Here is a 113,515-nt window from a genome sequence, read left to right as displayed (position 1 = left end):
GTCCCCATCGGGATCCTGATGGGGTGGTTCCGGGTTGCGGACTTCCTCCTCGACCCGATCATCGAGATCCTCCGCCCCATACCGCCGCTGGCCTGGATCCCGTTCGCCATCATCTGGTTCGGGCTCACCACCCAGGCGGCGGGCTTCGTCATCTTTGCGGGAGCCTTCTTCCCGATCCTGACCGCGACCTACTCCGCGTTCCGCGACGTCCCGAGGGTCTTTGTGGAGGCGGGCAAGGTGCTCGGCTGCGATACCTCCCTTGAACTGATCCGCCACGTCGCCCTTCCCGCCGCCATCCCGGGGATAGCCTCCGGCATCAGGATCGCTATGGGCGTCGGGTGGATGTGTCTCGTGGCCGCCGAGATGTTCGGCGTCTCAAGATACGGCCTCGGGTACCAGCTCTGGCACAACTACTATCTCCACCAGATGCCCAACGTCGTCGTCTACATGCTGATCCTTGGCCTTGCGGGCCTCATCATCGACCGTATCTTCAGGAACTACGTCGATAAGCAACTCCTCCGGTGGCGGGCAGGCGAGGTGGCCTGATATGAGCGGCGTAACGATCCGGGATCTCGGCAAGGTCTTTCCCAAGGAAGACGGCACCGCGACGCAGGCGCTTAAGAACGTCAACCTGGAGATCGCCGATGAGGAGTTCGTCTGCCTTGTCGGGCCGTCGGGGTGCGGGAAGACGACGCTTCTCCGGATCATCGCCGGGCTCGAGACCGCGACCACCGGGAGCGTCACCGTCGAAGGCCGCGCCGTCACCGGCCCGGACCCCAAGCGCGGGATGGTCTTTCAGGAGTACTCCCTCTTCCCCTGGCGGAGGGTGGTCGACAACGTCGCCTTCGGTCTCGAGATGAAAGGCGTCGGCAAGGAGGAGCGGCGGAAGACGGCAGGCCGCTACATCGAGATGGTCGGCCTCTCCCAGTTCCGTGACGCCTACCCCTACGAACTCTCCGGCGGGATGCGGCAGCGGGTGGCGATCGCACGAGCGCTCGCAAACGACCCCGACGTCCTCCTCATGGACGAGCCGTTCGGGGCGCTCGACGCCCAGACCCGGAACAGAATGCAGAAGGAGCTTCTCTCTCTCTGGGAGCAGACGAAGAAGACTATCGTCTTTGTCACGCACAGCGTCGACGAGGCGGTCTACCTCTCCGACAAGATCGTCGTCCTCTCTCCAAGGCCGGGATCGGTCCGCGAAGTCGTCGAGATCCCCTGGCCCCGGCCCCGGGACCGCACCAGCGCCGCGTTCGCGGAGGTCCGCCGGAGGGTGCTCCGGATGATCGACGAGACGGAAAGCCTCCAGTAAGGTTTATTAGAAGAGATCTCCATTTTATAAAGCACTCAAAGATCGGCAGGAGTTCTTAACGATGGTACGAAAACCAGCGAAGATGTACAGGAATCTCGCAAAGAAAGCATATACACGCAGAGAATATATGGGCGGCGTGCCGGGCAGCAAGATCGTGCAGTTCGATATGGGCAACCTCAGCCAGGACTTCCCGGTCGAGCTCTCCATCGTCGTCGACGAGGCCTGTCAGATACGGCACACGGCCCTTGAGGCCGCCCGTATCGGTATCAACCGGCAGCTCTTGAAAGAGGTCGGGAGAGCGAACTATCACCTGAAGATTCGGACCTTCCCGCACCATGTTCTCCGTGAGAACAAGCAGGCAACCGGCGCAGGAGCCGACCGTGTCTCGGAAGGCATGCGTCTTGCCTTCGGGAAGGCCGTCGGCACCGCGGCGCGGGTCGAGAGAGGCCAGAAGGTCTTCTCCGTCTGGACAACCCCGCAGTATGTGGAGAAGGCAAAGATCTCCCTCAAGCGCGGCACCTACAAGATTCCGACCCCCGCAAGAATCGTCCAGGAACAGGTACCGGTAGCGTAACGCCACCCCGCCTATCTTTTTTCCCAGGGCATGGCCCGCAGGCAGTAGATCCGATACCGGCAGGAATATAGGTTATTTATAGTCGCCTCCCACCATTATAAACAATGATGAATCCGGCAGACCCGATACTTCCGGGCGCGCTCGCGGACGCCACAGAAAAAGCCCTCGCAGAGGCCGAGATCCGGCTCCCCGCCGACGTGCTCGCGGCGATCGAGAGGGCGGCCGCGGCCGAAAGGGATACCGTTGCACGGCGAGAGCTCGAGAACATCCTTGAGAACATCGCACTCGCCGGAGAGCGACGGGTGCCGATCTGCCAGGACACCGGCGTGCCGGTCGTCTACCTCACCCTCCCTCCCGACGTCCCGTTCACGCCCGACCTCTTCGACGCGGTGCGGGAAGGGGTGCGCCGTGCGACGGCCAGCATCCCCCTCCGCCCGAACGTCGTCGACCCGCTCACCCGCGAGAACACCGGCGACAACACCGGTGAGGGGATGCCGGCGATCCACGTCGTCCCCGGCGACCGGTTCGAGGTGACGGTCCTCCCGAAGGGCGCGGGTTCCGAGAACACCTCGAGGATCGGGATGCTCCTCCCCTCGCAGGCAGGGGAGATCCCGAAGTTCGTCGCGGAGACGATGCTTATTGCGGGCGGGAAGCCCTGCCCGCCGGTCTTCCTCGGCGTCGGGATCGGCGGGACGTTCGATATGGCCGCAGCGCTCGCAAAAGAAGCCCTCCTCCTCCCGGTCGACACCATGGACGCCTACGAGCAGGAGCTCTGCGATGCCGTCAACGCCCTCGGCATCGGTCCGATGGGTCTTGGCGGCGACACGACCGCGCTCGCGGTGAAGGTGAAGCGGGCGGACTGCCACACCGCATCCCTCCCGGTGGCGGTGAACGTCCAGTGCTGGGCCTGCCGCCGGGCGACCGTGGAGGTGCGGCGGTGACGGACCTCGCAACACCCCTCGGCGACGAGGTCCTCGCGCTCCGGGCGGGCGACCAGGTCACCCTCTCCGGGACGATCTACACCGCGCGGGACGAGGCCCACATGCGGATGATCGAGGAAGGGATACCCTTCGATCCGGAGGGCGCGGCGGTCTACCACTGCGGCCCGGTCATCCAGGACGGCCGCCTCGTCGTCGCCGGCCCCACCACGTCCGCCCGGATGAACGCGCTCACGGGCTTTCTCATCGACGCGGGCGTCCGCGCCCTTATCGGGAAAGGCGGCATGGGCCCCGAGGTGGTCGAAGAACTCCGGGGGCGCGGGGTCTACCTCGCGCTCACGGGCGGGTGCGCCGCGCTCGCGGCCGCCCGCATGAGCCTCTCCGGCGTCTATTTTGAAGACCTCGGCATGGCCGAGGCGGTCTGGGTCATCGAGGCCGACCACCTGCCCCTAACCGTCGGGATCGATGCCCACGGCGGGGATCTCTTTCAGGCAGTACGACAGAAAGCGAAAACACAATTTCACCAGCGATTCAATATCAGGTAGGATACGGTCTCATGAAACTCGTCATCGATGAAAGCCGCTGCAAGGGGTGCAACCTCTGCGTGCTGGTCTGCCCCTACGGGATCTTTCAGGAAGGGACGGCGCTCAACAGCCGGGGGATCGTCTCCCCGGTCCTCGACCGCCCCGAACGGTGTACGAACTGCAGGCTGCAGGCTCTCTACGGGCGGATGCTCTGCGGGGTCTGCCATATGATCTGCCCCGACCAGGCGATCTCCTGGGTCGAGGAGAGGCCGTTTGAGCCGCACCGGGTGGAGGTGGAGTTTTGAGCAAGGTTGAGTTCATGCAGGGCAACACCGCCTGCGCGGAGGGCGCCCTCGCCGCCGGGTGCCGGTTCTTCGGCGGCTACCCGATCACGCCGTCGACCGAGGTCGCCGAGGCGATGGCCCGGAGACTCCCGAAGGCCGGCGGAGTCTTCATCTCGATGGAAGACGAACTCGCGAGCATGGCCGCGGTCATCGGCGCCGCCTGGACCGGCGTTCGGTCCATGACCGCGACGAGCGGTCCCGGGTTCTCGCTGATGATGGAGAACATCGGCTACGCGGCCATGACCGAGACGCCGTGCGTCGTCGTCAACGTCCAGCGGGGCGGGCCAAGCACCGGCCAGCCGACCCGGGCGGCGCAGGGCGACATGCTCCAGTGCCGGTTCGGGTCGCACGGCGACTACAGCACCATCGCGCTCACCCCGAACTCCGTCCAGGAGATGTTCGACCTGACCGTGAAGGCGTTTGACCTCGCGGACCGGTTCAGGGTCCCCACCTTCCTGATGGCCGACGAGATCGTCGGCCACATGCGGGAGCGGGTGACCATCCGCGACCCGGCCGCGATCGTCCCCCCCCGGCCGCTCGCGGAGGGGAGCCTTCCCTTCGAGGCCGGTGAGGACGGCGTCCCCGGCTTTGCGCCCTTCGGTTCGGGGCGATCGGTCCACGTGACCGGGCTCACCCACAACGAGCGGGGCTACCCGGACACGACCGACCCGGAGGCGCACGATAAACTGGTGCGGCGCCTGATCACCAAGATAGAGTCTGCCCGCCGCGAGATCGCCGACTACGAGGTGAAGAACCCCGATGCCGAGACGGTCTTCGTCACCTACGGCCCGCCGTCACGGACGGTGGAGCAGGTGATCCAGGACCGGTCCGACGACTCGATCGGCCACCTCCGGCTCAGGCTGGTCTGGCCGTTCCCGGAGTTCGCTCTCGAGGAGTTCCCGAACGCAAAGGTCTTCCTGATGCCGGAACTGAACATGGGCCAGATGGTCCGGGAGGTCCAGCGCCACGTGGACCAGCCAGTCGTCTCCCTGCCAAAGATCGGGGGCGAACTCCATACCCCCGCCGAACTCGTGCGGGCCCTGGAGGCGCACCGATGATCGCGCCCGACTGGTTCAGGGAAGACCGCCTGCCCCACATCTACTGCACCGGGTGCGGCAACGGAACGGTCATCAACTGCACCCTCGCGGCGGTCGAGGAGATGGGCTGGAAGCGCGACGAGACGGTCTTCGTCTCGGGGATCGGGTGCTCCTCCCGCGCCCCCGGCTACATCCTCGCCGACTCGCTCCACACCACCCACGGGCGGGCGCTCGCGTTTGCCACCGGGGTGAAGATGGCGCGGCCGGAGTTCAACGTCGTCGTCTTCACGGGCGACGGGGATCTCGCCGCCATCGGCGGGAACCACTTCATCCACGCCTGCCGCCGGAACGTGGATATGACCGTGGTATGCATGAACAACCATATCTACGGCATGACCGGCGGCCAGGGGAGCCCGACGACGCCGCCGGGGGCCATCTCGTCGACGACGCCCTACGGGGCGAGCGAGCCGGCCTTCGACCTTGCCGAACTCGCCATCGCCGCCGGGGCAAACCACGTCGCCCGCTGGACGTCCTACCACGTCAAGGAACTGACGAAGGCCGTCGCCGTCGGGATGCAGACGCCGGGGCTCTCATTCATCGAGGTACGGACCCAGTGCCCGACGAACTACGGCCGCCACAACAAGCTCCGGACCGTTTCGGCCATGGTTGAGTACATCCGGAGCCACGCGATGCTTGTCGAGAAGTATAACCGCCTCACGGCAGAAGGTAAGCCGATCCCCGAAGGCACCTTCACCGTCGGGGAGCTGGTCCGGCGGAACCGGCCGGCGATGGGGGTGCGGCGATGAGGCACGAAGTGAGATTCTCGGGCTACGGCGGGCAGGGGATCATCCTCTCCGCGGTCATCCTCGGGAGAGCGGCGGCGCTCTACGATGGGAAGTACGCCGTCCAGACGCAGGTCTACGGCCCGGAGGCCCGGGGCGGGGCCTCGATGGGACAGGTGGTGATCGACGACGCGCCGATCCTCTACCCCGAGGTGGTGGACCCCGACATCTACGTCATCATGTCCCAGCAGGGGTTCGAGAAGTACGGGGTCCGTGCCGGGAAGGACGCAGTCATGCTCATCGATTCCGACCTGGTCCGGTCCCGCCCGGCCTGCCGGGCTTACGAGATCCCGGCGACGACGGAGGCGAAGACCGCCCTCCGCCGGGAGATCGTCGCGAACATCGTGATGATCGGCGCCCTCGTGGCGGCGACCGGGGTCGTGAGCAGGGAGGCGATCGAGCGCGCGGTGCTCGACAGCGTCCCCAAAGGCACCGAGGAGTTGAACCTCAAAGCACTGAAACGGGGATTCGAACTGGGAGAACGAGCGTGTAGATCATGAAGATGCTGGAGTACGAGGCAAAATCAGTCTTTTCGACGTATGGCATTCCGGTCCCGAAGGGAGCTCTCATCCGGGCACCGGAAGAGGTCACGGCACACCTGCCCGCGATGGGCGACGGCGTGGTCCTGAAGGCGCAGGTGGACGTCGGCGGCCGCGGGAAGGCCGGCGGCATCCTGATGGCCGACAACGGATCGGCGATCGAGACCGCCCGCGAACTCTTCTCGCGGGAGATCAAGGGCGTCCCGGTCAGGGAGATCCTGGTCGAGGAGCGGCTGGCGATCGAGCACGAGTACTACGTCAGCATCGCCATCGACCGGTCGAGCAAGCAGCCGGTGGTCCTCTTTGCCGATGCCGGCGGGGTGGAGATCGAGAGCGATGTAACTGCCATCCGTAAGGTCGTCGTATCCCCGCTCCTCCACGACATCCCGCCGTTTCTGATGCGGGAGATCCTCGGCGGCGCGCCGAAGGAACTCGCACCTGTCATCAACAGCCTCTACCACGTCTTCCAGGAGAAGGACGCCATGCTCGCGGAGATCAATCCCCTGGTGACGACGTCGCGGGGGGTCTACGCGGCGGACGCGAAACTGATCGTCGACGACAACGCCCTCGCCCGGCAGGGGATAGCGGTCAACCGCGACCTCTCGGAGCGCGAGCGCGAGGCCGAGCAGCACGGGTTCTCCTACGTGGAACTCGACGGGACCATCGGAGTCATCGGGAACGGTGCCGGGCTCACGATGTCGACGCTCGACCTCATCGAGTACTACAACGGGCAGGCGGCGAACTTCCTCGACGTCGGAGGCGGCGCCGACCAGGAGCGAGTGAAGCACGCCGTCCGGCTCGTCGCGAGCATGCCGAAGGTCTCGGTGATCGTGGTCAACCTCCTCGGCGGGATCACCCGGTGCGACGAGGTCGCGAAGGGCATCATCGCCGCAGGCGTCGCACCGACGGTCATCGTCCGGATGGCCGGGACGAACGAGGCGGAAGGACGGAGGCTCCTCGCCGAAGGCGGCTATAAGATGCTCGAAAGCATGGATGCGGCCGTGAAAGCAGCGATGGAGGTGAGAAGATGATCTACGGCGACAAGAACCTCGGGGTGATCGTCCAGAACATCACCGGCAAGCAGGGAACATTCCACACCGAACTGATGAACGCCTACGCCCGCGAGGTCGGCGGGCGGGGCGTCGTCGCGGGCGTCGCGCCCGGCAAGGGCGGGCGGGAGGTCCACGGCGTGCCGGTCTACAACACGGTGCGCGAGGCGCTCGCCGAGCACGACGCGACCGCGAGCGTCTGTTTCGTGCCGGGCGGCGCCGCGGGCGACTCGATCATGGAGGCGGCGCACGCGGGGATCGAACTTGCCGTCGTCATCACCGAGCACATCCCGGTCCACGATGCAATGAAGGCGATCGCTTACGCGAAACTCCACGACTGCGCGGTCATCGGCCCGAACTGTCCGGGCCTCCTCTCGCCGGGCGAGTGCAAGCTCGGGATCATGCCGGCCCACCTCACCAGCCGCGGGAACGTCGGCATCGTCTCCCGGAGCGGCACCCTCACCTACGAGGTCGTCGACGAGCTCACCCGGGCCGGCATCGGCCAGAGCACTGTCGTCGGGATCGGCGGCGACCCGGTGATCGGCCAGACGTTCGTGGACGTGCTCGCACGGTTCGAGGAGGACCCGCAGACGAAGGCCGTCGTCGTCATCGGCGAGGTCGGTGGGAACCTGGAGGAGGAAGGCGTCCGGTCGACCGACCTCCCGGTCGTCACCTACATCGCCGGCGTCAGCGCCCCGCCCGAGAAGAGGATGGGCCACGCGGGAGCGATCATCGAGGGCGGCGAGGGCGACGCCCGCTCCAAGGTGCGGCGGCTCGCCGCCCTCAATGTCCCGGTCGCGTCACGGCCCTCGGAGATTCCGGGGCTGATCCGCGAGGTGTTATGAACGGCGACCTGATGCTTGCCACCGCCTGCGAAGTGGCGGTAAAGATCGGGGCACGGGCGGTCGTCTCGTTCGTCGAGCCGGCCCCGGTCCTCGCGGACGTCCCCGATATTCCGATCATCCGGGTCCAGGAACTCCAGCTCGACGTCTTAAAAGACCTCACGATGCACGACATCCTGGAGGTGAGCGAGCGGCATATGCTCGATGCCGCCGTCCACCTCTACCTCCGGCGAAGCCTCGAGAGCGGCCTCGTCGTCGGGGTCTTTCCTTACGCGGTCATCATCTACGACATCGAGGAGGGGAAGAACTTCATCAACTTAAAGGACTTCTCCGACATCGTCCCCCGCGAGGTGCTCCACGCCGCCCTCACGCTGGCCCTCGAGATCGGGGTCGAGGGCCGGGAGGGCCGGTCTATCGGGACCGCGTTCATCATCGGGGACCCGGAGGAGATCTTCAGGCACTCCCACCAGGCGATCCTCAACCCCTACCAGGGGCAGCCACCCGCTCTCCGCGACATCAAGAACAGAGACAACTGGGAGAGCGTCAAGGAGTTCGCCCAGCTCGACGGGGTCTTCGTCATCGACAAGAACGGCGAGGTGCGGGCGGCCGGAAGGTACCTCGACGTCACCGGACGGGGTATCTCCCTGCCGGGCGGTCTTGGGGGGCGGCACCGGGCAACCGCATCCATCACCCACGAGATCCCGGCCATCGGGATCACCGTCTCCGAGAGCGGGGGCATGGTCCGCATCTTCAGGGAGGGCAACTGCAAGATCGGCATCCGCTCCGACATCCGCGTCAGGAGCGACGGTTAGAAATGGTTATATGAATTGCAGTCATTTCTCTTATCATAGTTTAGAACTACGGTGGATTTGATGACCAGGAATATCAGCGTAGAAGGGCTTGACCAGATCCCGATCGAGAAGCAGCGGATAGAACTGGTGGAGAGGAAGTGCCTTGGCCACCCCGACAGCCTCGCAGACGGCATCGCGGAGTCGATCAGCCGGGCGCTCAGCAGGTCGTATCTCGAGGAGTGCGGCAGCGTCCTGCACCACAATACCGACCAGGGCGAGGTCGTGGCGGGAGAGTCGATCCCGAAGTTCGGCGGCGGCCGGATCACGAGGCCGATCTACTTCCTCATCTCGGGCAGGGCCACGAAGACCTTCAACGGCGCAAACATCCCCGCAGACGCGATCGCCGTCGAGGCGGCACGGGACTACGTCAGGAAGATCCTCCCCACCATCAACATGGAGCGCGACATCATCGTCGACTGCCGGATGGGGAAGGGGTCGACCGATCTGCAGGACGTCTTCCGGTCCTGCGCGGGCAAGGTCCCGCGGGCGAACGACACCTCGTTCGGTGTCGGGCACGCGCCGTTCAGTGAGGCGGAGAGCATCGTCAGGGGCGTCGCGGCGTATATCGACAACACCCTCCGCCCGAAGTGCCCCGTGGTCGGCCAGGACTGCAAGATCATGTGCCTGCGCGACGGCGACGCCATCACCCTCACGATCGCGATGGCGTTCGTGGACCGCTACTGCTCGAGCATCACCGAGTACGTCGAGCAGAAGAACGTGCTGACGGAGCAGATCACCGCCGTTGCGAAGCAGTTTACGAAGAGGAAGGTCAACGTCGCGATCAACACCGCCGACGACCTCGATGCCGGCAGTATCTTCCTGACGGTCTCGGGAACCTCTGCCGAGATGGGCGACGACGGGTCCGTCGGCCGCGGCAACCGCGCGAACGGGCTGATCACCCCGAACCGCCCCATGAGCATGGAGGCGACGAGCGGCAAGAACCCGATCAACCACATCGGCAAGATCTACAACCTCCTCGCGACCCAGATCGCGCAGGACTGTGTCAAGGAGGTCGACGGCATCGAGGAGATGTACGTCCGTATCCTCTCCCAGATCGGCTACCCGATCGACCAGCCCCACGTGGCAAGCGCCCAGATCCTCGCGAAGCCCGGCTATGACATCAAGTCCATCAAGCCCGACGTCGAGGGGGTCATCGACGCGTGGCTGGAGAAGACCACCACCATCACCGAGAAGGTCATCAGGGGAGAACTCTCCACCTTCTGATCTTCTCTGAATCTCCGGAGTTGTCGTAACCCATGACGAAACCATCATCCCGGGAGCCCGGGCCCGGACCCGGACTCGTCCGTCTCGCCATCCCGAACAAGGGGAGAATCGCCGGGCCGATCAACGACCTGATCGAGAAGAGCGGCCTCCATCTTGCCGAAGGAGGAGAGCGCCGGCTGATCACCCGGACCCGCGATCCGAACGTGGAGATCCTCTTCGCCCGCCCGATCGATATCCCTGAGTACGTGGCGAGCGGCGTCGCCGACCTCGGTATTACCGGGAGGGATATGGTCATGGAGCGGGGTTCAACAGTCGAGCAGGTCCTTGACCTCCAGACCGGGAAGGCGACGCTCGTCGTCGCCGTGCCGGAGGAGTCCGGTATCGAGGCCGTCGCCGATCTCGACGGGGCGACGGTGGCAACAGAGTTCCCCGCGATCACCCGCTCGTTCTTTGCCGGACGGGGGATCAACGTGACGGTGGTCACCGTCGGCGGGGCCTGCGAGGCGACGCCGCATCTCGGTATCGCCGACGCCATCGTCGACCTCTCTTCGTCGGGGACGACGTTGCGGACGAACCACCTCCGCGTCATCGAGGAGGTCCTCACCTCCACGACGATCCTGGTCGCAAACCCCGCCTCGCTCGCGGCAAAGAGGGAGAAGATCGACGAGCTCGTCCTCGCCCTCGAGAGCGTCATCCGGGCGAAGGGGCAGTGCTACCTGATGATGAACGTCCACCGGAGCGCCCTTGCGGATGTCCGGCAGGTACTGCCCGGCCTCTCCGGCCCGACGGTGATGGACGTGGCATCCGACGAGAACCTGGTCGCCGTTCACGCCGTCGTCAAAGAGGAGCGGGTCTATCAGTTGATCAACCAGCTGAAGCGAGCGGGCGCAAAAGACATATTAGTCATGCCCATTGAACGGATCATACGCTGAGAGCATGGAGATCTATCCTGCAGTCGATATCCTGGACGGGCGATGTGTACAGCTCGTGCAGGGGCGGCCGGAGGCGGCGACGGTCTACGGGGAACCGGCCGCCTGGGGACGCCGGTGGCTTGACCTGGGGGCGGACGGCCTCCATATCGTCAACCTGGACGGGGCGTTCGGGCGGGCGCAGAAGAACGCCGACCTGATCCGGGACCTTATTAAGGAGACGAACGCGTTCGTCGAACTCGGCGGCGGGATCCGGAGCGTGGAGGACGCCGCCGGGTGGCTCGATACCGGCGTCGACCGGGTGATCCTCTCGACCCTCGCCGTCCGCTCACCGGAAGTGATTAAGACGCTCGCCGACGAGTTCGGGAGCGAGCGGGTGATGCCCGGGATCGATGCCCGGGGCGGCGAGGTGATGATCGAGGGCTGGGAGCAGCCGGCCGGCAGTTACCTTGCCTGGGCGGAGCGGTTCGAGGCCCTCGGCGCGGGAGCCCTCCTCTACACGAACGTGGACGTGGAGGGGCTCCAGCAGGGGATCGCCATCGAGCCCGTGAAAGACCTCCTCGCGAGAGCACGGGTCCCGGTCGTCGTCTCGGGTGGGATCTCGGCCGCCGCGGATGTCCGGGCGCTCAGGAATGCGGGGGCGGCCGGGGCGGTCCTCGGCTCGGCCCTCTACGCGGGGAAGGTGCACCTCCCCGAGGTTCTGGAGGCGGCGCATGCGAAAGAGTGAGATCCGCCGGAAAACGAAGGAGACCGATATCAGCCTCTCCCTCGACCTCGACGGGAGCGGGGCGGGGGCGATCGAGACCGGGATACCATTCTTCGACCACATGCTGACATCGTTTGCCCGGCACGGCAGGATGGATCTCACCGTCCGGGCGACCGGCGACCTCCCCGTGGACGCACACCACACCGTCGAGGACATCGGGATCGTCCTCGGCGCGGCCCTTGCCGAGGCGGTCGGGGACGGGAGGGGGATCACCCGGTTCGCCGACGCCGCCGTCCCGATGGACGAGGCGCTCGCGCGGGTGGCGCTCGACGTGGGCGGGCGGGGCTACCTCGTCTTTGCGGCCGACTTCTCGCCGGCGGGACCGGGGGGCATCCCCGGCGACCTCATCGAGCATTTCTTCTACAGCCTCTGCACGAAGGCGGGGATCACCGCCCACATCACGGCGACGGGCCGGAACGACCATCATGTCTGCGAGGCGGCGTTCAAGGCGTTCGCCCGGACCCTCCGCGCGGCCGTGGCGATCGACCCCGCGGTCGGCGGGGACGTGCCGAGCACCAAGGGAACCCTCTGAACCAGAGGGGCATAACGACTTTTTTTCGGGGTGCCGCGGGCGCGGGCGCCGGCCGTTGGCACCAGAGCGGCGTAGCGGGCCGCAGAGGCCATGCTCCGCCGGGATCATCTCATTTCATCACTTCGTGCCGTAACACGGCCGAAATCGCAGAGAGAAGCGTTTAGGGGGAGACCAGCGCGGCGGCCGGCCGTCTGACGATGAGAAGCAGGTATCACTACATGCTCCCGTTCCGGCACTCCGCTAAGTTAGCACCTGGCAACGATGTGGTCTCACGCGGCGCTCCAACGAAGAATTGGCAACATCAGAAACTCCCCTTCGCGTTCTTCGCGGCTCGAAGCCTGATGGCTTCTCAAGCTCGCTACGCTCGCACTTCGCGTGAGGTAGCTGGTGCGGATAACGATAGTGCCTCACGCGAAGTGCGACTGCCTGTAGGGCAGGAGCATGAGCACCGTCAGGTGCGACTTGCAAGCGCAAACGGAGCGCGGGTCCCTGGTACGACAGACACGGCATCGTCTGATGTTGACGATGCACGAGACCTGAGAAGGGGGCCTGATGAGCCCCCGGTAAAGAGAAGAGAGATCGGTCGAATTACGCGGACTTGACCGCGAGATCGACGTCTTCTGCCTTGATCGTCTTGCGTCCTGCGTGCTGGGCAAGCCTGTTGGCTTCCTTGGTCAGCTCGGCAATGTATGCCTCGGCCTTCACAACGAGTGCGGCAGCAGCGTCGCTGCCGACCCTCTCAGCACCATTCTTCTTTGCGATACGTACAACCGCAGCAATAGGTAGGTCTGCCATATCTAATTCCACCTCTAAAAAGAGGTGTATGAGTTAGTATAAAAACATTTCGGGTTGATCTCCAATATTTGCGTTTCTCTTCTCCATCGGGGATGCATATGGAGAGGGCATCCGGATACCCGGCACAAAACTGTGTCGATTGGAATGACGCAGGAGATCGGCCCTTTCAGGTTATGACGCCACGATTCAGCGGCATCTTGATTCTGCCAGAGATTTCGCGAGCATTATTGCATTCGTATAATCTGGTGAGGCGCGCGACGTATCCACGAAAATATCATCGATATTTACGACCGGAGCACCGTGCCCGACGCCGGCTCCGAGGAACGTGAGCGTCCGGAAGATCAGGTTCCCGGAGATCCCGTCGGGAGCGACGATCATCCCGTACCTCCCTGCCGCCTCCTCGATCAGGATCTCGGTATGCTCCGCCCCGGTCAGGCGGGCAACGAGTTCGGCGTCCGCCATCGTCCGGTCGACGACCGGGTGCCGCCCGATATCGCCGAGCCTTCCTCCCGAGAGGACCGCCACCCCCCCGGCGAGGCCGAAACTCCGCGCGATCTCCCGGCCGCGCTCGACGAACCGGACCTTCTCCTGCACCGTCCAGCCCTCGTCGACCCCGACCGGGGCAAGGAGGAAGAGGTGCCCGCCGGCGGTCTCGAGGAGAGCGATCCGCTCCAGGTGGTCGACGCTCTCGGCCCGTTTGAGGGCTTTCAGCGTGGACGAGGCGGCGAGAGTGCCCCTGACGGCGGCATCGATCCGACCTTCGGCGAGGGCCTCGATCAGGGCCTCTTCAGGATGCCCTGCCTCGACGACCGTCACGCCGTCCCCGAACGAACCGATAGAACCCGGACAGGAAAAAATGATGAGATCGACCTCCCCCGCGACCGCCCGGACGGTCGCGAGGATCTTTTCGTCAGGGGACGCCGCCCCGAGCCCGACCCTTACCGGCATGTCTCCCCTTCGGAGAAGATGCGCATGATGCCGTTATGGTCGAGATCGAAGACCTGGGTCTCCCGGTCCAGGTACCTGACGGCGAGCCGCCTGCTCCCGTCGACCTCGCCTATCGCGGACGCCGCCATGCCGACCGCGGCAAACCGGCGGCAGACCTCCTCCACGTGCTCCTCCTTTGCGGTCAGGATGAACCCCATGCCGGGATACATGCGCACCCACTGTTCGAAGGGGAGATCGATCGCCGCGAGGTCCGGGCGGGGAATCGCCTCGAGGTCGATCACCGCGCCCTTCTCGCTCACCTCAAGGAGCATGCCGAGGGTCCCGATCACCCCCGGGTTGCTGATGTCCTTGCCGGCCGTCACCAGGTGCTCTCTCCCCAGGTCCTCCATCACCCGGATCTGGGCCCGCACCGCCTCCGCCGACTTCATCGTGACGGAGTCCCAGTTGAAGCAGCACGACGGGTGCACCCGGCCGTCGAGGTCGATCGCTGCGATCACCCGGTCCCCTTCCTCTGCCGTGTTCGAGAAGATGAGCTGGTCCATCCGGGCCGTCCCGAGGATCGCGACGTCCACGACGCTGTAGGGCGTCTCCGGGTGCAGGTGCCCGCCCACGATCGGGACCCCGAACTGCGAGGACGCGGCGACCATCCCCCGGGTCACCTCGTCGCGAATACGGTCGTCCGTGGCGGAGAGGATATCGACCATCGCAACGGGCCTTCCTCCCATGGCGGCGATGTCGTGAACATTCACGAGCACGGCACAGTATCCCGCCCAGAACGGGTCGGCCTCCATGAGTCTGCTCCAGATACCGTCTGCCGCGAGCAGCAGCGCATCCTCCGCGTTATGCCGGATGACAGCGGCATCCTCACCGAACGAGGCGACGACATCGGGGCTCTCGATGCGGAGAGACCGGATCATGTTCCCGATCATCTTCTTCCGGGTGACGCCCTCGTATTCCCTGACGGCCTGTGCTACCGTATCGGTGGAGCAATCCTTCACCACAAGAACACCAACAATCTACTTTTCTTTATGCTATTCAGCCTCATCAGAGATAATGTATTTGATTCACCGGTATTATGCACTCTGTTCTGGGAGCCGATGGCAACGGCGCAGACCAGACCGCCCCCAATCCCGGAGAGGGGCCTGCCGGGCTGCACAGATCGCCGCATCACTCCCGGGGTCGGATTTTTGATGCGCCGCACCGAATAGATCGGTATGGACTGGACGGAGAAGTACAGGCCGCAACACCTCCAGGACGTCGTGGGGAACTCCGGGGCCGTCAGGCAGATGTACGAGTGGGCGCAGGACTGGTCGCGGCAGAAGAAGCCGCTCATCCTCTACGGGAAGCCCGGCACGGGGAAGACATCGAGCGCCCACGCCCTCGCAAACGACATGAACTGGGAGGTCGTGGAACTGAACGCCTCCGACCAGCGGACCAAGGCAGCCCTCGAGCGGGTGGCGGGCTCGGGGTCCACCACGGCCAGCCTCTCCGGCGCGAGCCGGAAACTCATCCTGCTCGACGAGGCCGACAACCTGCACGGGCAGGCGGACCGGGGCGGGGCGAAGGCGATCGTGGAGATCATCGCCGAATCAAGACAGCCGATCATCCTGATCGCAAACGACTACTACTCCCTCACGAAAGAACTCAAGACCGCCACGGAGCCGGTGCAGTTCCGGGCGCTCCAGGCCCGCTCGATCGTCCCCCGCCTCCGCCAGATCTGCGCCGCGGAGGGCGTGGCATGCGATCCTGCCGCGCTCGAGGGGATCGCCGACGCCGCCGGCGGCGACATGCGGGCCGCCGTGAACATGCTCTATGCCGCGGCCATCGGGAGAGACCGCCTCGTGGCGGGCGACGTCCAAACCTCCTCAAAGGACGAGCGGTCCACCATCTTCGAACTTGTCGGCGGGGTGTTCAAGGGGCGCAGAGACGCCGAGCTGCTCCGCATGGCCGTGGAGGTCGAGGACACCCCCGACGCCGTCGAGCAGTGGCTCGAAGGGAACCTCGACCAGATGCCCGATCTCGCCTCAAAGGCGCAGGGCTACGCCTGCCTCTCGAGGGCAGACGAGTATATCGGCCGGACCTACCGGCGGCAGTACTACACCCTCTGGCGGTACGCGAGCGCCGTGATGCTCCTCGGCGTCGCCGACGCCGCCGGCGGGGCCGGTATCCACGGCCGCATCATGCCGCCGTCACGCTGGCAGAAGATGGGGGCATCGAAGAAACAGAAGATGGTCCGGGCAGGCCTGACCCGGAAGCTCAGCGAGATGACCCATATCCCGGAGGATGCTCTCCGGGAGGACTTCTTCACCGCGATCGGCATCCTGGTCGAGCAGGACCCGGCGGGCTACGTCCGCGAGTTCGGGCTCGACGCCGACGAACTGAACCTCTTCATACACGACAAAACCCGGGCCGCGAAGGTGGTCAAGGACGTGGCAAAAGAGGAGAAGGCGAAAGAGAAGAAGACGTCCGGCAAAGAGAAAGCGCCCACGAAGGAGAAGAAGGGCAGGAAGGCCGGGGACGAAGAACCTCCTGCCGATACGAAAGAGACCCGCGAGAACCCTCCGCCGGGCCAGGCGACGCTCTTTTAAGGGCGGCGGTGGTAGCGGTGGAGGAGGACCGGGCCGCAGTCCAGGACCTCGCCGCCGTCCTCGTAGATCTCGCACCCCAGGTGGTAGACCAGGAGGTCGCTCTCGATCCGGCGGGCAAGCGCAATCAGCGGCGGGACCATCTCCACGCCGGGGCGGACGGCGTAGATCAGGTCCGCACCCGCATACAGCCGGAGATCGGGCTCGAAGACGTCGTCGGTCACGACAGTGAGACCCTCGTGCCGGATGCCGGGCCGGATGTCGGTGCAGAGGGCGAGGGCCCCGGCAGCCGCGACGATCCGCGCAGCGTCGGGGTTGTTGCCGATCCCCACCTCCACGGCACGGCGATAGCGGGCGGCGATATACTCCCCGATACTCCGTTCAATATGTTTATACTGACACATTACCCAGAGATTAGGTAATGGGCATCAATATTCTTTGGGACCGTCAGGCGCCGGAAGGCCTCGAACTCCCGGTCGCCCGGTCGATCACGATGATCCTGGGTCGAGAGACGAGGTTCGTCGAGTACCCGCTCCTCATCGACGGCTACGACAGAAACCGCAACCAGCACGATGCTCAAAAGATCCTGGATCGCCTGCAGGACACCGTCACCCGCAGGTACGCAATCTCCGGCCCGCTGCTCCTCGTCACCTCCCGCGACCTCTACGTCGGTGCGTGCGACTTCGTCTTCGGCCTCGCAAGGCCGGCGAGCGGTGTCGCCGTCGTCTCGACCGCCCGCTTCGGGAACGAGTACTACGGCAGGAGACCGGACGATGCCGACCTGATCGACCGGACCGCAAAGGAGGGAGCGCACGAGATCGGGCACCTCCTCGGCCTCGACCACTGCGATAACCCCGAGTGCGTGATGTTCCGGCCGCGGACGCTCGACGAACTGGACCGGAAGAGGAAGATGCTCTGTCCGGCCTGCACGGAGACGCCCGGGTTACGGGGAAAGGAGTGACTGCAAGCCCCGTTGTCCCTCTCCTGCCGCGATCTCCACTCCCCTTCTCCCGGCAGGGCAGGAAGAGCCCTGCCGGCCCGGCAGAGCAAAAGTATTAAACGACTGTTCCGGAAAACCTAGGAGTGATCTGCGATGGGATACTCTTCTTCCTTGATTCAGCGAAAGTTCAAAGACATCGTCGGGAGGCGCTACGATGCGGTCCTCAAGGACTACAGCGAGTTTCTGCTGACCGACGAGGAGACGCTCGTCCCGGAGGTCCGGTCTATCCTGATGCCGCTCGACCTCTTCGTCCATGATCTCACCGACGAAGCCATGGACGTGCTCTCTGCCTACAATGCCACCATCTCGCTCGCCTATATCACCGATGCCACGGTGGTCGCGATCCTCGAGCAGGCACTCGACCAGGCAGCCGCGGAAGAGTTCCGGGCCAGGAAGGAAGAGACTGGCAGGAATATCCTCGATAAGACGGCGGCAAGGCTCGAAGAGCACGGATTCTCGACCCGGACGCGGATCTTTGTCGGGCATAAGGGCGACGACGTCATCCGCATGGCAAAGAACCACGACATGGTGGCGCTCTGCCGGTGCTATGCCGACGGTGAAGCGACCAGCGACTCCATCAGCCCGGTCGTCCTGCGCATCTGCCAGCAGGTTGAGACGCCTGCGCTCATCTACTGACGGTGCCTGAATGGAAGCACTTGCACTGATCGCCGTAGCGGTCTTTCTCTTCACCTATGCGCTCATCATCGATGAGAGGATCCATCGGGCGGTTGCCGCCATGCTCGGGGGGGCGATCGTCGTCTTCCTCGGGATCGTCCCGTGGGAATCGCTTCTCGAACATGTGGATTTCGGGACGATCTTCTTACTTCTCGGGATGATGATCATCGTCAACACCGCCCGCGGGAGCGGTCTCTTCGAGTTCATCGCGATAAAGACGACGAAACTCGCGAGAGGGAGTCCCATCCGCGTGCTTGTCCTCTTTGCGCTCGTGACCGCGGTGGTGAGCGCGTTCCTCGACAACGTCACCACCGTCCTTCTCCTCACGCCGATGCTCCTCTACGTCGCGAGGGTGATGAACCTCAACCCGATCCCGTTCCTGGTCACGGAGATCTTCGCCTCCAACGTCGGCGGGGCCGCGACGCTCATCGGCGACCCGCCGAACATCATGATCGCGTCGTCGGCGGGACTGACCTTCAACGAGTTCCTGATCCACCTCGGCCCCATCATGATCGTCAACATGGTGATCCTCCTCCTGATGATGTACGTCATCTACGGGCGCTCGATGAGGGTGAGCCCCGACGAGCGGAAAGAGATGGTCCGGACGCTCGACGGCCTCGACGAGCGGGCGGCGATCGTCGATCGGTCGCTCTTCAACAAGTCGGTGGCCGTCATCGCCTTCGTGGTCTTCCTCTTCTTCATCCACGACAGGATCGGCGAGTTCCTGCACGTCGTCCTGCCGTTCGTCGATCCGGCGATGGGGCTTGAACCTGCGGAGGTGGCCCTGATCGGGGCGGCGATCATCCTCTTCTGGAGCCGGCAGTCGCCGGAGGAGATATTCGAGAAGATCGAGTGGCCGGCCCTCTTCTTCTTCGGCGGGCTCTTCGTCATCGTCGGCGCCCTCGTCGAGACCGGGATCATCTCGAGCATCGCCTCGGTGATGGTCGAGAACGTCGACTCGACCGGCGAGGCGATGTTCATCGTGGCCTGGTTTGCAGCTATCGCCTCGGCGATCGTGGACAACATCCCCCTGACCGCGGCGATGATCCCGCTCATCCACGACATGGGAACGACGATGGACGTCTACCCGCTCTGGTGGTCGCTCGCCCTCGGTGCGTGCCTCGGCGGAAACGGGACCGCCATCGGGGCGTCGGCAAACGTGGTCGTCATCGGTATCGCCGAGCGTGAGGGGATCAACATCTCCTTCATCGAGTTCCTGAAGGTCGGGATGCTGGTCCTCTTCGTGACGGTGGCAGTAGGATTCGTTATGCTCTGGCTGAAATTTGCGGTGTGAGTGACATGAAGATTCTCGTGCTCATCGATGGTTCGAAGTGGAGCCAGAAAGCGGCTTTCCACGCGATTGAACTGGCAAAGCGGAAGAACGCCGAGATAGTCCTCTTCTCGGTGCTGGATATCGCGGAGGCCAAGGCGCTGGCGTTCAACTTCTGCGCCCAGAGCGGTATCTGTGCCCAGTTGAAGGACTACGAAGGCCGGATCTGGGCCGATATGCGTAAGAGCATTCAGGACGATCAGAGCCACATCATCTCCCGCGCAGCGGGAGAGAGGGTCCGGGCCTCCGCGAAGGTCGTGGAAGGCAACGCCAGGGATGAGGTGCTCAAAGAGGCGAACTCCAACGGCTACGGGCTGGTCGTCATGGGCGCTTTCGGCAGGAGCGGGAAGACCCGGCTCAGCGCCCTGATCGAGGGGATCGGCGGCGCGGTCAGGCCGCCGCTGCTGATCGTCCGGTAACCATCTACTTTTTTCCGGCAGGGGCACCCCGCGTTCCGTCTCTTCCCGTTCCAGGGAGAACGTGCCGGGCGGCGCGGTCTTTATACGAGGGGAAAAAAGCAGGGGGAGCGGGAGCGCCTCACTGACGGGCAGGGACTATTTCTCAACCCGCTCGAGGTCGTCTGAGAGATCGTCTGATAGGTCGACCGTCCAGAAGTCGCCGGCCCCAGGGAGGACCATGGTGAAGTTCGTCGTGACGTCGATCTGCACGACGCTGTCTTCAGGCACCGTCATATCGAGCAGATGCCCGCCGGCGGTGCGGTCTCTCGTGATGAAGTGGAGATGGTAGCCAGGCACGTTGATCCCCTTCACCAGTTCAGGGGCCCAGAACCCGACGACGGTCCCGGTGACGTTCTCGAACGTGAAGACCGTCTGGTTTGCCGTCACGTCGGCGAGCCGCGGGTAAGGCTTCTCCTGGACGGGCACGCTCCGGGTCACGACCCTGGGGAAGGTGCCATCCATCCGGATCGCGTAAAAGAGGTTCCTGGACGGGAGCTCTGCCTCCAGGTGGCGCCCGAACCCGGTCAGGTTGGTCGGCTCCCCGACCGTGATCGTGAGGTCCGGGTCAAAGAAGGTCGCGGCCGCAAACGGCGTCGTCGCGCTCCCGGTGACCGGGTAGGCCCGGCCGTCGGTCCGGATCAGGTACCATTCCCCGTCGACGCCGACGAGCTCCCCGTCCAGCCGGTCGCCGCACCCGATCCCGAGATCCCCGTACGTTGCAAGTTCATCGAACGTCAGGCTGCCGTCGTACATGCCCTGCAGGAGCGCATCGATCGTCGAGACCTGGAAGAGCGTATCCCGGTCGGCCCCGGCGTCATCACCGGACCCGGCGGACCGGGGTGCGGCCGCAAGGGCTATCCCGGCTCCGATGAGGAGGAAGACGACCGCAACGGCGGCGTAGCGAAGCACCGGACTTTCAGCCATAGTTCCTCCTCACAGATCTCCGATATCCTCATACCAGAGCTCGGGATGCTTCTCGATGAACGTCCCCATCATCGCCTTGCAGACATCGAGATCCAGGTCGAGGACCTCGACGCCGTGGGACTCGAGAAACTCTCGTGCCCCGGAAAAGTTTGTCGACTCTCCCGCCACGACTTTGCCGATCCCGAACTGGACGATCGCTCCCGCACAGAGGTAGCAGGGCATCAGCGTCGAGTAGAGCGTACAGCCGGCGTATGAGCCGATCCTCCCTGCGTTTCTCAGACAGTCAATCTCAGCGTGGAGGATGGGATCGTTGCACTGGACCCGGCGGTTTCTCCCCCGCCCGACGATCCGGCCGTTACGCACCAGCACCGAACCGATGGGAATCCCGCCTTCCTGCAGCCCCGCCTCTGCTTCCTCAATTGCACATTTCATGAAGAGATCCATATGACGTACCCCCGGACACCAGAATGAGTATATAAACTGATCGTAATAATCGGCCAGATAAGAGAGGTCGTTACTATGTTATAAACACATGCGAAACGGAGACGCCACTACCGGCATCCAGCACCAGGGATCTGCTCAAACCCCGGGCGGCTGCCCGTCAGACACTCGGGATCTCCCGCTCGGTCGGGATGTCGTCGAGGGCCTCCCGGGCGGCAACCCTGACATCGCGGTCTGCGTCGCCGAGGAGGCGGGCCAGGGGTTCCCGGGCCCGCGGGTTGCCGATCCGGCCGAGCGCCCGGGCCGCCGTGATCCGGACACGGGGTTTTTCATCGCCGAGCACCCGGATCAGCGGTTCGACCGCCCGGGGATCGCCGATTTTGCCGAGCGCCCATGCCGACCCCGCCCTGGCCCAGGGACTCCTATCCTCCAGGCCCCGTATCAGCGGGAGCACGGATTCGCGGTCGTTGAGGAGGCCGAGGGCTTTCGCCGCCTTCCACCGCACGTCGACGAACTCGTCGTCCAGCGCCCGGATCAGGGGCTGCACCGCACGCCGGTCGCCCATCTCACCGAGGGCTTCCGCGGCCCGCCAGCGGTCGTTGAGGTCTCCGGACTCCAGCATGGCGAGGTAACGATGAAGCCTCGTCTCCCTGCCGGGGCCGCCGGTCTCGTCTCCCGGTATCGACGAATCCCTCCCTGCCATAGGCTACCTCCGGCCCATCTTGGGCCGCCGGAGTATAAGGTTTTGCCCGGCCCGGCGCCCCGGCAGGGAGGTGCATTTTTCTACTTTCCCGGCCATCACCATAGTATGGAGAGTCCGACCGGCACACCGGAGGGTACGGCGTTTCCCCCGGACCTGGAACGTCTTGGTATCGCCCCGGGGGCGAAGATCGACATCAGGGATCTGAATACGCTCGGAAAACGCCACAACTTCCAGGTCTTTCTCTACTTCGAGGAAGATCTGGCCCGGGACTCCACGCTCCGAAAAGACCTGCAGGAGTACGAGGATGTCCCGGACCTCGAACGCCCGTTCATCAGGCTGGAGGCGTTCCTCCAGTTCGCCGCCGAGTCGGACCCCCTCTTCACCCGCCGCCTGGACGAACTCCCGCTGGTCGTGGAGATCGTTGCCTACGGGGAGATCACGATGCGGGAAGGAAACTCCGTGCCCTACGTCAAAGGGGTCATGCCGTTTCTCGACGAACTCACGATGGAGGAGACGCCGGAGATCTCCTGATCCCCGCCCGTCTCCCGGCGGCGGTCACGGAATCCGGACCGTCCCTGCCCCTTTTAGAATATCCAGGCTCACGTCGAAGTTCCTGACGGTATGGGTGAGCGCGCCCATGCTGATGATATCGATCCCGGTTACGGCGTACCCGGCAAGGTCGGCGGCGGCGACGCCCCCGGAGACCTCGAGCGCCACCCGTTCCCGGAGGCCCCGGTCGGTGAGCACCCGGACAGCCTCACGGACCGCGTCTGCCGTCATGTTGTCGAGCAGGACGATATCGGCCCCGGCACCGGCGGCAATGACCGCCTCCTCGACGGTCTCGACCTCCACCTCGACCGTCCGGTAGAGGCTCTCGCTCTTCGCCCGCCGGACGGCCTCCGGGAGGGGCACCAGGGCGAGATGGTTGTCCTTGATCAGGACCATGTCCGAGAGAGAGTAGCGGTGCGGATCGCCCCCGCCGAGCACCACCGCCTTCTTGTCGAGCATCCTGAGCCCCGGTACAGTTTTCCGGGTGGCGGCGACCCGGACCCGCGGCGAGACCGCACGGACGGCATCGACCGCCTCCCGGGTCCGGGTCGCGATCCCGCTCATCCGCCCGACGATATTGAGCGCCGTCCGCTCGACGAGGAGGACCGCCCTCGCCGGCCCGTCGAGTTCGAGGAGGATCTCACCCGGCGCGACCTTCCTGCCGTCGACGGTATGCTCGCGGACCGTGACCCCGAAGTGCTCAAAGAGCCTTCGCGCCTCTTCAAGGCCGGCGACGATTCCCCGGTCCTTCGCCCGGACCACCGCCCGGCAGGCGATATCGGGGACGACCGTCTCGGAGGTGACGTCGCCCCACGGTGCGTCTTCACGGATGAACCGGAGCAGGTCTTCTATCGGGATCATGCCGCTCACGCCCCGACGGCGATCATCCGCTCGATCGCCTGCCGTGCCCGGTCCATGACTTCGGTGGGGAGGACGACCTCGTGCTCCCCGGACTCAAGCGCCCGCCGGAGGTCGGCGAGGGAGATCTTCTTCATATCGGCACAGATAGCCTCGGGTTTCTCGTAAAAGACCCTTCCGGGGTAGAGGGTCCGGAGACGGGAGACCATGTCCCGCTCGGTGAAGACCGACCAGGGCTCGTCTCCGCCGGCGGCGGCCCCGCGGACCATGCCACCCGTGGAGGCTATGAGATCGGCCTCTGCCTGGACCTCGGGCGGGCACTCGGGGTGGCAGACGATCCTGCCGCCCATCGTTCTGGCTGACTCGACGTCGGCAAGGGTGAACCCGGCGTGGACGTAGCAGTGGCCGCCGGGCGGCAGAGGGATGATAGTCTTTTTGGGGAGTTGCCGCTGGACGTATGCAGCGAGGTTCGCGTCGGGCCCGAAGAGGATCGTATCGTTTGGGAGCGACGCGACGACCCTGACCGCGTTTGCGGAGGTGCAGGTGATGTCGGCAAGCGCCTTGCTCTCCGCCGTGCTGTTGATGTAGACCACAACGGCCGCATCGGGGTGCCGCCCCCGCGCCTCTCTGATCAGGTCGGGGGTCAGGAAGTCGGCAAGGGGGCAGCCCGCGTCCTTTACCGGGATGACCACCTTCCGCTCCGGGTTGAGGATCTTCGCCGTCTCGGCCATGAACCGGACGCCGCAGACGACGATCAGGTCCGCCCGGCTCTCTTTCGCCTTCACCGCGAGTTCGAGGCTGTCGCCCACGACGTCGGCGAGCGCCTGGATCTCGGGAGGCTGGTAGTTATGCGCCATGACGACGGCGTTCTTTTCGGCTTTGAGCGCACGAATCTCCTGGTCCATTGCTATGTCCCCACCACCAGAGGGTTCTCGAGGTTCTTCAAGAGCGTCAGGATCGAGAGGGCTGCCATATAACTCGTCGCAGGGTTGTCCGGGCTCGGGACATTCCTGACCCGGACGTAGATGTCTCCGAAGTCGCCCTCGACGAAGATCTCGTGGACGTTCCTCTCCGCTGCAGGGTCGACCCAGAGCTCCACGTCGGCGTCCCTGCCGGCAGCGAGTCCCAGCGCTACAGCGACGTTGATGTTCTTCGGGTATTGCTTTATACAATCGTGCGCCAGCCCCTTAAATATCTCCATCCGCTCCGTGACGGGGAGGCCGAGCGAGGCCGGGGGCTTCGTCGTCCGCAGAAGCAGTTTTGTCGGCGGCGAGACCTGGCCGATCTTGAGGTTGTCGAGCCCGACGATGGCGCCGCTCGGGATCCGGATCTTCTTTCCGGCCTCGCGTGCCACGTCGACGAGGTGCTCGCGGAACTCCTCGTCCGCGAGTGCTCCCCCGGAGAGGACGACGATATCCCGGCCTGCCCGGAGAACCGCCTCTCCGTAGCGCCGGACGGCATCGACGGAGGCGGCTTCCACGACGATCGAGAAGTCCTCCCGCATGAAGGCGTCGAAGTCCGTATAGGGCCGGGCACGGCAGAGCGCCGCGAGCTCCGCCGCCCGGCCGGGGATGATATCGAAGACCGCAACAATCTGGATGCTCTCGGCGTGCGCAGCGATAATATGCCCGACGTTGCCGCATCCCAGCAACCCTATTTTAATCATTGAATAGAGAAGTTGTAATATCAGCGGTTAAGTATTGTGCTCCGCACAAAACCGGCCGGGAGAGAGATAAAACATCCTTCCGCGAGCGAGGGGACCGGACCGTCGGAAGGCCGGGCCGGCCGTCCGCCGCGCGCGGGGAGTCGATCATCATGACCCTTGAAGACCTGCGGGGAAGAGCGATCTACATCGAGAGTTACGGCTGCACCTACAATCACGCCGATACCCGGAGGCTCGAAGCGATACTGGAAGGTCTCGGCTGCACGCTGACCGGGCCGGACGACGCGGAGGCCGTGATCGTCAACACCTGCACGGTGATCGATGCGACGGAGAGGAAGATGCTCCGGCGCCTTGCGGTCTTCGCGGACCGGGACCTCTACGTGACCGGGTGCATGCCGCTCGTCCAGATGGAGAGGATCAGGTCGGTCTGCACCCCACACCTCATCCACCCCGACGAGATCCACGAGCGCTCCGGCACCGTCGGCACCCCCGGTGCGGGAGCGATCGGCGTGGTGCAGGTGGCGAGCGGGTGCCTCGGCCGGTGCAGTTACTGCATCACCCGGCTCGCACGAGGAAGGCTCAAGAGCGCATCCGCAGGCGAGATCCTCGACGCCGTCCGTGGCCTTGCCGCGTCGGGCGCATACGAGATCCAGCTGACCGGCCAGGACGTGGCCGCCTGGGGGCTCGACCGGGGCGAATCGCTCCCCGACCTCCTCCAGGCGATAACAGGGGTTCCCGGGCGGTTCGCCGTCAGGCTCGGGATGATGCACCCGGCCTCGGTGCTCGGGATCCTCGACCCCCTCATCGACGCCTGCGCAGGCGAGAAGGTCTTCCGGTTCCTCCATCTCCCCGTCCAGTCCGGCTCCGATACCGTTCTCGAGCGGATGCAGCGGGGCTATTCTGCCGCCGACGTGATCCGGATCGTCGATGCGTTCCGGGAGCGCTACCCGGAGATGATGATCTCGTCCGACTTCATCACCGGGTTTCCGGGGGAGACCGAAGAGGAGTTCCGTGAGACGCTCGGACTTCTCGAGCGTGCGGCGTTCGTGAAGGTGAACATCACCCGCTACTCCCGGCGGCCGGGGACGCCCGCTGCGGCCTTCAAAGACCTTCCCGAGCGGATACGGAAAGACCGGTCCCGGATACTGCTTGCAGAGGCAAACCGGATCTACGACCGCTACAACGAGCGCTGGATCGGGAGGGAGATACCGGTCGTCGCGACCGAGAAGAACGCTCCGGGCTCGACGATCTGCCGCAGTCCCTGTTACCTCAACGTCGTCGTGAGAGAGGACCTGCCGTTCGGGTTCTCGGGGAGAGCGGTGATCACGGAGAACCGGCGGCACTACGTCGTCGGGGAGCTGATCCCGGACGGGGCCGGCCATAAAGTTTAGCCCTACCGAAAATTTTTCTTCCGGGAGAGTCATACCATTCCCCCATGCAGGGGATCAGCGGGCACGAACTCTCCTCAAAGAAGGCCGAATACCTCAAGTTCATCCATATGCAGGGCGACGTCGTGAAGACGACCGAGATCGCCGTCAGGTTCTCGGTCGCGCCCTCGACGGTGACAAAAGCCCTCACGGAGATAGCGAAAGCGGGATACATCGAGCATACGCCCTACCACGGGGTGCGGCTCACTCCCGCCGGCACCGACTACGCCCGGTTCCTGCTCCGGCGTCACCGGATCGTCGCCCTGGTCCTCAGCCGCTACGGTCTCGAACCCGACGAAGCCTGCAGGGAGGCGGAGAGGATCGAGCAGTGCTTCTCAAAGGATCTCACGAACAGGATCTGCTCTTCGCTCGGGCATCCGATGATGAGCGGCTGCGGGGAGATCGAGCACGACCACTGTTGCTGCCCTTCCTGCGGGCGTCAGGGGTGACGGCACAACATTTTTACACCCGGAGAGGGGAATGTTTAGACTCACACCAAATCCGGAGGTGGAGACGCGTGGCATCACAGGATAAGGGCAGGCGAACCCTGTCATCGCTCGCCTGCGCCGCACTGGCAGTCCTTCTGCTGGCTGCAGCCTCGGCGGGGTGCACCGGAACCGAACAGAGAGAGGACGGAAAGATCGTCGTCGCAGTCACCATACCCCCCGAGCAGGAGTTCGTGGAACGGGTGGGGGGCGAGAACGTCCACGTGGTCCTGCTGGTGCCGGCGGGGGCCGACCCGCACACCTACGAACCGCCGCCGGGCATCCTCGCCTCCGTCGCGAAGGCGGACGTCTACGCCCCGGTGGGGTCGGGGATAGAGTTCGAGCTCGCCTGGAAGGATAAGATCGCCTCCTTAAACCCCGACATGCTGGTCGTCGACTGCTCGCGCGGCATCGACCTGATCTCGGCCGGAGAGCACCACCACGCAGAAGAGGGGCACCACCACGGCGGGACCGACCCGCACATCTGGCTCTCCCCGCGGAACGCGAAGGTCATGGTCGAGAACATCCGCGAGGCCCTCATTGAGGCGGACCCGGAGAACGCCGACGCCTACCGCCGGAACGCAGAAGCATACCTGGCGGAACTCGACACCCTCGACGCCGGGATCGCCGATGCGATCGCCGAATCGGGGGTGAAGAAGGTCATGGTCTACCACTCGTCGTGGGCCTACCTCGCCAGGGACTACGACCTGCAGGAGGTCCCGATCGAGAGCGAGGGCAAAGAGCCCTCCCCGCAGAGGATAGAGCACCTTGTTTCGCAGGCAAGGGAGGAAGGCATCAGGACGATCTTCGCGTCGCCCGAGCACTCCACCCGGAGCGCCGAGGTGATCGCGAGGGAGATCGGCGGGACCGTGGTGCTGATAAGTCCGCTCGAGAAGGATTACCTCGCGAACATGCGGCACGTGGCGGCGGCATTTGCGGAGAGCGGGAGCCCATGAGCGACGGTCCCGTGATCGAGGTAGACGACGTCTGGGTCAGGCTGCACGGCCGGACCGTGCTCGAGGGCGTGAGCCTCGCCGTCCACCCGCGGGAGTTCTACGCGATCATCGGGCCGAACGGCGGCGGGAAGACGACGCTTCTGCGGGTGATCCTCGGCCTCCTCCCCCCCTCCCGCGGCGAGATCCGGGTCCTCGGCGGCACCGGAGCGGCGATGCGCAAGAACCTCGGCTACGTCCCCCAGTTTCGGACGTTCGACTTCGACTACCCGATCACCGTGCGGGAGATGGTCCTCTCCGGCCGGCTCGGCCGCATCACCCGCTTTCCAAGGCGTTACGGTGAGGAAGACCAGGCCCGGGCCGAGGAGGCGCTCGAGACGATGGGCATCGCGGGCCTTGCCGACCGGCAGATCCGCGACCTCTCCGGCGGCGAGCAGCAGCGGGCGATCATCGCCCGGGCGCTCGTCGGCGACCCGAAGGTGCTCCTCCTCGACGAGCCCACGGTCTACGTGGACGCCCCGACGGAGGCCCATTTCTACGGGATCCTCGATCGGCTCCGCGACCGGATGGCGATCGTCCTCGTGACCCACGACATCGGGGTGATCCCGGAGCGCGTGACCCGGGTCGCCTGCTTAAACCGGCGCCTCTATACGCACGACACGAACGAGATCACGGCAGATATGCTCGAAGCCGCGTACCACTGCCCGGTGGACCTGATCGCCCACGGCGTCCCGCACCGGGTCTTTCCGGAGCACTCGCGGGAGGAGTAAGATGCTCGAAGTGCTCGGGTACGAGTTCTTCAGGAACGCGCTCATCGCCGGGGCGCTCGCGAGCGTCGCCTGCGGGATCATCGGCACCTACGTCGTGGTGCGGCGGATGGTCTCGGTCAGCGGCGGCATCTCCCACGCGGCCTTCGGGGGGATCGGCCTCGGCTACTACCTCGGGATCGACCCGCTCCTCGGCGCGACCGGGTTCACCGTGGCCACGGCTCTCGGGATGGGCGCGCTCGAGCTCCGTGCCCGGCAGAAGATGGACACGCTCATCGGCGCCGTCTGGGCGGCAGGGATGGCTATCGGGATCCTCTTCGTCTACCTGACACCGGGGTTCGCCCCCGACCTCTTCTCCTACCTCTTCGGGAACATCCTCCTCGTGCCGCAGGGCGATATCCTGCTGATGGCGGTCCTCGTCACCATCATCGTCGCCGTCGTGGCCCTTCTCTACCGGGAACTCCAGGCGGTCACCTTCGACCCGGACTACGCGACGGTCATGAACCTGCCGGTCGAGCGGCTCTCGCTCCTCCTCCTCGTGCTGATCGCCCTCACGGTGGTGATGCTGATACGGGTGGTGGGGATCATCCTCGTGATCGCGCTCCTCACGCTCCCGGCGGCGATCAGCCGCCTCTACACCACGCGGATCTGGAGCATGATGCTTCTTGCCGTCGTCCTCGGCATCGTCTTCACCGTGACGGGGATCGGGCTCTCCTACCTCATCGACGTCCCGTCGGGGGCGACGATCATCCTGGTGAGCACGGTCGCGTATGCGGGGGCCCTCGGCATCGAGCGCCTCCGGCAGGGCGACTGAAAGGGCAAACCGGTGCGCTTATGCCGGCCGGCGCAAGAGTAGGTGAGCAATGGATCCGATCATCGAAGAGGGATACGCCCGGCTCCTTGAGACTCTCGAGGATCTGCAGGCAAAGAAGGAAGAGTCGGCCGGGAAGGTTCGGGAGAGTATGGGCCCTCTCCTTGCGCGGATGGCCGCCGATACGGCGCCGGCCGTAGAAAGGATCGGCCTTGAGATGCTCCGGCGCGCAAAGCGGGAGGCCTCCGGAGACCTCTACGAGCAGGATTACTACGAGAAGAAGATGATCGTCCTCGGCAAGACCGATCCGCTCCCATATCGCCCGGACGATCCGACCATGCCGGTCCATGCCCAGATATGCGTCCTCTCCGCGGACGGGAACTTCTACGAGGTGATGTATACCAACACCGAGATCCGGGTCGACTCCTGCCTCTCTCCCCTGACACCGGAGGAGACCTTCGAGGTCTACGGCTACGACCTCGTCGTCATGCTCTACCGGGCGCTTTTTGAATATGCGCAGAAGGAAGAGGAACTGACGGCCGCACTCGCGCGGACGCTCGATTACCTCAGATCCTAAAACCCGCTTTTTTCCCCCGGGATCCGGCCGGATGCACGGGGGTATACGCGACAGACAGGGGGCGCCCGACGGACTCCCGGCACCCCAAGCCGTCAGGTAACCTCACCGGCTTCCGAAGATCGGGAACATCGGCTCGGTGGGGTCGCGCCCGGCCCCGAGCGCCGTGAGCGGGTACGAGCGGGTATGCTTTCTGCCGGCGGCATCCTCGTAGGAGACGACTGCTTTTGCCTCCGAGATCATGGTGCCGAGGCTGAACCCGGACTCCTCGTCCGGCTCGAGAGAGGGGACCTCGAAATCGATGTTCATCGGAACGAGGGCGACACGGATCTTCTGTGCTCTCGCATTGCCGGTATTGGTGACGATGACCTCGCGGGCATCCTCGGAGAGGTCTACGGTGACGAGCGGGAAGCTGCCAGTCTCCCCCATGATACGGATGCTCATCAGGAGGGCGAGCACGCAGACCAGCGCGATGAGGGCGAAGAAGACGTTGATGAAGAACAGGCCCAGCGTGATGAGAGCCCCCGCCACCAGGACGATCCTCTGGTTCTTATCCATGCTACATGAGTTAGCGCACCGGGAATTATAAGGGGTCGGTTTCGAGCGGGAGCGGCGGGACGCGATCCGGACGCGCTCTTCTGCAGGCCACCCGCACTCATCCTGCAGGGAGGGCAACATGACCATATACCGTCATGGCGAAAGTATGTACAGAGAGACAGCATGCTTGAGTTGAAGTTCGTTCGTGCGCACCCCGATGTCGTCAGGGCAGACCTCATCAAGAGAGGAGATACCGAGAAGCTGACCTGGATCGACGAGGTGCTGGAGATGGACCGGAGGGCACGGGAACTCACCGTGGCGATCGGCGACCTGCGCAACCGGAGGAACGTCATATCCCGCGAGATCAGCCAGGCGAGAAAGGCGGGAAAGGATGCCGCAGACCTCATCGCCGAGACGGCGGGTCTTCCCGGACGGATCAAGGAGGCGGAGATGGAGCGCGATACGCTCACCGAAGCGGTGACGTACCGCCTGATGCGGCTCCCGAACATCCTCCACGAGAGCGTCCCCGTAGGGAAAGACGACACCGAGAACGTCGAGGTCCGGCGGTGGGGCGAACCGCGGATCCCCGCATTCGATCTGAAGAACCACGGGGCGCTCGCCGTCGAGCACGACTGGGCGGACTTCGAACGCGCAGCAAAGATCTCCGGGGCCGGGTTCTACTTCCTGAAGGGGAGGCTCGCCCTCCTCGATATGGCACTCCAGCGGTTTGTGATGGACCTCCTCGTCGAGCGCGGATACACCCCGATCATCCCCCCCTACATGATGAACCGGGCCGCATACGAGGGTGTGACCGATCTGGCCGACTTCGAGAACGTCATGTACAAGGTCGACGGCGAGGACGAGTACCTGATCGCGACGAGCGAGCACCCGATGGCCGCGATGTACAGCGACGAGATCTTCGAGGAGAAGGGCCTGCCGCTCCGGCTGGCGGGCCTGAGCCCGTGCTTCCGGCGCGAGATCGGGGCGCACGGGCTCGATACGAAAGGGCTCTTCCGCGTCCACCAGTTCCACAAGGTGGAGCAGTTCGTCTACGCGACACCGGAGCAGTCCTGGGATCTCCACGAGGAGCTGCTCGCGAACGCCGAGGCGGTCTTCCAGCAGCTCGGCCTCCCCTACCGGGTCGTCCTGATCTGCACGGGGGACATCGGGACCGTCGCCGCGAAGAAGTACGACCTCGAGGTCTGGATGCCGCGGGAGGAGTGCTACCGCGAGGCGGTCTCCTGTTCGAACTGCACGGCCTACCAGGCGGTCCGGCTGAACATCAAGGTGCGCGATCCCGTTGAGTTCACCGAGAAGCGCTACCTGCATACCTTGAACAGCACCGCGATCGCGACCTCCCGTGCGATAAGGGCGATCCTCGAGAACTACCAGAACGAGGACGGGTCGGTCACCATCCCGAAGGCCCTCAGGCCCTACCTCTACGGTAGCGAGACGCTGTAGGCGCACCGGCCCTCCGGGGAGCCCGGAAACACCTTCTTTTTGGCAGGAAGGCGGCCTACTTCTGCCGCAGCCCTGCGATCTCGCCGAGCAGCACCCCGTAGACCCGGCGCTCCTCGGCGAGACCCTCGCAGGTGACGTAATCCATATCCCTCAGCGGGAGGCTCGCCCACCGGACTCCGCGCAACGGGCCGGATCAACTCCGAAAGTCGACATGTTCCTCGTCAAACCCGTCAGAGGTGCCACCGAACGGCCGGAGCCGATGCTCGACGGCAGAGGCACGCCGAGTGCTCCTCCGGAAGAAAAGGATGGCATATATGTGAAAAATCTCATAGGAATGATTATGCCCTCCTTCCCACATCCGAGGCTTCATATCCTCCTTCTCGTCGGTATCGTCGTAGCGGCGGCCATCCTCTCCTCCGGGTGCATGCAGAGCGCCGGACCCGTGCAGGAAGCAGACGATGCCTACAAAAATCCCCCGTCGCCGGCGACATCTGCCGACCTTGAGTCGATCGTCTCGGCCGGAGTCGTCAGCGCCGGCGTCCCCGGCGCCCTGATCGAGATCTCGACGCCGGAATGGACCTGGAACTATGCAGCCGGCAACGCCTCGCTCTCTCCCGCGAGACCTGCAACGCCGGAGATGCGGTTCATCATCGCGAGCGTGACGAAGACCTTCACGAGCGTCGCCATCCAGCAGCTCGCCGAGGACGGAAGACTCTCGCTCGACGATCCCATCGGCCGCCGGCTGCCGGCGGACGTGGCGGCGATGATCCCGGAGAGCAGCACGATCACGATCCGCCAGCTCCTCGATCACACGAGCGGCATCGCGGACTACGACGAGGACGCGATCGTCTTCGAAGAGTACGAGAACCCCGACACCCCCGTCCCCTACCAGGAAGGGATGCGCCAGAGCCTCGATGCCGGCCCCCTTTACCCGCCTGGAACGAACTACACCTACTCGAACGTGAACTACATCCTCCTGACCCTGATCATCGATGAGGCGGCCGGCGTCCCCTACGAGGATTACGTCACCCGCAACATCCTCGTGTCCTCCGGGATGAACGACACCTTCGTCCACCGGACCAATCACATCCCCGGACCGCACATGCGGGCCCAGGAGAGCGGAGAGGACGGCTCCGTTCTGGACTTCAGCGACCTCTACCTCCAGTTCGACCGGGGCGCCGGGGATATCGTGAGCACGACGGCCGATCTCAACAGGTTCCACCGCGCACTCCGCTCCGGGGCGCTGATCGGCCCGGCATCGCTTGCTGCGATGGAGAACACCTCCCCCCAGTCGCAGAAGTCCGGGCAGGTCCCCGGTTTCGGGGAGATGAGCGTCGGATGCGGTTACGGATACTTCGCGCAACAGAACGGATCGGAGGGCCTGACCCTCTACGGCCATACCGGCGGTTACTACGGCTCGTACACAATCCTCTACTACTGGGCCGAGAGAGACACCTACATCGCCATGAACAGCAACTCGGCGGCAAAAGCGGGCGCGGTAAACGAGGAGATCCTCGCCCCGGTCCTCCGATATCTCAAGGAAGGGACGGTGGCCGAATAGTAGACCGGCCCGTTCCATACCTTACGGAATTGTTCTGACAATCCGCTCCTTCGTCACCTTCCCGGCGATGACGCGGGCGAGGGCAAGGAGCACGATCCCGACTGCCGCGAGGATTGCCTCCATCGTCACCGAGATGCCCGACCCGGCCGGTGCGACCTGCTGGAGCCCGATGATCAGGAAGATGAACCCGAATATCAGCACGAACCCGAGGATCTGGTTCTCCCGCATCCCGAGCGCGAGCTGGGCCGCGCCGATGAGCCCGGCCGCAGCGACGATCCAGACCGGGACGACGACCGCGAGGTGAAGGAGGAGCAGGGGTTCGCCGGCTACGGGAGCGCTCGACAGGGTGTAAACAGCCGCGATGGTCACTGCGGCCGAGACGAGGGTCATCAGGTAGGCCGGCACGGCGACCCCGGCGGCCTTCCCCTCCCAGAGGCGGCGGAGGGAGACCGGGGTGCAGAGGAGCGTCTCGATGGAGCCGTCCCGCTTCTCGCGGAGGAAGGCGTCGGCGCAGAAGAGGTAGCCCATAAAGACCCCGACCGGGAGGGTGATCGTGGCGATGCCGGCGGTAATGACCGCTGCGTCCTCACCGGCGCCCGCGGCGATCCCGAGGATCGAGACGACCGGGAACCATACGGCGAAGATGAGCGCCGCGATGAGGGCGCTCCGGTTCCGGAGCGCGAGCCGCATCTCACGGCCGGCGATGACGCGAAACGTGCTCATGCCCCGCCCTCCGCAGAACCGACGTGTTCGAGGTAGATCTCCTCAAGCGACCTTGACGACCGGCAAACCTCCTCGATCCGGAACCCCGCCCCGACGAGGGCCGCGACGAGGTCGGGGGTCGCGCCGGGTTCGGCGAGGGTGCAGAGGAGACTATCGCCGTCGGCGTCGCACCCGGTGACGAACGGCAGTCTCCCGACGGTCTCACAGGCGCGGGCGCGGTCGGCCGGGTCGGCGAGGGAGACCGTCACGGCCGGGCGGCCGGAGGCCGCGGTGAGGTTTTCTACCGAATCGAAGGCACGGATCCTGCCGCCGGCAAGGATCGCGACCGTCGAGCAGATCCGCTCGACCTCATCGAGGTGGTGGGAGTTCAAAAAGACCGTCATCTCCTCCCGCCGGGAGAGTTCGAGGATGAGGTCGCGGACCATCCTCTGCGCGCCGGGGTCGAGGCCTGAAGAGGGTTCGTCGAGGAAGACGACTTCAGGACGGTGGAGGATGGCGCGGGCGATCCCGAGTTTCCGTTTCATCCCGGTCGAGAACGTCCCGACGGGATCGTCCCGCCGGTCGGCGAGATCGACGAGGGCGAGGAGCTCGTCGATCCTCTCCGCCGGGTCCTCGACACCGTAGAGGCCGGCGTAGTAGGCCAGGTTGCCGGCCGCGCTCATCCGGTCGGCAAGACCGTTGTTCTCAAAGAGCACCCCGACCCTCCGGCGCGCATCGTCGTCGGCGGCAAGGTCCCGCCCGAGGACCCGGACCTCCCCCGTGCCGGGGGCGAGGAGGCCGAGCAGGATCCGGATGGTCGTCGTCTTCCCGGCGCCGTTCGGACCAAGATAGCCGAAGATCTCACCCTGCCCGACGGTGAACGAGACGTCGCGGAGGACGTCGCGGCCGTCGAAGGACCGCGAGAGGCCCCGGACCTCGACGGTGCTCACGCCGGCGACCTCCTGTATCCCGCGAAGCGGTTGCCGGAGGTCCCCCGGAGTCTCCCGGCTGCGTGACCGGTAACATACATAGGGATAGATCTCCACGCGAAAGCGTAAAAGGAGCAGGTATCGTGCGAGGGGCGGGTGGATTGCCGGGGAGAGAAATTGCTCGATAGCCTGACCGGGCAGAAACAATCTCAAGGAAAGAACCAAGGAAAGAAGGATGGGCCCGGTGCGATTCGAACGCACGACCTCCCGGTTATCAGCCGGGTGCACCACCGGCTATGCTACGGGCCCGGTGGGATTACCTTAGTGCCTATAAATGTTGTATCATCACCAACATAAAGGTTGCGCCGGAACCCTGCTCCCGAACCGCCTGATTACGATATTATTGCAGAACACGCACGGGATAGCATACCGACGGCAGCTCAACACAGGTCGCCGCCCCACCCGCGAGAGAGGTGATGGCAGAACCGCACATAATCTCAGGCGAAATAGGGCCCGTTCCGGAAAAGCATGACAGAAAGAGTATGGGCCCGGTGCGATTCGAACGCACGACCTCCCGGTTATCAGCCGGGTGCACCACCGGCTATGCTACGGGCCCGGGTAAAATTCCCTCCAGCATCTGGCATATAAGCACTTAATTTTTTGGATTGGCATCCAAAGCGCTATGTTGAAAACCGATGATAGAAGTACAGTTGAGTAGAACAATGGCTGTACGATACCTACTCGGAAACGAGGGCATCGCTCACGCATGCCTGGAGGCAAACATCGATTTTGCCAGCGGCTATCCGGGAACGCCGTCATCGGAAGTGATCGATATCCTCCGGGTGCAGGAGGAGCGGCCCTTCACCGTGGAGTGGTCCACGAACGAGAAGGTCGCCTTCGAGAACGCGCTCGCCGCCGCCTGGTGCGGACTGCGCGCACTCTGCACCATGAAGCATGTCGGGCTGAACGTGGCTGCCGACCCCCTGATGACGAGCGCATACACCGGGGTGACCGGAGGGTTCGTCGTCCTCTGCGCAGACGACCCCTTCGCGCACAGCTCCCAGAACGAGCAGGATACCCGGCGCTATGCGCACTTTGCGAAGATCCCCTGCCTCGACCCCTCATCGGTCCAGGAAGCCCACGACATGCTGCGGGACTCCTTCGCCCTCTCCGAGGAGTTCGGTCTCCCCGTGATCTTCCGGCCCACCACCCGGATCTGCCACTCAAAGAGCGACGTCGAGCTCGGCGCAGTCGGGACCGAACACCGGACCGCCGTCTTCCAGCGCGACCCCAAGCAGTACGTGGTCATCCCCGCGCACACGAGGGTGCTGCATAAGAAGCTGAACGAGAAGCAACAGCCCTTGCAAAGGCGACTGGTCGAACTCGGCTACAACCGCCACACCGTCCGGGGCACGACCGCCGTCGTCACGAGCGGCGTCGCGGCCGCCTACGTCCAGGAGGTGCTCCCCGACAACGTCTCGCTCGCGATCGTCGGCGCCTACCCCATCGACGAGGAGTGGCTCAAATCCTTCGTCGACCGGCACGAGAAGGTCCTCGTCGTCGAGGAACTCGCCCCCGTCGTCGAGGAGGCGATCCGCCAGGTGGCGACAACCACCGAGGTCCTCGGCAAGACGACCGGGACGGTGCCGTGGGAAGGGGAACTCAACCCGGCGACCGTCTCTGCCGTCCTCGATAAGGCAGGCATCGCCCCCACCGTGACCTTCCCCGCACCTGCCCCGGTCCAGGGGGTGCCGCCCCGCCCGCCGATCCTCTGCGCCGGGTGCATGCACCGGCCGACGTTCTACGCGATGCGGAAGGTCTTCCGCGACGGCATCTTCCCAAGCGACATCGGGTGCTACACCCTCGGCCTCCAGCTCGGCGCGGTGGACACTACCATCTGCATGGGCGCCTCGATCACCGTCGGGAGCGGCATCGCCCGATCGGGGGAGGAGCACCCTGTGGTCTGCACCATCGGCGACTCGACGTTCCTCCACACGGGAATGCCGGGACTCCTGAATGCCGTCTATAACGGCGCCGAGATGGTCGTCGTCATACTCGACAACCGGACCACCGCCATGACCGGCCACCAGCCGAACCCCAACACCGGAATGACGGCGACAGGCGTCGAGAGCACCCCGATATCGCTCGACGCCATCTGCCGGTCGTGCGGGGTCTCCTGGGTCGAGACCGTCGATCCTTACGACCTCCCGGTCCTCCTCGACACGTTCCGGAAGGCAAAGGAGCGCAAAGGCGTCCGGGTCATCATCGCAAAACAGCCCTGCGTCATCACCGCACGGAAGAGCGGGATCAAACGCAAGGTCTACGCGATCGATCTTGAGCGGTGCACCGGCTGCGGCGTCTGCCGGTCGTTCGGCTGCCCGGCGATCGCGTTTGCCGGGAAAAACGCGACGATCACCGAACTCTGCGCCGGCTGCGGGGTCTGCGCAGACATCTGCCCGTCGGGTGCGATCGGCATGGAGGGACGGCAATGAAACCCTCGTTCGACATCCTGATCGTCGGAATCGGCGGTCAGGGTACCGTCCTCGCCTCGAATGTCCTCGGCGAGGCCTGCATCATCGAGAACCGGACCGTCCGGAGCGCCGAGACCCACGGCATGGCGCAGCGCGGCGGGTCGGTGGAGAGCCACATCCGGATCGACGGGAAGTTCGGGTCCCTGATCGCGCCGGGGACGGCGGATCTCCTCATCGCCTTCGACCTCCTCGAGGCCCTCCGCTACCGCCACTACCTGCCGGCCGGAGGAAGGCTCATCGTGAACCGGAACCTGGTCGTCCCCACGTCGGTCTACCAGCAGAACCTGGACGTGCCCGACGAGGAGAGCATCCTTTCCGCGCTCGCCGATCTTGACGTCGCCTGCATCGACGCCGCAGGCCTCGCAGAGGAGGCGGGGAGCATCCTCTCGCAGAACATCGTGATGCTCGGCGCCGCGTCCGGGTTCATCCCGCTCCGGCCCGATACCCTCGAAGAGGCGGTGCGCCGGTGCGTCCCGAGAAAGACCGTCGAGGTCAACGCCGCGGCTTTCAGGCTCGGCCGGGAGGCGGGGGCGCGGGGCGCGGGCACGCCCTGACCGGCGAACTGCCGCCGACCCCTCCCTCACCACTTTCTCACCTCCCGCAACCTGTATTACCCATCCTGCCGACCTGATACGCCATGAGCGAGCGGGATATCGTTGCAGCACTGGAGCGCCGTGCAGGCGCAGAGCCGGAGTTCAGGCTCTCGGAACTTCAAAAAGACCTGGGAGCCGGGCAATCGCTCGAACGCCTCGCCGCGGACCTCCGCCCGCACCTTGATAGCCTCGGCCTCGCCATCAGGCCCGCGGGCGAGGACTACGTGATCGGCCGCCGCCCGGACGGCGGGAGTCTCGCGGTCGACGAAGCCGGGCGGGAGCGCCAGCTGGCGTTCTTCCGGAACCCCGGGGTTCCCGGCTATCTCCAGGAACTGGTCGAGTCCTACATCGCGAAGAAGACCGCCAAGCCCTGGGACGACGCTACCGTGCTCGACCGGATGAAGAACGCCATCCTCGCCCAGAAGAGCCAGTACTGGAAGGAGCGGCAGGTGAGTTACCGGAAGGCCTACCCGGTCCTCGGCTATCTCGCCTACCACGCCCCGGTCTACCTGGTGCAGTTCGAGCACATCCTCTGGCAGATCGTCGGCCGCGGGCTCGCGAAACCTCACATGCGCATCCTCGATCTCGGCACCGGGCCGGGCGTGGTGCCGCTCGCCGTCATCGATCTCTTCGGGCGAATCGGGACTGGAACGGCTGATATCTACGCCGTCGAACGCTCCGAAGAGCACTTCGAGGCCTACAACGCCCTCGTCCCGGCCGCAGCCGCGGCGATGGGTGACAGGGTGCGGGTGGAAAAGCTCATCCGCGCGGATATCGGAGCGCTCGCGGCAAAAGACCTGCCCGGTGAGATCGATCTCATGGTCTTCTCGAACGTCCTCGGCGAGCTCCGCCAGATGAGTATCGACCAGCGTGCCGACCTCGTCGCCGCTCTCGCCGAACGGCTCGCTCCCGACGGGACGATCGTCATCGTGGAGCCCGCCGACCTCGCCAACGCAACCGCGATGCGCCAGACCGTTCGCGCCATCGCAGACCGGGGGCTCACCGTCTTCAGTCCCTGCTCGTTCATCTGGGGCACCGCCTGCAACCCCGCGCGGTGCTGGACCTTCGAGCAGAAGGGCGACATCCGGCCGACCCGGCTGATGGAGCGCCTCGCGGAGGGGAAAGATGGCTACCGGTTCATCAACGTAGACATCAAGTATGCCTCGGCGCTCCTGCGGAAGGATGCCTCGGTACAACACGCCTACCGGGTCCCGCCGGGAGCGAAGTTCGCCCGCCTCTCCCACCTCCGCCAGCACCGGGACAAGAAGATCAACGTCGTCGCCGCGCTGATGTCCGCGAACCTCGGCGATAACCGGACGAAGGTCTACAAGGTCTGCGACGGGACGCCTGCAGACCAGGTCTACGCCGTGGTCCCGGCGACCCTCCGCGGCACGAACCGCGACGCGCTCGAAGGCCCCGCCTATGGCGATATCGTCCGGCTCTACGGTGTCCTCGTCCGGTTCAACAAAGACCATAATGCCTACAATCTGGTCGTCCTCCCCGGGACCCGGGTAGAGCCGGTCGGGTCCCCGCAGGGTGAGGGAGCCGGGACCGGCCCAACGGAGATTCCCGGCTCCCGCAGGCCTGCCGGAGATTGAGGGGTTACGTCGCCCCCCTGCCCGCGCCGGGCGGCCAGGCACTCCTGAGCGCGTAGAGCAGCCCCCCGTAGCCGAGGCTGACCGCGACGACCTGGACGAGCGCTCCGAGAAGCGGGATGAAGGTGAGGATCTGCAGGATCACGAACCCCAGGACGAAGATCGCCATGGGCCCCGGCTTCCACCCCGTCCGCGAGGCGATGACGTCGCCGAGGGCGTATGCGACAAAGAGCGACGAGATCATGAGGGCGACGAGGAAGAGCAGTCCTCCGACGAGCGCTACCGGGAGACCGATGATGGTGACGGCGACGATCAGCAGGAGGATCGCCGTGACGAGGATCGCGACGAAGCCGAGGACGGTCAGGACGACCGGGCTCTTCTCAACCTCCCGGACGACCGCCGTGAACGGGCCGGGAAGAAGCCGCACCAGGAGGAGACCGAGGATGAGGAACCCGATCGCGGAGAGCACCGCAAAGAGGCCGGGCAATGCCGTATCAGGCTCCTGTTGCTCCTCGAACGTCACGTTTCCGGCCGTCCCGGTGTTGCTGAAGGTCGCGCCCGATACGGTCAGGTTACGCAGGACCGATCCCTCGTTCACGACCTCCCCCGCGCTGATCACCGCATCGCGCTCTATGACGGCGTCCCTCCCGATCCGGACCGTACCGCCCATGACGAGAGCGTTCGTCGCGTTCCCGTTCAGTTCGATCTCGCCCCCGGCGGCGAGCACCTTCCCCCCGACGTCCCCGTTGACGATCAGGGTCCCTCCCGCGGCGATGACGTCGCCGGCGACCGGCGCATCCACCGTCACCGTGCCCCCGACGGCCGTCAGGCTGTCGACGGGGGCACGGACTGTCACGGTTCCACCGGAGACGACCACGTCGTCGGAGATGGGAGCATCGACCAGTGCCCGGTCTCCGCCGAGCAAGGTGAGCGCCTGGGCACCGGACGGGATGAGCAGCAGGGCGAGGATGACAATTGCCAGATGTCTCATGCGGGAGGATGGTATGCCTCCTTCAAAAAGGTTGGCCGGCGGGAGATAGGGCGATGGAGACACCCGGGCCCCCGCGAAAAATAAGAGTGCGGCGAGCGCCTACACGAGCTGTTCCAGGCGGCGCTTGAGTTCGGCGACCGCTTCGTCTTTCCCGGGAACCTCCGACTCCCGGACCGACCGGATGTTCTCCTCGATCGACGTGGCCACCCAGTCCTTCGGGACGCCGGATGCAGGGAAGAGCTCCTGCCACGCGTCGGAGCCGAACGGAATGACCTTGACCAGTGTCCCGAGGATGTTCCAGCCGACGACCTTGTACTCCTCCCCGGTACTCGTGTCGGCGACCTGGATCGACTGGTCCTCGTTGTACCTGACGACCCGGCCGTGGATGACGTAGACGCTCACCTCATCCTTGTCGGTGAAGGAGATCTGGACCACGTCGCCCTCCTTCGGGCTCTCCGGCACCATGTAGAGGGCAATATCCCCCGGGTACATCAGGTCCGGCTCGTACCTGTCCGCGATACCGATGTACCCGGTGTCGGAGACGTAGAGCCGGAGGTACTCCTGGTAGAACTTTCGGACGATCCAGTAGACTGCTCCCGGATGCGTCTCCGCCAGTTTCAGGAGAAGATTGTGGATAGCGCTCGGGATGCTCTCGGGCCGGCTCTGAACCTCACGTGCCAGCCTCTCGTACGCCTCCACAACCCCGGCCTCTGTCTGCGTTGCCTCTGCCATATCAACAAACCCCGCCGCATATTACGGGTGGTAGCATAAAAGTGTTCCTCCAGAATGTACGCATGCACCATCCGGGCCGGTCACCGCACCGGCCGGGAGAAAGGAGAACCGCCGGGGAAGAGAGAACTATAATACTTATATTCGACCGTGACCATACAGTAGAGCAGAGGATATTGATATGGGTGGCATAAAGGATTCTACGTATCTTGATGTCCAGAAGACCCTCGCCCGGCGGTTCTCCCCGCGGGAGGGGTGGCAGTTCGCATGGTCCGCCGGCAATGTGCAGCCGGAATGCGTGCTCTCCCGCCGGGTCGCCGGCAAGACGGAGCGGGTGCTCGTGAACGTGAAGATGGCCTCCGAGGTCCCGGCAGGTGCCGTCGAGGCGCTCCAGGCTGCAGCGAGCGCCGGTGCCGCCGATAAGGCTGTCCTGGTCGTGCCCGGCGGAGCGAACGTCTCGAGGGTCCCGGCAGGGATCGACGTTCTCGAGATGGGTAACTGGCAGGTCGTCGACGGCCGGATCGCCTGGTCCAGAAATCTCGAGAGGAGCGCCTTCCTCGAGGAAGAGCGCGCAAAGAGGGGCCTCGCGTAAAGCGCCCCCTCAAAAACTTTTCTCACATCCCGAAATCAAAGAGCGTCGTCCGCGAGGGGTCGACGTCGTGCCAGTCCCATCCCAGCGGCTCGATGATCCTCGAGAGGGGTCCTTTGAGCGTCTTTTCAAGCATCGTCTCCCAGTCGACGACGAACTCGGACGGCACCTGGTCGGCGTACTCGAAGCAGACCACGTCCGTCCGCGGGTACTTCGCGGTGACGGCCTTGATGTAGACCCTCTTCGGTTTGCTGCCCCGCTTGAAGTCGGTTCCGAGATACTCGTTTGAGTATTTTGCTCCCCGGATATGGGCATCGTCGTTCTCGTAACTCTCCAGGCTCTTTCCGATCCCGCCCGGAATGCCGGCCTCGTTGAGAGAGTACTCGCCCCGCCGATACTTCCGGATGACGTCGCGCAGGTACGCCCGTACATCCTCAAACGCGTCCCCACGAAGGATCATCTCGATGACGGTGCGCTGCACCTCCCGCGTGATCTGCGGCGAGTCGCTCCGACGGATCTCGAACCCGACGACATCGACCTGGTCGACGTCCTTGCCCTCCTTCCAGACCAGGTGCCCGGCGTAGCGCTTCTTCTTGCCGGCCTGGAAGAAACGGCGGTAGACCTTCTCGAACTTGATGGAGAAGTAGTGGGTATCGGCGCCGAGTTCGGTTCTCGCAAAGTCGCTGTAACTCGCGTTCAGCCGCTCCTCCACCGCCCTCGCCCGTGCGATCGTCTCCTCGAGGCTCCCCGGCGGCACCTGGACCATACAGGAGTCGGTATCGCCGTAGAGGACCGTGTAGCCGAGACCGGTGATGATCTCGCGGGTGTGCCTGATGATCGCCCGGCCGACCGAGGTGACGGCCGACCCGATCTCGCGGTCGTAGAGCCTGAACCGGGTGTAGCCTGAGACCCCGTAATAGGAGTTCATGATCACTTTGAGGACGTTCTGCTGGAGGTCGTAGAGGACGTACTCCGGCGACCCGAAGGGGAACTGGTTGCGCAGGCGCTTACGCTCGTCGCGCTCGCTTAAGAGTTCGGAGAGGATGCTCCGCGTCAACCCGTCGGGCTCGCGGGAGAACCGGATGCCGTTCGGCGCCCGCAGCTCGCCATCCGGGTTCTTCGTCTCGGGCGAGGCGTTGATCGTCATCATCGCCATCGGGTAGAGGGACTTTAAGTCGAGGACCACCACGTTCTCCCGGAGGCCGGTGGCGGGCTCAAAGACGGTCGCCCCCTCGAACTCGTCCCCGGCGGCGAGGCCCTTTGAGGGAAGGACGAACGTGCCGGAGGCTTTCCGCAGGACGTAGATATCGATGACGTTTGAGGAGTTCAGCGTCCGGTCGAGCGGGCACCCGACGTACCGGGCGATCTCCCGGTAGAACTCGATGATATTGTCTTTTCTGTCGATCCCGACGCAGAGCTCGACGTCGCGGCAGTTGTATTCCACGAGCCGGGCCGGGTCGGACCGCCAGAGCGAGGTGATCGTCCCGGTGTAGCGGACCTTCGTCACCCCGAGTTCCTCCCCGGCGATCGCGTCGAGCCGGTAGGACTCCTTCTGGGCCTGGTGCATCTTCCGGTAAGCCCCAAGCAGGTCGAAGATCGCCCTCCCGCGGACGGCGTTCCGCTCGGTCTGGCCGGGGAGGCGCGCGAGGTCCTCGCCCCGGAGGCCGAGCGCCGCCATCCGCTGCAGGATGTAGGGGATATCGAACTCGACGAAGTTCCAGCCGGAGAGGATGTCCGGGTCGCGCTCCCTGACATAGGCGACGAGCCCGCGGAGCATCGAGACCTCGTCGGAGAACCGGACGACCCGGTGCTGTTCGTGGAGACTGAGTTCCGGCGCATCGCCCGGCACCCCGCCGGGCTGCCAGAGGAGGGTCGTATAGTCCTCGTCGAACGAGTCCCAGCAGGTGACGCAGATGATCGGGTCCCGCGCCGGCTCGGGGAACCCCTGCTCGTCCACGCACTCGATATCCATGATGCAGGTCCGGGCGGGGGCCTTGACGTCGGACGGCGCGAGTTCGCGATAATCGATCGCCGAGACGTCGGCGGGAAGTTCCACCCCGGCGGTAAGACCGCAGTCGATCATGAACCGGGTGGCAAACGGGATGTCGGCCTCGTAGTGCTGCGGGAAGAGGTCGCGGACGTCGCGAACGTCGCCCGGGCGCCGGGTGTACAGCCGCCGGAGCGGTTCGCCGCGGATGGAGCGGTAAGCCGTCTCCGGCTCCGCGTCCACCTCGCGCGGGAGGGATCGCTCGTTCACGGCACCCGCAGGCACGTAGAAGTAGGGGCGGAAACCGGTCACGTCGATCTTCATCGCCCTCCCCGAGGCGTCCCGGCCGAAGATATGGATGACCGGGATCTCGACGCCGACGCTGTACTCCACCTGGTGAATCCCGACCCGGACCTTCCCGAAGTCGTCCAGGGTCGCCGGGACGCTCATGCGGGACTCAAGCACCTGATCGGTCATCGAATCTCCTGCAGAGGCCGCGCACAAACGCTCCGGCCTCCGTCATCTTCGCCTCTTCCCACGGGTCGAGGTCCCACTCCTCGATGCCGAGGATACCCTCGCGGCCGATCCGGGCGGGGACACCAAGCGAGCAGCCGGAGAGACCGTACTCGCCCTCGAGCACGCACGAGCAGGGGAGCACCTCCCGCCGGTCGTGGAGGACCGCACGGATCAGCATGGCGATATGGTAGGCAGGACCAAAGACCGTCCCCCCTTTGCCCCGGATAACCTCCATGCTTGCCCCCCGCATCGCAGAGAGGATCGTCTCCCGTTCACTGACGCCGAACTCTACGCCGGTCTTTGAGAAGAGCGGCACCTGGTACTCGCCGTGCTCGCCGAGCACCCACGCAGGTCCGGACCTTCCCGCCTCCTTGAGGAAACAGGCGAACCGGGCGCTGTCGAGCTGGCCGCCGAAACCGATGCACCGCCGGCGGTCGACGCCCATCATCCTCCAGAGGCCGTAGTTGTTCGCGTCCATCGGGTTCGTGACGGTGATAACGACCCCGTCAAACCCCTGCAGGTACTCGCTGCAGCGCTTTGCTACAGGCATGTTGGCCTCGAGAAGGTCGGCCCGGGTCTTGATCTCCGGGGTCCTCGGGGTGCCCGCCGCAAAGACGAAGACGTCGGCATCCCGCATCGCCGCCGTATCGGTGGAGACCCCGACGTCGATACCCGTGTGCTGCAGGTCGAGCACCTGTGCCCGGAGAATAGGCTCGTAAGCGTCGTGGACGATGATCTCGTCGACGAGGCCGAGCGCGGCGGCGAGAAACGCCGTCTCGCCGCCGACCCTTCCAACACCCAAGATTGCAAGCGAGGTCATAGTATCGGTCCTGTATGAATAACGGTAAAAGGCAGTCCGCGTGACCGGCCCTGCTGCGCGGAAAATAACGCTCCGGCAGCGGTGCAGGGCATAGCGCCGTCTCCTCTACCGCTCGCCGGGCTCCGAAGAACGGAGCGCCGATTCCTCCGATACTATACGCGGCGCGAGGGTATAATAATACCCCGCTCCCACCTTTTTTGAATGGTTACGCTGTATCCCGGTCCCGTCGAGGTCGGCGGCATCCGGTTGAGGAACCACCTCCTGCTTGCTGCCGGCATCCTCGGGACCACCGGGGCCTCGCTCGCCCGCATCCTCGCAAGCGGTGCTGGCGGTGTGGTCACAAAGTCCATCGGACCGAGCCCCAAGGAGGGGCATCCGGGTCCCTGCCTGATCGTCGTCGACGGCGGCATCATCAACGCCATGGGCCTGCCGAACCCCTCGGCCGCGTTCACGGAGGAACTGGCCGCCCTCCAGGGCGAGCCGGTCGTCGTGAGCATCTTTGGAGGGACACCCGAGGAGTTCCGGACCGTCGCCGGATGGTTTGCCGGCAGGGCGTCCGGGCTCGAGCTGAACCTCTCCTGCCCCCACGCCGAGGGTTACGGGGCGGCCATCGGGAGCGATCCCGCGCTCGTGGAGGAGTGCACGAGGGCGGCAGCCTCCTATGGGGTCCCCACCTGGGTGAAGCTCACCCCGAACGTCGCCAATATCGGTGAGATCGGCGCGGCCGCGGAGCGCGGCGGGGCGACGGCGGTCGTTGCCGTCAACACCGTGAAGGCGATGCGGATCTCGACGGCCCTCCGCCGGCCGGTGCTCGGGAACCGCTTCGGCGGGCTCTCGGGAAAGGCCATCTTCCCCGTGGCGGTCCGGTGCGTCTACGACCTCTACGAGGCATGCTCCATCCCGGTCATCGGGTGCGGAGGCATCTCCACCGCCGACAACGTCGTCGAACTGATGATGGCGGGGGCGAGCGCCGTCGAGATCGGGAGCGCGGTCATCGACGATATCGACGTCTTCTCCGCGATCGCAAAGGACCTCTACGGTCCTGACGGAGTCGATGCTCAGGAGATCGTGGGGTGCGCCCATGCATGAGCAGATGCCCGCCCCCGTCGCGATAACGGAGATCGTCGAGGAGACGCCGTCGATCCGGACGTTCGTCTTCGACCGCGAGATCGCCGCCCGGCCGGGCCAGTTCGTGATGGTCTGGGTGCCGGGCGTGGACGAGGTCCCGATGGCCCTCTCCTCGCCGTCCTCGATCACCGTCCAGAAGGTCGGGGATGCGACCGCCGCCCTCTTTGCGATGCACGAGGGCGACCTGATCGGGGTCAGGGGACCCTACGGGAACGGGTTTACCGTCTCCGGAAGGACGCTCGCCATCGGCGGCGGGGTCGGGGTCTCCCCGCTGCTGCCGCTTGTGACGACCGGCCAGGCGGACACCTTCCTCCTCGGCGCCCGGACGGCTTCTGAACTCCTCTTTGCAGACCGGATTCGGGAGGCGGCGACGCTGATGGTCGCGACCGACGACGGCACCGCCGGCCACCACGGGTTCGTGACCCAGCTCATCTCGAGGGTGGACCTTGCCGACTTCGCCCAGATCTGCGTCTGCGGCCCGGAGGTCATGATGGCCGCGGTTCTCGCCATCCTCGACCGTGAAGGGTGTGCAGAACGGGGCCGGTTCTCCCTCCACCGCTACATGAAGTGCGGGGTCGGCGTCTGCGGTTCGTGCTGCACCGACCCGCATGGCCTCCGGGTCTGCAGGGACGGGCCCGTCTTCTCCGGCGACATTCTGCTCGGGAGCGAGTTCGGGCGATATGCTCGGGACGCGACCGGGAGCCGGCACAGAGTTTAACGCTCGAAAAAGAGAGGGAGGCTCAGGCGATGAAGCCTTCCTGGGGCTTGAAGAGGAGGGAGAGGACGTTCTCCACCCAGCCGGCCACCATGGAGACGGCTGAGCGCTCCTCATCCCGCACCGGAGCACCCGGCCCTGCCACCGGTTCCCTCTCCTCGCCGGCGGGGGCTGCATGGGCGGTCACATTGCCTCCCGTCTCGTCCGATCCGGTCTCCTCCTCCCACCCCGCGCTCTCGAGCAGGGCCGCGTCCCTGGTGTAGAGGTGGAGGGACCGGTCGCCCTCGCCGCCCCCGATCAGAAGGAGCGAACCGTCGGGGGTCACGGCAACCGATTCGGCACGTCCCGGGATCGAGATCTTCTGGAGGCTGGCCCCCGACCGACCGATGACATGGACCGTCCTCCCCGAAGCGGCAAAGACCTCGTTCGCCTCGTTGGTCAGGGCCGTCCCGAGGACGGGGTTCTCCGTGGGGTACTTCCAGAGGTGCTCGCCCTCCCCCGTGGAGAGATAGACGCACCGGTCAAGCGACCCGGCAACCACGAACCGCCCGTCGGGAGTGAGGGAGACGCTCTTCACGGCCTTCCCGGTGCCGTAACTCCAGGACTCACCGTCCCTGCTGTTGAGGTAGTAGACCCCCTGGTTGTCGCACCCGACCACGATCTTCCGGCCGTTATCCGAGATCGCGATGCCGTAACTGTCGGTTCCCATATCGTAATCCCAGAGCGTCTTCTTGTCCTGATCGAAGATGAAGACGGCGCCGTTATCGCATGCTGCGGCAACATAGGTGCCGTTTGACGAGAGTGCCACGCCCCAGTAGACGTAGCCCGTCTTCTCGGTCCAGATCAGGTCTCCTTCACGGTTGTAGAGGTAGAGCTTGTCCGCAGCGACGCCGATATGCGACCCGTCCGGCGATATCGCCACGCCGTTCACCCCGGAACCGGCCGGCATCTGCCAGAGAACGGTTCCCTCCCGGTCCAGGAGGTAGACCCTCGTGCCGGCCCCGGCAACGATCAGGGAGCCGTCAGGGGTGACGGCAACGGAGCTGACGACACCGCTCATCCCTTTCTCCCAGAGAGGAGCGTACTCCTCGCCGGCGGCGGAGGCAGTTCCGAACACGATTGGAGCAAGGCAACAGAGCAGAAGGAGCGGCACGACGATCCGGGCGGCCGGGAGGCGCCGGGTCCGGCAACCGGCAGACATGGCGCGCACGATCCCGGGGTCGACCGGGCTGGCGGCGCTGGAACCTGTAGAAGTCACTTCCCCCGAAGACATCAGGCCCTGACTACTCCAAGAGACAATATATAACTTGTGGGTGCCGCACCCGGTTAGCCCCCCGGCCCGACCCCCTGGTTCCCGTTCAGGCTCTGCCGGGACCGCCCGGAGGAGCCGGGCTCTCGCAGACATTGTGGGGAAGATTCGGAGGCCTGAGGAAGGGGGCCCGCGAAAAGAGAAGATGTTTTCCAGGGAGAGGGGACGCGACGCCGGGTATGAAGCGCGAGCCCTGTTACGACGGCCCCTGATCAGAACCGCAGGCATCGTCGAGGTCGTGCCCGGCAGAAGGATCGATCTGTTCCAGGTCGCTTAAGTTGTTGATGTTCGTGAACGTCAGCAGTTCCGGATCGATCCGGCGGATCGTCTCCACGCCCACGTACCGGGCGTCCAGGTTCCTCACCATCGACCGGAGCGAGAGCGACTCGTGCTCCTCCAGGTAGCCGAGCAGTGCGCTTCGCCGGTAAACGGCGTGGAGCGGCTCGAGCATATCGGCGTTCCAGCCGGGAATAGCAGCATCGTAGCCATCGGCGGCGTCAAAGAGCATTCGCACCACATCGGGGTTGATGCAGGGCATATCGCAGGCAGCGACGAAGACGTACTCGCCGTGCACCGCGAGCGCCCCCGCGTGCAGCCCGCCGATGGGGCCGATATGCCTCCTGATATCGGGGATGCACCGGATCTCCCCGAAGTGGCCGAATCGATCGCACTGTTCAGGGTCCCGTGCGACCACCACGATCTCGTCCACCACCTCCCGCAGGGTATCGATGAGGCGGTCGATGAACGTCCGGCCCCGGAAGGTGAAGAAGTACTTCTCCCGTCCGCCGGCACGGCGTGCCGCCCCGCCGACGAGGACAATCGCAGATCGCATCTCCGCCCCGGCCTCCTTCATAGCCGCTCCCGGAAGCGGATCAGTTCCGCGATGCAGGCATTATGGGGTGCTTCGAGACCATGTTTCCCGGCAAGGGCAGCCACCGCGCCGTTCATGAAGTCGATCTCGGTCTTTCGTCCGCGAGTGAGGTCCTGGAGCATCGATGAGTGATGGGCGGCTGTCGCCGGGAGCTGGGTGGAGCGGAGGTACGCCAGGTACTCTTCCGGGGTCTCCCAGGGGAGAAGAACGCCCTCGGCCTCCGCCACCCGGAAGGTCTCCCCGACGATCGCGGTGACGATCGCCCAGGCGTGCGGATCGGTGAGCGCGCCGTAGGGGACGTTCGCGATGGCGCCGAGCGGGTTCAACGCGCAGTTGTAGAGGGTTTTTGACCAGATATCGGTCCTGATCTCTGCAGTCGCCTCCGCCCGGATACCGGCCTCCCGGAGGAGGGCCGCGAGCGTCTCGACAGCATCGTCCACCCCCGACGGATACCTCCCCAGTCTCATGGGCGCCGCCTCCACCGAGACATGGACCGAGGCATCGCCCCGCCACTCGAACCCGGTGATGATCATGGCGCCGATGACCCGGTCGGTGAACTCTCCGATAATCTCCTCGTTTCCGATCCCGTTCTGGAGGCTCATCACCTCGCGCCCCCTGATGGCGTCGGCAAACTGGCGGCAGATGGCCCCGGTATCGGTAGACTTTGCGGCGATGATATAGTAATCGGCGTCCTGCCACGCATCGGGAAGGTCCTCAGAGCAACTGAAGCGGTAGGCTCCTTCCCCCCATATGCCGGTCATCAGGAGACCCCGTTCCCGCACTGCGTCCGCATGCCGCTTCCTCGCGACGGCATGGACATCCGCGACACGGGACAACTTTGCGGCGACGGTCAGGCCGACCGCCCCCGCCCCCAGGACCACGATCCTCATTCCGGAGTACTATATGGCGGAGTTACCTGTTAACTCCTCCCATCTCCCGGCATGCAGACCCTTCGCCGGCGCTCCATGGCAAGAAGCGCCTCCTTGATCGCGAGATCGGGGGAGAATCCGCCAAGATCGGTCTTTGCGACGACCCGGTGGCACGGCACCACGATCGGGGTCGGGTTCTTCGCCATCGCCGACCCGACCGCACGGGGCGCCGTCCCGATCAGCCGGGCGACCTCGCCGTAGGTGACGGTCTCCCCGCAGGGGACGGCACGGACGGCGCGGTAAATCCTCGCGAACGTCGATTCCCCCGCGGTTGCGACACTCTCGAGGGTCGAGAGGTCGGCCGGCCGGCCGGCGCAGTAGCGGAGGATCTCTTCCGGGACCGGACCGTCGAGGCCCTCGCGGGCGAACCGCACCTGGTAGACCAGATCGCCCTGCCAGGCGACGTGGACGTGCCAGAGGCCGAACCGGCATGACCCGGTCAGGATCGCCATCGGCCGGCTTCCTTTTTGAACTCTTCGACGGTGCATACGCTCATCTCCGCCTGCATCCACGGCGGGAGACCGGCGTGGACCCGCGGCTCCAGGAACCGCCGTTCGCCGACGACGAGCATCCCCCGGTCCTCCGGTGTCCGGAGGACCCTTCCTAACGCCTGGAGAGCGCGGTTGATCGCCGGGAGGGTGTAGCTGATGAACTCGCCCTCCTCGCCGAACTTCATCCGGAAGTAGCTGATCACCATCTTGCGGACGCGGTTGAACGGGGCAAGCGGGAGACCGATGACGAGCGCTCCCGAGAGCATCTCGCCCCGGTAGTCCAGGCCCTCGCTCCACTTGCCCCCGCAGACCGCAAAGAGGACGCCCGACCGGCCGGTCCCCGGGAGGGCCATGAACTCCCGGAGCATCGCGGCGGCGGTGCCGGTCTCCTTGGGCTCAACGTAGACCTGTTTCTTCCGGATCCGGGGGGCGCAACGCTCCGCGAAGGTGTTTAAGAGGTCGTAGGACGGGAAGTAGATCGCGAGGTTCCCGGGGAGGGCGGCGAACGTGGTGATGTAGTCCTCGGTCCGGGCGAGGTTCTCTCTGTCCCGGCGCATCGAGTAGGCGGTGGTGATGTCGTTTGCGCAGAAGACCCGCCGGTTCTCCGGCGGGAAGGAGTTCGGGAGCGAGATCGTCGTGACGGGAAGGTCGCCGAAGTAGTAGCGGCGGTAGCTCTCGATGGGCGAGAGCGTCCCGGAGATCAGGACGCAGCAGGCGTGGGCCCGGGCGAGGTCCTGGAGTTTGGTGCTCGGGTCGATGTTCCTCACCTCGAGCGCCACGGTGCCGTCGTCTGCTTTCCGGTATACCGTCAGGTATGCCGGGTCGGCCGCCGACCGGAAGATCCGGTAGAAGAACTCGGTCAGCCGCTCGATGGCGCTCTCCCGGAACTCACCCGCCTGCATGTTCTTCTCGCGGATCCCCTCGCTGATCTTGAGAAGGTCATCCACGACCTCCTCCACGCTCCGGTAGAGCGTGCCCGATAAGATCATCTTCTGGAAGATAGCGGGTTCAAACCAGTCCTCGACCTCGTGGGAGGCTTTGAGCGCCTCCATGAACCGGGCGATCTGCGGCAGTACCTGGGCGACGGCGTCGGCCTGGTGCTGGGACCGGCGCCGCCCGGCGAGTTCGTGCCCGGCCTGCACGATATCGCGCTCCTCGATCGTCACGCTCTCGATGCTCTGGACGACGTCGCCGCAGTTGTGGGCCTCGTCGATGAGCAACAGGGCGTCGTGCCCCTCGATGCCGAGCGATAGGTAGAGCTGAGCCCGGATGTCGTCGTCGAAGAGGTGGTAGAAGTTCACCAGGATGACGTCGGCGTCCCGCGCGGCGTGCATCATCGTGTCGTAGGGGCAGATGTCGCCGCAGAACCCGGCGAGCTGGTCGGGCCAGATCATCTCGGTGCTCACCCGCTCGGCACGGACGCGCAGGGCCGCCGACGGGATCATCTTCAACCCTGCGTCCTCGGGCTCCACGAAGGACTTGCCGTGGATGAAGTAGGGGCAGATGAGCGGGTGTTCCGGGTCCATCTTCCGGATCTGCTGCCGGATCTGGCGGTCGTTTGCCGGGACGAGCGATCCCTTCTGCGCCCGCTCCCGCATAAGCGCAGTCGAGAAAGCCTTGACGCCCTCGCACCGGCGGTAGACGTCCCCTTCGCCGCCGAGCGGGCACATGCTGGATTTGCCGATGAGGTAGGCGAACTTCAGGCCGCCGCGCTTCTTCCGGACGAGCTCGAGCTCGCGCATGAACGTGGCGAGCTGGCTGATGGTGCGGACTGCGACGAGCACTTTGCGTCCCCGGCTCTCCGCGAGGAGCGCGGAGACCACGCTCGACTTGCCGCTTCCGGTCGGCGCATCGATCATGGCGATGCCGCCGTCGCGGGCGACGGATGCGGCCAGGTCAAGCATCTCCCGCTGGTGGGGCCGGTACTCCCGGTACGGGAACCAGCCGTCGAGGTTATCCATTGGTATACAGGTCGACGGCTGGTATCAATGTAGTTTGGGTGCCCGGGGTGAAAGTGAACGGAGGCCGGGCAGGCCGCACCCGGACCGGGGAGGGGAGCGGCCGGGGCGGTCCAGATCCCGCCGGGACTCAAATACCCCCCTGGATTCTTTCATTTCTTATCAGGATGCAGAATATTCCCCTGATCTCCTGAAGGGGCGCTGGGAGCGGCCCTTGCCGAAAGTATTATGGCATCAACCGCATACTCCCCGCCCGAGGAAACCATATGTCCTTCAAGACCGAGGTCATTGAAAAGATTGCAGCCCTCATCACAGCCGCATTCGGCCTGGTCGCCGCTCTCGCATGGAACGGGGCCATCCAGGAACTCTTCGCGCTCCTCTTCGGTGATCAGAGTACGCTCGTTGCAATGTTTGTGTACGCTATCGTCGTGACAATCGTCGCGGTGATCGCGGTGATCCTGATCGGCCGCGCCGCAGCAAAGGCGAAGAGAGAGGATGAGGTAGCAGCGCGGTGAACCTGCACCACCCCCCGCATTTTTGGCAACTTCTTTCGAACCGACCCGTACCTGATCCCCGATGAGCCGGCGCGACGACCAGACGGCGGGGCGGGATGCCGACCCGGCGAGGCTGATTCATCCCGGCACTCCCGGTCTACGGCCGGTCACCGTCACGATCCTCGAATACGACACCTCGCACCTCCGGGAGCGAAGCGTTACCCGGCGTGGGGAGATCCCGGCTCCCGCTCTCCCCCCGGCAGTCACCTGGATCGCCGTCGACGGCATCCACGATGCCGGGGTCATCCGGTCGATCGGGGACATCGTCGGGATCCATCCCCTGACGCTCGAAGATATCTCGAACAACCACCAGCGACCAAAGATCGAGGATTACGGCGACTACCTCTACCTCGCGGTCAGGATGCTCTCGGCCGACGGCATCGGGGGGTTCCGGAGCGAACAGGTCAGCCTTGTGCTCGGGAAGGGCTACGTCATATCCTTCCAGGAAGAGCCGGGCGACGCCTTCGAGCGCATCAGAGAGCGTCTGCGTGCCGGGGCCGGGCGGCTCCGGAGCGAGGGGGCGGACTACCTCTTCTACGCCCTGCTGGATGCGATCGTCGACGGTTATTTCGCCGTGATCGAGGTGTTCGGGGAACGCATCGAGGCGGTCGAGGAGGAGGTTGTCGCAGACCCCGACCAGGAAACCCTGCAGGCGATCTATGTCCTGAAACGATCCCTGATCGCCCTCCGCCGGTCGGTCTGGCCGCTCCGCGACGTGGTGGCGGAACTGGAGCGGGGCGAGTCGTCCCTGGTCCGGGAGCCGACGCTCGTCTACCTCCGTGACGTCTACGACCACACCATCGAGGTCGCCGAGACCGTAGAGACCTACCGCGAAACGATGTCGGGAACCCTCGACGTCTATCTCTCAAGCCAGAGCAGCAGGATGAACGAGATCATGAAGATCCTCACGATCATCGCCACCATCTTCATCCCGCTCACCTTCATCGCCGGGGTCTATGGCATGAACTTTGCATACATGCCGGAACTCAGGCACCCCTGGGGCTACCCGGCAGCGATCGCCTCGATGGTTGCCGTCGCGGGGACGATGCTCCTCTATTTCAAGAAGAAGGGGTGGATCTGATCGAGAAGAGCGATAGAGCGCCGGCATCGGCCTCCGCCTGTGACCGGGATACCATTATATCGCTCCGCGTCGAGACCCGCGCAACCTTGCCGCAGGCAGAAGCGGGCCACATGGACCACCGGCGGCAGGATGTGGAGCATGCAGGTGAACCGACAGCCCCCGGAGGAGCAGGAAGAGAAGCGCGCGACGCTGAGGACTGTCGCCGTCATCGTGAGCTCCGCCACCGCCACAGTCATATTCTTGCTCATGGCGCTTGCCTACCCGGACATCTACCTCGAGCGCATCTTTTATACGTCCCTCACGATCAGCCTCGTCTACCTCCTCTTCCTCATCCTCGAGTCCCTCACTATCCGACGCATCCGGGACGAGCGGGAGCGCTATTCGTTCAGGAGAACGGTATCGTTCCTGAAGATCGTCGTTGTCGGGGTCATTCTCCTCCGTGTCTGGATCGATACCAACTACATCTTCGTCGCCTATGGAATTGTCGGCGCTGGGGTCGCCATCGCGCTCCAGGACCTCTTCAAAAACTTCGTCGGCGGGATCCTGATAATCCTCTCCCGCACCTACCAGATCGGGGATCGCATCGAGATCAGCGAGACCATGGGCGACGTGATCGATATCGGGATTCTCACGACAAGGCTCCTCGAGATTCACGCCCGCGACGTGAAAGGAGACCAGGCGACAGGCAGGATCGCCATCGTCCCGAACGGGGAGATACTATCGTCGCGAGTCTTCAACTACACGATGGACCATACCTTTGTCTGGGACGAGATCTCCATCCCCATCACCTACGGGTCGGACTGGCAGCGGGCCGTCTCTCTCTTCCTCGATATCGTTCGCCGGGAGACTGCGGTGACAGTCAGACAGGCCGAGTGGGAGATCGAGAGGATCGGCGAGCGTTACTACCTGCCGAAGAGGGACGTGGAGCCCTCCATCTACCTGACCCTCACCGACAATTGGATCACCTTCAATATCAGGTACGTGTCCGAAGTCCGGAGGAAGCGGGCCGTAAAAGACGAACTCTCCCGCAAACTCCTGGTTGCGATCGAAGCGGCCGACGATATCATCATCGCCACCGAGAATATCATTGTTTATGAGGGCGGGCCGATCAAGGTGCATGACCGGCCCGACAGTGATGGCGGATACCACGACGGCACCTTCAAGAGCGGGTGATCTCCTCGCGTATACGCTCTTCGACGCCACTCTGACCGGATATCCCGCCATCCTCGATGCGGCCCGACGACCGGGTGAAAGATCCCCTAAGCGACCGGAGGAGGACGGTTCAAGCGCGGCACCGCCGGACCCGGCGACAATAGCGTCGCCTCGCAGGGACCCTCCCGCAGGCCACGCCTCTTTTTTAACGCGGCAGGGCAAACAGGTACCGACTATGGCAATCCATCCCATCGACTACCGGTACGGCACACCGGAGATGCGCGCCGTCTGGAGCGAAGAGAACCGGTTCCGGGCGATCGTCACGGCCGAAGTGGCGCTGGCCCGGGCCGAGGCGGTGCACGGGATGATCCCCCGCGAGGACGCGGAGACGATCGCATCCTGCGCGCCGGAGGCCCGCCTAGAGCGGGCAAAGGAGATCGAGGCCGAGATCAACCACGACATGATGGCGGTCGTCAAGGCCGTCACCGAGGTCTGCGGCGACTCGGGGCGGTGGATCCACTACGGGGCGACCTCGAACGACATCCTGGATACGGCGACCGCCCTGCAGGTCCGCGAGAGCCTCGCGCTCATCGAGGAGAAACTGGGCAGGCTCCTCTGTGTCCTTCTCGCCCGGAGCGCCGAGACGAAGACCCTCGTCTGCGCCGGCCGCACCCACGGGCAGATCGGTGTGCCCACCACCTACGGGCTGCGGTTCGCGATCTGGGCAAGCGAGGTCTCCCGGCACATCGAGCGGCTCCGCCAGATGCGCCCGCGGGTCGTCGTCGGGCAGCTTACCGGTGCCGTAGGCACCCAGGCAGCCCTCGGCGAAGCAGGGATCGCTATCCAGGAGACGATGATGGAGTTCCTCGGGATCCGGCCGGTGGACGTCTCGAACCAGATCATATCGCGGGACCGCTACGCGGAGTACTTCATGTTCCTTGCAAACGTCGCGACCACGCTCGACAAGATCGGGCTCGAACTCCGGCTGATGCAGCGCTCCGAGATCGGGGAGCTCGCGGAGGCGTTCGGGAAGAAGCAGGTCGGCTCGAGCACGATGCCCCACAAGAGGAACCCGATCAAGAGCGAGCAGGTCTGCGGGCTTGCCCGGATCGTCCGGTCCGCGGTCGAACCGGCGCTGCAGAACAACGTCCTCTGGGACGAGCGCGACCTGACGAACTCCTCGCCCGAGCGGGTGCTCTTCCCCGAGGCCTCGGTCCTCGCCGACCACATCCTGAAGGTGATGATCGGCGTGATGGAGGGGCTCGAGTTCAACCAGGAGAATATCCGGAAGAACCTGATGCTCCTCCGCGGGGTGAACCTCGCCGAGTCGGTGATGATCGAACTGACGAAGCGGGGCATGAACCGGCAGGAAGCCCACGAAGTGATGCGGACGACGAGCATGCAGGCCCTCGCCGAGGACCGGAACCTTGCCGAGGTGCTCGGCGAGCGACCGGAGGTCACGGCGTTCGTCACCCGCGAGGAACTCGAAGCCCTCCTCGACCCTGACGCCTACATCGGAACGGCGGTCCTGCAGGTGGAGCGCCTGATCGAGAAACTCAGGCCGTTCTGCCCATAAACAGGTTCCGGGCGGGATACGCCGCCGCGTCCCGCCCGGCGACCCTCATAGTTTAAACCGGGGAGCGGTATCGAAGAGTTTCCGGTACAGCGAGCCGAAGAGCGCGATATACTCCCCGGCCTTCTCGGTGGAGACGTACCGGGTCTTATCCCCCTCGGCCACTCCGACGAGATACCCTTTTTCCACGAGAAACCCGATGTACTCCTGGCCGGTCTTTGAGTTCAGGTCACACCGGTTGATGATGCCGGTAAACGACTGCGGCGTCCTGCAGAAGACCAGGATCTCCCAGTAGATCTCAAATGCCGTCCTGCGTCCGCTCATCCCCGACCCCGCTCCAGCGTCTCGTTCAGGAGAGCCTCGGACGCTTCGATCTCGTCTATCCGTTCGTCCCAGACCTTTGCAAACCGGGAGAAGTAGTACGAAGAGGCAAGGCTGACGAGGGCAACCCCGAGCGTGAGGAGCATGAAGGGGATGACCAGGTAACTGTTCAGGGTGAAGACGACACCGTCTGTCGAGACGGAGAGATACTCAAGGCTGCCGACGATCCCGAGAGCAAAGAAACAGCAGCCGCCAAGCGTGCAGACCAGGATCATGGTGTGGATGGTTGCACGGTTGTCGCGGTAGTGGGAGAGCATCCTCACGATGAGGCGGGTGAGGTCCTCGTCCCGGATCTCTCCTCCTTCCCCGTCCAGATCGTCCTTGATCGCCTCGACGCCTTCAAAGATCCTGAGACCGGTGAGGATCCAGCCGAGCCCCAGAAGGGTGGCGACAAGCGCAACAAACAGGATCACCGGCGAATAGATCACGTATAGCGCGGTGGAGAAGGTCTCGTACATGGATACCGCCTGCCCGACGATCACGCTGATACCGAACGCCATCGCAAGTGCGGCAAAGACGAGGTTTGCGACTGCGACAAGGCAGAAGTGCCGGATCTCGCTTCTGAACCGGAAGAGTGCTGATTCGTGCATGATGGTGTTTCACCGGTCTATCTCTCTATTTGCGTCCTGCAAATAAAGAGCATGAAACAAAGATACGTAGCGGAGTTGAAATGAACATCCGGCACCGGAGCTGAATACCTGAGCTCATGGTCTCACCGGCTGCCCGCCCCCACCGGAGACGTCCACGGGATCCTTCACCGGTGTCACGCTCCGCCGGCGGCGCCGCTTCCCGCCGGGACCGCTATCGCCCGCCGGGCGGGCGCAAAGCCGGCTAAAAGCGTCCGATCAGCCCGCATTTCGTGCCGGACGCTGCACGTATATTTATAGTTCAGAAATGCAAACACTGAACCTGATCCGTTTTTTGGGCGGCCGCAGTACCCGGCTGTCCCATGGCAGTAACCCGCCGGATTGCAGGACGCGCTCAAGATGAACCTGAGAGGCTGGATAGAACGTGATGGGGTGCGGCTTTCGCCGGCCGAGGCGGAGCGGATGCTCTCCGAGGAGCCGCAGGCTCTCGCCCGGTGCGGCGGGGAGTTCCTGCTCGCCCATGACGACTGCATCGCCCGCGACGCTTTCGGGATCATGCCCGGTCCGGTCCCGCCGGGAACAGTCTTTTGCAGCGGCCGGGAGGTGGCTCGCATAGCTCCCGACCCGGCCCCCTGCAGCCTTGAGGAGGCGATCGTCACCGCGGTAGGTCTCCGGAGCGACGAGGGAGTGACGGCGTTCTCCGGTGGCGTGGACTCGGGCCTTGTCGCCGCGCTCGCCCGCCTTCCCTGCGTGACGGTGGGGATCGAGGGATCGCACGACGCCCGGTGGGCCGCCGCGGCCGCCCGGACGATGGGGCTTGACCTCACGATCGTCTCCCCGACCGAAGAGGAGATCGCCGAGGCCCTCACACAGGTGGTCCGGGTCATCCCCGACCCGACGAACCCGGTCGAGGCCTCGATTGCGACGACCATGTACTTCGCCGCCGCCTGGGCGGGGGAGCAGGGGCACACCCGGATCCTCGCCGGGCAGGGAGCCGACGAACTCTTCGGCGGCTACGCCCGCTACCTCTCGTCCCCGGACCTCGCGGCGGAGCTCGAGCGGGACTTTGCGGACCTCGGCCGCCAGGGGACGCGGGACCAGGCGGTGGCGGCGCTCCACGGCACGTACCTCTCGATGCCGTATCTCGACGTCAGGGTGGTGCGCGCCGCGCGATCGATCCCGGCCGCCGAGAGAGTGCGCGGCGGGGTGCGGAAGTACCCCCTGCGGATGGTTGCACAGGAATATATTCCCGCCGAAATCGCACGGGCGGAGAAGAAAGCAATGCAGTACGGGAGCGGAATATGGCGGACAATACAGCACCTCTCTCGTAAAAACGGTTATAAAAAGTCGGTACAAGGGTACTTAACGGAGATCAGTAGGGCTGAACATGGTAACTGAGAGCGATATTGAGCATATAGCAGAGCTTGCGGATATCGGCATATCGAAAGACGAGGTGCCGGAGTTCACCACCCAGTTCAACGCGATCCTCGACTACTTCGACGTCCTCGACGCCGTAGAGGGCGAAAGCGCCCCGGCGGCGGGGATCACGAATGTCTTCCGCGAGGACGAGCCCCGCCCCTGCCTCTCGCAGGAGGAGGCTCTCGCAAACGCGGGATCTACCGAGGACGGGTTCATCAAGGCGCCGAGGGTGATGTGAGTGGCAGGGAGCCTCGATTTCACACCGGACGACCGGTGCAACGCGTTCATCACCACCTGCAGAGAAGCGCCGTTCTCCGACGGCGCGCTTGCCGGCGTCGCCGTCGCGGTCAAGGACAACATCTCAACGGCGGGCATACAGACCACCTGCGGGTCCCGTATCCTCGAGGGTTACATCCCGCCCTACGACGCCCATGTCGTCGAACTCCTCAGGAAAGAGGGGGCCGCGATCGTCGGCAAGACCAACATGGACGAGTTCGGCATGGGCACCACCACCGAGACAAGCGCGTTCGGCCCTACCAGGAACCCGGCGGACCCGTCAAGGGTCCCCGGCGGGTCGTCCGGCGGGAGCGCTGCCGCGGTCGCCGCGGGCCTCGTCCCGATGGCGCTCGGAACCGATACCGGCGGCTCCATCCGGTGCCCGGCGGCGTTCTGCGGGATCGTGGGGCTCAAACCCACCTACGGCCGGGTCTCCCGCTACGGACTCATCGCGTATGCAAACTCTCTTGAGCAGATCGGGCCGATGGCACGGACGGTGGAGGATGTTTCAAGGCTGATGTCGGCGATCGCGCGGTATGACCCCCGCGACTCGACGATGCTTGATAAGCCCTACGACCACCGGCCCTCTGCCGATATCGCAGGCCTGCGGGTCGGGGTGCCGGAGGAGTACTTCGGCGAAGGCGTCGACCCCCGCGTCGCGGAGACGGTCCGAAACGCCATCGGCGTCCTCGAAGATCTCGGCGCCACCACGGTCCCGGTGAGCATCCCCGGCATGCGCTACGCTCTTGCCGCCTACTACGTCATCTGCACGAGCGAAGCCTCCTCGAACCTCGCCCGGTTCGACGGCGTCCGCTACGGCCCGGCTGTCGACACCAGGAAGTCCTGGCACGAGGCATACCAGGACCTGCGGCTGGAGTTGTTCGGGCCTGAGGTCCGGCGCCGGATCATGCTCGGCACCTTCGCCCTCTCGGCCGGTTACGCCGGCAGGTACTACGCGAAGGCCCAGGTGGCCCGCCGGAACATCCGGCAGGACTTCGAGCGGGCCTTCCGCGAGGTCGATATCATCGCCGGCCCGACGATGCCGACGGTCGCCTTCCGCCTCGGCGAGAAGACCGACCCGCTCTCGATGTATCTCTCCGACATCCTCACGGTACCGGCGAACCTCGCCGGGATCCCGGCGATATCCGTCCCGTGCGGCAGGGTTGACGGGCTCCCCGTGGGCCTCCAGTTGATGGGAAGAGAGTTTGAGGACGAGCGTGTCGTCGATGCTGCCTACGCCTACGAACAGGGGGTGAAGGCATGAAGACGATCGTGGGACTTGAGATCCACGTCCAGCTCGCGACGGCGACGAAACTCTTCTGCGGGTGCTCGACGGACTACCGCGACGACGAGCCCAACACCCACTGCTGCCCCGTCTGCCTCGGCCTCCCCGGAGCACTGCCGCGCATGAACAGAAAGGCGGTCGAGTACGGACTTCGCGTCGCAAAAGCCCTCGATATGAAGGTGCCGGAGGAGTCGGAGTTCGCCCGGAAGAACTACTTCTACCCCGACCTCCCGAAAGCCTACCAGATCACCCAGTACGACAAACCGCTCGCGGTCGAAGGGACCGTCGAGATCGAGGACGACGAGGGGCACGAGAAGATCGTCCGGATCACCCGGGTACACCTCGAGGAGGACCCCGGAAGGCTCGTCCACGTCGCCGGTGCCGCGAAGTACTCGCTCGTCGATTATAACCGGTCGGGCATCCCGCTCCTTGAGATCGTCACCGAGCCCGATATGCGGTCCCCGCAGGAGGCCCGCCGGTTCCTGAACAAACTCAGGACGATCCTCGAGTACCTCGGCGTCTTCGACGGCGACCGGGAGGGCTCTCTCCGCGTGGACGCGAACATCTCGCTTGAGGGCTCACAGCGGGTCGAGGTCAAGAACATCTCCTCCTACAAGGGCGTCGAGAAGGCCCTCACCTTCGAGGTGACCCGGCAGAAGAACCTGCTCAGGCGCGGGCAGAAGGTGACGAGAGAGACCCGGCACTTCATGGAAGGGCGCGGGATCACCACCTCCGCCCGCGGCAAGGAGGAGGAGCACGACTACCGCTACTTCCCCGAGCCCGATCTCCGACCGCTCAGGGTCGCCGGATGGGTCGCGGAGATCGATCTCCCCGAACTGCCCGTCGCACGGAAGAACCGGTTCACGGCGCAGTACGGCATCTCGCTCAACCACGCCCGGACCCTGACCGGCGACCTGAAACTCGCGGACTTCTATGAGGAGGTCGCTCACGTCGACCCCGCCCTCGCCGCGACCTGGGTGGCCGACACCCTTCTTGGGGAGCTCAACTACCGCGACATGAGCATCGCCGCCGTCCCGGCCGACCGCTTCATGGAGCTTCTCGCGCTCCTCAGGGCGGACACCATCACCGATAAAGCCGGCGTCCAGGTGCTGCGGGAGATGCTCGACGCCTGCGCGGCTGGCAGCCCCTGCGAGAAGCCTGCAGATATCGTGAAGCGCGAGGGCCTCGGCAAGGCCGCGGGGGACGAGTTCTCCGGCATCGTCGAGAAGGTCGTCGCCGCAAACCCCCAGGCAGTCGAAGATTACCGGGCCGGCAAGAAGGGAGCCCTGAACTTCATCGTGGGGCAGGTGATGAAAGAGACGCGCGGCAGGGCGGACCCGCGGGAACTCGGGCGAATAGTATCCGAATGTATCGATACATCCGGGGTGTAATCCGCAGTGCATCTGATCATCGCAGAGAAGAACATCTCGGCAAACCGGATAGCGCAGATCCTCGCCGGCAACGAGAAGGTGAGGGCGTCGAAGGATGGGAACGTATCCGCCTACTCCTTCGACACGAAGACCGTGGTCGGCCTCAAGGGACACGTGGTGGAGGTGGACTTCGAGCCCGGCTACACGAACTGGCGGAGCGAAGTCCACACCCCGCGGAGCCTCATCGACGCGGGCACCATCAAGAAGCCGACCGAGAAGAAGATCGTCGGCCTCATCCAGAAACTCTCGAAGAAGGCTGAACTCGTCACGATCGCCACCGATTTTGATACCGAGGGAGAACTGATCGGGAAAGAGGCCTACGAGCTCGTCCGTGCCGTGAACCCCACGGTCCGGATCAACCGGGCCCGGTTCTCGGCGATCACCCCCCCAGAGATCCGCTCGGCCTTCGAGAATCTGGCCGAGCTCGACTTCGCGCTTGCCGCCGCCGGCGAGGCCCGGCAGGCGGTCGACCTGATGTGGGGGGCGTCGCTGACCCGTTTCATCAGCCTCGCGGCACGCCGGGGCGGCAAGAACATCCTCTCCGTCGGGAGGGTTCAGAGCCCGACGCTCGCCATGATCGTCGAGCGCGAGCGCGAGATCGAGAGCTTCGTCCCCCAGACCTACTGGATGCTCTCGCTTGCCACCGAGAAGGACGGCATGCCGGTGGAGGCGCGGCATACCGCCGGGCGGTTCACCGACCACGACGCGGCTCTCGCCGCGGAGGTGGGGACAAAAGAGCCGCTCGTCGTCACGGACGTCAAGGAGGGGCAGAAGACCGACCGGGCGCCGACACCGTTCGACACCACGACCTTCATCGTCGCGGCGAGCCGCCTGGGCCTCTCGGCGGCGAACGCGATGCGGATCGCCGAAGACCTCTACATGAACGGGTACATTTCCTACCCGAGGACCGACAACACGGTCTACCCGAAGTCCCTGAACCTGAACGGGATCCTCGATACGCTCAAGGGAGGTGTCTTCGACGCGGACGTCACCTGGGTGCAGAAGAACCGGCGACCGGTCCCGACCCGCGGCAAGAAGGAGAGCACCGACCACCCGCCGATCCACCCGGCGGGTGCCGCGACCCGCGAGGCCCTCGGCCCGGACCGGTGGAAGGTCTACGAACTCGTTGTTCGGCGGTTCCTCGCGACCCTCTCTCCCGACGCGACCTGGACGACGACGAAGTGCCTCTTCGACGCGTCGGGCCAGCCCTACACCGCAACGGGCGGGCGGCTCATATCCTCAGGATGGCGCCGGATCTACCCCTACTCGGAGGCGAAGGAGAACGTCCTCCCGGCCTTCGTCCCGGGCGAGAAGCTGCCGATCAAGAACGTGAACCTCGAGGAGAAGCAGACCCAGCCGCCGGCACGCTACTCCCAGAGCCGGCTCATCCAGGTGATGGAGGAGCTCGGCCTCGGCACGAAGAGCACCCGGCACGAGGTGATCGGCAAACTCATCTCCCGCCGCTACGTGGAGGGGAACCCGCTCCGCCCGACGCTCGTCGGGAGAGCCGTCATAGACGCGCTCGACAACCACGCGGAGACGATCACCGAGCCCGAGATGACCCGGACGCTTGAGGAGCACATGCAGCTCATCAAGCAGAGCCAGCGCTCCCGCGACGATGTTATCGCCGAGTCCCGTGAGATGCTCCATCGGGTCTTTGACGGACTCGAAGCGCACGAGAAGGAGATCGGCGAGGAGATCATGGAGCAGACCGCGGAGGAGCACACCGTCGGCCCCTGCCCCGTCTGCGGTCAGGATCTCCGGATCCGGCACATCGGCGTCTCGCAGTTCATCGGGTGCACCGGCTACCCGGAGTGCCGGTTCAACATCAGCCTGCCCGGCAGCACCTGGGGCAAGGCTATCCGGACAGAAGAGGTCTGCGAGAAACACGGGCTCGCCCACGTCCGCCTGATCCGGAAGGGGTCTCCCCCGTGGACGATCGGCTGCCCGCTCTGCAGCCACATCGCCTCGAACGTCGAGGCGCTCCGGATGATGCCCTCGATGACCGACGACCTGATGCAACGCCTGCACGCGCACCACATCTATACCGTCTCCGAGATCGCGGGCATGCAGCCCCGCGAACTGGCGAAAGCCGCCGGCGTCGATGCGGGCGAGGCCGCGCGGCTCACAGATGAGGCGGAAGGTGCCCTCGAGATCCTCCGGCGCCGCTCGGAACTCCGGAAGTTCGTCAGAAAGGTTGTCCCGCCGAGGAAGGGCCGCAGCCACGCGAAGATCATCAGGAGTCTTCTCGACCAGGGGGTCGGGGATATCCGCGCGCTCGCGCGGGCAGAGCCTGCGGTAGTGAAGAAGGCAGGCATCGGCGATGCCGGAGCGGCGGAGCTCCTGGGAGCTGCCAGAGGGCTCTGCAACGAGCGCGCCCTTCGGGAAGCCGGCGTCCCCGCGGTCAGCCTGAAGAAGTACCAGGCGGGGGGCGTCGGGAGCCCCGACGACTTCTGCTACCTCCCCATTCCTTACCTCGCAAGCAAAACCGGCATTAATCCAGAGACCGTACATAAACATGTGGATTTGGTCTGCAGGCACCTCGGCCGTCCCGTCCCGGAGAAGATCACAAGAGCAGCTCTCGAACGCGGGCGAAAAGAACTCCTGGAAGTCCCCGGCATCGGAGAAGCGACCGTGGACCGGCTCTACCTTGCAGGCATCTACGACGCCGCGACACTTCGTGAGGCCGACCCGGAGAAGGTCGCCTCAATCACCGGCATCGCAAGGGCCAGACTCCACGACTACATCAGCCACCTGAAGTGACACCATGCACGCGAACTGGAAGACCTGGGCACACGTGACGAAACTCGACCCCGATAAACACCTCCCGCCGGGCACCATCGAAGAGATCGTGACGAGCGGGACCGACGCCCTGATGCTCTCGGGCACCCTGAACGTGACGCGGGAGAACCTCCACGAACTCCTGGATCTGGTCTCCTCCTACGGGCTGCCGCTGGTAGTGGAACCGGCGAGCCCCGACTGCGCCATCTTCGACGGAGCGGTCGATCACCTCTTCGTGCCGAGCGTGATGAACACAAACGATGTCCGCTGGATCGTCGGAAAGCACTACGCCTGGCTGCGCCACGCGGAGAGCGTCGACTGGGAGATGGTGGTGCCCGAAGCCTACATCGTCCTCAACCCGAACTCCGCCGTCGGGCGGGTGACGGGAGCGGACTGCAACCTCTCGGCCGGGGATGTCGCCGCGTTCGTGGAGGTCGCCGACCGCTACTTCCGGTTCCCGATCGTCTATATCGAGTACAGCGGGACCTACGGGGACCCCTCAATCGTGCAGGCGGCTTCCGATGCGGCCGAGCACGCCACCCTCTACTACGGCGGCGGGATCCGCTCGGCAGAGCAGGCGGCCGAGATGGGCCGGATCGCGGACACGATCGTCGTGGGGAACGCCGTCTACGACGAAGGGATCGATGTGCTCCGGGCGACGGTCCGGGCGGTACAGTGATGCCCGAGGTCTCAATCGTCCTGGTCGAGCCCCTCTACGAGGGGAACGTCGGGTTTACCGCCCGGGTGATGAAGAACTTCGGGTTCACCCGCTTGGTGCTGGTCAACCCCTGCAAACTCGGCGACGACGCCATCATGCGCGCCTCCCACGCCCGCGACGTCCTCGATAATGCCCGCCGGATGACGACGGTCGCCGAGGTCTACCGCGAGTTCGACTTCGTCGTCGCGACGACCGGCGAGGTGAGCAAATCGGTCTGCACCCCGATGCGGATGCCCTACTACTCACCGGCCGAGGTCAGGGAGATCGTCGCCGACATCGACGGGACGGTCGCTATCCTCTTCGGGCGGGAGAACTGGGGGCTCGCAAACGAGGAGCTGAAACGGGCGAACCTCATCTGCACCATCCCGACCTCGGATGTCTACCCCATCTTAAACCTCTCCCACGCGGTGGGCATCCTCTGCTATGAACTGGCAAACCTTCCCCGCGGCGAGTATCCGATCGCGGGACCCGTCCAGATGGACGCGCTCTACGAGCACATCGATGCGTTCCTGGACCGGATCGACCACCCCGACTTCAAGCGGGAGAACACGATGATCCTGATCCGCCGGCTGATCGGCAGGACGAAACTGACCATCCGCGAGGCGAGCACCCTGCACGGGCTGATGCGGCGGACGGAGTGGCAGATGGAAAACAGAGAACAAACCAGCTATAAAGGAGAGATCTAGAGAATGATTCTTGTCGACTGGCAGATAGAAGACCGCATCAGGCGCGGATATATCAAGGTAGATCCCTTCGATCCCGGCCTGATCCAGCCCAACTCCCTGGATATCAGGCTCGGTTCCCACTTTGTCTGGTACGTTCCCGGAGAGACCGTGATCGACCCCTACGACAGGGAGAGCGTCTGCGTAAAGACCGAGGAGATGGTCGCCGACTCGATCGTCCTCGCACCGGGACAGTTCCTCCTCGCAGAGACCCTGGAGGCGATCGAGCTCCCCGACGACGTCGTGGCAAGCATCGAGGGGAAGAGCAGCATCGCGCGTCTCGGGGTCGAACTCCACCAGACGGGAGGCTGGATCGACGCCGGGTTCCGGGGGACGATCACGCTCGAGATGTGCAACGTGAACTCCCGGCCGGTCAAGGTCTACGCCGGGATGCCGATCGGGCAGCTGGTCTTCTACCGCACGGACCGTGCCGCGCGCCCCTACAACATGAAGACGGACGCGAAGTACATGGACCAGCGGCAGGCGACCCTCTCCCGCTACCACGAGAACGCGCGCAGCGCGCAGGAATGATGCCGGATATCCGGCCATCTCCCGCGCCCGCCGTCGCCACCCGGCGGGAGATGCGGGGCGGCGCACCTTCGCTCCCGTCCCCGCAGTGTCATGCACTATATAGCAGGAAAACAGATATTGAACGATTCAACTGGAGATAAACCATGCGACTTCTCCTGATCCATTCCGATCATATCGAATACGAGACCCGGAAGAAGACGAAGGTCGCCGAAGAGGATGTCATCCCCAAGGATGCCCTCGACGAGGCGCTCGCCGTCTTCTGTGCGGTAGAATCCGTTGACGAAGAGAACATAGAGGACTCCGTCCGGCAGGCGGCGGACGAGATCGTCGCCACCGCCCGGCAGCTCGGCACCACCAATATCATGATCTACCCCTACGCCCACCTCTCCGCCGACCTCTCATCGCCGGAAGCGGCAGTGAGCGCTCTCAAGGGGATCGAGGAGGCTCTCGCCGGCAAGGGCGGTCTCGTCGTGAAGCGGGCGCCATTCGGCTGGTACAAGGCTTTCTCCCTCACCTGCAAGGGCCACCCGCTCTCGGAGCTCTCCCGGACGATCGTCCCCGGCGAAGGAGGAGCGGCCGCTCCGAAGAAGGAGATCCAGCACGAGTTCTTCGTCCTCACTCCCGAAGGGGAGCGGAAGGACCCGGCCGACTACGCCGAGGAGAAGACGCCGTTTGCATCCCTGATCCGGAAGGAGCTCGGCTACCCGAACCCCGAGGGAGCCGAACCGGTCCACGTCGACCTGATGCGTGCGAAGGAGCTCGTGGAGTACGAACCACGCGCGGACGTCGGAAACCACCGCTGGATGCCCCGGGGCAAGCTGATCCGCGACCTCCTCTCCGACTACGTGCTTGCACGGGTGCTCGAGTACGGCGGGATGCCGGTCGAGACTCCGGTGATGTACGACCTCGCCGATAAGGCGATCTCGGAGCACGCCGCCAAGTTCGGGGAGCGGCAGTACCGGTTCAAGAGCGGCAACCGCGACATGATGCTCCGGTTCGCGGCGTGTTTCGGCATGTTCTCCATCATGCACGACATGCACATCTCGCCAAACACCCTCCCGATGAAGCTCTACGAGCTCTCGACCTACTCGTTCCGGCACGAGCAGAAGGGCGAAGTGATCGGGTTGAAGCGCCTCCGCGCCTTCACGATGCCCGACATGCACACCCTCTGCCGCGACGTCGACGGCGCGCTTGCGGCCTTCGAGGAGCAGCTCGTGATGGGCTGGAAGAGCGGCGAGGATCTCGAGACCCCGCTCGTGGGAGTCATCCGGTGCACCCGTGACTTCTACGACCAGTACGAGCTCTGGGTGAAGAAGATGGTCGCGGTCTCCGGCGTCCCGATGCTGATCGAGGTCCTCTCGGACCGGGTCCACTACTGGATAGCAAAGGTCGACCTCGCGGCGATCGATGCGCAGGGAAGGCCGATCGAGAACCCGACGGTCCAGATCGACGTGGAGAGCGCGAACCGGTTCGACATCAAGTATTACACCCCCGAGGGAACGGAAGTCCACCCCCCGATCCTCCACTGCTCGCCCACGGGCTCGATCGAGCGGGTGATCTGCGCGATGCTCGAGGGCACCGCTGCCCAGGAGGTCCCCTCGTTCCCGGCATGGCTCGCCCCGACCCAGGTCAGGCTGGTCCCGGTGGCGGAGCGGCACGTCTGCTTCGCCGAGGAGATCAGCGCCCGCCTGAACGCCGCCTGCATCCGGGCGGACGTCGACGACCGCGACGAGAGCGTGAACAAGAAGGTCCGCGAGGCCGGGATGGACTGGGTCCCCTACGTCGCGGTCATCGGCGACCAGGAGGCCGAGACCGGCAGGCTCACGGTCACCATCCGGAAGCTCTCGGAGAAGAAGAAACCCTACAAGGAGATGATGACCGAAAGCGAGCTCATCCAGGCGGTGAGGATGGAGACCGCCGGAAAGCCCTTCCGTCCGCTCTACACCCCCCGTCAGCTCTCCCGGAAACCCCGGTTCATCTAATCTTTTTTGCGAGGCCGCGCCGGCCGTAGACTCTTTCGGGAGCAGGCGACCGTCCCGCTACCGGATCATCGATCGTCCGCGCCGGGTCCTCCTCCATCACAGCCACTATTCAGATAGCAGCAGTTCCTGCCTCTGCCGTCTCCAGAAATCACCGTTTCGACCCTCACCCGGGCCACCGCAGGGATCTCAGCCGCCGCCCGCACCCGGTACGGGAGCCCGGCCCAATAAGGTTAAGAGTCTCCAGATGCTATTGCCCGCCGGTGTAAGACCAATGGATGCCGAAAATTACCGTTCAATCATATCGAATGCCATCGAGAGGGAGATCGAGGCCTACACCTTCTACCGGACGGTCCGGGAGAAGGTCACGGATGAGAACTTAAAGAATCTTTTCAACGAACTTGCCGGGGAGGAGACCGGCCACAGAAAGACCCTCGAGGGCTTTCTCACGAAAGAGCCGGCGAAACTCGGCTTTAACACGCAGCGGGACTACAAGGTCGCCGACTCCCTGGAGACTCCCCCGCTCTCGGCCGACTTAAGGCCGCTCGACGGCCTCGTGATCGCAATCAGGAAGGAACTCGACGCGATGCAGATGTACACCCAGCTCGCGAGCCTGAGCGACGACCCACAGCAGAAGGAGTTGTTCCAGAGCCTTGCCGCGATGGAGCGGGGCCACAAGGCGCGCCTTGAGGACCTCTACACCAACATGGCGTTTCCCGAAGTCTGGTGAGGAGGGGGCCTGCGCCCCTCTCACCCTGCAAAGAGAAATAAACACAAGAGCTTTTGTAAAATTAGATTGAGGGGTTCTCCCCCGCATCACTCCGTCGTGCAGTAGGCCCCTTTGTAGAACCAGTTCCGGTAGACGATAGGGGTGATGAGCGTGGTCAGCAGACTCATCAGGACGACCACCACGAAGATTTGCTGGCCGATGAGCCCCGCCTCCAGCCCGATCAGGGCGACGATCATCGCCACCTCGCCCCGGGGGGCCATGCCGAACCCGATGATGAGGGAGTCCTCACGGCATATCCCCATCGCCCGGGCGGGGATACCGCACCCGATAACCTTGGTGGCGATGGCGACCAGGGTCAGCACCGCGAGGAAGACGACCATGTCGGAGGTGAGTGCACGGATGTCCGCGAGGATTCCAAGCGATATGAAGAAGATCGAGGCGAAGACGATCTGGAAGTACTCGGCACCTTCGTGGACGCCCTTGCTCTGCCGGAGTCTGACCTCGGCAAAGGAGATCCCGGCGAGGAACGCACCGATGATGCCCGATAAGCCCGCCAGGTCGGCGAGCATTGCATACAGAAACGCCATCATCATGGCGAAGATGAAGATGAATTCCGGGTACTTCCGTGCCAGGGGAGTTCCGTCCATCCGCTCGATGACTTTCCGTATGCCGAAGTACCCGACGGCTCCGGCGATGATGATGAATCCCACGGCTCTGGCGAGCATCAGGGCGACCGACGTTACCGAGACGTCGCCGCCGACCGTAAGATCGATGGCGATGGCGAGCACGATAAGGGAGAGGACGTCGTCGATGACCGCAGCACCGATGATCGCTCTCGCGGCCCCGGTCTGGAGCACGCCGATCTCTTTGAGGACGTTTGCGGTGATGGCGATACTCGTCGCGGTCAGCGCCGTACCGACGAAGACCGCGCTCGCGAAGTCGAACCCGAAGAAGATGGTAGTGGCGTAGCCGCCTATCCATGGGATGATCACACCGAGGAGGGCGATGACTCCGTAGCGCGGATCGATAATATCCTTGACGTTAAACTCGAAACCGATGACGAAGAGGAGGATGATAGCCCCAAGATGCGCCAGGGTCGCGACGAAGTCCGTGTAAGTGATCAGGCCGAGCACACTCGGTCCGACGAGAACCCCCACGAGAATTGCCCCGATCGTCGCCGACTGGTTGATTCGGGATGCCACGAGGTAGCCGGCGAGTGCGAGGAAGAGGAGGAGACTCATCTGAATCTCAATTGCTAAAGCTGCGCTTTCCATGGTTGCCCATGATTGATGCGAAGTACGGCCTTAAGAACTGTATGGAACGTATGGGGGTTGCACTCCGGGGTATTCCAGCTCGCTTCGTCGCCCCGGCATACTTCCCCGGCACCGGACTTACTCTCGCAAAATGTTCTTCGGGGGGACCGAATCCCACCATCTCATACCCCCGGGCGGATTCGAACCGCCGTCGCCGGATCCAAAGTCCTGCATGATTGACCACTACACTACGGGGGTGAGAAATGAACCCGGCCCGCAGGCACCTGCGATACCAGCTCTTATGTACTATGTGCCGGGGTGTTATATCGGTTTTGTAGCAGGCATCCGGGCAGCAGGCAGAGAGGTGCCGGTGGACCGGCACCGCCGGCCGGCTCACGCCCGCTCGAAGTCGTCCTCGTACCGGACGATGTCGTCCTCGCCGGTATACTCCCCGATCTGCACCTCGATCAGTTCGAGCGGCAGGAGGCCGGGGTTCGCGAGCCGGTGGACCGTCCCCGCCGGGACGAAGGTGGACTCGCCGTTCCGGAGAAGGTACGTCTTCTCGCCGATCGTCACCTCGGCGCACCCGGTGACGACCACCCAGTGCTCGGAGCGGTGGTGGTGCATCTGCAGCGATAGCCGCCGTTTCGGGGGGACCGTGACCCGCTTGATCTTGTATGCCCGCCCTTCCTCGAGGTTCGTGTAGGAGCCCCAGGGCCGGTGGACCCGCGTATGGAAGAACGCACGGGAGTCCCCCCTCTCGCGGAGAGCCTTTGCGATCTCGCCCACCCGCTGGGCCTCGTCCCGGTCGGCAATGAGGATGGCGTCTTTCGTCTCGACGATCGCGAGGTTGTGGACCCCGACGGTGGCGATCAGCCGGTCCGCGAGGATCAGGTTCTCGGAAGAATCGATCCCGATATGCTCGCCCCTGACGGCGTTGCCGTTTCCGTTCTTTTGCAGGGCGGCATAAAGCGCGTCGAAGTTTCCTACGTCGTTCCAGTCGGCCTCGAGCGGCACGACCACCGCCCGCCGGGTCTTCTCCATGATCCCGTAATCGATGGAGAGAGCGGGAGTTGCAGCGTATGCTTCCTCGACGGGGTGCTCGAACGCCCTGACGACCTCCGGTGCGCAGGTCTCGCACTCGGCAAGGAAGAGGGCGGCATCAAAACAGAACATGCCGGAGTTCCAGAGGTAGCCGTCTGCAACGTAGCGCTCCGCGGTGGGGAGATCCGGCTTCTCCACGAAGGCGTCCACGACCGAGCCGTCCGCGAGAGGCTCTCCCGGCCGGATGTAGCCGTAGCCGGTGTGGGGCGAGGTCGGCCGCACCCCGAAGACCACCAGGTAGTCCTTCGCGAGCCGCTCCGCCCGCCGGAACGCCTCGTGGAACGGTGCGGTAGCGGTGATCAGGTGGTCCGAGGGCAGCACCGCGACCGTCCCGGCCCCGTCTTCGGCGACCTCCCGGACGCCGTAGTAGATCGCCGGCAGGGTGTTCCTGCCCACCGGTTCGACGAGGACCCGGCAGTCGCACCCGATGGCGGCAAGCTGGTCCCGGACCAGGAACCTATGCTCCGTGTTCGTGACGATGGCGATATCCTGCGGAGAGGAGAAGAGGAGCGACCTCCTCACGGTCTTCTGGAAGAGAGACTCGTCGTCGACCAGCGGGATGAACTGTTTCGGGTAGTGTTCCCGTGAGAGCGGGAAGAGGCGGGTGCCGCTCCCGCCTGCAAGTATGAGCGTCTTCATTGGCTCGGGCTCCGTGCCGCAGGGCACTCGATGGCACACTCTAGTGTAAGAAGGTGGATAAATACGTACGGGTCCCTCCAGGGGTCCGGGAGACTTCGCGATGCCACAGGCCGCCCGGATGGAGGTCGAGGAGAGATACGTGCAGGACCGGGAGTATGTACGCAAGAAGACGACCCATATTGCATCCGATAGTGTATCAATTTCGGAACTCCGCGATTCAGAGAGGGGGAACCCTATTGGGCCGCACGGGGTTTCAAAAAAAGGTTTCAGATTACGCCCGGGTCATCGTCAGGTTGCCGGGATAGAGCGCCCGCGCCTGCGGGTCGAGATCTTCAGCAACCGCAAGAGCCGATTCCGCCTCCGGGTACTTCCCGAGCCTGCTGAGCACCGTGCCGTAGGTGACCCAGGCGAAGATGCACGACCGGTCGATCGCGAGCGCCTGCGTGCAGGAGAGCACCGCCTCCTGGAGACGGCCGAGCCGGGTGAGGATCACCGCCCGGTTGTTCCAGGCATAGACGTCGTCGTTGTCGCAGACGAGCGCGGCACTGAATGCAGCGAGCGCTTCCTCGTAGCGTCCCTGCCTCTCAAGCGCCACGCCGATGTTGTTTAAAACCGTCGGGCTATGCGGGTTCTGCACCGTCGCATCGTTGTACGCCCGTGGTGCGTCCCTGTTATCACCCTTCCGGACGATCTCCGGTGTAATCAGTTGGGGCATACGTCGGTACCTCGCACCCCATACAGCAGGGTGAAGATATATAGGTTCCTGCTGCCGCCGCACCCCGACCCGGAGCCGCCTATCGGACCGCCGGAGAGGGGAATCCGGGAACGCAAGGGCCTTGAAGTTCATTCACCGGCGTCTTCCGCCCCGACCATCCCGGAACCACTCCACGGTCTCGCGGAGCCCTGCTTCGAGGGTGTAACGGGGGGAGAACCCGAAGGCCTCCTCCGCCCGGGAGATCTCCGCGAGAGAGTCGCGCACATCTCCCGCTCGCGGCGGTTCGTATACCGGCCGGAGGTCTACGCCGGTGATCTCCGATAGGCTGGCGGCGAGTTCGTTGAGGCTGATCCGGCGGCCGCCGGCGATGTTGAAGACTCCCCGGGCCTCGCTCTCCATCGCCCTGATATTCGCCTGCACCACGTCCGCGACGAAGATGAAGTCACGGGTCTGCTCCCCGTCGCCGTAGACGATCGGGGGCTTCCCGTCGAGCAACCGGGTGATGAACTTCGGGATCACCGCGGCGTACTCGGAGTTCGGGTCCTGTCGGGGCCCGAAGACGTTGAAGTAACGGAGGAAGACCGTCCGGATGCCGTAGAGGTCGGCAAAGACCTTCCCGTAGTACTCGCCCGCGAGTTTCGAGACCGCGTAGGGAGAGAGCGGAGTCGGCGCCATCGTCTCCCGCTTGGGGAAGACCGGGTCGTCCCCGTAGATCGCCGAGGTGGAGGCCGTGACGACCGACGGGACGCCGCACTCTTTCGCGGCCCAGAGGACGTTCACGGTCCCGGCCGCGTTCACCGCGTTCGTCTCGAGAGGGTCTTTCACGGAGCGGGGGACCGAAGCGATCGCCGCCTGGTGGAAGATGCCGTCCGCACCAGCAAAGATCTCCATCAGGAGGTCGAGGTCGGTGACGCTCCCCTCGACGAAGGTCACGCGGGAGTTGTCCATGATGCGCTCGATATTCTGACGCTGCCCGGAGGTGAGGTCGTCGACGATCACGACCTCGTGGTCGCGTGAGAGATGTTCTGCGAGGTTGGACCCGATGAACCCGGCACCGCCGGTGACGATGTAGCGCATACCGATACGGTAGGTCTTCCTCTCATTTGAGCGTTGCCAGATGAAAGAAGCGGGGAAACGGTCGGAGGTGCATCCCACACTTCGCGGTTTCGCGCGAGGCTGCATTACAATCTCCGGCATTTAACTCACGCGAAGGCGCGAAGGACGACGGTTCGTAGAACCGGAGTTTAAGAAGCCATCAGGCTTCGAAGTGCGATGGGCCGAAGGGCCGGAGCTCGAGCACCATCTGGTGCGAAGTGCGAGCGTAAGCGAGCATGAGAAGCCATCAGGCTTCGAAGTGCGATGGGCCGAAGCGCCGGAGCTCGAGCACCATCTGGTGCGAAGTGCGAGCGTAAGCGAGCATGAGAAGCCATCAGGCTTCGAAGAACACGAAGAGAGGGCCGGAGGACTGCCCTCAACCACATCATTCGATAGAAGTGAGCGTGGCATCCAGGCAGACCCCCAACAGATGCCAGGGGCAAGAGACCGGGGCCGGAGGATCCTCTGCCGCCCCAAACCCATATAGCACCATACGGTTTATCGAGATCAGCTCACTCACCGGACTTCTTCCCGTTCGAGAGCGGGAAATACTGTTTATAGACGTTCCTCCGCTCATCGAGGTCCGTATGCAGGTAGATCTCGGTCGTCTTGATGGAGGAGTGCCCCAGGTTTTCCTGGACGACGCGGAGGTTCTTTGAGCGCCGGTAGAGCTCGCTCGCGTAGGAGTGCCGGATCTTGTGCGGCGTAATCCCGGCGGGAGCATTCTGCCGGAAGATGTGCTGGACGGTCCGGGGGGAGAGGGGGTTGCCCTGCTGGCCCACGAAGAGCGGCCCCTCTATCGTGTTCCCGATGAATTCGTCGATCGTCTGGAGGGTATCTTCGTCGACGAAGACCGTCCGGATCTTGTCGCCTTTTCCCTTGACCCGGATCGTCTGCTCCTCGAAATCGATGTCCTCGACGCGTATCGAGCAGAGTTCGGAGACACGGACGCCCGTGGCGTAGATGAGCCGGACGATCAGTTTGTCACGCCCGTTCTCGATGGAGTTGATCAGCCGGAGAACCTGGCTGTGCTTGAGGTATTTCAGTTCCTGATTCTTGATCCGGGGCCGCTCCACCCCGATCATGGGGTTCGCGACAACGACGCCCTGCGCGTAGAGGTAGCGATAGAACGAGGAGAGCGTCGAGACCATCCGGTGGAGAGTCTTTGGCTTGTAATCCCGGCCCTCCGAGATGAACGAGAAGAAATCCGTGACGAGGGCAGCGGAGACGTTCACATCCGCATCGAGGGGCGCGGCATCGAGGGCAGCCTCATCGATCCGGATCCCGCCCGGACCGGGATGCTGCCTGAGCCAGGCGTACCGGGCGAAGCGTTCGACGGTCTGACCGTACTTCTTGATGGTCCGGGGGGAGTAATTCCGCATCCGGAGGTAACTGCTGAAGCGTTCGAGCCATTCGGAAAAAGGAGCGTTTTCCATCGGATTATAAGTTGAATGGGGGAGCATATCAAAATTGCGGTAAATCACTATTCCCCGCAATCGGGTATTTCCAGGGGGCAACACCGGACCCGCCGGACTGCGGGACACACCCGCCCGGGCGGCCGCGGGCCGAGAGGGAGATCACGGCAGAACCCATGCCCCCAGGCATACGGGGCGGCCGGACCCCAGACAGGATAACGCCAGGCAGACCCCACCTCAGCCCATAATCGCCCTGCTGGCCGCATCGAAGACGATAGCGAGAGAGGGGCACACGGCGGCAGGAGCATAGCGATAGGAGAACGCCCCCGAAGATCCCCGGCAGGAAATGGCCGGCCGAAACTGCATCCATCCGGACAGCCGGCCCGCCGGAAGAGATCGGCCGGACCCCGGACCCGGGAAACCCCTCGAAGCCCGGACGAAGGCGAGGATATCCAGACACCCCCCGGAAGGCTGCTGCGCCGGCGCGAGATGGCGTTCCGCTACCGGAACGGAGCGACAGCAAATCCCCGCAGAGGGAAAGACCCACGATAAAAAAAAGTGTATCTCAGTGATGCTGGAGGCATCAGGTGTTCGGAGGTATGGGGTTGCTCTCCCGGGTGGACGGGAAACAGACCCTGATGAATACTTTTTCTTCTGAGTATATGAATCCCCCGCCGCGCAGGGTGAAAGTGAACAATCTGCAGCAACCTCCGGCACCACAGAGCACCCTCCGCCCGCCCACATATAAATGACCGCCATAGAGCGGATTATGGGCACGATCAGCCGCCCGACGATGTCTGTATAGGAGGACGTCCCGATCAGGGCCCATAGGTGCGATACGAGGCCGCCCAGTCAGAGGGGGCCACCCCTCAGATCGACTGCCCGACGACCGGGGCATGCCCGGGAGAGCCCGGTCCGCCAATCAGAGATCCGGACCTCGCCCACCATCCCCGCCCCGAGAACCAGCCAGCACACCGGCACAGCACGGGGAGCAGAGCCCGGCCGCACCGAACATACCGGAGGGCGAGGCCCGCCCCCGCGAAAGGGAGAGGGCGGCCCGGTAGCCGTACGGCGAATAGTGCGATTCAGGCCCACCTCGCGGAGGGAGGGCAGCATCCGACGCGGAGAGTTGATCGGACATCCGGGTGGCGAAACCCGCCGGCCGGCCCCCACGACCCCGGAAAGCGGACGGGTTACGAGAAAAAGCGTGCGTCGAGAGCCCGGGATGATCTTCGGGGAGGGCGCCGCCGCCCCGCCGACAAGGGGCAGACCCGCATGGACTCGATACCCGCAGATCGCCCGCAGATCGGGTCGTGAGCCCGGCCGAAACCACGGGGCGATCCACCCGACCAGGGCGGGGCAGGGGGCACCGATAAACCACATAGTGCTATACGTAACTTTGGGAGTGCAGTTACGGGACCTGCCCTGGAGGCAGCAGGAACCGATAGGCAGACCCGCGCCCCTCACCAACAACCCTATTGAAATAGCAACACCAACAAGAGGATAGATAAAATGGAAGAGCCCGACAGCACCAGAGACCCGAACAAGTACCAGAAATTCAAGAAAGTGGACGGCGCCACCTACCAGCGGGTCAACCAGTTCCTGCGCAAACACACCCACATCACCGCCCGCGAGTGGGCGATCGCACGCCTCTGCGCAGACTTCAAGACGACCAGCGGCTCGGAGATGACGTTCATCGGCGAGAATCTCCCGGAGCTCTGCCCATTCATGCTCGACTCCTACACCCCGCAGGCGGTCAACCAGGCGAGGAGTTCGTTCAAGAAGAAGGTGAAGAAGGCGGGGGCGACATTCTTTTACGGGGCCATGTGCGGCTTCTTCACCGCGGAAGAACTCGACGAGATCCTCTTTGAGGCAAGCGAGGTCGCGAGGTTCCTGCTCGAGGTCGAGGGGACGAGCCTGAACATCGACGACGAGATCGATGTCGAGGACCGGATCACCGAGGTGATGCGGGGCGTGGCCGAGGCGGCCTCGGTCGTCCTGAAGTCCAGGCCAGGCCAGGAGGAGAACCCGGCAGCGAAGGACGGGGGGGACGAGGAAGAGGAAGAGGAAGACGACGAAGACGAAGAGGAAGAACCATGAAGATCATACAGATCGTCGGCCGCTCGAACACCGGGAAGACCACATTCATAAAGAACCTGATCCCGGCGCTCTCTGCACATGGGACCGTCGGGGCAGTGAAGCATGTCGGGCACCACGGATACCGACTCGAGCCCGGAAAGGACACCACCATCTACCATGAAGCACATGCTGCTCTATCGACAGGTGTCGACAGCGAGAAGTCGGTCCTCATCAGGCGCGAGAACGACCTCGACTCGACTCTGGAAACACTCTGCAACATGGGGATCGAGTACGCCGTCATCGAGGGGTTCAAGACCCGGCCGTTCCCGCGGATCGTGATAGGCGACCTGGAGAGCGAGAACGTCGTGCTCCGGAACCCTTCCTCCGTCGAAGAGGTGATCGCCGCGCTCCCCTCGTTCGAGGACTACTACACCATCGAAGGGCTGGTCAGGGATCTGAAGCGCGAGCACGATCTTGCGCATGCAGGCGCGATCCTCACGTTCAACGGGATCGTCAGGGAGTGGAGCGGGACCGAGCATACTGAGTACCTCGAGTTCGACGAGACCGTCGATGCCGTGACCGAGAGTATCGGGCAGGAGATGGAAGCGGTCCCCGGAATCATCGGGGTACGGTTCCATCACCGGAAAGGGCGGCTCTATGCCGGAGAAGATATAACCTATCTCGCTATACTTGCAGAGCACAGACAGGAGGCGTTCGCCGCCGCCAGCAATGCTATCGATCGACTCAAAAGGGAATTACACGACGCGGAGAAGTGACAGAGATGGTACGCGGAAAACAGATGTTTGGAACGAACGGCGTGCGGGGCGTGATCGGAGAGGGAATGACACCGACCCTCGTCCTCAAGGTCGGCGCCGCACTCGGATCGATGAGGAAGGGGACCATAGCGATCGGGCGGGACACCCGGACGTCCGGCGAGGCCCTGGCTCACGCCCTCAAGGCCGGGCTCCTCATGACCGGGTGCGACGTGGTGGACATGGGCATCCTCCCCACACCGGCCCTGCAGTACATCATAAAGGCCAACCGGTTCGACGGCGGCGCGATGATCACCGCATCCCACAACCCGCCCGAGTACAACGGCGTGAAGATCATCGAGGCCGACGGCACCGAGATGTCCGATGAGGAGATCGTCCTGCTCGAAGACCGGTTCTTCTCCAGCTCGTTCGAGACGGCGGCCTGGGACGGCGTCGGTGCCGAGAGCGCCGCACCCGACCGGATCGAGGAGTACATCCAGGCGATCGTCGGCCACTTCCCGCCGGGCATCGGCAACGGCATGACCGTCGTCGTCGACCCCGGCTCCGGCCCCGCGGCGCTCACGACCCCGGCCATCCTCTCGCGGATGGGCTGCAGGGTCCACACCGTCAACGCCCGGCTCGACGGCACCTTCCCGGGCCGGATGCCCGAACCGACCCCCGAAGGGCTGCGGCCCCTCTCGGAGATGGTCGTCGCGACAGGCGCCGACTTCGGGGTGGCCCACGACGGCGATGCCGACCGGGCAGTCTTCGTTGATAACAAAGGACGCTATATAGAAGAGAACTATGAGTTCGGGCTCATCGAGGATTACGTCTGCAGCAGGAATCCCGGCGGGCTCGTCGTCACCCCGGTGGCCACCTCGCGGCTGATCCAGGACATCGCAGAGAAGCACGGGTGCACCGTCGACTACACCGCCGTAGGGAGCATCTATGTCGCACGGAGGATGATCGAGCTCATAGGGCAGGGCAAGAAGGTCTCCTTCGGGGGCGAGGGGAACGGCGGCCTGATCTACTCCGATCACCAGTTCTGCCGCGACGGCGGCATGACCGCCGCCATGATGGTCGCGGTCCTTGCCGGCCACGGCGAGAGGCCGCTCTCGGAGATCCTCGACGAACTCCCCGCATACCACCTCGTCAAGGAGAAGCATCACACCCCCGACCCGGCTGCACTGGTCCGGGCCGTCGAAGAAGCGTTCTCGGGAGAGGTCATCGAGAAGATCGACGGCATCAAGATCGTCAGGGACGATGTCTGGGCGCTGGTGCGGGCGTCGGGCACGGAGCCGATGGTCAGGGTCATGATCGAGTCGCGCGACCCAAAGACCGCAGAAAGCATGTACCGCGAGATTTTGCAGGTTATCGAGCGGGCATGATGCGCCTGCCCGGCCGGACGCCGGGCAGGTGAGATCCACCCACCATTAACTATTCCCTTCGAGGTGCTGCAAGGGGACCCTTACCTTCCCCCATACAACCGCCATTTTCGAGGGACTCTCAAAATACCATTGAAAAACATTCTTGTGGGGTAGGGGTAATCTATATATCAGATAATGGACATGCATGATGCAGAACCCACTGGAGAGCGCTGATCAAAATGGATGGTAAACCCCAGATGAAACAGAAGATCAACTCCGCAATCTCTTCGGGCGATCTGCGTGAGGTTGAAAAGGTCGTAATGGACATATCGGAGACCCAGACGAGAAAGGAGAAAAAATCGCTCTACGAGCAGATGAACGCCGCCCTGGTGAAGACGGCGTTTGAGAGCGGGCAACCGGAGCTCCTGAGCCAGTTCGTCGAGCCGACGAAAGAGGAAGTCTTCACCCTCGCCCGGCGCGCCGCAGAATTTTACCGGGAGACCGGGAGCGAATCGTGGTTCTCTGCAATATTCACCCTGGTCGACAAGCTCGACCGCAAGAGTCACCAGTCCGATATTCTCGCAGCGATCTCCCGCGACCTTGTCCAGGCGGGGGTCGAAACCGGTGATATCCACTATATTGAGAAGGGCGGCGAGGCCTTCGATAAGATCAGCATCCGCAAATATCGCTCGGCAATCCTCTCCGAGATCATCCCGCTCTTCATCCAGTACGGGCGGAAACACCAGAACGTCGAGATCATGCAGCGTGCTCTCCAGGCGCTCTCCGAGATCGGCGATATATCAAGACAATCCCAGCTTCATGCCGATGTAGCCAGGGCTATAGCCAGTTCCGGCATCGAATCGGGCAATATCGACCTCGTGATCCGGGCCCTCTCGAGCGCCGCCGAGATCAACCAGAAGATCCGGCGGACCAACTCGATCGCCGACATCGTGGACGCCGCCTGGAAGTCGTCGCTGAAGAAGGAGGTCGCCGATATCGAGCAGATCATAGACTCCCTCCCGGATCTGCCGGAAGAGCGGCTCACCGAGGTCCTCGCGACCCTGACCGAACAGCTCCTCGACCGCCAGCGGGACAAGAAGCAGGTCTACACCAGACTGCTCAGGATCGACGACGAGAAGGCCTGGGCAGGCCAGACCCTCGTCCTCGAACTCCTCAAGAAGGCGGAGCGGAGCGGTGAGCGCTGGTATCTCGAGAAGGCGTTCGAGTTCAACGCCCGGAGCACGGCGGGGACCCAGCTCCCCATCGAGGAGATCGTTCTCTCCGGGATAGCGGTCGTCGAGAAGAGCGGCAACCCGACCGTCCTCCTCGACATCACCCCGCTGATCGACGAGTCCTGCGACGCGGCGAAGGCAGCGCACCTCTACCGGCAGATCACCGACGCCCTCTCGCGGATGGGCGACTTCTACCACGCGATCGAGGTCATGAAGAAGGCCAGCACCAGCGCGCAGAGGATCAACGCCCAATTTTTCGAGACCAGTGTCCGCCTGATCAAGGAGGGTATCCGGCGCGGCGAGATCGAACTCGTCCGCGAGAACATCCTCACCACACTGGAACTCGATATCGCCGATTCGCTGGTACACCAGGCGGTGACCGACTTCTGCAAGGAGTATGACTTCGACGAAGTCGTCAGGCATATACCGGCTATCAAGGAACTTGCTGAGTCGCACCGGGAGCAGGACACCCTGCTTGCCGAGTGCAACACCATCATGATCGAGCGGGGGTTCGTCCGCCAGAACGATGCGGCGGCCCTCGTGGATCTCGTGAGCCAGATCGGTGAGCAGTCCCTGCGCGAGCAGGCGATCTCGACCATAGCCGTCGAGATGGCGCGGATCGGCGTCGCGAGGAAAGACCGCGACCTCCTCCGGCACGCGACCGCGCTCACCTGCGAGATCATGGACCAGCACGCCCGGGCCGAGGCGATCGGCGGCATCGTCGACCAGGCGGCCGTGCTCGCCGTTGAAGACGGCGACCTCGACCTGCTTCACGGGATGCGGGTCCTCTCCACGTCCCTGCTTGAGCGCGACTACTGCCTCTTTGCTATGGGCAAGGTCATCCACGGCCTGATCATGTACGGGATCGAGCAGCTCTCGCTCCGGGCGCTGGACGAAGCAACCCAGATCCTCTCCCAGATCACCGACCCGTCCCTGCAGCGGCAGCTGGTCGATCCTCTCATCGAGGGCTACGTCCGGGTCGGGGGCCTGCAGGCGGCCGACCAGCTCTCGCGGGGGAAACTCAGGATCTTCGACGGCATGATGGAGCCCTTCACGATCGCGCTCGACCTCCTCCAGACCAACACTCCGCGTGAGGAACTCTCGATCAAGATCGCGAGTTACGTCGACATCATGCTCGAGTACACTCAGGTCCACGCAAGCCCGATCTTTGCCGTCCCCATGACGCTCTTCTCCCTGGAGATCGAGGGAGATTACGAGCGGACCGCGATGATCCAGCGGATCCTCACCTTCTTCACCAGTTACACGCGGGAGTTCGACTCGGCCGATCCCTACGAAGTGATCGCCTACCTGCTCGAGGGTATCGAAGGGGCGACGGCGGCACCGCCGGTGCTCGAACTGATGTACCGCCTCTTCGAGCACACCGGCGACGTTTACGCCCGCTACTCCGGGATGTACCGGATCGTGAGCGCGTACTCGGCCCTCGGCAACGAGGAGCAGGCCGAAGGGATCATCAGAAGGCTTCACGAGACGATCGGCACCATCGGTGAACCGTCCGTCCGTGCGATCATGCTCTCCGACCTTGCAGGGCTCATGGCCGGGATCGACCACGGCGCCGCCAGAGGCTACCTCGGCGAGGCGCAGACGATGCTGGATTTCATCGGACCGGAGCGGGAGGCGTTCGTCAGGAAGAACCTGATCTACGCGGCAAGAAGCCTCAACACCATCGAGCGGCAGGAGGAAGACGTCGACTGGGCGATCGGACAGGTCGCCAGGATCGAGGATCCGGTCGAGTACGTGGATGCCCTCGCAGCGGTCTTTGACATGGTCACCGAGCCCGTCCAGAGGAAGGATATCCTCTCGGCCATGTGCCACACCGTGGTGGGCATCCCCTCCCCCTACGTCCGGCTCTCGATGCTCTTCGACGTAGCCCAGTTCGCCGAGACCTACGGCGACGAGCAGGAGATCGACGAACTCCTGGACGGCATGGAGAAGACCGCCGGAAGTATCCAGATCCCGTTCGTCACCGCCATGACGCGGCAGCGGATGGCACAGATGCTCTTCTCCTACTACCGGGCGAGCGGAAAGCCGGCCATCCGGCAGCGAGCCGTCGATATCGTCTCCGCCATCGATGACGACCGGATCCGGTACAGCCTGATGGTCCAGCTCGAGCAGGCCATGCCCCAGTCGTGGAAGAGCTCGGTCTACGGCAGGATCCTCGACTGCCGCGACAAGATCCGGAGCGGCGAGTATACCACAAAGGACATGGTCACGCTCGACCGTGCCATCAGGGCGGCGCCGGACCGGGCAAAGCGGGCGGCCTACTACACCGAACTCTACCTCATCGCGAGGAACGCCGGGCAGCACGAGGTCGCGGACAGGATGCTCCTCTGCGCGCTTGAAGAGGCGCGGATCATCAGGCCGCTCTCGCGGCGGGCCTTTGTGCTCGGCGACATGGCGTGCCGGATCTACGCGGAGCGCTACGAGGACCGCTCAAGGGAGCTCCTCGACATGGCCGTTAGCGAGGCCCTCAACATCCGGGACTCGACGATCCGGGACGAGGTCTACGACGAACTCGATATGTCCATGCGGATCATCCAGGAGCACTGGCTGTGAAGACGATCGAGATCAGGATCGCAGGAAGGGTGCAGGGCGTGGGGTTTCGCGCCTGCATCAAGAGGATCGCGACCAACCTCGGCGTCGTCGGCGAGGCGATGAACCTCCCTGACGGGAGGGTCCTCATCACGGCGACCGGGGAGCCCGTCATCCTCGACAAATTCGTCTCGATGCTGTATGGGTGCCCGCGGGTCGTCATCAGGGATCTCTCCCAGCAGGAGATCCCCCTCGCCCCTTACCCCGAATTCACGATCCAGCGGGGCAATTACCAGTACAGCACATGAAAATCGGCGTTGCCTAACAGCGCGTCGCGGAGGATGCGCACCTGCGTATCGATCCGGGACTGATCGATGGACCCGCGGAACGCCTCGACCAGTCGGGCCGAAAAGGTTCCATCCAGATAACATCTCTTCTCACCGCGCTCGTAGTCTCCGGCCGAGATCTCGCGGGCAAATTTGAGCACCGTGCGGTCCACCATCGCCGCCTTCTGCGGCTCGATGATATCGTAGGCAAGGCTCCCGACTCCCTCGTGGAGCATGCCGCGATCGGGGTCGAGGTGGGCGCCGACCAGGGAGACGCAGCAGTTGCCATACAGCATCGCGTACCCGAGCGAGAACATGGCGTTGACGGGGTCGAGATACGGGCGGGAGAGCCTCCGCCGGAACCCGAGCTCCGGCGGGAGCGTGCGGGAGAGGATCTCGTAGTACATATCGGCCGTCAGGCGGGAGAGCCTCCGCAGCTCCTCCATGGTGACCGAGGCCGCAAGCTCCTCGCGGGCCTGGTGGAGGAAGTCGAGCTCTCCGGCGTAGAAGATCTCCTCTCCGGCGCGGTCGTAGAGCTCCTCAAGGAGGAGGAGGCGCGATTGGTGGCCGGCCGTTGCAAGCGGTTGCGCGAAGCGGTGGGGGGTGGCCCGCTCCTGTGCGGTGCGCACCCTCTCATCCTTCTGGTGGCCGTAGGGGGAGAGGTGCCCGACGGGCGTGCCGTCGATATCGAAGAAGGTGATGATAGCCCCGGCTTTGAGAAGGTTCGTCACTGCCGAGGTGTGCAGGGTATGGCCGCCGACGACCAGGAGGTGCTTCACCTCCAGGAGCGGGTAGCGCCGGGTCTCGCTCCCGAACGCGATGACCAGGTCCTGCGTCGTAGCCTTGATATGCCCCCCGTAGCCGATGACGGGGAGCCAGGATTCCGTCGCTCTCATCAGATCCTCTGGAAGTGAATATTTTGCGGTTTTTGGTGATTAATGCATCGATTTGCCGAGATACTGCCCGATCCCCGGAGCATGGAACGACGGTCGGGCCGGACCCCCCATATCAACGAGATTAACTTAATCAAATAGATTAATTAAATGAAAATTTTTTCCATAGCCGTAACCCAGATTTAAACTGTCGCTTAACCAGCGGGCTGCTGGGAAAGAGTATGAACGAAATCTGGTGATTGTATGGAATTCTCGAGAAAAAAGATTCAGTACGTTGCAATCGTGCTGATGGCCTGCCTGCTGCTGGCAACACCGGCAGCAGCAGAGGCACTCGACGACGCAGGTGTGAGCCTGCCGGAGAGCGCCGTGAAGGATACGTTCGTCGCTGAGGAGACATCAGACACAGGATCTGCCGGAGCCCTGGCTGATGACCCTGTAGTGCTCTTCAACGGGCCGGTTGCACTGGAGGCAGGCGCGTTTGAATGTACGGCCTACAACTCCGGAGTGTCTTATACGGTTGATAACCGGACGCCGCTCGGAGCTCTCCAGGCAGTAGCCGGGCGCACGGGCTTCACGTACGATGTCACCGACAAGAAGTGGGTGGAAGGCAGCAACGAAGTCCTCCTGCTCGACAACATCGGGGAATACGCGTTCGTGAAAGGCGGCGCCGGGTGGGCCTGCTACGTCAACGGCGTCGAGAAGGACGGTTACAGCAGTTCTGCTGACGCCCTCAACGCCGTAGCGCTTGCCGACGGCGATGTGGTCGTCTTCTGTTACGGTGTCGACACGACGCCGGAGACGGCCACTGTGCTGATCCGGATCGAAGCGGACCTGGACAGCTCGGTGACGCCGACCCCAACTCCCACGCCGTCGGGCTGGAGCCTCACGCTCAAGGGTGCGTCGACCGAGACCGTCGACCAGGACTACTTCGAGGACGGGATCGCCTGCGGGCACGTCGCCACCTACACCGATGAGAACGGAGCCATATGGAGCGGCATGCCCCTCTGGTACCTCGTCGGCCTCGTCGACGACGGTCTGAAGCACGGATCCGGCGCGTTCAATGAAGAACTCGCCGCGCAGGGCTACTCGATCAAGGTCATCGCGGACGACGGGTACGCGATCAACTTCGAGAGTGCAAGCGTCGCAAAGAACAGCGGGATCATCGTCGCGAATACTCTCAACGGCACCGGGCTCCCCGAGACCATCGGCGAGAAGGCAAAACCCTGCTGGCCGCTCCAGCTCATCGGCCCCGACGTGAGCGCCGGCCAGAAGATCGGCGGCATCGCCGCGATCGAACTCGTCGGCCTCCCCGAACCCTCCGGTGAGTGGGAGATCACGCTCGCGGGCGCGTTCAACCGGACGCTCTCGCAGGCGGAGTTCGAGGACGGAGTCAAATGCCACGGCGAGAGTTACACCGACGAGAGCCTGCAGGTCTGGACCGGCATACCGCTCTGGTACCTGGTGGCCGTCGTCGACAATATGGAGACCGGCAGCCACTGGACGCTGAATGACGCGCAGGCGGCCGAGGGCTACACCGTGCGGGTGACCGCGAGCGACGGCTTTTCCGCCACGTTCAGCAGCGCTGATATCGCCCGGAACGACACCTTCCTTGTTGCGGACAAGATGAACGCCGCACCGCTCGGCGCGGATAACGGTGCGCCGCTGAAACTCGTCGGCTCCGCCCTGACCTCCAACAAGCAGCGGATCGGCAGCATCGCGTCGATCACCCTCGAGGGGCTGCCGGGCGAGAGCACCGAATCTGAGTGGACGCTCGCGGTCGAGGGACCGCAGATCAGCGATCTCCTCACGAAGGAAGAGTTCGAGGAGTGCGGCTACCACACGAAGGAGTATAACGACGGGGTCAGTATCTGGACCGGCGTCCCGTTGAAGGTCCTCTGCGGCTGGGTCGACGACGACGTCATGCACGGCTCGGGAGCATTCAACACCGCCCTGGCCCAGGCAGGCTACACGGTGATCGTCTCCTCCGGCGGGGAGAACCCCTACAGCAAGGAGTTCACCAGCCAGGAGATCATGGCGAGCCCCTTAAACTACATCGTCGCAAGCAAGGTCAACGGTACGCGTATCGACGGGAGCGCCTACCCGCTCCGCCTCGTCGGCGAGGGGGCTGCCGGGAGCAAGAGCATCGGGAACGTCCAGAAGATCCAGCTCGTCGACTTCCAGGAGCCGACGGAAGCCCCGTCGATCCGCATCGTTCGATATGCCTCCGACGGCGTGACCGTCGTCGAGGAGACGACGAAGACCATCACGTGGATGGAAGAGAACCTGGATGTCTACGGAGCCCCGGACGGTATCCGGCTCAGGTTCCAGGGACCCACCTTCGACCCGAACGACCTCTGGAACCCAGCTGAGGACATCAACCCGGGCAAGGTCGACGAGGTTGTGAAAGGGACCTCTATCCGGGACCTCTGCGATCTCGTAGGCGGTGTTCCGGAAGGAGGCGAGGTAGAACTCGTCGCATCCGACGGTTACGGGGCCAAACTGAACTACACCAACCTCTATACTCCGCTCGACCGGCAGGGCGAGGCTATCGTCGCCTGGTGGACAGAGCGGCAGGGCTACGCGCCCAACTATCGTGACGGACCGCGCCTCTTCTTCAACACGCCCGACGGCATCTTCGGTGCCGAAGACATGGGAACGTGCCTCAAAGAAGATTACTGGCACTACTACTGGGCCGGCGGCATCCAGTACCCCTCGGCCGCGGGAGTCTCCAACAGGAACATCGCGACCATCAAGATCAAACCGGGTGCACGGGAGAACTGGAACCTCGTCCTGACGGGCGCGATCACCGACACCATCGGTCGGTCCTACTTCGAGTCGGGCAAGGCCTGCGCCATGGGCATGCACAGCGCGACCTGGACCGATGACGGAGGACAGGTCTGGTCGGGGATGCCGCTCTGGCTCCTCTGCGGCTGGGTCGACGACGGCAACAAGCACAGCGCGGGAACGGACCCCTTCCGCGACGACCTCGCGGCCGCAGGCTACAACATCACCGTCATCGACTACGGTCCGGACGGCACGAAAGGCACCGACGACGACTTCTCCGCCGTCTTCAACAGCTCATTCGTCGCACGGAACAACAACATCATCGTCGCGGATGAGATCGACGGCGCGCCGCTCCCGAGCGACGGCAAGACCTGGCCGCTGAAACTCGTCGGCACCGCCCTGACCTCCAACAAGCAGAGGATCGGGAGCATCGACGAGATCGTCCTCACTGGTGTGCCGATTGTCGTGGAGCCGCCCACGGGCGACACGACGATCTCCCTTGAAGCGGGCTGGAACTTCGTCTCGACCCCGAAGCAGCTTGCCGACGGCAGCAACACGTTCGCCGTCTTCTTCGATATCGTTGATACTGCAGGCCACTCGATCCAGTTCTATGACGGCCTGGAGCAGAAGTGGAAACCGGTGGCCTCGACCGACTCGTTCCGGCCGCTCGACGGCGTCTGGGTCTACTCAAACGAGGCCTGCACGGTCTCCCTGACCTTCGCCTCCGGTGAACCGGGTCTCCCGCCCATGAAAAATCTTGGCAAAGGCTGGAACGCGATCGGTTTCTCGGATACCGTTCCTGAGTCTGCGGTAAACACCCTGCTCTCGCTCGGCAACCACTGGACGACCCTGATCGGGTTCGACGCGGGGGCCCAGGAGTATGAGGTCTCGATCATCCGCGGCGCCAGCGGGCGTCACGGCGAGGAGCGCACGATGGAGCCGACGCAGGGCTACTGGATCTACACGACCGGGGCAGACACGCTTGCTGCCATCGGCGCCTGAAGGTGAACAGGCGATGATGCGGTATGGCGCCGTGCTGATCCTCATCCTCGGCCTCGTCGCCAGTGCGGCGGGGGCCGGGGATACAACCCCCGTTTTGCCTCATGAGTTCTACGGGAGCGTGACGATCGGCGGATCTCCCGCACCGGCCGGGACCGTGATCACCGCGAAGATCGCGGGGGTCGGATGCGGTTCGGTTCAGATGATAGAGGCCGGACGGTACGGTAGCCCCGACGAGAGTCTCGGGAGCCGCCTGGACGTGACGGCGACCGCGGACCGGGCGGGAGCGACGATCACGTTCTACGTCAACGGCGTGGCCGCACAGGAGACCGCGACCTTTACGTCCGGAGCGTTTACGGCTCTTGACCTGACCGCAACGGCCGGGGAGAGCACCCCCACACCCACGCCCGGTAACGGCGGCGGTAGCGGGAGCGGCGGCTCTTCCACGAGCCCCGGATCGCAGTTGACCTACGACCCCAACGCTCCTGTCGCACCCATAGTGTCCACCGAACGCGCGTCCCTCACCACATCAGCGGCCGGCGTGGTGCTCACACCGGTGACGGTCAGAACCGATGACGAGACCGGAGCCGTGACGATTCCGGAGGGCACCACTGCCCTGGACGGAAACGGCAACCCGCTCGGCGAGGTGACCTGCAGCGAGGTCGCTCCGGCCGAGGTCCCACCGGCACCGCCGGGAACGACGGTTGCCATCGCGCTCTCATGCGGCCCCGCGGGCGCCACCTTCGACCCGCCGGCCGTCCTCACCTACACTCTCTCCGCGGAAGAGTGGGCGAGAATCGGTGAAGGTGCGACGCCGAAGGTGATGTGGTACAACCTACAGACAGGGGGATGGCAGGAGATCGCCGCCACAATGGACCCCGCTACCCGGACGGTCACTGCAGAGGTCGATCACTTCAGCATCTACGCCCTGGCGTGGACCGTCCCGGCTACCACGGCCGTGGCCGCGGGAGCGGAGGGAACCAGGACTCCGGTCGGAGAGCCGGCCGGGGAGCCCGGACCCGTGCTCCCGCTCTGGGTGCCAGCTCTCGTAGTCGTGCTGATAGCCACGGTTGCAGCCTTCCTCGTTCTGAGGAAGAAGTAACCATTTTTCGTAATCACCGAGGAGCAGTGAATGTTACCAGCGCACTGGCAGGGCTGCGTTCTCTATCCCGCCATCATTGCAGCCTGCATCTGCCTCACAATGGCGGTGCCGGCCGCCGCCGCCCCGACGACTGAGTTGCATATCGTGAAACTCGCAGCCGACGGCGTCACCGTCTTGAACGAGACGACCGTCGACTACCGCCGGATGGAGGCAAACCTCCCGGTCCAGGGAGATGGCGTGACCCACTACTATCACCAGGGACCGGTTTTTACAGGGGACCCCTGGAACCCCGGAGAAGACACCAATGTCCAGAGTAAGGATATGGGCGCGGTGAAGGGGACGGACCTTGCCGACCTCTGTGACCTCGTCGGCGGAATGGCCGGGGGAGAGACCGTCAAGGTCCGGGCGGCGGATGGGATGTCGAAGATCTTCCCCTACAGGAACGTCTACGAGCCGGAGCCCCGGCAGGGGCCGATCGTCGTCACCTGGTATAAGGCCGACGAAGGGTATGTTCCCGAGTACTACACCGGGATGCGCCTCGTCTTCTTTGCGGATACGTCGACCAACCCGAACGGCACCCATGCCTTCGGTGTCTGGGACATGCACGAGTGCTTCGATCCCGAATACTGGTACTTCTTCCAGCCCAACGTACCGACCACCACCGGCCTTTCGGTACAGTACGTGACTGAGATTATCATCTACAGCGAGGAAGAGCCCACCGGGAGTATCCTTGTAACGTCCGCACCCCCCGGCGCCGCCGTCTACATCGACGACGAAGAGACCGGCAGCGTGACCCCCTGCACTCTCTCCGGGATCGAGACAGGGGGCCACAGCATCCGGGTCGAGAAAGAGGGATTCGGCCAGCCCGGCGATGTATGGGTCAACGTAAAAGCAAACACCGTCGCGGAAGTTGAGTTCAACCTCACTCCAGAGACCGGGAGCATCGCCGTCTCCTCCGTCCCGACGAACGCGAGCATCTACCTCGATGGGAATATGACGGGGTTCCGGACCGATACGGCCCTGAAAGAGGTTCCGACCGGGGAGCATACAGTCGAACTCGTGATGCCGGGCTACCGGAATGCCACCCGGACCGTCACCGTCGAGAAGGACGATTACAGTATCGTCGATCTGGTGCTCTCTCCCGAGAACAGCACCGCAGGTGAGACTACCGGCGGGACCGGGCAGATCGTCGTCTTCTCGGTCCCGACGAACGCGAGCATCATCCTTGACGGATACGCTACGGGGCTCTGGACCAACACGACCCTGGATGTCCCGGTCGGCGAGCATACAATCGAACTCGTGATGCCGGGCTACCTGAATGCCGCCCGGACGGTCACCGTCGAGGAGAGCAGGTCTATCACCCTCGACCTGCTCCTCTCCCCGGCAGGCAGTACGGCCGGAGCAAACGCCACCGCAGGCCCTGATACGTCCGCAACCGGACACCCGGCGTCGAACAACTCCCTGGAGGCCCTCATTGCGGCGGTGTTCAGTCTCATGAACGGGCTCCTCTCATTCCTGGGGATGGGAGAGAGCCTGCCGGCCCCCGCTCCGGAGCAGGAGAGCGCACCGGCTCCCGACGAAGGCGCTATACCCCCCGTGCCGACCGACACCCCTGTGCCCTCCACGCCGACGCCAGCCGATACCCGGTCCGTGAAGAACCAATCGGGGGGGCTTCACATAGAATCCTACCCACCGGGCATGACGATCGTCGTCGACAACAAGAGACTGGTGTGGCAGACGCCCCACGTCGTTTACGGCCTCCGCGAAGGGCTTCACAGCGTCACGGTCGAGAAGAGCGATCCGGGCAGCAGCCGGAAGGACTCCGATTACCAGTTCGAGACGGTTCAGGCCTGGGTCTATCCGGACGCGATCGCTCCGGTCTTCCTGGACGGCGTCACCGCCACGATCAGGAAGACGATCCGGGTCGACTCGGAGGCCTATGCCGGGGAGCAGTTCACGGTGAACGGACTCTTCCCGGCCGGCACCATCCCCGGCGATGCCACGGTGGAGGGCATGAAACCCTGGATCACCGTCCTCCGGGACGGGAAGTATCTCTCGTTCGCCGTTCCCTCCAGTATCGCGGCCAATGGGACATACTTCATCAAGCCCTGGAGCGGGGAGACCGTCTCGGTCGGCATCGGCTCAGACCCCGCCGGCGCCCCGGTCTTCGTCGACGGGTTCCCTACCGGCGAGCGGACCCCGTGCCGGGTTGGAGGCCTCTCTCCCGGCCGGCACCGGATCCTGGTCTCGATGCCCGGGTACCTCCCCGCCGAAGAGGTGATCACGATACCGGAAGGGTCCTCCGGCAACGGCGGCACGATAACCTGCACGCTCCGGGAGTATACCCACGGGGATCTCCGCATCGAGAGTACGGTTCCGGACGCGAAGATCTACCTCTACGGCCGGTACACCGGAGAGAAAGCGCCCCACACCTTCCCCGGCATGAGCATCGGCACCTACGAGGTCAGGGCCGTCTCGGAGAACGACTCCCGGACGGTCGAAGACATGCTGGTGAGACCGGGAGAGACGACACGGTGCATGGTGGCCCTGAAGGAGGGGGCGCCATGAGCCGATACCGGAACGCCCGGAGGATTGTAGCGGCAGCCGCGCTGCTCGCACTCCTCCTCCCGGCGGCAATGGCCGCCGTCGTCTGGGGGCCGTACGTCACAACCACCACCGAGAACTCAGCGGCGATCACCTGGAAGACCGCCTCGCCGGCGGAGGAGTGCTGGGTCGAGTACGCCCCCGAGGGCGGTGAGGTATACCACATACCCTCTTCCGGGGAGGGGGCCGTGCACCAGGTCCTGCTCACAGGCCTCGCGCCGGCGACCACCTACCGTTACCGGATCGGCGCCGGGAATGAGGCGATAGAGGGCTGCAGGTTCCGGACATTCGGTGACGAGGCGTTCACCTGCATAGTCTACGGCGACACCCGGGCGCAGAAGCCCTTCTTCACCCAGGCCGACCGGCACGGCCTGGTGGCGGAGAGGATAGCCGCTGAGGAGAATATCCTCTTTGTCATCCACACCGGCGACTTCGTCTGCGAAGAAGAGGAGTGGGATGAATTCTTCGCGGTAGCAGGGTCCATGCTCCGGAACACGACCCTCGTGCCGGTGGCCGGCAACCATGACGGATCCGCGGAGGCGTTCGCCGCCACTTTTGGCCTCCCGGCCAACTACTCCTTTGACGCCGGCAGCCTCCACGTAACTGTCCTTGACAGCAACGACCGCGCATGGGCGGATATGGACTCGCAGACCGCGTGGCTGAAAGAGGACCTCTTGTCGCCCCTGCCCCACAAGCTCGTAGCGTTCCACCACCCGCCGTTCAGCGCCGACCGGCAGCATCCCGGAGGAGACCTGGCGCTCAGGGCCGAGTGGTGCGGCATCCTGTCCGGGAGTGGTGTAGACGCCGTCTTTAGCGCGCATACCCACGCCTACGAGCGCTACAGGATCAACGGGACGGAGTACATCGTCGTCGGATGCGGCGGGGCTCCGTTCTACGCCCTCTCAGAGGAGAAGCCCACGGGGTACCGGGCGGGACTCGAACAGACCCTCGGCTACGTCCGGGCCACCGTCAGCCCCGACGTCGTCACTCTCGAGATGGTCGCGGTCGCGGGAGTCACGGAAGACGGCGAAGTGACGCCGTACCCGCCAGGGACCGTGATCGACGCCGTCCGCCTCCACGCGGCCCCCGCGTGGTGGGACGTGCCGGGATCTCTCCTCGACTCATCAGAACTACACAGATTACGGAGATGAAGATCATGCGTATACAATTGTCACAGATGCTGCTCGCGCTCCTCTGCGTGAGCGTCTTCGCCGTTGCCGCCTCGGCGGCCCCGACGACAGAGCTGCACGTCGTAAAGATTGCAGCCGACGGCGCCACCGTCTTGAACGAGACGACCGTCGACTACCGCTGGCTGGAGGCAAACCTCCCGGTCCTCGGGGACGGCGTGACCCACTACTACCACCAGGGGCCGGTCTTTGAAGGAGACAAGTGGGACCCTGAAGAGACGACGAACTTCAAGGACAGGGGGGCCGTGAAAGGCACGAACATCCGCGACCTCGCCGAACTGGTCGGCGGCGCCGAACCCGGCGACGAGATCATGGTCAGAGCGGCCGACGGTTATCACGTCGAGTTTGCTTATCAGAATGTTTACGAACCCGATCCCCGCCAGGGACCCATCGGGATCTGCTGGTACAACGGCGACGAAGCAGGGGCAGGCGAGCGGCAGGGATGCGGTTACGTCCCGGATTACTATACCGGGATGCGCCTGGTATTCTTTGCCGATAACTCGACCAATACGGAGGGGCTCCACGTCTACGGGAATCAGGATATGTATGACACGCTCCCCGAGTCTGCCCAGCATTTCTACGACCTCTACCCCTCGACCGGGGGCCTCACGGTGAAGTGGATCGACGAGGTCCGGGTTTATTCCGGCGGATACCACGGTGAGAAAGGAGCCCTCGCGGGATCGCTCGACGGTCCGGTGTCGAGGACGACGGAGGCGCCGGAAACCCCGCTCTCTCTTGCAATGACGCTTGCGGCAGCCCTCGGGGCAGCAGCGCTCCATGCCCGGAGAGGAGCGTGAGCCCGGTGCACCGGACGCCCCCAATTCTCCTTGCCCTGGTGCTCATCGGCGGTGCGACCCTTGCATCCGGGTGCCCCGGTCCGGCAGCCGCCGCCGGCGACGTAGCCTGGAACCTGACGCTTGCCGGCGATACGGAGCAGGTGCTCACGCATTCCGGGATCCAGGCGCTGCCTGACGTTGAGGGCTACGGTTACTCGGTCTCGACGGTCGGGATCAAGTACGGCCCGAACCGCTACCGCGGTGTATTACTCACCGATCTCGTCGAGATGGCGGGAGGGATCGGTGAAGACGACCTGATCTATGTCTCCGCAGAAGACGGCTACCTCTGGGTCTTCGATACCACGCAGTTGCGAGGCGAGGAGTTCTTCACGTTCGACGAGAATCTGCATGAGATCCCGGCTCCGGCGCTCCGGGTGATCCTGGCCTACGAACGGGATGGAATGCCCCTGGCCTATGAAGACGGCGGACCGCTCCGCCTCGTCGTCATCACAGAGACGCCCGATGTCATCACCGAAGGAAGCCCCTGGGTGAAGTGGGTCGACCGGGTCGAGGTCCGCAGAGGATGACCCGGCCGGCAGCACTCCTCACGGCTCTCGCCCTCACCGTCCTCATGGTATCCGCAGGCTGCACCGGGACCGGCCAGGAGCGCACCGTCCTCACGGTGGTCCCGGCCGGGAGCCTCCTCTCCCCGCTTGAGGAGATTGAAGCTGCCTTCGAAGACCGGCACCCGGATATCGACGTGCGGCTCGAGGGGCACGGGAGCATCCAGGCGATCAGGCAGGTCACGGATCTAAAGCGGCCGATAGACGTCGTCGCGGTCGCGGACGCCTCGCTCATCCCGGATATGATGTATATCCCGATGGGCGACGGTGAGGGAAACTACACCGACTGGTACATCCCCTTCGCGGAGAACGAGATCGTGATCGCCTGCACCGGCCGGAGCGCGGGAGCCGACGAGATCACGCCGGAGAACTGGCACCGGGTCCTCTCCCGCCCGGACGTGCGGGTGGGGTTCTCGAACCCCATGCTCGATGCCTGCGGCTACCGGGCGCTCATGGTGACGGCGCTTGCGGAGGAGTATTACGATGAGCCCGGGCTCTTCAGGGCCATCATCGGCAACTCGTTCGACCCGCCGCTCACGCCCGCCCGCGTGGACGGGATGACGACGCTCGCCCTGCCGGAACGGATGAGGCCGGCGGACGGGAAGGTCGCCATCAGGGACGGGAGCATCTACCTCCTCTCGCTCCTCGATTCCGGCGGGATCGACTACGCCTTCGAGTATAAGAGCGTCGCCGAGGAGCACGGACTCCGGTGGATCGACCTCCCGGCCGGGATCAACCTCGGTTCCGCGGCACATGCCGATGACTACCGGAAGGTGCACGTGACCCTCGGCTTTGAGCGGTTCCGGTCCATCGGGAGCGAGCGGGTCGGCCAGCCGATCGTCTATGCCGTCACCATCCCCGCGACTGCCCCGCACCCGGATGAGGCACGGATCTTCATGGAGTTCGCCCTGGACGCGTTCCGCGAAGGGGGCACCGGATGGCCCCGGCCGATGGAGACCGGGGCGGGTGCTGCTACAGCGTACCATGCCACAGACTGACAAACCTTTTTTGGCACCGGCGCCCATGTAGAGGTAGCACATGCCCGGCGGCGCGGGTTCCGGGGTCAGCGGGCCATCGCCGGGCAATCACCAACGGGTTACGATTATGTTCTGGAACAGGGCGATGGAGACAATCCGGCCGGATGAACTCGCGGACCTTCAGCTCAAGCGGCTGAGATGGACGCTCCATCAGGCGGAGAACGTCGGGTTATATCAGAAAAAATTCAAGGAAGCAGGCATCTCGCCGGACGACATCAGGACGCTTGCAGACGTGGAGAAACTTCCCTTCACGTCCAAGAAGGAGCTCCAGGCCGGATACCCCTTCGGCCTCTTTGCGGTCCCCTTACAAAAGATCGTCCGGATCCACACCACCTCCGGCACGACGGGGAAACCAACCGTCGTCGGCTACACGCGGCAGGACCTGGAGAACTGGTCGGAACTGATCGCGCGGAACATGTCGATGATAGGTCTTGGCGAAGACGACATCTTCCAGAACGCGGTCAATTACGGCCTCTTCACCGGCGGCCTCGGCTTTCACTACGGTGCCGAGAAGATCGGGATGACCGTGATCCCGAGCGCGACGGGAAACACCCGCCGCCAGATCGAGATGATCGAGGACTTCGGGGTGACCGCGATCCATTGCACGCCGAGTTACGCCCTCCACCTCGCCGAGGTGGCCGAGTCGATGGGAAAGACGCTCGACACCCTCAAGACCGGCATATTCGGGGCCGAACCCTGGTCGGAGAGCATGCGCACCGAACTCGAACGGCGCCTCGGCGTGAAGGCCTACGACAGTTACGGGCTCTCGGAGATGTACGGCCCCGGAGTGGCGTTCGAGTGCCCGGAGAGGAACGGGCTCCACATCTGGCACGACTGCTACCTCACAGAGATCATCGACCCGGAGACGGGCGAGCGGCTCGGTCCCGGCGAACGGGGCGAACTCGTCATCACCCCGCTCGTCAAGGAAGCCCTGCCGCTCGTCCGCTACCGCACCGGCGACGTGACCAGGCTGATCGAGGACGGGTGTGCCTGCGGGCGCGGGCAGAAGATCGAGCGGATCACGGGCCGCAGCGACGATATGCTGGTCATCCGGGGGATCAACGTCTTCCCATCGCAGATCGAGCACGTGCTCCGGTCCCTTCCGGAGGTCGGCGAACAGTTCATGGTATATATCGACCGCGTCAAACATCTTGACGAGATGACTATCGAGGTAGAGATGAGCAGAGCGGGGTTCTCCGGCGAACTCCAGGACCTCGCCCGCGTGCAGAAGATGATCGGGGGCGAACTCCACAACACGCTCGGCCTCAGGACCGCGGTGAGACTGGTGGAACCCGGGTCGCTGCCCCGGTTCGAGGGGAAGGCAAAGCGGGTCATCGACCGGCGAGGGGCGATCTGATGGCGCCCTGGAACCCGCGGACGGAGGAGATGCCGCCCGACGAACTCCGGCGGCTCCAGTTCAAGCTCGCGAAGTCCCTGGTCTACCGGCTCTACAGTTTCAACGAGTTCTACCGGCGCCGGATGAAGGAGGCGAACGTCCATCCCGACGATATCAGGTCGCTTGAGGACGTCGCGAAACTCCCGTTCATGTACAAGCGGGACCTGCGGGACGGCTACCCGGATAAGATCTTTACCGCCGAGCGGAACGAACTGGTCAGGTACCACGTCTCCTCCGGCACGACCGGGAAACCGACGGTCGTCGGTTACACCGAGCGCGACATCGAGAACTGGAGCGAGTCGCTGGCCCGGGGATTCTCCTCCTGCGGCCTCGGCCGGGGCGACGTCATCCAGGTGAGTTACGGCTACGGCCTCTTCACCGGCGGCCTCGGTGCCCATTACGGCGCCGAGCGCGTGGGGGCGACCGTTCTTCCCACAAGCGTCGGGAACACCGAGCGGCAGGTCGAGCTGATGCAAGACCTCCATGTCACGGCCATCGCCTGCACCCCCTCCTACCTCCTCCACATGGGCGAGGTGGCGGAGAAGATGGGCGTCTCGATCAAGAACGATACCGACCTTCGCATGGGCTTCCTCGGCGCCGAACCCTGGTCCGAGCAGATGCGGGGCCGGATCGAGGAGTGGCTCGGGATCCGCGCCTACGACATCTACGGGACGAGCGAGCTCTCCGGCCCGATGTTCACCGAGTGCGCCGAGCAGGAGGGGATCCACGTCTGGGGCGACCTCGCGCTCGTGGAGATTGTGGACCCCGCGACCGGCGAGGTGCTGGAGGCCGGCGAGCAGGGCGAGCTGACCATCACCATGCTCCAGAAGGAGGCCCTCCCCATGGTCCGGTACCGGATCGGCGACCTCACCGCAGTCGAGGAAGGAGTCTGCGCCTGCGGCCGGACCCATCCGCGTATCGGGCGGATACGGGGGCGGGTGGACGATATGCTGATCATCAGGGGCATCAACGTCTTCCCCTCCCAGGTGGAGCACGCGCTCCTTGAGATCCCGCAGGTCGGCAAGCACTTCCAGATCGTCGTCGACCGGAAGGGAGCGCTCGACTCCATGCTCGTGCGGGTCGAGGTGAGCGAGGAGGCGTTCTCCGACAAGATCACCGATCTCATGGTGATCAAGAAGGCGGTGGAGCACCGTCTCCGGAGTTCCCTGAACGTGAGCGTGGATGCGGAACTGGTCGAACCGGGCTCGCTGCCCCGGTTTGAGGGCAAGTCGAAGAAGGTTGTCGACAGGAGGTCGTTATAATGGAGAAATCGTATATCGTCAAGCAGATCTCGATCTTTTCGGAGAACCGGCCGGGGCGCCTCGCGGCAGTCGCCGGCGCATTGCGGGACGCGGGAATCAACATCTTTGCGTTCAGTATCGCCGAGGCAAACGGGTTCGGGGTCGTCCGTGCGCTCGTCGACCGCCCGGAGGACGCCCACCGGACGCTGACCGAACTCGGCTTCCGCGTCTCGTTCACCGACGTCATCGGCGTGAAGATGCGCGACGAACCCGGCGGCCTCTCGGAGATCGCGTCGGTCCTCGGGGACGCCGGGATCAACATCGAGTATGCCTACGCCTACTCCGGCCGGGACGGGGCGGTCCTGATCCTGCGCGTGGACCAGGCCGAGGACGCCGTCCGGCAGATCCTCGCCCGCGGCGGCGAACTCCTCAAGGCATCTTTCTCCCAGTAACCGGGATCAGACCGGGGCCCGGTGCACTTCCGGGCCCTCGTGTTCTCCGGTCTCGCCCGTGCGGAACATGTGGACCCTGCCTGCGACGCGCCGGATCGGCATGACGAAGGCAAGCCCCATCCCGGGCTGGTCCAGCTCGGCGGCGGCGACGATCGCGTCCAGCACCCGGTCCGTCTGCTGAACGGCGACGACCGTCAGGATGATCTCTTTCTCGGGTTCGATGGCGATCCCGAAGAGGGTCTTTACTTCATGGATACCGGTCCCGCGGCCGAGGAGGATGGTCCCTCCCTCGGCCCCGGCCTGGCGGGCCGCCGCGAGCACCGGCTCGGACCAGCCCCGTTTTACGATCGTGACGATCAGTTCGTTACCGTAATCGTTGTTCACGTTTCTTCACCTCGTGTTCTCCGGTACAGGATGCCGAGCATCAGCACCGAGAGGATGGGTGCAAGCGCTATCAGCGCGACCAGCCCGAACCCGTCGACGACGGGATTGCGTCCCTCAATGCCCGCCGCAACCCCGACGGCAAGGGAGAGGAGGAAGGTGACCGCCATCGGGCCGGTGGCGACGCCCCCTGAGTCGAACGCGACCCCGACGAACTCTTTTTCCGAGAAGTAGAGAAGGATGATGGCAATGAGGTAGCCGGGAATGATGAAGTACAGCAGCGGGATCCCGTAGACGATACGGATCATCCCGACCGCTACGGAGGAGGCGACGCCGAGGGAGAGGGTATACAGGATCAGGGTGTCCCCGATGTAGCCTCCCGACGACTCCCGGACCTGATAACAGAGGACCCGGACCGCAGGTTCCGCATAGGTGGCAAGAAACCCCAGGAAAAACCCGAACGGAATGAGCAGCCATCGCTGGTCGAACATGGCAAGGGCCTCTCCGATCTCTCTCCCTGCGGGGAGGAACGCAACGTGGACGCCCTGGAGGAGGAGAACCATGCCGAGGAACGTGAGCAGGATCCCCCTTGCCAGATTCACGAGGTAGACCCGCGGAAGTTTCAGGTAGAAGATCTGAAAGACCAGGAAGAAGGCGAGCAGGGGAAGAAGCGCCCGTGCGACCTCGATGATGATCCTGTCCACGCCGTCGAGAAGCCCCACCGCAATCAGGAGTAGATCACCCCCATCAGCATGACGCCGAGGATGGGGCCGATCGACGCGAGACCGATCAGCCCGAAACCGTCCGTGAGAGGCGAGCGCCCCGCGAGGACCTTACTGACACCGGCCCCGAGCGCCAGGATGACCGGGACGGTCAGCGGCCCGGTCGTCACGCCGCCTGCATCGAATGCAACGGCGAGGAAATCCCGTGGAGTAAACAGCGCAAGGAGGAGGACGGCCCCGTAGCCTGCTACAAAGAGGTAGGCAATAGGGATGTCAAAGACTATCCGGAGAACGGCCACGGCGGCAAAAAACCCGACGCCGACGCCGATAACGAGGATGAGAGGCTCCTGTGCGATGCCGCCCCCGGAGACCGTATCGACCATGCCCGATAGGACGCGGACGTCGGGTTCGGCCACGGTGGCAAGGAACCCGAAGAGGAAGACCCCGACGACGACCAGAGCAAGCGAACCCCGGGCGGGCAGTTCCGATCCGATCGCCTCGCCGACAGGGAGGAGGCCCGCCTTGACGCCGGAGAGGAAGAGGGCGATCCCGAGGACGACCATGCCGCTGCCGAGCAGGAACTGGAGGAGATCCGACGGCGAAGTCCCGATCAGCCCCACTTCGATGGCGACGATGACGAGGATTATCGGGAGAACTGCCCGGAGAACCTCCAAGACCGCCTCCCTGATATCCTGCATCATCTTGCCGCTCCTCCCTGAGTGCCGGGTATCAGTTATTCTGTCGCAAACGCAGATAAAGACGGCGCTCGCCCTCAATCGGCGCCGTTTCTCCCGTCTTGGGAGTTCTGAGACCTCCGGGAGCGCCCGCCCGCCCTGGAACTTCTTGCAGATCCTCTCTCCAGCCTCCTCTTCGTGAAACAGACCGGTGTCCGGAGACCATCACTCACGAGATCAGGGACGCCAACGCCGCCGCCTGCAGACATGAGGGTCATCTCATCGAGACGCATTCTGAGGAAGGAAAGGCTTATGCAAGAAGACCCGGGAACGGAACCGATAAGAGCACTGAGATCTTAAGGGGTGTCGCCACTCGAGGTCTCTGCCAGCGTGTCGAGTAACGCGGTCAAATCCGGCGGGTAGGAGGTGCAGGTCACCGTGACGTAGCGGTGACGGTTGCAGACCCCGGCCCGGATGTCCCGGACGAGAAGAGGGCGTCGATCTTTTACCGCTCTGAGCGGGGAGAGGAGGAAGAACGTGGCGAAGGACCTGGCCTGTATATCACGAAAACGCCTGTCATGCGGCATGCTGAGGAGATCGGGGCCGGAGAATGGGGTCCCGGTCATCCCGGAGAGGATGCGACATCCAGGCTCACACTGCAAAAGAGCGACCATGCAGACGGAAGAACACAAGATCCAGGAGGCCTGACCGGATGATCGACACGGCGCCGGATTATCAGATCGAGCAGATACACCGCGACCTGCGTAATCTCCTCCGGAGTACGGATACCGCAGCCCGGCATGAAGCCTTCTCCCGCCTCACTGCCGGCATCGACGAACTCGCACTCACGAACCTCAGACTGGCTAAAGAGAACCGTGAGCTCCGGATGAGGGGGGAGCGGCTTGAGAGGGAGCGCGACGCTGTGCTTGAGGCGGCCATACAGGGGGTGCTCGTCTACGATACCGAAGGGAGAATCATCCGGGCGAACCGGGCTGCAACCGAGAGTCTTGAGCAGGATCCCGTCGGCATGAGCGGGGACGAACTGATCCGGCATACAGGACTCCGGAGAGGCGACGGGAGGGCGGTATCCGTCGAGGATCTGCCGAGCACCCGGGCATTGCAGGGAGAGAAGGTGGCTGCCGAGAGGATGGACGCTGTGATCGGAGCAGGGGGGCGCCGCAATATCCTGGCGTCGGCATCCCCCCTCACCCATGACGGCCGGACCTTTGGTGCAGTCGTCGTCTGGCAGGAGATCACCGAGCAGGTCCGGACCATAAGGATGCTTGAGGAGGAGAAGGCGCGGCTGCGGGTGATCATCGACAGCGCACCCGAGGCGATCCTCGTCGTCGATGCGCAGGCCCGCATCCGGCTGGCAAACCGGGCTGCAGAGGCGATCAACGCCCGACCCGTTCCCGAGGGAGAGGATTACGCCGCCTATTGGGCTACAATGATCTACGATACGGACGGCAACCGGTGCAAGCCCGACGATCTTCTTCTGATACGGGCGGTAAAGCACGGCGAGACCGTCACCGGCCGTGAGCGGGCGATCATCCAGCCGGGAGGACAACGGCGGGAGATCCTGGTGAATGCAGCTCCGATCGTGAACAAAAGCGGGGAGATACTCGGCGCAGTCGGAGTCTTCCAGGACATCACCGATCGGAAAAAGGCGGAGCGAGCGCTCAGGGAGAGTGAAGAGCGGTTCCGTGGAGTCTTTGAGCGGGCGGGCATCGGTATTGCCCTTGTAGATACAGAAGGCAGGTTCCTGCGGGCAAACCCGGCGTTCGAGAGATTTCTCGGATACCCGGCTCGTGAGATGCAGGGCCGGAACATCGGCGATTTCGTCCACCCGGACGACCTGGATTCAGCCCGTCTGCACTTTCAGGAGACGCTTGCAGGAAAACATGACGAGGACCATCTGGAGAAGCGCTATATCAGAAAGGACGGGCGGACGGTATGGGGCCGCCTGGCCACCACCCTCCTTCGCGACCCGCAGGGCGGGATCCGGTTTGTCATCGGGATGATCGAGGATATCACCGGGCGCAAAGAGAACGAGTCCCTCCGAAACAGGGCGTTTGAGCAGATTGAGCACAACATGGAGCAGTTTGCGATCCTCGGAGACCACGTCCGCCATCCCCTGCAGGTCCTACTCGCCCGGGCCGATCTCATGGAGGACGAAGAGACCGCGGAGAAGATCAGGGAGCAGGTCCTGCGGATAAATGCGCGCGTCAGGCAACTCGACCGGGGATGGATAGAATCGCGGGAGATCCGTGAGTTCTTGCGGAAAAATGAGCTGGTCTGAGATACCCTCTCATCCGGCAGAGAAGCGGGTTTTCAGACGAAACCCGATATAGACCGTCCTTCACCCCGGCATATATTCGGGTATGGATAGTGCTCGTCCGCGGTCAGCGCCGCTTCTCCCATTTCAGGAGTTCGGAGATCTCCGAGAGCGTCTTTCCGCGCCGGATCTCCTCGCGGATTCTCTCCTCGGTCTTTTTGACCTCCATCGCCCGGCGCGCGACCTCGTAGGCCCGTTCCCGCGGGACCACCACGACGCCGCTCTCGTCGGCGACGATCCAGTCCCCCGGCCGCACCTCCTGGCCGCAGCAGGCGATCTCGGTGTTGATCTCCCCAAGGCCCTTGGGGTCCCCGGCGTTCGGGACGGTCGCCGTGGCAAAGACCGGGAACTTCATCTCCCGGATGTCGTCGACGTCCCTGACCGCCCCGTCGATCACGACGCCCGCGATCCCCCGGTTCTTCGCGGAATGGGTGGCAAGTTCCCCCCAGGGCGCGACGTCCGTCCTGCCGTCATTGCTGATGACGAGGAGATCGCCCGGTCCCGCGACGTCGATCGCCTCGACGGGCTTTGCCCAGTCCCCGGCGACGGTCCGGACCGTCACCGCCCTCCCGACTGCCTTTACCCGGCCGCAGAGGGAGAAGACGCCTGACATCGCCCCTTTCCGGTGCATGGCGTCGGTGACGTTCGGTGCGGAGACCGCTTCGAAGAGACGGCGGATGGCGGCATCCTGGCTCTCCTCCTCCCGCGGCCGGATCTCGGGCCGGTCGATGGCTTCCCTGACCCGCCGCGCCGCCCCGGCCACGTCGGCGGCCTTGATGATGTTCCCTCCCACGATGACGACCGAGGCCCCAGCGGCGACCGCCTCAGATGCGGTCGCTGCGTCCAGTCCTCCCGCGACGGCGACCGGGACGCCCACCTCCCCGGCGAGGCGACGGAGGAGGTCGAGCGACGACTTGCCGAGCATCTGCTGGTCGATGCCCACGTGGGCGTTGATGTAGTCGACGCCGAGTGCCGCGAGTTCGCGGGAACGGGAGACGGGGTCGCCGACGTTGATGAGATCGGCCATGATCCGGACGCCATATTTGCGAGCCGAGCGAACCGCTTCGGCGATCACGGTATCGTCGGCGTCGCCGAGGATGCAGACGATACCGGCGCCGGACTTCGCGGCCATCTCCACCTCGACGGCGCCGGTGTCGGCGACCTTCATGTCCGCGACGATCTCGTGGCCGGGGAAGCGCTCGCGGAGCGTTCGCACGGCCTGCATCCCCTCGCTCTTGATAAGGGGCGTTCCGGCCTCGATCCAGTCCGCACCACCACGGACCGCCTCATCCGCGATTTCTACCGCACGATCGAGCTCGAGGAGATCGAGCGCCACCTGGAGAACCGGCGTTGCCATGCCGTACTGTATGGCAAAGATTGTATTTATGGGGTGCCGGACCGGGGAAACATATATGAACCCGGATGCGCGAGGTAGCGGGCGCCCGCGCCGCCCCCGTGATGCCCGGAGAATACGGGAGCGGCCGATAGCGGCACGGATGTGATGACGGATGGTCGAGATAGGTTATAAACTGGCATGCGAGGAGCACGAACCCCTGGATCTCGTCTGCAACTCCCGGCAGGCGGAGGACGCCGGGTTTATGTTTGCCATGATATCGGATCACTACCACCCCTGGACGACCCGACAGGGACAGAGCCCGTTCGTCTGGGGCGTCATCGGCGGGATCTCTCAGGTGACGGCGGCCCTCCCGCTGGTGACGGGGGTCACCTGCCCGACGATACGGATTCACCCCGGCATCATCGCCCAGGCCGCCGCAACCGCCGCCATGATGATGCCGGGGAGGTTCGCTCTCGGCCTCGGGTCGGGCGAGAACCTGAACGAGCACGTCTTCGGCGACCGCTGGCCCCCGGCACCGATCAGGATAGAGATGCTTGAGGAGGCAGTGGAGGTTATCCGGACGCTCTGGAAGGGGGGGATGCAGGACTATTACGGCTCGTTCTACACGCTTGAGAACGCGCAGGTCTTCTCGCTTCCCGAGAAACTCCCCCCGATCTACATCGCGTCGGAAGGCCCGATCAGCGCGTCCATGGCCGCGCGGGTCGGTGACGGGTTCATCAATGCCGGCACCAACGACGAGGAGAGCCTTATCATCTTCCGGGACTCCGGGGGCGGCGATAAACCGGCATACGTCGAGGCCTCGGTCTGCTGGGCCGAGACCGAGGAGGAAGGACAGAGGACCGCTTACGAGCAGTGGCCGATACCGGCAAACACCGGGGAACTCAACAGGCTCCTCCCCACCCCCGTCCACTACGAGCAGGTGGCGAAGATGGCGACACCGGAGGATGTCGCAGAGCATGTCGTCTGCGGTCCCGACCCGGAGCCCTACATAAAAAAGATCGAGGAGAGCGTCAGGAAGGGGTTCGACCACGTCTGCATTCATCAGATCGGACAGCAGCAGCGGGAGTTCATGGAGTTCGCCGCAAAGGAGATCCTGCCGCAGTTCAGGGGGTGAGGGCGTTATAGGAGGGGTTGGGGAAGTGCAAACCCCGGGAAGGGCGAGCCCGGGAGGCAGAAAACATCAGTGTTTGTGAGTCTTGTTAGGTAAAACCTACAAATGAGGGAGATCCCAGTGCAGTGGACCGTGGGAGTATCGCCATTGGGGGAGGGGCTGACGGGGAGTGCGATGGGCGGAACGCCCGGAGCTCGAGCATCCGAAGGGTGCGGAGTGCGAGCGTAGCAAGCTAGAGCACCGATAGGTGCGAGGGGGGCATGCCCCCCTCCCCTGTCTCTACCTTGTACCTGGACACCTGTAACCCCCACCCCGCCGGCCTTCGGCCTCCTCCCCCGCCCCGAGGGGCGGGGGCAGTGCGTGGCGATAGGCGAGGTCCCCACGGGACATCGCTGGAGAAGACCGAAGGTCTTGGACTGGCGACGGGCCGAAGGTGTGACGGACGGCATGTCCGGAGCTTGAGAAACCGCTAGGCTTCGAGAACGGGAGCAGGAGCACCGAAGAACGACGTTCCTGAAGGAACGGAGTTTGAGCACCAGAGGTGCGAAGGTGCGAGTGGCAGCAAACTGAATGTCCGGAGCTTGACATTCTATGGCACCAACCGCCCCTCAAGGGCAAAGGCCCTCCGGAACAACCCAAAATAGTTATAGTTCGGCCGGATCCTCAAGGTCCGTCCGCACCCGGCAGATGCTCTCGATCGGACTGACGAAGATCCTGCCGTCTCCCGGCTTGCCGGTCCGGCCGTTCGCCCGGACGATGCCGATGACCTTCTCGACATCGGCATCCTTAACGGCCATCTCGATCTTCACCTTCGGGATGAGGTCGACCGGCATGGCTTTTCCCCGGAACTGCAGGGCAATGCCCTTCTGTTCCCCCCGACCCTTCACCTCGGTGACGGTCATTCCGATGATTCCCTCGGCTTCAAGGGCTTTTTTCACCTGTTCAAACTTTTCCGGCCTGATCACTGCAATGACTAACTTCATGATGCATCCCTAGACCTGAATGGACTCACCGTGCTGGGAGATGTCCAGCCCGACATACTCTTCGTCTTCACTCACCCGGAGACCCATCAGCGCATCGACACACCGTGCTATGACGTACGTCCCCGCAAACGAGAAGACCGTGACGGCTACGGCGCCGAACGCCTGCAGAAGGAACTGCTCTCCGGCTCCTGCGATGAGGCCGCTCACACCACCTATGGAAGCGATCGCAAAAATACCAATCGAAAGCGTTCCCCAGAACCCTCCCACGCCGTGGATTGCCCAGGCGTCCAGACTCTCGTCCAGGCCCTTCCTGATCCGGAAGAGCAGGGCGTAGTAACAGAGCAGACCGGAGACCGTGCCGATCACGACCGCCGCCAGGGGCCCGACAAATCCTGCCGCCGGGGTGATCGCGCCGAGTCCGGCAATGGCACCGCTGATCATGCCGAGCGAGCTCGGTTTGCCCCGGACCCATGACGCCCCCATCCATGCCAGCGCCCCGGACGCGGCGGAGATGTTGGTCACGACGAAGGCATTGGCCGCCAGGCCGTCGGCCGCCAGCGCGCTGCCGGCGTTGAACCCGAACCACCCGAACCACAGGAGCGCTCCTCCGAGCAGGGTCATCGGGATGTTGTGGGGATCCATGCTGTACTGCCCGAACCCGACGCGCTTCCCGATGACGAGCGCGAGTGCGAGCGCCGAGAAGCCTGCCGAGATATGGATGACGATGCCGCCCGCAAAGTCAACGATGCCCATCTGTGCAGCCCAGCCCCCGCCCCATACCCAGTGGGCGATCGGATCGTAGATCAGCGTCGTCCAGAGCAGGCCGAAGACGATGAACGAACTCAGCTTCACCCGTTCGGCGACCGCCGACGTGACGATGGCAAGGGCAATCGCAGCGAAGGCCATCTGGAAGACCATGAAGAGCAGGTCGGGGATGCCGTCGCCGGTTGTTCCGACGCCTTCAAGCCCGATGAACGTGAACGACCCGATGATCCCGGAGATATCGGGCCCAAAGGCCAGACTGTAGCCGAAGAAAACCCATTGAAGCGTAACGATCGAGAGTGCAACGAACGAGAGGGCAACCATCGAGATCAGGTTCTTTCGTCGAACTAATCCGCCGTAGAAGAGCCCCACTCCCGGCGTCATCAACATAACCAACGCTGTACAGATCAGAATAAACGCTGTATCGCCATTATCAAGCACCATGCTCCTTCCTCCTGGTGACAGATGGCGTTCGCTACCGGCTTGTGCCTCTTCTCGGACATCACGGACTTTTCACAAATCGGGACGAGACGAACGGCCCTGTCTCTTCACCCGGCCGGTGATCGCGCAGGATGTCTCTGCTGGGACCTCAAACGGACGGCTCTGCCGTGCGACAGTATACGGGGACGCTATACCGCCATCTGTTAGAAGGAAGTTGCTTTCCACATAATTTAAGCGTTTCTAATACACTTCGATGGCGAAAGAACCAAAGGGGGCCGGCAGATCCGGAGGGCCGGCGGGCAGGCCATCCACCAGGAGGAGCGTGGTGCGGCCCGCCTGCGGCCCCGGTTCGCATCGGATCAGGAGCAGAGCACGTTCGGAGGAGAGAAAAAAGGATTATTGGTCGACCGGGTCGACCTCGTCGGTCCGCACCTTGCACATGGTCTCGATGGGCATCACGAAGACCCGGCCGTCCCCGAACTTTCCGGTCCGCCCGTGCTCCCGGATGATCCGGATGACCTCGTCCACCTCTGCGCTCTTGACCACCATCTCGATCTTCATCTTGGGGATGAGATCGACCGGCACCGTCTTGCCCCTGAACTGGAGCGAGATCCCCTTCTGTGCTCCGCGCCCCCGCACTTCGCTGATGGTCATACCATAGATCCCGCTCGCCTCAAGGGCCGATTTTACCGAATCAAACTTCTCAGGCCTGATAATTGCCGTAACCATCTTCATGCCAATCACCGCCTCACAGCTGGGTCGATTCCCCATGCTGTGCGATATCCAACCCGACATATTCTTCCTCCTCGCTCACCCGGAGCCCCAGCGCCGTGTCGACGACTTTGGCAAGCACGAAGGTCACGACGAAGGCGTAGAGGACGACGACAGCCGCATCAACCAGTTGAATGACGAACTGGCCGAGGTTTCCGTAGAGCAGGCCATCGACACCGCCGACTGCCGCAACCGCAAAGATACCGGTCGCCAGAGCGCCCCAGAAACCACCGACGCCGTGGACGGCCCAGGCGTCCAGGCTCTCGTCCAGACCCTTCCGCATCCGGAAGAGCAGGGCCCAGTAGCAGATGATGCCTGCGACCGCACCGATCGCAATCGAAGCCATGGGATCGACGAACCCGGCCGCCGGAGTTATGGCGACAAGCCCGGCGAGGGCGCCGCTGATCATGCCGACCGAACTCGGCTTGCCGCGAATCCAGGCAGCGAAGAGCCAGGCAAGAGCCCCTGCGGCCGCGGCGATAATGGTGACAACGAAGGCGTTGGCTGCCAGGCCGTCGGCTGCCAGCGCGCTGCCGGCGTTGAACCCGAACCACCCGAACCACAGGAGCGCCCCTCCGAGCAGGGTCATCGGGATGTTGTGGGGCTCCATGCTGTACTGCCCGAACCCGACGCGCTTCCCGATGACGAGTGCGAGCGCGAGCGCGGAGAACCCGGAACTGATGTGGACGACCGTTCCGCCCGCGAAGTCCAGGGCCCCGAGCTGCGCTGCCCAGCCCCCACCCCACGCCCAGTGGGCGAGCGGGTCATACACCAGCGTCGTCCAGAGCAGGCCGAAGATGATGAACGAACTCAGCTTCACCCGTTCGGCGACCGCCGACGTGACGATGGCCAAAGTCAGCCCGGCAAAGACCAGCTGGAAGACCATGAAGAGCAGGTCGGGGATGCCGTCGCCGTCCATGCCGACGCCATGCAGGAAGACGTAATCGAGGTTTCCGATCAGCCCGCCGATATCGGACCCGAAGGCCAGACTGTAGCCGAAGATCACCCACTGGAGGGCGACGACGGCAAATGCAATGAACGCCAGCGCGATCATGGAGATGAAGTTCTTCCGCCGCACGAGCCCGCCGTAGAAGAGCCCCACGCCAGGAGTCATCAGCATGACCATAGCCGTACAGATGAGGACAAACGCCGTAGCACCGGAATCAATCATGCTCCGGCCCCCGGGACGTCCATTTCATAGAGGTAGCCGTCACCATACATTGGAAGGAAGTTACCTTCCTATGCATATAAAGTTTTTTAAAAAAAGGGCGATGCCGCCGATCCGACAGCCCCATCGCGCGCAGCGCAGGAACAGAGATCCCGCAAACACGATCGGAGCACCCCGGACAGATCCGCGCATAGGATACAGTACCGCCAGCCGGAGAGAGCAGTGCAGAAGTATCCGCGCCCCGACGGGCGACGCCCGGGAAGGCTGCTCACGCCGAGGGCCCCGCACAAAAATAGAAACACATAAATATGGTAGAAGGAAACTTCCTTCTACCATCTGATAGACAGGTGAGCATGGTGAGTCTAAAGCACGTACACATTATTCTGATTGTCGTCCTCCTGGCGATGCTCGTCACGCCGGCCCTGGCCCAGGACCCGACCGGCGCCGCGACCCTCGAGGACGACCCCGATGCACCCGTCAACTTTGCATGGACCTTGATCTGCGGATTCCTGGTCATGTTCATGCAGGCAGGGTTTGCAATGGTCGAGACAGGACTGACCCGGGCAAAAAACGCCGCAAACATCCTGATGAAGAACCTTGCGGACTTCTCGTTCGGCGCCCTCTCCTACTGGGCGGTCGGGTTCGCCCTGATGTTCGGCACAGCCTCCGGGATCACGGGGCTGCTCTTCGGCACGGACGGATTCTTCCTCCTCGGGGACGCCTATGACGTGAGCACCATCGAACTCTGGTTCTTCCAGATGGTCTTTGCGGCAACGGCAGCCACCATCGTCTCCGGAGCGGTGGCGGAGCGAGCGAAGTTCTCCACGTACCTGATAGCAAGCGTCGCCATCACCGCGCTCATCTACCCCATCTACGGGCACTGGTTATGGGGCGGCGGGTGGCTGAACGCCGCTGACTTCATGGTCGACCTCGGCGGCGGCTACGGCGCGCTCGACTTCGCCGGTTCCGGCGTCGTCCACGCCGTCGGCGGCTTCGTCGGCCTGGCAGGCGCCCTGCTCCTCGGCTCCCGGCTCGGGAAGTTCAGGAAAGACGGCACACCGGTAGCCATTCCGGGCCACGCCCTGCCGCTTGCCGTGCTCGGCGTCTTCATACTCTGGTTCGGCTGGTTCGGGTTCAACCCGGGAAGCACCCTCGCCGCCACCGAACTGCGGATCTCGGTCATCGCCGCCAACACCGTGCTCGCCTCCGCCGCGGGCGCGGTCACCACGATGTTCATCACCTGGTGGCGGTTCGGGAAACCCGACGTCAGCATGACCGGGAACGGGGTGCTCGGCGGCCTCGTCGCCATAACCGCATCCTGCGCGTGGGTGAGCCCGTGGGCTGCCGTCGTCATCGGCATCGTCGCCGGCATCGTCATCTACGTCGGCGTCTGGCTCCTCGACTGGGTGCTCCACATCGACGACCCGGTCGGCGCGGTCTCCGTGCATGGGTTCAACGGCGCCTGGGGGCTGCTCGCGCTCGGCATCTTTGCGGACGGCACCTACGGCGTGTACACCACCGAAGGTCCGATGGTGACCGGGCTGCTCTACGGCAACGCCGGATTCCTGGCCGTGCAGGCCATCAGCATGGTAGTGAACTTCGCCTGGGCGTTCGGGTTAGGGCTTATACTCTTCGCCGCCCTCAAGTATACGGTTGGCATCCGGGTCTCCCCGGCGGAAGAGATGCAGGGGCTTGACATCGGAGAACACGGGGTGAGCGCTTACCCGAACTTCGTTATCGCGGAACCCCCCCTGGATGGTGAGAAAGCATGAAGAAGATCGAAGCAATCATTCGGACAATGAGATTTGAGAGCGTCAAAAACGCTCTCGAAGATGCGGGATACGATTCCATGACCGTCACCGAGGTTAAAGGCCGCGGGCGGCAGAAGGGCATCACCCAGCAGTGGAGAGGGGCCGAGTACGTCGTCGACCTGATCCCCAAGACGAAGATCGAGATCGTGGTGGCGGATGCCGATGTCGAGAAAGTCGTCGATATCATCGCCGCCAGTGCGGTGACCGGCCAGATTGGAGACGGAAAGATCTTCATCATACCCCTTGAGGATGCGATCAGGGTCAGAACACGGGAGCGTGGCGACACGGCGCTGTGACCGCGACACCATGCCATACCCCCGGACCCTCCCCCCAGGCAGGCCAGGAGGGTAAGCCCGTGCGGCTCCCGGGCACCACACCTCTTTTTACACGTCCTCCCATCTTCAGGGCGGCACAACGTGCCGCCCGGCCGGATGAAGCATGACTGCACCCCCAGGGTCGCACCGGGGCATCATTGATGCACCCGGGGGTCGAATGTTATCCGCGTGATCCGATGAGCGCGACTCGTGGCCCGGCAGGCATCCGCCGTGCCTGCGCCCGTCTCCGGCCGGCAACGACGCGGAGGGAACTTGCGGCCGCCCTCTACCGCGAGGTCTCCGGCTACTCGCTCTTCGACCTCCAGGCGATGCGGGGCAGGATGGAGCGCGACCTCCAGTCCGTCCCCGCCGGGTACCGCCGGCGCCTCTACCCGCGGATGATGGAGATGATCTTTGAGACGCATCATACCCTGATCGCCACCATGCGCCGGGGCAACCCGGAGCTGGAGGACGGGCCGCTTGCAGAGGAGTTCCAGGACTTCTGCGGGATGGTCGAGAGGACATGCCTGAACACCGACGAAGAGGAGGAGCACCTTGAGCTCCTCTACTTCCTCCTTGCCGCGTTCAACATCTTCGTCCTCGGCCGCCCCGCCCACCCGGTGGGCACGCCCTTTCCCGGCGGGCTCGAGGTCGAGGTCAGGGACGGCGAGTACCTC

Annotated in this window: 109 protein-coding genes and 3 tRNA genes (2 of these 112 running past the window's edge); 71 read left to right on the top strand and 41 right to left on the bottom strand. The window is 64.2% G+C overall.

What is annotated here, in order from left to right; all coding sequences use genetic code 11:
- The 16 genes from F8E02_RS07355 to hisB all read left to right on the top strand — a co-directional run.
- Positions 1-546, top strand: partial view of an ABC transporter permease gene (locus tag F8E02_RS07355; protein WP_317064841.1) — the 3' portion only. Its footprint begins 231 nt before the window's first position; the window shows 546 of its 777 coding nt (coding positions 232-777); the start codon falls outside the window, past its left edge; it ends in the stop codon at positions 544-546.
- 1 nt (position 547) lies between these two features.
- Positions 548-1,309, top strand: coding sequence for an ABC transporter ATP-binding protein (locus tag F8E02_RS07350; RefSeq protein WP_317064840.1), 762 nt, complete (start codon positions 548-550; stop codon positions 1,307-1,309).
- Positions 1,310-1,370: 61 nt separating this feature from the next.
- Positions 1,371-1,883: a 50S ribosomal protein L16 gene (locus tag F8E02_RS07345; RefSeq protein ID WP_317064839.1), complete on the top strand. Its 513-nt coding sequence runs from the start codon at positions 1,371-1,373 to the stop codon at positions 1,881-1,883.
- 104 nt (positions 1,884-1,987) lie between these two features.
- A complete protein-coding gene (locus F8E02_RS07340) occupies positions 1,988-2,824 on the top strand; it encodes a fumarate hydratase (RefSeq protein WP_317064838.1) in 837 nt (278 codons plus the stop codon).
- Positions 2,821-3,366 carry a FumA C-terminus/TtdB family hydratase beta subunit gene (locus F8E02_RS07335; RefSeq protein WP_317064837.1) on the top strand — a complete coding sequence of 182 codons (546 nt, stop codon included), beginning with the start codon at positions 2,821-2,823 and terminating at the stop codon, positions 3,364-3,366. The genes F8E02_RS07340 and F8E02_RS07335 overlap by 4 nt, the downstream gene beginning before the upstream one ends.
- Before the next feature lie 11 nt (positions 3,367-3,377).
- Entirely contained in the window at positions 3,378-3,650 is a 273-nt protein-coding gene (locus F8E02_RS07330; RefSeq protein WP_317064836.1) for a 4Fe-4S dicluster domain-containing protein, read from the top strand.
- 14 nt (positions 3,651-3,664) lie between these two features.
- Entirely contained in the window at positions 3,665-4,747 is a 1,083-nt protein-coding gene (locus F8E02_RS07325; protein WP_394357926.1) for a 2-oxoacid:acceptor oxidoreductase subunit alpha, read from the top strand.
- The gene (locus tag F8E02_RS07320) at positions 4,744-5,532 is read left to right on the top strand and encodes a thiamine pyrophosphate-dependent enzyme (protein WP_317064834.1); all 789 of its coding nucleotides are present in this window, start codon (positions 4,744-4,746) and stop codon (positions 5,530-5,532) included. Before F8E02_RS07325 ends, F8E02_RS07320 begins: the two co-directional genes overlap by 4 nt.
- A complete protein-coding gene (locus F8E02_RS07315; RefSeq protein ID WP_317064833.1) occupies positions 5,529-6,068 on the top strand; it encodes a 2-oxoacid:ferredoxin oxidoreductase subunit gamma in 540 nt (179 codons plus the stop codon). The genes F8E02_RS07320 and F8E02_RS07315 overlap by 4 nt, the downstream gene beginning before the upstream one ends.
- Positions 6,065-7,138, top strand: a complete 1,074-nt coding sequence (locus tag F8E02_RS07310; RefSeq protein WP_317064832.1) for a succinate--CoA ligase subunit beta — start codon at positions 6,065-6,067, stop codon at positions 7,136-7,138. The genes F8E02_RS07315 and F8E02_RS07310 overlap by 4 nt, the downstream gene beginning before the upstream one ends.
- Entirely contained in the window at positions 7,135-8,001 is an 867-nt protein-coding gene (gene sucD / locus F8E02_RS07305) for a succinate--CoA ligase subunit alpha (protein ID WP_317064831.1), read from the top strand. Before F8E02_RS07310 ends, sucD begins: the two co-directional genes overlap by 4 nt.
- Positions 7,998-8,810: a DNA integrity scanning protein DisA nucleotide-binding domain protein gene (locus F8E02_RS07300; protein ID WP_317064830.1), complete on the top strand. Its 813-nt coding sequence runs from the start codon at positions 7,998-8,000 to the stop codon at positions 8,808-8,810. Before sucD ends, F8E02_RS07300 begins: the two co-directional genes overlap by 4 nt.
- Before the next feature lie 60 nt (positions 8,811-8,870).
- Entirely contained in the window at positions 8,871-10,073 is a 1,203-nt protein-coding gene (locus F8E02_RS07295; protein ID WP_317064829.1) for a methionine adenosyltransferase, read from the top strand.
- Between the two features lie 32 nt (positions 10,074-10,105).
- The gene (gene hisG, locus F8E02_RS07290; protein ID WP_317064828.1) at positions 10,106-11,005 is read left to right on the top strand and encodes an ATP phosphoribosyltransferase; all 900 of its coding nucleotides are present in this window, start codon (positions 10,106-10,108) and stop codon (positions 11,003-11,005) included.
- 4 nt (positions 11,006-11,009) lie between these two features.
- Positions 11,010-11,729, top strand: coding sequence for a 1-(5-phosphoribosyl)-5-[(5-phosphoribosylamino)methylideneamino]imidazole-4-carboxamide isomerase (gene hisA / locus F8E02_RS07285; protein WP_317064827.1), 720 nt, complete (start codon positions 11,010-11,012; stop codon positions 11,727-11,729).
- Positions 11,716-12,300 (top strand): imidazoleglycerol-phosphate dehydratase HisB, encoded by a 585-nt coding sequence (gene hisB / locus F8E02_RS07280; RefSeq protein ID WP_317064826.1) that lies wholly within the window; start codon positions 11,716-11,718, stop codon positions 12,298-12,300. The genes hisA and hisB overlap by 14 nt, the downstream gene beginning before the upstream one ends.
- A 588-nt stretch (positions 12,301-12,888) precedes the next feature.
- On the opposite strand, the gene F8E02_RS07275 is transcribed toward hisB, so the two are convergent.
- The 3 genes from F8E02_RS07275 to F8E02_RS07265 form a co-directional block, all read right to left on the bottom strand.
- Positions 12,889-13,095, bottom strand: coding sequence for a histone family protein (locus F8E02_RS07275; protein WP_317064825.1), 207 nt, complete (start codon positions 13,093-13,095; stop codon positions 12,889-12,891).
- A gap of 186 nt (positions 13,096-13,281) precedes the next feature.
- Positions 13,282-14,043: a methanogenesis marker protein Mmp4/MtxX gene (mtxX, locus tag F8E02_RS07270; protein ID WP_317064824.1), complete on the bottom strand. Its 762-nt coding sequence runs from the start codon at positions 14,041-14,043 to the stop codon at positions 13,282-13,284.
- Complete coding sequence (locus tag F8E02_RS07265) at positions 14,034-15,044, bottom strand: methanogenesis marker 2 protein (protein ID WP_317064823.1); 1,011 nt, start codon at positions 15,042-15,044, stop codon at positions 14,034-14,036. The genes mtxX and F8E02_RS07265 overlap by 10 nt, the downstream gene beginning before the upstream one ends.
- 213 nt (positions 15,045-15,257) lie before the next feature.
- Between F8E02_RS07265 and F8E02_RS07260 the strand changes: the two genes are divergently transcribed.
- Positions 15,258-16,631, top strand: coding sequence for a replication factor C large subunit (locus tag F8E02_RS07260; protein WP_317064822.1), 1,374 nt, complete (start codon positions 15,258-15,260; stop codon positions 16,629-16,631).
- On the opposite strand, the gene F8E02_RS07255 is transcribed toward F8E02_RS07260, so the two are convergent.
- Positions 16,628-17,032: a UPF0146 family protein gene (locus tag F8E02_RS07255; RefSeq protein ID WP_317064821.1), complete on the bottom strand. Its 405-nt coding sequence runs from the start codon at positions 17,030-17,032 to the stop codon at positions 16,628-16,630. The genes F8E02_RS07260 and F8E02_RS07255 overlap by 4 nt on opposite strands.
- 17 nt (positions 17,033-17,049) lie before the next feature.
- Here F8E02_RS07255 and F8E02_RS07250 point away from each other — a divergent pair, with 17 nt between their 5' ends.
- The 4 genes from F8E02_RS07250 to F8E02_RS07235 all read left to right on the top strand — a co-directional run bounded on the left by F8E02_RS07250 (position 17,050) and on the right by F8E02_RS07235 (position 20,052).
- Positions 17,050-17,589 (top strand): archaemetzincin family Zn-dependent metalloprotease, encoded by a 540-nt coding sequence (locus F8E02_RS07250; RefSeq protein ID WP_317064820.1) that lies wholly within the window; start codon positions 17,050-17,052, stop codon positions 17,587-17,589.
- 150 nt (positions 17,590-17,739) lie between these two features.
- Positions 17,740-18,264 carry a universal stress protein gene (locus F8E02_RS07245; protein WP_317064819.1) on the top strand — a complete coding sequence of 175 codons (525 nt, stop codon included), beginning with the start codon at positions 17,740-17,742 and terminating at the stop codon, positions 18,262-18,264.
- A 10-nt stretch (positions 18,265-18,274) separates the two neighbouring features.
- Complete coding sequence (locus F8E02_RS07240; protein WP_317064818.1) at positions 18,275-19,597, top strand: ArsB/NhaD family transporter; 1,323 nt, start codon at positions 18,275-18,277, stop codon at positions 19,595-19,597.
- A 5-nt stretch (positions 19,598-19,602) separates the two neighbouring features.
- Positions 19,603-20,052 carry a universal stress protein gene (locus F8E02_RS07235; protein WP_317064817.1) on the top strand — a complete coding sequence of 150 codons (450 nt, stop codon included), beginning with the start codon at positions 19,603-19,605 and terminating at the stop codon, positions 20,050-20,052.
- Between the two features lie 135 nt (positions 20,053-20,187).
- On the opposite strand, the gene budA is transcribed toward F8E02_RS07235, so the two are convergent.
- The 3 genes from budA to F8E02_RS07220 all read right to left on the bottom strand — a co-directional run bounded on the left by budA (position 20,188) and on the right by F8E02_RS07220 (position 22,159).
- Positions 20,188-21,015 (bottom strand): acetolactate decarboxylase, encoded by an 828-nt coding sequence (gene budA / locus F8E02_RS07230; RefSeq protein WP_317064816.1) that lies wholly within the window; start codon positions 21,013-21,015, stop codon positions 20,188-20,190.
- 9 nt (positions 21,016-21,024) lie between these two features.
- Complete coding sequence (locus tag F8E02_RS07225) at positions 21,025-21,459, bottom strand: nucleoside deaminase (protein ID WP_317064815.1); 435 nt, start codon at positions 21,457-21,459, stop codon at positions 21,025-21,027.
- A 157-nt stretch (positions 21,460-21,616) separates the two neighbouring features.
- Positions 21,617-22,159 (bottom strand): HEAT repeat domain-containing protein, encoded by a 543-nt coding sequence (locus F8E02_RS07220; protein ID WP_317064814.1) that lies wholly within the window; start codon positions 22,157-22,159, stop codon positions 21,617-21,619.
- Between the two features lie 105 nt (positions 22,160-22,264).
- Here F8E02_RS07220 and F8E02_RS07215 point away from each other — a divergent pair, with 105 nt between their 5' ends.
- Positions 22,265-22,690: a hypothetical protein gene (locus tag F8E02_RS07215; RefSeq protein ID WP_317064813.1), complete on the top strand. Its 426-nt coding sequence runs from the start codon at positions 22,265-22,267 to the stop codon at positions 22,688-22,690.
- 24 nt (positions 22,691-22,714) lie between these two features.
- Here F8E02_RS07215 and nadC read toward each other — a convergent pair whose 3' ends face one another.
- From nadC to nadX, 3 genes are read right to left on the bottom strand one after another with little or no spacing between them, the layout of a single operon-like run.
- A complete protein-coding gene (nadC, locus tag F8E02_RS07210) occupies positions 22,715-23,569 on the bottom strand; it encodes a carboxylating nicotinate-nucleotide diphosphorylase (RefSeq protein WP_317064812.1) in 855 nt (284 codons plus the stop codon).
- Between the two features lie 5 nt (positions 23,570-23,574).
- Positions 23,575-24,471, bottom strand: a complete 897-nt coding sequence (nadA, locus tag F8E02_RS07205; protein ID WP_317064811.1) for a quinolinate synthase NadA — start codon at positions 24,469-24,471, stop codon at positions 23,575-23,577.
- Between the two features lie 2 nt (positions 24,472-24,473).
- Entirely contained in the window at positions 24,474-25,232 is a 759-nt protein-coding gene (gene nadX / locus F8E02_RS07200; protein WP_317064810.1) for an aspartate dehydrogenase, read from the bottom strand.
- 149 nt (positions 25,233-25,381) lie between these two features.
- Here nadX and F8E02_RS07195 point away from each other — a divergent pair, with 149 nt between their 5' ends.
- The 6 genes from F8E02_RS07195 (at position 25,382) to F8E02_RS07170 (ending at position 30,249) form a co-directional block, all read left to right on the top strand.
- On the top strand, positions 25,382-26,620 hold the full coding sequence (locus F8E02_RS07195) for a tRNA (N(6)-L-threonylcarbamoyladenosine(37)-C(2))-methylthiotransferase (RefSeq protein WP_317064809.1): 1,239 nt from the start codon (positions 25,382-25,384) through the stop codon (positions 26,618-26,620).
- A 44-nt stretch (positions 26,621-26,664) separates the two neighbouring features.
- Positions 26,665-27,105 (top strand): metal-dependent transcriptional regulator, encoded by a 441-nt coding sequence (locus F8E02_RS07190; protein WP_317064808.1) that lies wholly within the window; start codon positions 26,665-26,667, stop codon positions 27,103-27,105.
- Between the two features lie 68 nt (positions 27,106-27,173).
- Entirely contained in the window at positions 27,174-28,097 is a 924-nt protein-coding gene (locus F8E02_RS07185; protein ID WP_317064807.1) for a metal ABC transporter solute-binding protein, Zn/Mn family, read from the top strand.
- Positions 28,094-28,864, top strand: coding sequence for a metal ABC transporter ATP-binding protein (locus tag F8E02_RS07180; protein WP_317064806.1), 771 nt, complete (start codon positions 28,094-28,096; stop codon positions 28,862-28,864). Before F8E02_RS07185 ends, F8E02_RS07180 begins: the two co-directional genes overlap by 4 nt.
- 1 nt (position 28,865) lies before the next feature.
- On the top strand, positions 28,866-29,675 hold the full coding sequence (locus F8E02_RS07175) for a metal ABC transporter permease (protein ID WP_317064805.1): 810 nt from the start codon (positions 28,866-28,868) through the stop codon (positions 29,673-29,675).
- A 49-nt stretch (positions 29,676-29,724) separates the two neighbouring features.
- Complete coding sequence (locus tag F8E02_RS07170; protein WP_317064804.1) at positions 29,725-30,249, top strand: hypothetical protein; 525 nt, start codon at positions 29,725-29,727, stop codon at positions 30,247-30,249.
- Positions 30,250-30,351: 102 nt separating this feature from the next.
- On the opposite strand, the gene F8E02_RS07165 is transcribed toward F8E02_RS07170, so the two are convergent.
- Entirely contained in the window at positions 30,352-30,804 is a 453-nt protein-coding gene (locus F8E02_RS07165; RefSeq protein ID WP_317064803.1) for a hypothetical protein, read from the bottom strand.
- Positions 30,805-30,966: 162 nt separating this feature from the next.
- On the opposite strand from F8E02_RS07165, the gene serS reads away from it, so the two are divergent.
- A complete protein-coding gene (serS, locus tag F8E02_RS07160; RefSeq protein ID WP_317064802.1) occupies positions 30,967-32,244 on the top strand; it encodes a serine--tRNA ligase in 1,278 nt (425 codons plus the stop codon).
- Between the two features lie 340 nt (positions 32,245-32,584).
- Positions 32,585-33,805 carry a serine hydrolase domain-containing protein gene (locus F8E02_RS07155; protein WP_317064801.1) on the top strand — a complete coding sequence of 407 codons (1,221 nt, stop codon included), beginning with the start codon at positions 32,585-32,587 and terminating at the stop codon, positions 33,803-33,805.
- Between the two features lie 21 nt (positions 33,806-33,826).
- Here F8E02_RS07155 and F8E02_RS07150 read toward each other — a convergent pair whose 3' ends face one another.
- From F8E02_RS07150 to F8E02_RS07135, 4 genes are all read right to left on the bottom strand, one after another.
- Complete coding sequence (locus F8E02_RS07150) at positions 33,827-34,528, bottom strand: heme exporter protein CcmB (protein WP_317064800.1); 702 nt, start codon at positions 34,526-34,528, stop codon at positions 33,827-33,829.
- A complete protein-coding gene (locus F8E02_RS07145; protein ID WP_317064799.1) occupies positions 34,525-35,457 on the bottom strand; it encodes an ABC transporter ATP-binding protein in 933 nt (310 codons plus the stop codon). The genes F8E02_RS07150 and F8E02_RS07145 overlap by 4 nt, the downstream gene beginning before the upstream one ends.
- 215 nt (positions 35,458-35,672) lie before the next feature.
- Positions 35,673-35,745, bottom strand: a tRNA-Ile gene (locus F8E02_RS07140).
- A gap of 234 nt (positions 35,746-35,979) precedes the next feature.
- Positions 35,980-36,052: transfer RNA gene (locus F8E02_RS07135), tRNA-Ile, on the bottom strand.
- Positions 36,053-36,158: 106 nt separating this feature from the next.
- Between F8E02_RS07135 and iorA the strand changes: the two genes are divergently transcribed.
- From iorA to F8E02_RS07120, 3 genes are all read left to right on the top strand, one after another.
- Positions 36,159-37,928, top strand: coding sequence for an indolepyruvate ferredoxin oxidoreductase subunit alpha (gene iorA / locus F8E02_RS07130; protein WP_317064798.1), 1,770 nt, complete (start codon positions 36,159-36,161; stop codon positions 37,926-37,928).
- Entirely contained in the window at positions 37,925-38,521 is a 597-nt protein-coding gene (locus F8E02_RS07125) for an indolepyruvate oxidoreductase subunit beta (RefSeq protein WP_317064797.1), read from the top strand. Before iorA ends, F8E02_RS07125 begins: the two co-directional genes overlap by 4 nt.
- A gap of 83 nt (positions 38,522-38,604) precedes the next feature.
- Positions 38,605-40,158: a class I SAM-dependent methyltransferase gene (locus tag F8E02_RS07120; RefSeq protein WP_317064796.1), complete on the top strand. Its 1,554-nt coding sequence runs from the start codon at positions 38,605-38,607 to the stop codon at positions 40,156-40,158.
- Positions 40,159-40,162: 4 nt separating this feature from the next.
- Here F8E02_RS07120 and F8E02_RS07115 read toward each other — a convergent pair whose 3' ends face one another.
- Both F8E02_RS07115 and F8E02_RS07110 read right to left on the bottom strand, forming a co-directional pair.
- Positions 40,163-41,146, bottom strand: a complete 984-nt coding sequence (locus F8E02_RS07115) for a hypothetical protein (RefSeq protein ID WP_317064795.1) — start codon at positions 41,144-41,146, stop codon at positions 40,163-40,165.
- A gap of 99 nt (positions 41,147-41,245) precedes the next feature.
- Complete coding sequence (locus F8E02_RS07110) at positions 41,246-41,878, bottom strand: hypothetical protein (RefSeq protein WP_317064794.1); 633 nt, start codon at positions 41,876-41,878, stop codon at positions 41,246-41,248.
- A 178-nt stretch (positions 41,879-42,056) separates the two neighbouring features.
- On the opposite strand from F8E02_RS07110, the gene F8E02_RS07105 reads away from it, so the two are divergent.
- Positions 42,057-42,467, top strand: coding sequence for a hypothetical protein (locus tag F8E02_RS07105; protein ID WP_317064793.1), 411 nt, complete (start codon positions 42,057-42,059; stop codon positions 42,465-42,467).
- 22 nt (positions 42,468-42,489) lie between these two features.
- On the opposite strand, the gene F8E02_RS07100 is transcribed toward F8E02_RS07105, so the two are convergent.
- Positions 42,490-44,901 carry a DNA-directed DNA polymerase gene (locus tag F8E02_RS07100; protein ID WP_317065161.1) on the bottom strand — a complete coding sequence of 804 codons (2,412 nt, stop codon included), beginning with the start codon at positions 44,899-44,901 and terminating at the stop codon, positions 42,490-42,492.
- Positions 44,902-44,908: 7 nt separating this feature from the next.
- On the bottom strand, positions 44,909-45,787 hold the full coding sequence (locus F8E02_RS07095) for a malate dehydrogenase (protein ID WP_317064792.1): 879 nt from the start codon (positions 45,785-45,787) through the stop codon (positions 44,909-44,911).
- A 201-nt stretch (positions 45,788-45,988) separates the two neighbouring features.
- Between F8E02_RS07095 and F8E02_RS07090 the strand changes: the two genes are divergently transcribed.
- Both F8E02_RS07090 and F8E02_RS07085 read left to right on the top strand, forming a co-directional pair.
- Positions 45,989-46,876, top strand: a complete 888-nt coding sequence (locus tag F8E02_RS07090) for a dihydroorotate dehydrogenase (protein ID WP_317064791.1) — start codon at positions 45,989-45,991, stop codon at positions 46,874-46,876.
- On the top strand, positions 46,869-47,633 hold the full coding sequence (locus tag F8E02_RS07085; RefSeq protein WP_317064790.1) for a dihydroorotate dehydrogenase electron transfer subunit: 765 nt from the start codon (positions 46,869-46,871) through the stop codon (positions 47,631-47,633). Before F8E02_RS07090 ends, F8E02_RS07085 begins: the two co-directional genes overlap by 8 nt.
- A 22-nt stretch (positions 47,634-47,655) precedes the next feature.
- Here F8E02_RS07085 and F8E02_RS07080 read toward each other — a convergent pair whose 3' ends face one another.
- From F8E02_RS07080 to F8E02_RS07060, 5 genes are all read right to left on the bottom strand, one after another.
- Positions 47,656-48,903, bottom strand: coding sequence for a WD40 repeat domain-containing protein (locus F8E02_RS07080; protein WP_317064789.1), 1,248 nt, complete (start codon positions 48,901-48,903; stop codon positions 47,656-47,658).
- 232 nt (positions 48,904-49,135) lie between these two features.
- Positions 49,136-49,771, bottom strand: coding sequence for a molybdenum cofactor guanylyltransferase (gene mobA / locus F8E02_RS07075; RefSeq protein ID WP_317065160.1), 636 nt, complete (start codon positions 49,769-49,771; stop codon positions 49,136-49,138).
- Positions 49,772-49,788: 17 nt separating this feature from the next.
- Complete coding sequence (locus F8E02_RS07070; RefSeq protein WP_317064788.1) at positions 49,789-50,700, bottom strand: ketopantoate reductase family protein; 912 nt, start codon at positions 50,698-50,700, stop codon at positions 49,789-49,791.
- Positions 50,701-50,729: 29 nt separating this feature from the next.
- The gene (locus F8E02_RS07065) at positions 50,730-51,191 is read right to left on the bottom strand and encodes a methylated-DNA--[protein]-cysteine S-methyltransferase (protein WP_317064787.1); all 462 of its coding nucleotides are present in this window, start codon (positions 51,189-51,191) and stop codon (positions 50,730-50,732) included.
- On the bottom strand, positions 51,179-53,191 hold the full coding sequence (locus F8E02_RS07060; protein ID WP_317064786.1) for an ATP-dependent DNA helicase: 2,013 nt from the start codon (positions 53,189-53,191) through the stop codon (positions 51,179-51,181). The genes F8E02_RS07065 and F8E02_RS07060 overlap by 13 nt, the downstream gene beginning before the upstream one ends.
- A gap of 263 nt (positions 53,192-53,454) precedes the next feature.
- Here F8E02_RS07060 and F8E02_RS07055 point away from each other — a divergent pair, with 263 nt between their 5' ends.
- From F8E02_RS07055 to purB, 4 genes are all read left to right on the top strand, one after another.
- Positions 53,455-53,703, top strand: coding sequence for a DUF5654 family protein (locus tag F8E02_RS07055; RefSeq protein WP_317064785.1), 249 nt, complete (start codon positions 53,455-53,457; stop codon positions 53,701-53,703).
- A gap of 61 nt (positions 53,704-53,764) precedes the next feature.
- Positions 53,765-54,823, top strand: a complete 1,059-nt coding sequence (corA, locus tag F8E02_RS07050) for a magnesium/cobalt transporter CorA (RefSeq protein ID WP_317064784.1) — start codon at positions 53,765-53,767, stop codon at positions 54,821-54,823.
- 138 nt (positions 54,824-54,961) lie between these two features.
- Complete coding sequence (locus tag F8E02_RS07045; protein WP_317064783.1) at positions 54,962-55,996, top strand: mechanosensitive ion channel family protein; 1,035 nt, start codon at positions 54,962-54,964, stop codon at positions 55,994-55,996.
- A 214-nt stretch (positions 55,997-56,210) separates the two neighbouring features.
- A complete protein-coding gene (gene purB / locus F8E02_RS07040) occupies positions 56,211-57,551 on the top strand; it encodes an adenylosuccinate lyase (RefSeq protein WP_317064782.1) in 1,341 nt (446 codons plus the stop codon).
- A 45-nt stretch (positions 57,552-57,596) separates the two neighbouring features.
- Here the strand turns inward: purB and F8E02_RS07035 are convergent, their stop codons facing one another.
- Complete coding sequence (locus F8E02_RS07035) at positions 57,597-57,872, bottom strand: winged helix-turn-helix domain-containing protein (RefSeq protein WP_317064781.1); 276 nt, start codon at positions 57,870-57,872, stop codon at positions 57,597-57,599.
- Positions 57,869-58,519, bottom strand: coding sequence for a hypothetical protein (locus F8E02_RS07030; RefSeq protein ID WP_317064780.1), 651 nt, complete (start codon positions 58,517-58,519; stop codon positions 57,869-57,871). Before F8E02_RS07030 ends, F8E02_RS07035 begins: the two co-directional genes overlap by 4 nt.
- A gap of 396 nt (positions 58,520-58,915) precedes the next feature.
- On the opposite strand from F8E02_RS07030, the gene F8E02_RS07025 reads away from it, so the two are divergent.
- From F8E02_RS07025 to F8E02_RS06980, 10 genes are all read left to right on the top strand, one after another.
- Positions 58,916-59,914: an asparagine synthase C-terminal domain-containing protein gene (locus F8E02_RS07025; RefSeq protein ID WP_317064779.1), complete on the top strand. Its 999-nt coding sequence runs from the start codon at positions 58,916-58,918 to the stop codon at positions 59,912-59,914.
- Positions 59,904-60,173 carry an Asp-tRNA(Asn)/Glu-tRNA(Gln) amidotransferase subunit GatC gene (gene gatC, locus F8E02_RS07020; RefSeq protein WP_317064778.1) on the top strand — a complete coding sequence of 90 codons (270 nt, stop codon included), beginning with the start codon at positions 59,904-59,906 and terminating at the stop codon, positions 60,171-60,173. The genes F8E02_RS07025 and gatC overlap by 11 nt, the downstream gene beginning before the upstream one ends.
- Positions 60,174-61,475 (top strand): Asp-tRNA(Asn)/Glu-tRNA(Gln) amidotransferase subunit GatA, encoded by a 1,302-nt coding sequence (gatA, locus tag F8E02_RS07015; RefSeq protein ID WP_317064777.1) that lies wholly within the window; start codon positions 60,174-60,176, stop codon positions 61,473-61,475.
- Positions 61,472-62,887 carry an Asp-tRNA(Asn)/Glu-tRNA(Gln) amidotransferase subunit GatB gene (gatB, locus tag F8E02_RS07010; RefSeq protein ID WP_317064776.1) on the top strand — a complete coding sequence of 472 codons (1,416 nt, stop codon included), beginning with the start codon at positions 61,472-61,474 and terminating at the stop codon, positions 62,885-62,887. The genes gatA and gatB overlap by 4 nt, the downstream gene beginning before the upstream one ends.
- A gap of 6 nt (positions 62,888-62,893) precedes the next feature.
- A complete protein-coding gene (locus F8E02_RS07005) occupies positions 62,894-65,689 on the top strand; it encodes a DNA topoisomerase I (RefSeq protein WP_317064775.1) in 2,796 nt (931 codons plus the stop codon).
- A 4-nt stretch (positions 65,690-65,693) separates the two neighbouring features.
- Positions 65,694-66,386 carry a phosphoglycerol geranylgeranyltransferase gene (locus tag F8E02_RS07000; protein ID WP_317064774.1) on the top strand — a complete coding sequence of 231 codons (693 nt, stop codon included), beginning with the start codon at positions 65,694-65,696 and terminating at the stop codon, positions 66,384-66,386.
- Positions 66,386-67,111, top strand: a complete 726-nt coding sequence (locus F8E02_RS06995) for an RNA methyltransferase (protein ID WP_317064773.1) — start codon at positions 66,386-66,388, stop codon at positions 67,109-67,111. The genes F8E02_RS07000 and F8E02_RS06995 overlap by 1 nt, the downstream gene beginning before the upstream one ends.
- A 3-nt stretch (positions 67,112-67,114) precedes the next feature.
- The gene (gene dcd, locus F8E02_RS06990; RefSeq protein ID WP_317064772.1) at positions 67,115-67,678 is read left to right on the top strand and encodes a dCTP deaminase; all 564 of its coding nucleotides are present in this window, start codon (positions 67,115-67,117) and stop codon (positions 67,676-67,678) included.
- Between the two features lie 143 nt (positions 67,679-67,821).
- A complete protein-coding gene (locus F8E02_RS06985) occupies positions 67,822-69,660 on the top strand; it encodes a threonine--tRNA ligase (protein WP_317064771.1) in 1,839 nt (612 codons plus the stop codon).
- A 271-nt stretch (positions 69,661-69,931) separates the two neighbouring features.
- Positions 69,932-70,387 carry a ferritin-like domain-containing protein gene (locus F8E02_RS06980; protein ID WP_317064770.1) on the top strand — a complete coding sequence of 152 codons (456 nt, stop codon included), beginning with the start codon at positions 69,932-69,934 and terminating at the stop codon, positions 70,385-70,387.
- A gap of 86 nt (positions 70,388-70,473) precedes the next feature.
- On the opposite strand, the gene F8E02_RS06975 is transcribed toward F8E02_RS06980, so the two are convergent.
- The 6 genes from F8E02_RS06975 to xerA form a co-directional block, all read right to left on the bottom strand.
- A complete protein-coding gene (locus F8E02_RS06975) occupies positions 70,474-71,661 on the bottom strand; it encodes a cation:proton antiporter (RefSeq protein WP_317064769.1) in 1,188 nt (395 codons plus the stop codon).
- A gap of 164 nt (positions 71,662-71,825) precedes the next feature.
- A tRNA-Gln gene (locus F8E02_RS06970) sits at positions 71,826-71,898 on the bottom strand.
- 135 nt (positions 71,899-72,033) lie between these two features.
- Positions 72,034-73,383 carry a mannose-1-phosphate guanylyltransferase/mannose-6-phosphate isomerase gene (locus F8E02_RS06965; RefSeq protein WP_317064768.1) on the bottom strand — a complete coding sequence of 450 codons (1,350 nt, stop codon included), beginning with the start codon at positions 73,381-73,383 and terminating at the stop codon, positions 72,034-72,036.
- A gap of 271 nt (positions 73,384-73,654) precedes the next feature.
- On the bottom strand, positions 73,655-74,098 hold the full coding sequence (locus tag F8E02_RS06960) for a tetratricopeptide repeat protein (RefSeq protein WP_317064767.1): 444 nt from the start codon (positions 74,096-74,098) through the stop codon (positions 73,655-73,657).
- A gap of 132 nt (positions 74,099-74,230) precedes the next feature.
- Positions 74,231-75,175, bottom strand: a complete 945-nt coding sequence (locus F8E02_RS06955) for an SDR family oxidoreductase (protein WP_317064766.1) — start codon at positions 75,173-75,175, stop codon at positions 74,231-74,233.
- A gap of 530 nt (positions 75,176-75,705) precedes the next feature.
- Positions 75,706-76,629: a site-specific tyrosine recombinase/integron integrase gene (gene xerA, locus F8E02_RS06950; protein ID WP_317064765.1), complete on the bottom strand. Its 924-nt coding sequence runs from the start codon at positions 76,627-76,629 to the stop codon at positions 75,706-75,708.
- 1,491 nt (positions 76,630-78,120) lie between these two features.
- On the opposite strand from xerA, the gene F8E02_RS06945 reads away from it, so the two are divergent.
- The 5 genes from F8E02_RS06945 to F8E02_RS06925 all read left to right on the top strand — a co-directional run bounded on the left by F8E02_RS06945 (position 78,121) and on the right by F8E02_RS06925 (position 84,896).
- Positions 78,121-78,708: a DUF5806 family protein gene (locus F8E02_RS06945; protein ID WP_317064764.1), complete on the top strand. Its 588-nt coding sequence runs from the start codon at positions 78,121-78,123 to the stop codon at positions 78,706-78,708.
- Positions 78,705-79,463, top strand: a complete 759-nt coding sequence (gene mobB / locus F8E02_RS06940) for a molybdopterin-guanine dinucleotide biosynthesis protein B (protein WP_317064763.1) — start codon at positions 78,705-78,707, stop codon at positions 79,461-79,463. Before F8E02_RS06945 ends, mobB begins: the two co-directional genes overlap by 4 nt.
- A gap of 5 nt (positions 79,464-79,468) precedes the next feature.
- Positions 79,469-80,827, top strand: a complete 1,359-nt coding sequence (gene glmM, locus F8E02_RS06935; protein ID WP_317064762.1) for a phosphoglucosamine mutase — start codon at positions 79,469-79,471, stop codon at positions 80,825-80,827.
- A 236-nt stretch (positions 80,828-81,063) separates the two neighbouring features.
- Positions 81,064-84,612 (top strand): hypothetical protein, encoded by a 3,549-nt coding sequence (locus tag F8E02_RS06930; RefSeq protein ID WP_317064761.1) that lies wholly within the window; start codon positions 81,064-81,066, stop codon positions 84,610-84,612.
- Positions 84,609-84,896 (top strand): acylphosphatase, encoded by a 288-nt coding sequence (locus F8E02_RS06925; RefSeq protein WP_317064760.1) that lies wholly within the window; start codon positions 84,609-84,611, stop codon positions 84,894-84,896. Before F8E02_RS06930 ends, F8E02_RS06925 begins: the two co-directional genes overlap by 4 nt.
- On the opposite strand, the gene cas1 is transcribed toward F8E02_RS06925, so the two are convergent.
- The gene (gene cas1 / locus F8E02_RS06920) at positions 84,878-85,810 is read right to left on the bottom strand and encodes a CRISPR-associated endonuclease Cas1 (protein WP_317064759.1); all 933 of its coding nucleotides are present in this window, start codon (positions 85,808-85,810) and stop codon (positions 84,878-84,880) included. The genes F8E02_RS06925 and cas1 overlap by 19 nt on opposite strands.
- A gap of 240 nt (positions 85,811-86,050) precedes the next feature.
- On the opposite strand from cas1, the gene F8E02_RS06915 reads away from it, so the two are divergent.
- The 10 genes from F8E02_RS06915 to F8E02_RS06870 all read left to right on the top strand — a co-directional run bounded on the left by F8E02_RS06915 (position 86,051) and on the right by F8E02_RS06870 (position 100,008).
- On the top strand, positions 86,051-89,593 hold the full coding sequence (locus F8E02_RS06915) for a molybdopterin-binding protein (RefSeq protein ID WP_317064758.1): 3,543 nt from the start codon (positions 86,051-86,053) through the stop codon (positions 89,591-89,593).
- A 13-nt stretch (positions 89,594-89,606) separates the two neighbouring features.
- On the top strand, positions 89,607-90,692 hold the full coding sequence (locus F8E02_RS06910) for a hypothetical protein (RefSeq protein WP_317064757.1): 1,086 nt from the start codon (positions 89,607-89,609) through the stop codon (positions 90,690-90,692).
- A gap of 30 nt (positions 90,693-90,722) precedes the next feature.
- A complete protein-coding gene (locus F8E02_RS06905) occupies positions 90,723-93,260 on the top strand; it encodes a PEGA domain-containing protein (RefSeq protein WP_317064756.1) in 2,538 nt (845 codons plus the stop codon).
- Positions 93,257-94,447: a metallophosphoesterase family protein gene (locus F8E02_RS06900; RefSeq protein ID WP_317064755.1), complete on the top strand. Its 1,191-nt coding sequence runs from the start codon at positions 93,257-93,259 to the stop codon at positions 94,445-94,447. The genes F8E02_RS06905 and F8E02_RS06900 overlap by 4 nt, the downstream gene beginning before the upstream one ends.
- Positions 94,448-94,452: 5 nt before the next feature.
- Complete coding sequence (locus tag F8E02_RS06895; RefSeq protein ID WP_317064754.1) at positions 94,453-95,280, top strand: argininosuccinate synthase; 828 nt, start codon at positions 94,453-94,455, stop codon at positions 95,278-95,280.
- The gene (locus F8E02_RS06890; protein WP_317064753.1) at positions 95,277-95,846 is read left to right on the top strand and encodes a molybdopterin-dependent oxidoreductase; all 570 of its coding nucleotides are present in this window, start codon (positions 95,277-95,279) and stop codon (positions 95,844-95,846) included. Before F8E02_RS06895 ends, F8E02_RS06890 begins: the two co-directional genes overlap by 4 nt.
- A complete protein-coding gene (gene wtpA, locus F8E02_RS06885; protein WP_317064752.1) occupies positions 95,843-96,880 on the top strand; it encodes a tungstate ABC transporter substrate-binding protein WtpA in 1,038 nt (345 codons plus the stop codon). The genes F8E02_RS06890 and wtpA overlap by 4 nt, the downstream gene beginning before the upstream one ends.
- 106 nt (positions 96,881-96,986) lie before the next feature.
- Positions 96,987-98,276, top strand: a complete 1,290-nt coding sequence (locus tag F8E02_RS06880; protein ID WP_317064751.1) for a phenylacetate--CoA ligase family protein — start codon at positions 96,987-96,989, stop codon at positions 98,274-98,276.
- The gene (locus F8E02_RS06875; protein WP_317064750.1) at positions 98,276-99,577 is read left to right on the top strand and encodes a phenylacetate--CoA ligase family protein; all 1,302 of its coding nucleotides are present in this window, start codon (positions 98,276-98,278) and stop codon (positions 99,575-99,577) included. The genes F8E02_RS06880 and F8E02_RS06875 overlap by 1 nt, the downstream gene beginning before the upstream one ends.
- Positions 99,577-100,008 carry an ACT domain-containing protein gene (locus F8E02_RS06870; RefSeq protein ID WP_317064749.1) on the top strand — a complete coding sequence of 144 codons (432 nt, stop codon included), beginning with the start codon at positions 99,577-99,579 and terminating at the stop codon, positions 100,006-100,008. Before F8E02_RS06875 ends, F8E02_RS06870 begins: the two co-directional genes overlap by 1 nt.
- A 6-nt stretch (positions 100,009-100,014) precedes the next feature.
- Here F8E02_RS06870 and F8E02_RS06865 read toward each other — a convergent pair whose 3' ends face one another.
- Genes F8E02_RS06865 through F8E02_RS06855 form a run of 3 tightly spaced genes read right to left on the bottom strand, consistent with a single transcriptional unit; the run spans position 100,015 to position 101,812 of the window.
- The gene (locus tag F8E02_RS06865) at positions 100,015-100,392 is read right to left on the bottom strand and encodes a P-II family nitrogen regulator (RefSeq protein ID WP_317064748.1); all 378 of its coding nucleotides are present in this window, start codon (positions 100,390-100,392) and stop codon (positions 100,015-100,017) included.
- Complete coding sequence (locus F8E02_RS06860; RefSeq protein WP_317064747.1) at positions 100,389-101,111, bottom strand: DUF1538 domain-containing protein; 723 nt, start codon at positions 101,109-101,111, stop codon at positions 100,389-100,391. The genes F8E02_RS06865 and F8E02_RS06860 overlap by 4 nt, the downstream gene beginning before the upstream one ends.
- A gap of 5 nt (positions 101,112-101,116) precedes the next feature.
- Complete coding sequence (locus F8E02_RS06855; protein ID WP_317064746.1) at positions 101,117-101,812, bottom strand: DUF1538 domain-containing protein; 696 nt, start codon at positions 101,810-101,812, stop codon at positions 101,117-101,119.
- 422 nt (positions 101,813-102,234) lie between these two features.
- On the opposite strand from F8E02_RS06855, the gene F8E02_RS13090 reads away from it, so the two are divergent.
- Together F8E02_RS13090 and F8E02_RS06845 are read left to right on the top strand one after the other, a co-directional pair.
- Positions 102,235-102,501 (top strand): hypothetical protein, encoded by a 267-nt coding sequence (locus F8E02_RS13090; protein WP_394357915.1) that lies wholly within the window; start codon positions 102,235-102,237, stop codon positions 102,499-102,501.
- Positions 102,498-104,084, top strand: coding sequence for a PAS domain S-box protein (locus F8E02_RS06845; protein ID WP_317064744.1), 1,587 nt, complete (start codon positions 102,498-102,500; stop codon positions 104,082-104,084). Before F8E02_RS13090 ends, F8E02_RS06845 begins: the two co-directional genes overlap by 4 nt.
- A gap of 103 nt (positions 104,085-104,187) precedes the next feature.
- Here F8E02_RS06845 and hxlA read toward each other — a convergent pair whose 3' ends face one another.
- On the bottom strand, positions 104,188-105,477 hold the full coding sequence (gene hxlA, locus F8E02_RS06840) for a 3-hexulose-6-phosphate synthase (protein WP_317064743.1): 1,290 nt from the start codon (positions 105,475-105,477) through the stop codon (positions 104,188-104,190).
- Positions 105,478-105,628: 151 nt separating this feature from the next.
- Here hxlA and F8E02_RS06835 point away from each other — a divergent pair, with 151 nt between their 5' ends.
- Positions 105,629-106,591, top strand: a complete 963-nt coding sequence (locus F8E02_RS06835; RefSeq protein ID WP_317064742.1) for a TIGR03557 family F420-dependent LLM class oxidoreductase — start codon at positions 105,629-105,631, stop codon at positions 106,589-106,591.
- A gap of 641 nt (positions 106,592-107,232) precedes the next feature.
- Here F8E02_RS06835 and F8E02_RS06830 read toward each other — a convergent pair.
- The 4 genes from F8E02_RS06830 to F8E02_RS06815 all read right to left on the bottom strand — a co-directional run bounded on the left by F8E02_RS06830 (position 107,233) and on the right by F8E02_RS06815 (position 110,716).
- Positions 107,233-107,571 (bottom strand): P-II family nitrogen regulator, encoded by a 339-nt coding sequence (locus F8E02_RS06830; RefSeq protein ID WP_317064741.1) that lies wholly within the window; start codon positions 107,569-107,571, stop codon positions 107,233-107,235.
- 9 nt (positions 107,572-107,580) lie between these two features.
- Complete coding sequence (locus F8E02_RS06825; protein ID WP_317064740.1) at positions 107,581-108,777, bottom strand: ammonium transporter; 1,197 nt, start codon at positions 108,775-108,777, stop codon at positions 107,581-107,583.
- Between the two features lie 393 nt (positions 108,778-109,170).
- Complete coding sequence (locus F8E02_RS06820) at positions 109,171-109,509, bottom strand: P-II family nitrogen regulator (RefSeq protein ID WP_317064739.1); 339 nt, start codon at positions 109,507-109,509, stop codon at positions 109,171-109,173.
- 13 nt (positions 109,510-109,522) lie between these two features.
- Entirely contained in the window at positions 109,523-110,716 is a 1,194-nt protein-coding gene (locus F8E02_RS06815; RefSeq protein ID WP_317064738.1) for an ammonium transporter, read from the bottom strand.
- 350 nt (positions 110,717-111,066) lie between these two features.
- On the opposite strand from F8E02_RS06815, the gene F8E02_RS06810 reads away from it, so the two are divergent.
- The 3 genes from F8E02_RS06810 to F8E02_RS06800 form a co-directional block, all read left to right on the top strand.
- Positions 111,067-112,485, top strand: a complete 1,419-nt coding sequence (locus tag F8E02_RS06810; RefSeq protein WP_317064737.1) for an ammonium transporter — start codon at positions 111,067-111,069, stop codon at positions 112,483-112,485.
- Positions 112,482-112,820: a P-II family nitrogen regulator gene (locus F8E02_RS06805; protein WP_317064736.1), complete on the top strand. Its 339-nt coding sequence runs from the start codon at positions 112,482-112,484 to the stop codon at positions 112,818-112,820. Before F8E02_RS06810 ends, F8E02_RS06805 begins: the two co-directional genes overlap by 4 nt.
- A 215-nt stretch (positions 112,821-113,035) precedes the next feature.
- On the top strand, positions 113,036-113,515 hold the 5' portion of the coding sequence (locus tag F8E02_RS06800; RefSeq protein ID WP_317064735.1) for a DUF2115 domain-containing protein. It continues 78 nt past the right edge of the window; 480 of the gene's 558 nt are visible here — the first part of the coding sequence; the start codon lies at positions 113,036-113,038; its stop codon lies off the right edge, out of view.

Source organism: Methanoculleus caldifontis, from assembly GCF_032842345.1.
Taxonomy (GTDB): Archaea; Halobacteriota; Methanomicrobia; order Methanomicrobiales; family Methanoculleaceae; genus Methanoculleus; species Methanoculleus caldifontis.
The sequence above is the reverse complement of the archived record's forward strand: the minus strand, read 5'-3'. Positions and strand labels throughout refer to the sequence as shown.

Bases quoted from the DNA above. Each gene is read 5' to 3' on its own strand.
- F8E02_RS07350 (WP_317064840.1), top strand. From the start codon at position 548: ATGAGCGGCGTAACGATCCGGGATCTCGGCAAGGTCTTTCCCAAGGAA.
- F8E02_RS07345 (WP_317064839.1), top strand. From the start codon at position 1,371: ATGGTACGAAAACCAGCGAAGATGTACAGGAATCTCGCAAAGAAAGCA.
- F8E02_RS07340 (WP_317064838.1), top strand. From the start codon at position 1,988: ATGATGAATCCGGCAGACCCGATACTTCCGGGCGCGCTCGCGGACGCC.
- F8E02_RS07330 (WP_317064836.1), top strand. From the start codon at position 3,378: ATGAAACTCGTCATCGATGAAAGCCGCTGCAAGGGGTGCAACCTCTGC.
- F8E02_RS07325 (WP_394357926.1), top strand. From the start codon at position 3,665: ATGCAGGGCAACACCGCCTGCGCGGAGGGCGCCCTCGCCGCCGGGTGC.
- F8E02_RS07320 (WP_317064834.1), top strand. From the start codon at position 4,744: ATGATCGCGCCCGACTGGTTCAGGGAAGACCGCCTGCCCCACATCTAC.
- F8E02_RS07315 (WP_317064833.1), top strand. From the start codon at position 5,529: ATGAGGCACGAAGTGAGATTCTCGGGCTACGGCGGGCAGGGGATCATC.
- F8E02_RS07310 (WP_317064832.1), top strand. From the start codon at position 6,065: ATGAAGATGCTGGAGTACGAGGCAAAATCAGTCTTTTCGACGTATGGC.
- sucD (WP_317064831.1), top strand. From the start codon at position 7,135: ATGATCTACGGCGACAAGAACCTCGGGGTGATCGTCCAGAACATCACC.
- F8E02_RS07300 (WP_317064830.1), top strand. From the start codon at position 7,998: ATGAACGGCGACCTGATGCTTGCCACCGCCTGCGAAGTGGCGGTAAAG.
- F8E02_RS07295 (WP_317064829.1), top strand. From the start codon at position 8,871: ATGACCAGGAATATCAGCGTAGAAGGGCTTGACCAGATCCCGATCGAG.
- hisG (WP_317064828.1), top strand. From the start codon at position 10,106: ATGACGAAACCATCATCCCGGGAGCCCGGGCCCGGACCCGGACTCGTC.
- hisA (WP_317064827.1), top strand. From the start codon at position 11,010: ATGGAGATCTATCCTGCAGTCGATATCCTGGACGGGCGATGTGTACAG.
- hisB (WP_317064826.1), top strand. From the start codon at position 11,716: ATGCGAAAGAGTGAGATCCGCCGGAAAACGAAGGAGACCGATATCAGC.
- F8E02_RS07275 (WP_317064825.1), bottom strand. From the start codon at position 13,095: ATGGCAGACCTACCTATTGCTGCGGTTGTACGTATCGCAAAGAAGAAT.
- mtxX (WP_317064824.1), bottom strand. From the start codon at position 14,043: ATGCCGGTAAGGGTCGGGCTCGGGGCGGCGTCCCCTGACGAAAAGATC.
- F8E02_RS07260 (WP_317064822.1), top strand. From the start codon at position 15,258: ATGGACTGGACGGAGAAGTACAGGCCGCAACACCTCCAGGACGTCGTG.
- F8E02_RS07255 (WP_317064821.1), bottom strand. From the start codon at position 17,032: ATGTGTCAGTATAAACATATTGAACGGAGTATCGGGGAGTATATCGCC.
- F8E02_RS07250 (WP_317064820.1), top strand. From the start codon at position 17,050: ATGGGCATCAATATTCTTTGGGACCGTCAGGCGCCGGAAGGCCTCGAA.
- F8E02_RS07240 (WP_317064818.1), top strand. From the start codon at position 18,275: ATGGAAGCACTTGCACTGATCGCCGTAGCGGTCTTTCTCTTCACCTAT.
- F8E02_RS07235 (WP_317064817.1), top strand. From the start codon at position 19,603: ATGAAGATTCTCGTGCTCATCGATGGTTCGAAGTGGAGCCAGAAAGCG.
- budA (WP_317064816.1), bottom strand. From the start codon at position 21,015: ATGGCTGAAAGTCCGGTGCTTCGCTACGCCGCCGTTGCGGTCGTCTTC.
- F8E02_RS07225 (WP_317064815.1), bottom strand. From the start codon at position 21,459: ATGGATCTCTTCATGAAATGTGCAATTGAGGAAGCAGAGGCGGGGCTG.
- F8E02_RS07220 (WP_317064814.1), bottom strand. From the start codon at position 22,159: ATGGCAGGGAGGGATTCGTCGATACCGGGAGACGAGACCGGCGGCCCC.
- F8E02_RS07215 (WP_317064813.1), top strand. From the start codon at position 22,265: ATGGAGAGTCCGACCGGCACACCGGAGGGTACGGCGTTTCCCCCGGAC.
- nadC (WP_317064812.1), bottom strand. From the start codon at position 23,569: ATGATCCCGATAGAAGACCTGCTCCGGTTCATCCGTGAAGACGCACCG.
- nadA (WP_317064811.1), bottom strand. From the start codon at position 24,471: ATGGACCAGGAGATTCGTGCGCTCAAAGCCGAAAAGAACGCCGTCGTC.
- nadX (WP_317064810.1), bottom strand. From the start codon at position 25,232: ATGATTAAAATAGGGTTGCTGGGATGCGGCAACGTCGGGCATATTATC.
- F8E02_RS07195 (WP_317064809.1), top strand. From the start codon at position 25,382: ATGACCCTTGAAGACCTGCGGGGAAGAGCGATCTACATCGAGAGTTAC.
- F8E02_RS07190 (WP_317064808.1), top strand. From the start codon at position 26,665: ATGCAGGGGATCAGCGGGCACGAACTCTCCTCAAAGAAGGCCGAATAC.
- F8E02_RS07180 (WP_317064806.1), top strand. From the start codon at position 28,094: ATGAGCGACGGTCCCGTGATCGAGGTAGACGACGTCTGGGTCAGGCTG.
- F8E02_RS07175 (WP_317064805.1), top strand. From the start codon at position 28,866: ATGCTCGAAGTGCTCGGGTACGAGTTCTTCAGGAACGCGCTCATCGCC.
- F8E02_RS07170 (WP_317064804.1), top strand. From the start codon at position 29,725: ATGGATCCGATCATCGAAGAGGGATACGCCCGGCTCCTTGAGACTCTC.
- F8E02_RS07165 (WP_317064803.1), bottom strand. From the start codon at position 30,804: ATGGATAAGAACCAGAGGATCGTCCTGGTGGCGGGGGCTCTCATCACG.
- serS (WP_317064802.1), top strand. From the start codon at position 30,967: ATGCTTGAGTTGAAGTTCGTTCGTGCGCACCCCGATGTCGTCAGGGCA.
- F8E02_RS07155 (WP_317064801.1), top strand. From the start codon at position 32,585: ATGCCCTCCTTCCCACATCCGAGGCTTCATATCCTCCTTCTCGTCGGT.
- F8E02_RS07150 (WP_317064800.1), bottom strand. From the start codon at position 34,528: ATGAGCACGTTTCGCGTCATCGCCGGCCGTGAGATGCGGCTCGCGCTC.
- iorA (WP_317064798.1), top strand. From the start codon at position 36,159: ATGGCTGTACGATACCTACTCGGAAACGAGGGCATCGCTCACGCATGC.
- F8E02_RS07125 (WP_317064797.1), top strand. From the start codon at position 37,925: ATGAAACCCTCGTTCGACATCCTGATCGTCGGAATCGGCGGTCAGGGT.
- F8E02_RS07120 (WP_317064796.1), top strand. From the start codon at position 38,605: ATGAGCGAGCGGGATATCGTTGCAGCACTGGAGCGCCGTGCAGGCGCA.
- F8E02_RS07115 (WP_317064795.1), bottom strand. From the start codon at position 41,146: ATGAGACATCTGGCAATTGTCATCCTCGCCCTGCTGCTCATCCCGTCC.
- F8E02_RS07110 (WP_317064794.1), bottom strand. From the start codon at position 41,878: ATGGCAGAGGCAACGCAGACAGAGGCCGGGGTTGTGGAGGCGTACGAG.
- F8E02_RS07105 (WP_317064793.1), top strand. From the start codon at position 42,057: ATGGGTGGCATAAAGGATTCTACGTATCTTGATGTCCAGAAGACCCTC.
- F8E02_RS07100 (WP_317065161.1), bottom strand. From the start codon at position 44,901: ATGAGCGTCCCGGCGACCCTGGACGACTTCGGGAAGGTCCGGGTCGGG.
- F8E02_RS07095 (WP_317064792.1), bottom strand. From the start codon at position 45,787: ATGACCTCGCTTGCAATCTTGGGTGTTGGAAGGGTCGGCGGCGAGACG.
- F8E02_RS07090 (WP_317064791.1), top strand. From the start codon at position 45,989: ATGGTTACGCTGTATCCCGGTCCCGTCGAGGTCGGCGGCATCCGGTTG.
- F8E02_RS07085 (WP_317064790.1), top strand. From the start codon at position 46,869: ATGCATGAGCAGATGCCCGCCCCCGTCGCGATAACGGAGATCGTCGAG.
- F8E02_RS07080 (WP_317064789.1), bottom strand. From the start codon at position 48,903: ATGTCTTCGGGGGAAGTGACTTCTACAGGTTCCAGCGCCGCCAGCCCG.
- mobA (WP_317065160.1), bottom strand. From the start codon at position 49,771: ATGCGATCTGCGATTGTCCTCGTCGGCGGGGCGGCACGCCGTGCCGGC.
- F8E02_RS07070 (WP_317064788.1), bottom strand. From the start codon at position 50,700: ATGAGGATCGTGGTCCTGGGGGCGGGGGCGGTCGGCCTGACCGTCGCC.
- F8E02_RS07065 (WP_317064787.1), bottom strand. From the start codon at position 51,191: ATGGCGATCCTGACCGGGTCATGCCGGTTCGGCCTCTGGCACGTCCAC.
- F8E02_RS07060 (WP_317064786.1), bottom strand. From the start codon at position 53,191: ATGGATAACCTCGACGGCTGGTTCCCGTACCGGGAGTACCGGCCCCAC.
- F8E02_RS07055 (WP_317064785.1), top strand. From the start codon at position 53,455: ATGTCCTTCAAGACCGAGGTCATTGAAAAGATTGCAGCCCTCATCACA.
- corA (WP_317064784.1), top strand. From the start codon at position 53,765: ATGAGCCGGCGCGACGACCAGACGGCGGGGCGGGATGCCGACCCGGCG.
- F8E02_RS07045 (WP_317064783.1), top strand. From the start codon at position 54,962: ATGCAGGTGAACCGACAGCCCCCGGAGGAGCAGGAAGAGAAGCGCGCG.
- purB (WP_317064782.1), top strand. From the start codon at position 56,211: ATGGCAATCCATCCCATCGACTACCGGTACGGCACACCGGAGATGCGC.
- F8E02_RS07035 (WP_317064781.1), bottom strand. From the start codon at position 57,872: ATGAGCGGACGCAGGACGGCATTTGAGATCTACTGGGAGATCCTGGTC.
- F8E02_RS07030 (WP_317064780.1), bottom strand. From the start codon at position 58,519: ATGCACGAATCAGCACTCTTCCGGTTCAGAAGCGAGATCCGGCACTTC.
- F8E02_RS07025 (WP_317064779.1), top strand. From the start codon at position 58,916: ATGAACCTGAGAGGCTGGATAGAACGTGATGGGGTGCGGCTTTCGCCG.
- gatC (WP_317064778.1), top strand. From the start codon at position 59,904: ATGGTAACTGAGAGCGATATTGAGCATATAGCAGAGCTTGCGGATATC.
- gatB (WP_317064776.1), top strand. From the start codon at position 61,472: ATGAAGACGATCGTGGGACTTGAGATCCACGTCCAGCTCGCGACGGCG.
- F8E02_RS07000 (WP_317064774.1), top strand. From the start codon at position 65,694: ATGCACGCGAACTGGAAGACCTGGGCACACGTGACGAAACTCGACCCC.
- F8E02_RS06995 (WP_317064773.1), top strand. From the start codon at position 66,386: ATGCCCGAGGTCTCAATCGTCCTGGTCGAGCCCCTCTACGAGGGGAAC.
- dcd (WP_317064772.1), top strand. From the start codon at position 67,115: ATGATTCTTGTCGACTGGCAGATAGAAGACCGCATCAGGCGCGGATAT.
- F8E02_RS06985 (WP_317064771.1), top strand. From the start codon at position 67,822: ATGCGACTTCTCCTGATCCATTCCGATCATATCGAATACGAGACCCGG.
- F8E02_RS06980 (WP_317064770.1), top strand. From the start codon at position 69,932: ATGGATGCCGAAAATTACCGTTCAATCATATCGAATGCCATCGAGAGG.
- F8E02_RS06975 (WP_317064769.1), bottom strand. From the start codon at position 71,661: ATGGAAAGCGCAGCTTTAGCAATTGAGATTCAGATGAGTCTCCTCCTC.
- F8E02_RS06965 (WP_317064768.1), bottom strand. From the start codon at position 73,383: ATGAAGACGCTCATACTTGCAGGCGGGAGCGGCACCCGCCTCTTCCCG.
- F8E02_RS06960 (WP_317064767.1), bottom strand. From the start codon at position 74,098: ATGCCCCAACTGATTACACCGGAGATCGTCCGGAAGGGTGATAACAGG.
- F8E02_RS06955 (WP_317064766.1), bottom strand. From the start codon at position 75,175: ATGCGCTACATCGTCACCGGCGGTGCCGGGTTCATCGGGTCCAACCTC.
- xerA (WP_317064765.1), bottom strand. From the start codon at position 76,629: ATGGAAAACGCTCCTTTTTCCGAATGGCTCGAACGCTTCAGCAGTTAC.
- F8E02_RS06945 (WP_317064764.1), top strand. From the start codon at position 78,121: ATGGAAGAGCCCGACAGCACCAGAGACCCGAACAAGTACCAGAAATTC.
- mobB (WP_317064763.1), top strand. From the start codon at position 78,705: ATGAAGATCATACAGATCGTCGGCCGCTCGAACACCGGGAAGACCACA.
- glmM (WP_317064762.1), top strand. From the start codon at position 79,469: ATGGTACGCGGAAAACAGATGTTTGGAACGAACGGCGTGCGGGGCGTG.
- F8E02_RS06930 (WP_317064761.1), top strand. From the start codon at position 81,064: ATGAAACAGAAGATCAACTCCGCAATCTCTTCGGGCGATCTGCGTGAG.
- cas1 (WP_317064759.1), bottom strand. From the start codon at position 85,810: ATGAGAGCGACGGAATCCTGGCTCCCCGTCATCGGCTACGGGGGGCAT.
- F8E02_RS06915 (WP_317064758.1), top strand. From the start codon at position 86,051: ATGGAATTCTCGAGAAAAAAGATTCAGTACGTTGCAATCGTGCTGATG.
- F8E02_RS06910 (WP_317064757.1), top strand. From the start codon at position 89,607: ATGATGCGGTATGGCGCCGTGCTGATCCTCATCCTCGGCCTCGTCGCC.
- F8E02_RS06905 (WP_317064756.1), top strand. From the start codon at position 90,723: ATGTTACCAGCGCACTGGCAGGGCTGCGTTCTCTATCCCGCCATCATT.
- F8E02_RS06900 (WP_317064755.1), top strand. From the start codon at position 93,257: ATGAGCCGATACCGGAACGCCCGGAGGATTGTAGCGGCAGCCGCGCTG.
- F8E02_RS06895 (WP_317064754.1), top strand. From the start codon at position 94,453: ATGCGTATACAATTGTCACAGATGCTGCTCGCGCTCCTCTGCGTGAGC.
- wtpA (WP_317064752.1), top strand. From the start codon at position 95,843: ATGACCCGGCCGGCAGCACTCCTCACGGCTCTCGCCCTCACCGTCCTC.
- F8E02_RS06880 (WP_317064751.1), top strand. From the start codon at position 96,987: ATGTTCTGGAACAGGGCGATGGAGACAATCCGGCCGGATGAACTCGCG.
- F8E02_RS06875 (WP_317064750.1), top strand. From the start codon at position 98,276: ATGGCGCCCTGGAACCCGCGGACGGAGGAGATGCCGCCCGACGAACTC.
- F8E02_RS06870 (WP_317064749.1), top strand. From the start codon at position 99,577: ATGGAGAAATCGTATATCGTCAAGCAGATCTCGATCTTTTCGGAGAAC.
- F8E02_RS06855 (WP_317064746.1), bottom strand. From the start codon at position 101,812: ATGATGCAGGATATCAGGGAGGCGGTCTTGGAGGTTCTCCGGGCAGTT.
- F8E02_RS06845 (WP_317064744.1), top strand. From the start codon at position 102,498: ATGATCGACACGGCGCCGGATTATCAGATCGAGCAGATACACCGCGAC.
- hxlA (WP_317064743.1), bottom strand. From the start codon at position 105,477: ATGGCAACGCCGGTTCTCCAGGTGGCGCTCGATCTCCTCGAGCTCGAT.
- F8E02_RS06835 (WP_317064742.1), top strand. From the start codon at position 105,629: ATGGTCGAGATAGGTTATAAACTGGCATGCGAGGAGCACGAACCCCTG.
- F8E02_RS06830 (WP_317064741.1), bottom strand. From the start codon at position 107,571: ATGAAGTTAGTCATTGCAGTGATCAGGCCGGAAAAGTTTGAACAGGTG.
- F8E02_RS06825 (WP_317064740.1), bottom strand. From the start codon at position 108,777: ATGGTGCTTGATAATGGCGATACAGCGTTTATTCTGATCTGTACAGCG.
- F8E02_RS06820 (WP_317064739.1), bottom strand. From the start codon at position 109,509: ATGAAGATGGTTACGGCAATTATCAGGCCTGAGAAGTTTGATTCGGTA.
- F8E02_RS06815 (WP_317064738.1), bottom strand. From the start codon at position 110,716: ATGATTGATTCCGGTGCTACGGCGTTTGTCCTCATCTGTACGGCTATG.
- F8E02_RS06810 (WP_317064737.1), top strand. From the start codon at position 111,067: ATGGTGAGTCTAAAGCACGTACACATTATTCTGATTGTCGTCCTCCTG.
- F8E02_RS06805 (WP_317064736.1), top strand. From the start codon at position 112,482: ATGAAGAAGATCGAAGCAATCATTCGGACAATGAGATTTGAGAGCGTC.